General features: G+C 60.3%; 94 protein-coding genes (1 of these 94 only partly in view). 41 read left to right on the forward strand and 53 right to left on the reverse strand.

Going from position 1 to position 115,343, the window contains the following annotated elements:
* From BTIS_RS01075 to BTIS_RS01095, 5 genes are all read left to right on the forward strand, one after another.
* Positions 1-862, forward strand: the 3' end of a protein-coding gene (locus tag BTIS_RS01075) for a phosphoribosylformylglycinamidine synthase (protein WP_094661834.1). It extends 2,861 nt beyond the left edge of the window; 862 of the gene's 3,723 nt are visible here — the last part of the coding sequence; its start codon lies off the left edge, out of view; it ends in the stop codon at positions 860-862.
* Positions 863-1,099: 237 nt separating this feature from the next.
* Complete coding sequence (locus BTIS_RS01080; protein ID WP_094661836.1) at positions 1,100-2,077, forward strand: aldo/keto reductase family protein; 978 nt, start codon at positions 1,100-1,102, stop codon at positions 2,075-2,077.
* Between the two features lie 171 nt (positions 2,078-2,248).
* Positions 2,249-2,542 (forward strand): type II toxin-antitoxin system RelB/DinJ family antitoxin, encoded by a 294-nt coding sequence (locus BTIS_RS01085; protein WP_094661838.1) that lies wholly within the window; start codon positions 2,249-2,251, stop codon positions 2,540-2,542.
* A complete protein-coding gene (locus tag BTIS_RS01090; RefSeq protein WP_094661840.1) occupies positions 2,532-2,948 on the forward strand; it encodes a type II toxin-antitoxin system VapC family toxin in 417 nt (138 codons plus the stop codon). Before BTIS_RS01085 ends, BTIS_RS01090 begins: the two co-directional genes overlap by 11 nt.
* Positions 2,949-3,098: 150 nt before the next feature.
* Complete coding sequence (locus tag BTIS_RS01095) at positions 3,099-3,620, forward strand: NAD(P)H-dependent oxidoreductase (protein ID WP_094662063.1); 522 nt, start codon at positions 3,099-3,101, stop codon at positions 3,618-3,620.
* Between the two features lie 71 nt (positions 3,621-3,691).
* On the opposite strand, the gene BTIS_RS01100 is transcribed toward BTIS_RS01095, so the two are convergent.
* The 6 genes from BTIS_RS01100 to BTIS_RS01130 form a co-directional block, all read right to left on the reverse strand.
* Complete coding sequence (locus BTIS_RS01100) at positions 3,692-4,504, reverse strand: methyltransferase domain-containing protein (protein ID WP_245819189.1); 813 nt, start codon at positions 4,502-4,504, stop codon at positions 3,692-3,694.
* Between the two features lie 43 nt (positions 4,505-4,547).
* Positions 4,548-5,714 (reverse strand): pyridoxal phosphate-dependent aminotransferase, encoded by a 1,167-nt coding sequence (locus BTIS_RS01105; RefSeq protein ID WP_245819208.1) that lies wholly within the window; start codon positions 5,712-5,714, stop codon positions 4,548-4,550.
* 339 nt (positions 5,715-6,053) lie between these two features.
* Complete coding sequence (locus BTIS_RS01110; RefSeq protein WP_094661843.1) at positions 6,054-6,245, reverse strand: hypothetical protein; 192 nt, start codon at positions 6,243-6,245, stop codon at positions 6,054-6,056.
* On the reverse strand, positions 6,242-7,966 hold the full coding sequence (locus tag BTIS_RS01115; RefSeq protein ID WP_094662067.1) for a Y-family DNA polymerase: 1,725 nt from the start codon (positions 7,964-7,966) through the stop codon (positions 6,242-6,244). The genes BTIS_RS01110 and BTIS_RS01115 overlap by 4 nt, the downstream gene beginning before the upstream one ends.
* A 57-nt stretch (positions 7,967-8,023) precedes the next feature.
* Positions 8,024-9,070, reverse strand: a complete 1,047-nt coding sequence (locus BTIS_RS11625) for a hypothetical protein (protein ID WP_143248829.1) — start codon at positions 9,068-9,070, stop codon at positions 8,024-8,026.
* 573 nt (positions 9,071-9,643) lie between these two features.
* Positions 9,644-10,966: a gluconate:H+ symporter gene (locus BTIS_RS01130; RefSeq protein WP_094661849.1), complete on the reverse strand. Its 1,323-nt coding sequence runs from the start codon at positions 10,964-10,966 to the stop codon at positions 9,644-9,646.
* A 321-nt stretch (positions 10,967-11,287) separates the two neighbouring features.
* Here BTIS_RS01130 and purF point away from each other — a divergent pair, with 321 nt between their 5' ends.
* From purF to BTIS_RS01150, 4 genes are all read left to right on the forward strand, one after another.
* Complete coding sequence (gene purF, locus BTIS_RS01135) at positions 11,288-12,838, forward strand: amidophosphoribosyltransferase (RefSeq protein WP_094661851.1); 1,551 nt, start codon at positions 11,288-11,290, stop codon at positions 12,836-12,838.
* Positions 12,839-12,942: 104 nt separating this feature from the next.
* Positions 12,943-13,989, forward strand: coding sequence for a phosphoribosylformylglycinamidine cyclo-ligase (purM, locus tag BTIS_RS01140; protein ID WP_094661853.1), 1,047 nt, complete (start codon positions 12,943-12,945; stop codon positions 13,987-13,989).
* A gap of 110 nt (positions 13,990-14,099) precedes the next feature.
* Positions 14,100-15,365, forward strand: coding sequence for a phosphoribosylamine--glycine ligase (gene purD, locus BTIS_RS01145; protein ID WP_094661855.1), 1,266 nt, complete (start codon positions 14,100-14,102; stop codon positions 15,363-15,365).
* A gap of 264 nt (positions 15,366-15,629) precedes the next feature.
* Positions 15,630-16,502 carry a LysR family transcriptional regulator gene (locus tag BTIS_RS01150; protein ID WP_094661857.1) on the forward strand — a complete coding sequence of 291 codons (873 nt, stop codon included), beginning with the start codon at positions 15,630-15,632 and terminating at the stop codon, positions 16,500-16,502.
* A 117-nt stretch (positions 16,503-16,619) separates the two neighbouring features.
* On the opposite strand, the gene BTIS_RS01155 is transcribed toward BTIS_RS01150, so the two are convergent.
* Positions 16,620-17,723, reverse strand: coding sequence for an aldose 1-epimerase family protein (locus BTIS_RS01155; RefSeq protein ID WP_094661859.1), 1,104 nt, complete (start codon positions 17,721-17,723; stop codon positions 16,620-16,622).
* Between the two features lie 778 nt (positions 17,724-18,501).
* Between BTIS_RS01155 and BTIS_RS01160 the strand changes: the two genes are divergently transcribed.
* Entirely contained in the window at positions 18,502-19,935 is a 1,434-nt protein-coding gene (locus BTIS_RS01160) for an MDR family MFS transporter (RefSeq protein WP_094661861.1), read from the forward strand.
* Positions 19,936-20,054: 119 nt separating this feature from the next.
* Positions 20,055-20,720, forward strand: coding sequence for a DedA family protein (locus BTIS_RS01165; RefSeq protein ID WP_094661863.1), 666 nt, complete (start codon positions 20,055-20,057; stop codon positions 20,718-20,720).
* Positions 20,721-20,893: 173 nt separating this feature from the next.
* Here BTIS_RS01165 and BTIS_RS01170 read toward each other — a convergent pair whose 3' ends face one another.
* From BTIS_RS01170 to BTIS_RS01235, 14 genes are all read right to left on the reverse strand, one after another.
* Positions 20,894-23,719 carry an ABC transporter permease gene (locus BTIS_RS01170; RefSeq protein ID WP_094661865.1) on the reverse strand — a complete coding sequence of 942 codons (2,826 nt, stop codon included), beginning with the start codon at positions 23,717-23,719 and terminating at the stop codon, positions 20,894-20,896.
* Positions 23,720-23,729: 10 nt separating this feature from the next.
* Positions 23,730-24,431: an ABC transporter ATP-binding protein gene (locus BTIS_RS01175; protein WP_094661867.1), complete on the reverse strand. Its 702-nt coding sequence runs from the start codon at positions 24,429-24,431 to the stop codon at positions 23,730-23,732.
* Positions 24,432-24,754: 323 nt separating this feature from the next.
* Entirely contained in the window at positions 24,755-25,624 is an 870-nt protein-coding gene (locus BTIS_RS01180; RefSeq protein WP_094661869.1) for a restriction endonuclease, read from the reverse strand.
* A 41-nt stretch (positions 25,625-25,665) separates the two neighbouring features.
* Complete coding sequence (locus BTIS_RS01185; protein ID WP_094661871.1) at positions 25,666-26,448, reverse strand: hypothetical protein; 783 nt, start codon at positions 26,446-26,448, stop codon at positions 25,666-25,668.
* A gap of 51 nt (positions 26,449-26,499) precedes the next feature.
* Positions 26,500-27,264: a hypothetical protein gene (locus BTIS_RS01190; protein ID WP_094661873.1), complete on the reverse strand. Its 765-nt coding sequence runs from the start codon at positions 27,262-27,264 to the stop codon at positions 26,500-26,502.
* Positions 27,265-27,747: 483 nt separating this feature from the next.
* On the reverse strand, positions 27,748-30,588 hold the full coding sequence (locus BTIS_RS01195) for a GAP1-N2 domain-containing protein (RefSeq protein WP_094661875.1): 2,841 nt from the start codon (positions 30,586-30,588) through the stop codon (positions 27,748-27,750).
* A 16-nt stretch (positions 30,589-30,604) separates the two neighbouring features.
* The gene (locus tag BTIS_RS01200; protein ID WP_140557544.1) at positions 30,605-31,840 is read right to left on the reverse strand and encodes a hypothetical protein; all 1,236 of its coding nucleotides are present in this window, start codon (positions 31,838-31,840) and stop codon (positions 30,605-30,607) included.
* A 5-nt stretch (positions 31,841-31,845) separates the two neighbouring features.
* The gene (locus tag BTIS_RS01205; protein WP_094661879.1) at positions 31,846-34,851 is read right to left on the reverse strand and encodes a zinc ribbon domain-containing protein; all 3,006 of its coding nucleotides are present in this window, start codon (positions 34,849-34,851) and stop codon (positions 31,846-31,848) included.
* Between the two features lie 62 nt (positions 34,852-34,913).
* Complete coding sequence (locus BTIS_RS01210) at positions 34,914-37,013, reverse strand: Hsp70 family protein (protein WP_094661881.1); 2,100 nt, start codon at positions 37,011-37,013, stop codon at positions 34,914-34,916.
* Between the two features lie 55 nt (positions 37,014-37,068).
* Positions 37,069-38,730 carry an Hsp70 family protein gene (locus BTIS_RS01215; protein WP_094661883.1) on the reverse strand — a complete coding sequence of 554 codons (1,662 nt, stop codon included), beginning with the start codon at positions 38,728-38,730 and terminating at the stop codon, positions 37,069-37,071.
* Between the two features lie 45 nt (positions 38,731-38,775).
* Positions 38,776-39,759 (reverse strand): nucleotide exchange factor GrpE, encoded by a 984-nt coding sequence (locus BTIS_RS01220; protein ID WP_094661885.1) that lies wholly within the window; start codon positions 39,757-39,759, stop codon positions 38,776-38,778.
* 39 nt (positions 39,760-39,798) lie between these two features.
* Positions 39,799-41,709 carry a TRAFAC clade GTPase domain-containing protein gene (locus BTIS_RS01225; protein ID WP_094661887.1) on the reverse strand — a complete coding sequence of 637 codons (1,911 nt, stop codon included), beginning with the start codon at positions 41,707-41,709 and terminating at the stop codon, positions 39,799-39,801.
* Positions 41,710-41,759: 50 nt separating this feature from the next.
* The gene (locus tag BTIS_RS01230) at positions 41,760-42,110 is read right to left on the reverse strand and encodes a hypothetical protein (protein WP_094661889.1); all 351 of its coding nucleotides are present in this window, start codon (positions 42,108-42,110) and stop codon (positions 41,760-41,762) included.
* A gap of 97 nt (positions 42,111-42,207) precedes the next feature.
* Entirely contained in the window at positions 42,208-44,244 is a 2,037-nt protein-coding gene (locus BTIS_RS01235; protein WP_143248830.1) for a nuclease-related domain-containing protein, read from the reverse strand.
* A 193-nt stretch (positions 44,245-44,437) separates the two neighbouring features.
* Here BTIS_RS01235 and BTIS_RS01240 point away from each other — a divergent pair, with 193 nt between their 5' ends.
* A complete protein-coding gene (locus tag BTIS_RS01240; protein ID WP_094661892.1) occupies positions 44,438-45,097 on the forward strand; it encodes a TetR/AcrR family transcriptional regulator in 660 nt (219 codons plus the stop codon).
* A gap of 99 nt (positions 45,098-45,196) precedes the next feature.
* On the forward strand, positions 45,197-45,757 hold the full coding sequence (locus tag BTIS_RS01245; RefSeq protein WP_094661894.1) for a flavodoxin: 561 nt from the start codon (positions 45,197-45,199) through the stop codon (positions 45,755-45,757).
* On the opposite strand, the gene BTIS_RS01250 is transcribed toward BTIS_RS01245, so the two are convergent.
* A complete protein-coding gene (locus BTIS_RS01250; protein WP_094661896.1) occupies positions 45,685-46,608 on the reverse strand; it encodes an SDR family NAD(P)-dependent oxidoreductase in 924 nt (307 codons plus the stop codon). The two genes, BTIS_RS01245 and BTIS_RS01250, sit on opposite strands and share 73 nt — an antisense overlap.
* Before the next feature lie 140 nt (positions 46,609-46,748).
* Here BTIS_RS01250 and BTIS_RS01255 point away from each other — a divergent pair, with 140 nt between their 5' ends.
* Positions 46,749-47,444 carry a TetR/AcrR family transcriptional regulator gene (locus BTIS_RS01255; RefSeq protein WP_094661898.1) on the forward strand — a complete coding sequence of 232 codons (696 nt, stop codon included), beginning with the start codon at positions 46,749-46,751 and terminating at the stop codon, positions 47,442-47,444.
* 198 nt (positions 47,445-47,642) lie between these two features.
* Here BTIS_RS01255 and BTIS_RS01260 read toward each other — a convergent pair whose 3' ends face one another.
* On the reverse strand, positions 47,643-48,953 hold the full coding sequence (locus BTIS_RS01260) for an ABC transporter permease (protein WP_094661900.1): 1,311 nt from the start codon (positions 48,951-48,953) through the stop codon (positions 47,643-47,645).
* A 249-nt stretch (positions 48,954-49,202) separates the two neighbouring features.
* Between BTIS_RS01260 and BTIS_RS01265 the strand changes: the two genes are divergently transcribed.
* Positions 49,203-49,727: a DUF3592 domain-containing protein gene (locus BTIS_RS01265; RefSeq protein ID WP_140557512.1), complete on the forward strand. Its 525-nt coding sequence runs from the start codon at positions 49,203-49,205 to the stop codon at positions 49,725-49,727.
* Between the two features lie 28 nt (positions 49,728-49,755).
* Here the strand turns inward: BTIS_RS01265 and BTIS_RS01270 are convergent, their stop codons facing one another.
* Positions 49,756-51,120, reverse strand: coding sequence for an MFS transporter (locus BTIS_RS01270; protein WP_245819191.1), 1,365 nt, complete (start codon positions 51,118-51,120; stop codon positions 49,756-49,758).
* A gap of 198 nt (positions 51,121-51,318) precedes the next feature.
* Between BTIS_RS01270 and BTIS_RS01275 the strand changes: the two genes are divergently transcribed.
* Complete coding sequence (locus tag BTIS_RS01275; RefSeq protein ID WP_094661906.1) at positions 51,319-52,218, forward strand: LysR family transcriptional regulator; 900 nt, start codon at positions 51,319-51,321, stop codon at positions 52,216-52,218.
* Between the two features lie 62 nt (positions 52,219-52,280).
* Here the strand turns inward: BTIS_RS01275 and BTIS_RS01280 are convergent, their stop codons facing one another.
* Positions 52,281-52,619 carry a winged helix-turn-helix transcriptional regulator gene (locus BTIS_RS01280; RefSeq protein ID WP_169713038.1) on the reverse strand — a complete coding sequence of 113 codons (339 nt, stop codon included), beginning with the start codon at positions 52,617-52,619 and terminating at the stop codon, positions 52,281-52,283.
* Between the two features lie 188 nt (positions 52,620-52,807).
* On the opposite strand from BTIS_RS01280, the gene BTIS_RS01285 reads away from it, so the two are divergent.
* The gene (locus BTIS_RS01285; protein WP_094661910.1) at positions 52,808-53,446 is read left to right on the forward strand and encodes an NAD(P)-dependent oxidoreductase; all 639 of its coding nucleotides are present in this window, start codon (positions 52,808-52,810) and stop codon (positions 53,444-53,446) included.
* 145 nt (positions 53,447-53,591) lie between these two features.
* Here the strand turns inward: BTIS_RS01285 and BTIS_RS01290 are convergent, their stop codons facing one another.
* Both BTIS_RS01290 and BTIS_RS01295 read right to left on the reverse strand, forming a co-directional pair.
* A complete protein-coding gene (locus BTIS_RS01290; RefSeq protein WP_245819193.1) occupies positions 53,592-54,494 on the reverse strand; it encodes a CTP synthase in 903 nt (300 codons plus the stop codon).
* A 268-nt stretch (positions 54,495-54,762) separates the two neighbouring features.
* Entirely contained in the window at positions 54,763-55,296 is a 534-nt protein-coding gene (locus tag BTIS_RS01295; RefSeq protein WP_094661912.1) for a PadR family transcriptional regulator, read from the reverse strand.
* Between BTIS_RS01295 and BTIS_RS12010 the strand changes: the two genes are divergently transcribed.
* A complete protein-coding gene (locus BTIS_RS12010) occupies positions 55,213-56,076 on the forward strand; it encodes an NADPH-dependent F420 reductase (protein WP_275542034.1) in 864 nt (287 codons plus the stop codon). The genes BTIS_RS01295 and BTIS_RS12010 overlap by 84 nt on opposite strands.
* Before the next feature lie 312 nt (positions 56,077-56,388).
* Complete coding sequence (locus BTIS_RS01305) at positions 56,389-56,973, forward strand: sugar O-acetyltransferase (RefSeq protein WP_094662071.1); 585 nt, start codon at positions 56,389-56,391, stop codon at positions 56,971-56,973.
* A gap of 6 nt (positions 56,974-56,979) precedes the next feature.
* Here BTIS_RS01305 and BTIS_RS01310 read toward each other — a convergent pair whose 3' ends face one another.
* Both BTIS_RS01310 and BTIS_RS01315 read right to left on the reverse strand, forming a co-directional pair.
* Entirely contained in the window at positions 56,980-57,462 is a 483-nt protein-coding gene (locus BTIS_RS01310) for a MerR family transcriptional regulator (protein ID WP_420807002.1), read from the reverse strand.
* Between the two features lie 53 nt (positions 57,463-57,515).
* Positions 57,516-58,856 carry an MATE family efflux transporter gene (locus BTIS_RS01315; protein WP_375137755.1) on the reverse strand — a complete coding sequence of 447 codons (1,341 nt, stop codon included), beginning with the start codon at positions 58,854-58,856 and terminating at the stop codon, positions 57,516-57,518.
* A 354-nt stretch (positions 58,857-59,210) separates the two neighbouring features.
* Between BTIS_RS01315 and BTIS_RS01320 the strand changes: the two genes are divergently transcribed.
* From BTIS_RS01320 to BTIS_RS01335, 4 genes are all read left to right on the forward strand, one after another.
* A complete protein-coding gene (locus BTIS_RS01320; RefSeq protein ID WP_094661920.1) occupies positions 59,211-60,929 on the forward strand; it encodes a vWA domain-containing protein in 1,719 nt (572 codons plus the stop codon).
* Complete coding sequence (locus BTIS_RS01325; protein ID WP_094661922.1) at positions 60,929-61,642, forward strand: 5-bromo-4-chloroindolyl phosphate hydrolysis family protein; 714 nt, start codon at positions 60,929-60,931, stop codon at positions 61,640-61,642. Before BTIS_RS01320 ends, BTIS_RS01325 begins: the two co-directional genes overlap by 1 nt.
* Positions 61,639-62,739 carry a substrate-binding domain-containing protein gene (locus BTIS_RS11810; protein WP_158216804.1) on the forward strand — a complete coding sequence of 367 codons (1,101 nt, stop codon included), beginning with the start codon at positions 61,639-61,641 and terminating at the stop codon, positions 62,737-62,739. The genes BTIS_RS01325 and BTIS_RS11810 overlap by 4 nt, the downstream gene beginning before the upstream one ends.
* Positions 62,740-62,843: 104 nt before the next feature.
* Positions 62,844-63,986 carry a toxic anion resistance protein gene (locus BTIS_RS01335; protein WP_094661925.1) on the forward strand — a complete coding sequence of 381 codons (1,143 nt, stop codon included), beginning with the start codon at positions 62,844-62,846 and terminating at the stop codon, positions 63,984-63,986.
* A 239-nt stretch (positions 63,987-64,225) separates the two neighbouring features.
* Here BTIS_RS01335 and BTIS_RS01340 read toward each other — a convergent pair whose 3' ends face one another.
* Positions 64,226-65,140 carry a metal ABC transporter solute-binding protein, Zn/Mn family gene (locus tag BTIS_RS01340; protein WP_094661927.1) on the reverse strand — a complete coding sequence of 305 codons (915 nt, stop codon included), beginning with the start codon at positions 65,138-65,140 and terminating at the stop codon, positions 64,226-64,228.
* Between the two features lie 119 nt (positions 65,141-65,259).
* On the reverse strand, positions 65,260-66,552 hold the full coding sequence (locus tag BTIS_RS01345) for a hypothetical protein (RefSeq protein ID WP_094661929.1): 1,293 nt from the start codon (positions 66,550-66,552) through the stop codon (positions 65,260-65,262).
* A gap of 170 nt (positions 66,553-66,722) precedes the next feature.
* Here BTIS_RS01345 and rpmB point away from each other — a divergent pair, with 170 nt between their 5' ends.
* The 7 genes from rpmB (at position 66,723) to BTIS_RS01380 (ending at position 70,268) form a co-directional block, all read left to right on the forward strand.
* Positions 66,723-66,962 carry a 50S ribosomal protein L28 gene (rpmB, locus tag BTIS_RS01350; RefSeq protein ID WP_094662073.1) on the forward strand — a complete coding sequence of 80 codons (240 nt, stop codon included), beginning with the start codon at positions 66,723-66,725 and terminating at the stop codon, positions 66,960-66,962.
* A gap of 276 nt (positions 66,963-67,238) precedes the next feature.
* A complete protein-coding gene (gene rpmG, locus BTIS_RS01355; RefSeq protein ID WP_094661931.1) occupies positions 67,239-67,409 on the forward strand; it encodes a 50S ribosomal protein L33 in 171 nt (56 codons plus the stop codon).
* A gap of 83 nt (positions 67,410-67,492) precedes the next feature.
* The gene (rpsN, locus tag BTIS_RS01360; protein ID WP_094661933.1) at positions 67,493-67,798 is read left to right on the forward strand and encodes a 30S ribosomal protein S14; all 306 of its coding nucleotides are present in this window, start codon (positions 67,493-67,495) and stop codon (positions 67,796-67,798) included.
* 86 nt (positions 67,799-67,884) lie between these two features.
* Positions 67,885-68,160, forward strand: a complete 276-nt coding sequence (locus BTIS_RS01365; protein WP_094661935.1) for a type B 50S ribosomal protein L31 — start codon at positions 67,885-67,887, stop codon at positions 68,158-68,160.
* Positions 68,157-68,279, forward strand: a complete 123-nt coding sequence (locus BTIS_RS01370) for a ribosomal protein bL36 (protein WP_094661937.1) — start codon at positions 68,157-68,159, stop codon at positions 68,277-68,279. Before BTIS_RS01365 ends, BTIS_RS01370 begins: the two co-directional genes overlap by 4 nt.
* Complete coding sequence (gene rpmF, locus BTIS_RS01375; RefSeq protein WP_094661939.1) at positions 68,279-68,446, forward strand: 50S ribosomal protein L32; 168 nt, start codon at positions 68,279-68,281, stop codon at positions 68,444-68,446. Before BTIS_RS01370 ends, rpmF begins: the two co-directional genes overlap by 1 nt.
* Before the next feature lie 148 nt (positions 68,447-68,594).
* Positions 68,595-70,268, forward strand: coding sequence for a metal ABC transporter substrate-binding protein (locus tag BTIS_RS01380; RefSeq protein ID WP_094661941.1), 1,674 nt, complete (start codon positions 68,595-68,597; stop codon positions 70,266-70,268).
* A 300-nt stretch (positions 70,269-70,568) separates the two neighbouring features.
* On the opposite strand, the gene BTIS_RS01385 is transcribed toward BTIS_RS01380, so the two are convergent.
* From BTIS_RS01385 to BTIS_RS01400, 4 genes are all read right to left on the reverse strand, one after another.
* Positions 70,569-71,030, reverse strand: a complete 462-nt coding sequence (locus BTIS_RS01385) for a Fur family transcriptional regulator (RefSeq protein ID WP_094661943.1) — start codon at positions 71,028-71,030, stop codon at positions 70,569-70,571.
* Between the two features lie 303 nt (positions 71,031-71,333).
* Positions 71,334-72,368 (reverse strand): LacI family DNA-binding transcriptional regulator, encoded by a 1,035-nt coding sequence (locus BTIS_RS01390; protein WP_094661945.1) that lies wholly within the window; start codon positions 72,366-72,368, stop codon positions 71,334-71,336.
* 262 nt (positions 72,369-72,630) lie between these two features.
* Positions 72,631-73,350 (reverse strand): NAD(P)-dependent oxidoreductase, encoded by a 720-nt coding sequence (locus BTIS_RS01395; protein ID WP_094661947.1) that lies wholly within the window; start codon positions 73,348-73,350, stop codon positions 72,631-72,633.
* Positions 73,351-73,860: 510 nt separating this feature from the next.
* Positions 73,861-74,991, reverse strand: a complete 1,131-nt coding sequence (locus BTIS_RS01400; RefSeq protein WP_094661949.1) for a LacI family DNA-binding transcriptional regulator — start codon at positions 74,989-74,991, stop codon at positions 73,861-73,863.
* Positions 74,992-75,226: 235 nt separating this feature from the next.
* Here BTIS_RS01400 and BTIS_RS11815 point away from each other — a divergent pair, with 235 nt between their 5' ends.
* From BTIS_RS11815 to BTIS_RS12185, 6 genes are all read left to right on the forward strand, one after another.
* Positions 75,227-75,382 carry a hypothetical protein gene (locus BTIS_RS11815; RefSeq protein ID WP_158216805.1) on the forward strand — a complete coding sequence of 52 codons (156 nt, stop codon included), beginning with the start codon at positions 75,227-75,229 and terminating at the stop codon, positions 75,380-75,382.
* 675 nt (positions 75,383-76,057) lie between these two features.
* Positions 76,058-76,189: a hypothetical protein gene (locus BTIS_RS12165; RefSeq protein WP_275542035.1), complete on the forward strand. Its 132-nt coding sequence runs from the start codon at positions 76,058-76,060 to the stop codon at positions 76,187-76,189.
* An 879-nt stretch (positions 76,190-77,068) separates the two neighbouring features.
* Positions 77,069-77,191 (forward strand): hypothetical protein, encoded by a 123-nt coding sequence (locus BTIS_RS12170; protein WP_263390639.1) that lies wholly within the window; start codon positions 77,069-77,071, stop codon positions 77,189-77,191.
* A gap of 106 nt (positions 77,192-77,297) precedes the next feature.
* Positions 77,298-77,423, forward strand: a complete 126-nt coding sequence (locus tag BTIS_RS12175; protein ID WP_275542036.1) for a hypothetical protein — start codon at positions 77,298-77,300, stop codon at positions 77,421-77,423.
* 64 nt (positions 77,424-77,487) lie between these two features.
* Positions 77,488-77,613 (forward strand): hypothetical protein, encoded by a 126-nt coding sequence (locus BTIS_RS12180; RefSeq protein ID WP_258185461.1) that lies wholly within the window; start codon positions 77,488-77,490, stop codon positions 77,611-77,613.
* 90 nt (positions 77,614-77,703) lie between these two features.
* Entirely contained in the window at positions 77,704-77,826 is a 123-nt protein-coding gene (locus BTIS_RS12185) for a hypothetical protein (RefSeq protein WP_258185460.1), read from the forward strand.
* A 227-nt stretch (positions 77,827-78,053) separates the two neighbouring features.
* Here the strand turns inward: BTIS_RS12185 and BTIS_RS01405 are convergent, their stop codons facing one another.
* Positions 78,054-79,022: a deoxyribonuclease IV gene (locus tag BTIS_RS01405; RefSeq protein WP_094661951.1), complete on the reverse strand. Its 969-nt coding sequence runs from the start codon at positions 79,020-79,022 to the stop codon at positions 78,054-78,056.
* 246 nt (positions 79,023-79,268) lie between these two features.
* Positions 79,269-79,721 carry an RrF2 family transcriptional regulator gene (locus BTIS_RS01410; RefSeq protein ID WP_094661954.1) on the reverse strand — a complete coding sequence of 151 codons (453 nt, stop codon included), beginning with the start codon at positions 79,719-79,721 and terminating at the stop codon, positions 79,269-79,271.
* 166 nt (positions 79,722-79,887) lie between these two features.
* Between BTIS_RS01410 and BTIS_RS01415 the strand changes: the two genes are divergently transcribed.
* Positions 79,888-80,910: an NADP-dependent oxidoreductase gene (locus BTIS_RS01415; RefSeq protein ID WP_094661956.1), complete on the forward strand. Its 1,023-nt coding sequence runs from the start codon at positions 79,888-79,890 to the stop codon at positions 80,908-80,910.
* Between the two features lie 45 nt (positions 80,911-80,955).
* Complete coding sequence (locus BTIS_RS01420) at positions 80,956-81,735, forward strand: SDR family NAD(P)-dependent oxidoreductase (protein WP_158216806.1); 780 nt, start codon at positions 80,956-80,958, stop codon at positions 81,733-81,735.
* Between the two features lie 291 nt (positions 81,736-82,026).
* On the opposite strand, the gene BTIS_RS01425 is transcribed toward BTIS_RS01420, so the two are convergent.
* The 4 genes from BTIS_RS01425 to BTIS_RS01440 all read right to left on the reverse strand — a co-directional run bounded on the left by BTIS_RS01425 (position 82,027) and on the right by BTIS_RS01440 (position 93,582).
* Positions 82,027-82,920, reverse strand: a complete 894-nt coding sequence (locus tag BTIS_RS01425; protein WP_245819195.1) for a class C sortase — start codon at positions 82,918-82,920, stop codon at positions 82,027-82,029.
* A gap of 133 nt (positions 82,921-83,053) precedes the next feature.
* A complete protein-coding gene (locus BTIS_RS01430; RefSeq protein WP_094661962.1) occupies positions 83,054-84,154 on the reverse strand; it encodes a Cna B-type domain-containing protein in 1,101 nt (366 codons plus the stop codon).
* A gap of 138 nt (positions 84,155-84,292) precedes the next feature.
* Positions 84,293-85,948, reverse strand: a complete 1,656-nt coding sequence (locus tag BTIS_RS01435) for an isopeptide-forming domain-containing fimbrial protein (RefSeq protein ID WP_094661964.1) — start codon at positions 85,946-85,948, stop codon at positions 84,293-84,295.
* Positions 85,949-86,010: 62 nt separating this feature from the next.
* The gene (locus BTIS_RS01440) at positions 86,011-93,582 is read right to left on the reverse strand and encodes a Spy0128 family protein (protein ID WP_143248831.1); all 7,572 of its coding nucleotides are present in this window, start codon (positions 93,580-93,582) and stop codon (positions 86,011-86,013) included.
* 989 nt (positions 93,583-94,571) lie between these two features.
* Between BTIS_RS01440 and BTIS_RS01445 the strand changes: the two genes are divergently transcribed.
* Entirely contained in the window at positions 94,572-95,252 is a 681-nt protein-coding gene (locus BTIS_RS01445; RefSeq protein ID WP_094661968.1) for a DUF3800 domain-containing protein, read from the forward strand.
* A gap of 18 nt (positions 95,253-95,270) precedes the next feature.
* On the opposite strand, the gene BTIS_RS01450 is transcribed toward BTIS_RS01445, so the two are convergent.
* From BTIS_RS01450 to BTIS_RS01465, 4 genes are all read right to left on the reverse strand, one after another.
* Positions 95,271-97,511 (reverse strand): YhgE/Pip domain-containing protein, encoded by a 2,241-nt coding sequence (locus BTIS_RS01450; protein ID WP_094661970.1) that lies wholly within the window; start codon positions 97,509-97,511, stop codon positions 95,271-95,273.
* Complete coding sequence (locus tag BTIS_RS01455) at positions 97,511-100,153, reverse strand: YhgE/Pip domain-containing protein (protein WP_094661972.1); 2,643 nt, start codon at positions 100,151-100,153, stop codon at positions 97,511-97,513. The genes BTIS_RS01450 and BTIS_RS01455 overlap by 1 nt, the downstream gene beginning before the upstream one ends.
* 25 nt (positions 100,154-100,178) lie before the next feature.
* Entirely contained in the window at positions 100,179-100,907 is a 729-nt protein-coding gene (locus BTIS_RS01460; protein ID WP_140557779.1) for a TetR/AcrR family transcriptional regulator, read from the reverse strand.
* Between the two features lie 319 nt (positions 100,908-101,226).
* A complete protein-coding gene (locus BTIS_RS01465) occupies positions 101,227-101,874 on the reverse strand; it encodes a hypothetical protein (RefSeq protein WP_143248832.1) in 648 nt (215 codons plus the stop codon).
* A 182-nt stretch (positions 101,875-102,056) separates the two neighbouring features.
* On the opposite strand from BTIS_RS01465, the gene BTIS_RS01470 reads away from it, so the two are divergent.
* On the forward strand, positions 102,057-102,380 hold the full coding sequence (locus tag BTIS_RS01470; RefSeq protein ID WP_143248833.1) for a hypothetical protein: 324 nt from the start codon (positions 102,057-102,059) through the stop codon (positions 102,378-102,380).
* Positions 102,381-102,614: 234 nt separating this feature from the next.
* On the opposite strand, the gene purK is transcribed toward BTIS_RS01470, so the two are convergent.
* The 4 genes from purK to BTIS_RS01490 all read right to left on the reverse strand — a co-directional run bounded on the left by purK (position 102,615) and on the right by BTIS_RS01490 (position 106,829).
* On the reverse strand, positions 102,615-103,784 hold the full coding sequence (purK, locus tag BTIS_RS01475; protein WP_094661980.1) for a 5-(carboxyamino)imidazole ribonucleotide synthase: 1,170 nt from the start codon (positions 103,782-103,784) through the stop codon (positions 102,615-102,617).
* Positions 103,768-104,265: a 5-(carboxyamino)imidazole ribonucleotide mutase gene (gene purE, locus BTIS_RS01480; protein ID WP_093959957.1), complete on the reverse strand. Its 498-nt coding sequence runs from the start codon at positions 104,263-104,265 to the stop codon at positions 103,768-103,770. The genes purK and purE overlap by 17 nt, the downstream gene beginning before the upstream one ends.
* A 117-nt stretch (positions 104,266-104,382) precedes the next feature.
* Positions 104,383-105,435: an ATP-binding cassette domain-containing protein gene (locus BTIS_RS01485; protein WP_158216807.1), complete on the reverse strand. Its 1,053-nt coding sequence runs from the start codon at positions 105,433-105,435 to the stop codon at positions 104,383-104,385.
* A gap of 404 nt (positions 105,436-105,839) precedes the next feature.
* The gene (locus BTIS_RS01490) at positions 105,840-106,829 is read right to left on the reverse strand and encodes a zinc-binding dehydrogenase (protein ID WP_094661984.1); all 990 of its coding nucleotides are present in this window, start codon (positions 106,827-106,829) and stop codon (positions 105,840-105,842) included.
* Positions 106,830-107,218: 389 nt separating this feature from the next.
* Between BTIS_RS01490 and BTIS_RS01495 the strand changes: the two genes are divergently transcribed.
* A complete protein-coding gene (locus BTIS_RS01495) occupies positions 107,219-109,156 on the forward strand; it encodes a 1-deoxy-D-xylulose-5-phosphate synthase (protein ID WP_094661986.1) in 1,938 nt (645 codons plus the stop codon).
* A gap of 65 nt (positions 109,157-109,221) precedes the next feature.
* On the opposite strand, the gene BTIS_RS01500 is transcribed toward BTIS_RS01495, so the two are convergent.
* From BTIS_RS01500 to BTIS_RS01515, 4 genes are all read right to left on the reverse strand, one after another.
* Positions 109,222-110,763, reverse strand: a complete 1,542-nt coding sequence (locus BTIS_RS01500; RefSeq protein ID WP_094661988.1) for an ABC transporter permease — start codon at positions 110,761-110,763, stop codon at positions 109,222-109,224.
* A gap of 12 nt (positions 110,764-110,775) precedes the next feature.
* Entirely contained in the window at positions 110,776-111,975 is a 1,200-nt protein-coding gene (locus BTIS_RS01505) for a COG1361 S-layer family protein (protein WP_211279411.1), read from the reverse strand.
* Positions 111,976-112,196: 221 nt separating this feature from the next.
* A complete protein-coding gene (locus BTIS_RS01510; protein ID WP_094661991.1) occupies positions 112,197-112,940 on the reverse strand; it encodes an ABC transporter ATP-binding protein in 744 nt (247 codons plus the stop codon).
* Between the two features lie 390 nt (positions 112,941-113,330).
* Complete coding sequence (locus BTIS_RS01515) at positions 113,331-115,025, reverse strand: DEAD/DEAH box helicase (protein WP_420807003.1); 1,695 nt, start codon at positions 115,023-115,025, stop codon at positions 113,331-113,333.
* Positions 115,026-115,343 lie beyond the last annotated feature (318 nt).

Consider the following 115,343-nt stretch of genomic DNA (forward strand, 5'->3'; position numbering starts at 1 on the left):
CGTCGAGACCGTGAGCTTCACCGCTCCGAAGAAGACCGTGTACGTGGGCGCTCCGGTCGCCAAGCCGCACGTGGTCATCCCCGTGTTCCCCGGCAACAACTGCGAGTACGACACGGCCGCCGCGTTCGAGCGCGCGGGTGCCGATGCCACCACGCTGATCGTAAACAACCTCACTCCGGAAGCCGTGGCCGAGTCCACGCAGGCTCTGGTGGAGGAGATCAAGCGCAGCCAGATCGTGATGATCCCCGGCGGCTTCTCCGGCGGCGACGAACCGGACGGTTCCGCGAAGTTCATCACCGCGTTCTTCCGTGCCCCGGCCGTCACCGAGGCGGTGCGCGACCTGCTGAAGAACCGCGACGGTCTGATGCTCGGCATCTGCAACGGCTTCCAGGCGCTCATCAAGCTGGGTCTGGTGCCGTATGGCGACATCGTGCCGATGACCGCCGAGTGCCCCACGCTGACGTTCAACACCATCGGCCGTCACCAGAGCCGTCTGGTGCGCACCCGTGTGGCTTCGGATCTGTCCCCGTGGCTGTCCCGTACCGAGGTCGGCGACATCCATACGGTGGCGATCTCCCACGGCGAGGGTCGTTTCGTGGCCTCCGACGAGGTGCTGGCACAGCTCAAGGCCAACGGCCAGATCGCCACGCAGTACGTGGACGAGAACGGCGTGCCGAGCATGGATCTGGACGTGAACCCGAACGGATCGTTGCTCGCCGTGGAGGGCATCACCAGCCCCGACGGCCGTGTATTCGGCAAGATGGGCCACTCGGAGCGTTCCGGCAACGGACTCTATGTGAACGTGCCCGGCGACAAGTACCAGCCGCTGTTCGAGGCCGGCGTGGAGTACTTCACCGCCTGACGCCGATACGGGGCCCGATAGTCCGATAGATTGACATAGTCGAGTCGTCGACTGCATTGGAAAGGGTGTGGAATCCGCTGCGGTTCCACACCCTTTCCGTTTCTTGCCGCCCCGCTTCCTGCCGTTTCCCCATTGCTCGACGTCCCGTGCCTGCGTATTTGCATTCAAGTGAACTTGAAGACCTAATCTGTGGTTCTGTTATCGACTACAGAACTCAGCATCAGGCAGGGGGATCATATGAAATATCGCAGCGTAGGCAAATCGGGGCTGAAGATCAGCGAGATAGCACTGGGCAGCTGGGTCACGCAGCTCAACGACACCGCGGAAATCGACACTGCCCGTGACATCGTCCGTCTCGCCTACGATTCCGGCATCAACTTCTTCGACTGCGCCGACGCCTACTCGGGCGGCGACGCCGAGCGCTTCCTCGGCGAAACGCTCAAGCAGTTTCCGCGTAAGGAACTCGTGATCTCCAGCAAGGTCTACTTCCCCACCGGGTCCGGCGTGAACGACCGTGGTTTGAGCCGCAAGCACATCTTCGAAAGCATCGACCAGACGCTGAAGAACATGCAGACCGATTACATCGATCTGTACTACTGTCATCGTTTCGACGAGACGACCGATCTGACCGAGACGCTGCGCGCGATGAGCGACCTCGTGACGCAGGGCAAGGTACTGTACTACGGCGTTTCGGAGGAATGGGGCGGCGCCCGACTCGAGGAGGCGCAGCGCATCATCGACCGGTACAACCTCTACCCGATCACCGTGGTCCAGCCGCAGTACAATCTGATCGACCGGTACATCGAGCACGAGATCATGGGCGTCTGCCGTCGCCATGGCATCGGCATCACCACGTTCTCACCGCTCGCGCAGGGACTGCTCACCGGCAAGTACCGCAAGGGTCAGCCGCTGCCCACCGGATCGCGCGCCACATGGCAGGCCGATCATCAGATCAACGACCTGCTCACCGACGAGAACCTGGACAAGGTGGAGCGACTGCGCAAGGTGGCCGACGAGCTTGGCGTGAGTCTGGCGGTGCTGTCGCTGGCGTGGATCCTGCAGCACCCGGAGATCAGCTGCGTGATCGCCGGTGCCAGCAAGCCGAGCCAGCTGGAAAGCAACCTCAAGGCATCCGGCCTGACCATCCCCGCCGACGCGATGGCCGAAATCGAGGAGATCCTCGGATTCCACCGCTTCGAACGCCACGTGGGGTGATGCGGTCGTTCTCGCACATCATACGCTGTGCGAAGACGATTGGCCTCGTGCCGTTGCCGGGTCGGGATGCCGGCCCGGCAACAGTTACTTCAGCCTTTGCCACTCATTGTTGACGGACCGACATCATCCTATCTATAGTTGATAGCAAGATGATCGACAGGAGGTTCCGCGATGGCTACGGCAACCGTTTCCGCAAGCGTTGACGTCAATACGAAGACCATAGCCAACGCTTATATCAAAGAGGCCGGCCTGACGCCCAACGAGCTCATCCGCCGACTGTGGGAAAGCATCGCCAACACTGGCGTGGTGCCCGAATTCACCGACTCGGATAACATGCGTCGACAGGCACGGCTGCAAGCCTACGAGAAAACACAGCATCTGATTGCCGAACTGCCGCACGGTACGGCGCTCGACACCATGAGTTACGAGGAGATGCGTGAGGAGTTGGAGAACCGTGCCATCTAGACTGCTGCTCGACACGAATGTACTCATCGACTACGCGGTTGAGGGACGACCAGAACATGCTTCGGCCGATGGCCTGATGAGGAAAATCGCCGTTTCCGACGTGCTCGGGTACACGACATCCGGCTCATTGAAGGATTTCTACTATCTATGCCGCAAACCATTGGGAGAACCGGAATGCAGGGAACTCATCAAACAGTTCCTCATACTGCTGACGGTGCTGCCGGTCGGACAGGAGGAGTGCCGAGATTCGGCCTATTCGGACGAACCTGACTTTGAAGACGGCCTGATCCGAGCCGCCGCGGAAAAGAACGACATGGACTTCATCATCACCCGCGATTCCGAAGCGTTCTCGCACTCCCCCGTAAAATCCCTGACCGCCGCACGATACCTACACCTGTTCTCCTGATCCATCTCCCACCTCGAACGGGAACATTCCAATCGATATCTGCAGGTGTAGATGATCGTCACTGCGAATGGACGATAGATAATGGGAACGGCGTTGCCGCCGCCCGACAGCGGCACTGGAAACGTTCCCGAAACCGAAAGGACGATGATCATGACCAAGACACTGGTACTGGTATTCCACCCGGACCTGAACGGCCAATCACGCGCCAACAAGGCACTCGCGCAGGCCGCCGCCGAACTGCCCGACATCACCGTACGCGACGAATACGCGCTCTACCCGGACGGAGTGATCGACGTAGCCGCTGAACAGCAGCTCGTCGAAGCGCATGACCGCATCGTATTGCAGTTCCCGCTCTACTGGTACTCCTCGCCCGCACTGCTCAAGGAATGGGAGGACAAGGTCCTCGCCTACGGCTGGGCGTACGGTCCCGACGGCGAGGCGTTGAACGGCAAGGAGATCATGGTCGTCACCACCGCGGGAGGAGACACGGGCGAATACCAGGCGGAGAACGACGGTGCCACCATGGATGAAGTTCTTTCACCGTACCGGATGATGGCCCGATACACCCACGCCGTCTGGCGCGAACCGTTCGTCATCTTCGGCGCGATGGAACTCGACGACAACGCGCTCGCCGCAGCCGCCGAGCGCTACCGCGAGGCGTTGCTCGCGTAGCGGCGATCGCGGCTGCGTGTCCATGATCATGAAACCGATCCGATAACGGTTGAGCACCCGCCGCCCGACCGCTATCGGATCGCGGTGAAGAAGAAGCGCGGGAACGGGAAGATGATACTGCCGTCGGATTGCACGGGATAGGCGTCGCAGACACGTTCAAATACTTGCTTTTCGAATGCCGCCCGTTCGACATCGTCGGACAGTGCCTGCAGATAGGGGCGCAGACCGGTGCCCCGATACCAGTCCATGATGGCTTCGTGAGATGGCAACGTATGCATGTATGTGGTTGTCCACATGCGGAAGCTTGCGGCATACCGATGCAAGAGCTCCCAGTATTCGGGCGGGGTGAGGTTGAAGAACTCCCGCTGCTGCGGCAGACGGTCGGCGTATTGCGCGGAATGGACGATCTCAGCGATGATCCGATGGATGGGCTCCTCGTAGTTCATCGGCGTCTGCACGGCGAGCGTACCGTCCTTCCGCAGCAGCCCCAGCATCGCGGGGATCAGATGCGCGTGATCGGGCACCCACTGGATGCACGCGTTGGAGAACACAACGTCGAAATCATGCGGCAATGCGTCCAGCTGGTCCTGACGTGAAACATCGCATAATGCGAATTCGATGTCCGGATGGGCCGACTTTGCCGCGTCGATCATTTCCGGCGAACTGTCAACGCCCAGAATATGCGCGTGCGGGTAGCGTTCACGTAGCACGGCGGTGCTGTTGCCCGGACCGCAGCCGATGTCAAGCACCCGCGTGACCGTACCGTCATCGGCGGGCAGTTGCATCGCCAGATCGCGCGACGGCTGCGTGCGCTCGTTCCTGAACCGAAGATATTGCGCGGAATCCCAAGTGACCATGCGATTCACGCTAATCTTCCGCAGCACGATGTCCATAAATGCGTCCGCATTTCGAGCATCGCCGTGTGGTTCATAATGCGGCGGCGATGCGACGGACGGCTTCGCGCAGTTCGGGTTCGGATTTGAGCAGACTGAGACGGATGTAGTCACGGCCGACCGTGCCGAAACAGGTGCCCGGCAGCACGGCGACGGACGCGGCGGACAGCAGATGGTCGGCGAGACGCTCGCCCGTCCAGACGCGCTCGTTCTCGCCGTCATGCCCAGCCCCAGCCGCGCCCGACCCAAACTCAGGCACACGGGCCCACACGTAAATCCCACCGGCCGAATCGAACACATCCAATCCCGCCGCACGCAGACCGTCGGCGACGATACGCCGACGCGCCGCATACCGCTGCGCGAGCTCGGCGACGCACGACTGGTCGGAACGCAGCGCCACAACGCCGGCGTCCTGAATGCTGCCGGTGATCATGGATCCCATCTGATAGTGGTAGAGCTTCAGCCGTGCGATCACGGCCTCATTACCGGCCACGAATCCGGCACGCCAACCCGCCATCGCATACATCTTCGACAGCGAGCACACCTCCACCGCCACGTCGAACGCGCCAGGCACCTCAAGAATGCTGTACTGCTGCGCGCCCGGGGCATCACCACCCACACCCAGCCCCGCGTAGGCGTAATCGTGCACGATAACGAAACGATGCTCATGCGCCAACTCAACAGCCCGCTGAAGGAACTGCAACGGAGCCTGCGCGCCGGTGGGATTATTCGGATAGTTGAGCACCAGCATCTTGACACGATCCCACGTCGTCGCGGGCACGGCGTCAAGGTCGGGCAAGAAACCACGATCGGCGAGCGCGGGCAGCAGCACCTCATGCGCCCCATGCATCACGGCCATGCAATGGTAGGAGGGATAGTAGGGATCCACGAACGCGACGGCATCGCCACGATCCACGAGAATCGCGTACAGTCCCGCCAGTCCGTCGACCGCGCCTTCCACGGCGAACAGCTGCGTGGGCCAGTCCAGCGCAACGCCATGCACGCGGCGGTACCAGTCCGCCGCCGCCTCAAGAAAGGCCGGTTTGCCGTCGAACGGAGTGTATCGGGCGTTGGCGGGATCATCGACGGCGCGTTTGGCTGCGTCGCGGATGAAGGCGGCCGGGTAGGCGTCGGGATTGCCCTTGGCGAGGTCGATCACGTCCGCACCCGAGGCCACGGCCTGCGCCACCTTGCGATCCATGACGGCGAACACGTTGGGTGGAATCGACTCGGCGATCGGCGCGAACGGCACCGGGCATTGGACCGTCTGGTCTGCGTAACTTACCTGGTCTGCGTGCCCGGCGCGGGGCGCGGGCTGGGATTGGAGCGGCGAGCGCTGCGACTCGTTCTGTGATACGGACATGATGCTTCCTCCCCTACCGGCAAAACCGCGCTTGAATATACCCATTTCGACAGTATTTCGCATCGGCGTTGTTATAGGAATTGATTATTGGATGTGCAAAATCGTAGGCCGTTCCAATTCATCGCGCACTCAACGAATCGGTATTCGAAGAGCGTGCGGCACATGACCGGGAAGGAACTATCTCTGCTCATCATCTTGATTTCGCACTCTCGCCGCAACCTTGGCGATGGCCTCGTCGTAGCCCGTGAGCGCGGCGAACGGCATGAACTGGGCCGCGCGGTTGTGCATCGACATGTGCGGGTGACGCGACGACTGGTGATGCGGCAGGTCGATGATGTCGTCGTAGCGATGGGTTTCGGCGAATGTCATGCCGCATGGCCTCCGATCTGACTGTTGCGCAGGCGACCGGTGGCCCCTTCCTCGAGGTTCATGGCCTTGATCACGGCGTTCTTGCCGAATTTGCGTTTGATATCCAACAATGATTGCTGGATGCTGCGCTCGCGGTCCTTGTCGGTTCCGGAACCTGTGCCTGTGGGTCCGGTTCCATCGGTTCCAGAGGTTCCATCGGCCCCGGCGTTAGTAACGATTACGCGTTCGTCGGCGGAATTGCGATCAACGGCATTGCGTGTATTCCCCGCCGGCGCATTACCGTCTTGCGCGTTCTCATCACCCATGGCCGAGAACAGATCCGGCTGCTCGTATCGGCGGCTTGCCGGCAGAGGCTCCCCGATCCGGTGCAGTCGTTCGACGACCACGGTGATGCGTCGCACAGCAAGATTCGGGTCCACGATCCGCTCGAAGATGTCGGTCATGGCGGCGATGATGCGGCGCGTGGACGACGTGTATCCGCCGAGATCAGCGGAACCATGCACGGGTTTGGGAACGGTTCTGCCATATCGGTCGATTTTGGTGGGCCCACCGTTGATGGTGCGCTCTGCCGATTGCACTGGCAGTGACGACTGTGCCGACTGTGTCGACCGCTTCGGAGCCACGCCACTTACGTCGTATCCGATCGCCAATGTCACGTGGTCGGTTTCCAATCCCTTGCCCACCATCTCAAGCACGAGCAGATCGGTCATCTCCTTGACCACCAGTCGCGCATGCGTGTAATCGTACGGCTGTTGCAGCACCTGACCGGAGCTCAGACTGGTGTCGGCCGGCTTGTACGCCTTGATGTCGGCGATGGTACATGGTTCCCATCCCCATGCGTGGTCGATGAGCAGTTCCGCGTTCACACCGAAGAGCCGGTAGAGCAGGTCCTCGTTGTAGTAGTCGGATGCACGGCCAAGCGAACATCGGGCGATGTCGCCCATGGTGTTGAGCCCGTGTGCTTCGAGTTTGCGCGCGTATCCTCGGCCTACTCGCCAGAAGTCGGTGAGCGGCGTGTGCGACCAGAGCAGTCGTCGGTATGAGTGCTCGTCAAGTTCGGCCACGCGCGCGCCGTCCCGGTCGGCGGGCATGTGTTTGGCGACGATGTCCATGGCAACCTTGGCGAGATACAGGTTGGTGCCGATGCCCGCGGTGGCTGTGATGCCGGTCTGTGCGAGGATGTCGCGCACGATGGTCATGGCCAGTTGATGCGCGGTCATGCCGGCGGCACGTAGGTAGCGGGTGGCGTCGATGAACACTTCGTCGATCGAATAGACGTGAATGTCCTCGGCCGCCGCGTATTGGAGATAGATGCCGTAGATCTTGGCACTGCAGTCGAGATAGTGGGCCATGCGCGGTTTGGCGGCGATGTATCCGGCGGCAAGATTCGGGTTCGCGGCGAGTTCGTTGGCGTTGACCGATTCGCCGACCAGTCGTTTTCCCGGCGCCTGAAGGCAACGATCCGCGTTGACCTGTCGCATTTTCTGCACGACCTCGAACAGTCGCGCACGACCGGGCAGCCCGTATGCCTTGAGCGACGGCGATACCGCCAGACAGATCGTCTTCTCGGTGCGCGACACGTCCGCCACCACCAGATTCGTGGTCAGCGGATCCAGTTTCCGCGCCACACACTCGACCGACGCATAAAACGACTTGAGATCAATGGCGATGTAGGTGTGTGAACATGCTTTCGATGATATGGACTTCGGAGAGTTGTCCATCATCGCATTCGCCGTCGCACGCACTACACCACCTCCGTTATTCAAACATATGTTCGATCATATCACGGAGTCATAGATCAGCACGTCACCGTAGGAGTATCTACCGGTCGGGGTCTGACCGAGCTTGGGATCACGGTTGAATGAGATCAGCAGGCAACGGCGGCCGTCAGCGTCCTCCGATGAATCCGATGAATCCGGCAACGGCACCACCAAAGGCCACACACTTCTGCCGTCCGGCTCCTGATCGAGATGCAGGAATCCGATCCTGCGCAGACCGTCATCCGGATCCATCGCAACGAATCGTCCGCTGTCGCCCAACCCGGCGAATACGTATCTCCGCCCGTCGACCGTTTGCAGGATCGGACCGGTCTGCGCGTCAGCCGGACCGGCAATGTCGGTGTATGTTCCATTCCATGTATCGGAGCGGGCAAGGAAGGTCTCGTACTTGTCCAATTCGAGGTTTCTTCGCACATAGGTCATAAGCCATTCCCCGGTCCGTTGGTCACGGACAATATGCGAATCCTCCTCATTGCCGATGGATCGATAGTGCATTCGCGAGGCTTGAACCTCCATGAACCCGCCATCACGCGGATCACACGGCAGAGTCCCCTGCCACAGCCCATGATCATCTCCGTGCGAGGTGACTGTGAACAGCCACGCATCTTTGTCACGGTCATACAAAAGACTGGCAGCATGCCACTGACGATCGGTACTACTCAGGTCATGGCCATCGATCGGGTCATCGGGACTCGGGCGAAAAGCCAGAATGGAGACCAGCTTCAGACGGAAAGAACGCAGATCAAGTTCGTACACGCCCTGACAGCTGTCTTCGACACGCATGTAACCGCGAGTGGTCATGGACAGCCAGATGCGGTCACGGTCCACGATCGGCTCTCCGCCAACGGTTTGCAGCACACGAGGATCGGCCTGTCCCGTCCCGCAGGTCAGATACTGACGAACGGCACGAACCGTGGCACGACCGCCGGCGGGGATTCGCACGCCCCCATAGAGACGAAAACGCGAACGCAACGCATTGTCACGGAGATCGAAGATGTCACCAATATCAAGACTGCCGCAATAGTCATGCCCTGGTGTTTCAGACATCACCGATTCACTGGCACCTTCACCATCCATAACCTCCCGAGACGGAACATGCACGCTTAGACACCGTCCGTTGAGTCTCACCCGCAGTACTCTGGAACGGAGTCCCTCTGGCACCGGAAGATCCCCGGCAATCACGATCGTTCCTCCGCTGGCAATCTCCACATGAATGCCGGTGGCCGAATCACCACAATGACGCTGAATCACGTCGATGCGATCATTATTCCCATCACGAATCGACACGATCGCATCCACATTCGCGGACGATTCCGCAGTTCCGGCAACATCGACATCGATCACGCCGTACGGGCAGACATTCCCCCGTCCTGGCATCCACAACACACAGCATCGTCAGCCGAAGCGTTGTCGACTTCCACTCCCTCCGGCACCGCACGTAGAGACACACTATCGAGATCGCCGACGACAAGATCGAGCTGATACGGATCCCATTCATCGAGCGGCACGGAGGAATCGAAGTAATGCCTGCGTCTGCTACGCAACGTCCACGTTCTCCGGGTCGTCACATCGTCGGGATTCCTCATATCGTTCATCGCATTCGCCTCGCTCATTGCATGCTCACACAAAAAGATCAATAACGAGGACGGCGAGCAGGCCGACCACGGAGTTGATCAGCTCCAGCAGACCCCACGTCTTGAACGTGTCCTTCATCGAAATGCCGAACGTCTCCTTGAACAGCAGGAAACCACCGTCGTACATCAACGTAATGGTGTTGGAGCCGCAAGCCACGCAAATCACCATCAGCGCCGGATCGAGTCCGAACTGGGTGACCAGCGGAGCAACCATGCCGGCAGCGGTGATGGCGGCCACGGCACCCTGACCGGTGAGCACACGAATGATTGCGGTGATGATCCATGCGATGATGAACGGCGACACCGGAATCGCGGACACCAGCTGCACGATGTGATCGGCGGCACCGGATTCGATGATGACCTCCTTGATGATGCCGCCGGAGCAGATCACGATCAGCACGTTACCCACCTGACCGATGGCCTCCTCCATCTTGCCGGTCAGATCGGCGATGGTCTGTCCCCGGCTCCGCATCAGCAGGAAGAACGCGGCGAACAGTGCAAGCAGCATGGAGATCTCGGCGGAGCCGATGAACCCGAACACCTTGTATACCGTGGACTTCTCGTCGAAGAACTCCTTGACCACGGACGACGCGATCATCACCACCGCCGGCGTGAGCGGAATGGAGATAGAGGACGCGAACGACGGCAGCTGATCCTCCGGCATGGTCGGAGCCGGTTTGAGCATGGAGTTCAGCGGAATGCTTTTGATGCCGGGAAGGAACTTCGGCAGCAGCAGTCCGGCGCACAGCAACGCCGGGATGATGGCGAGAATGCCGTAGATGTACACCTTGGAGATGTCGGCGTCGAACGCGGCGACCAGAGCCACCGGTCCAGGCTGCGGCGGGAACAGCGAATGACCCATCGTGCAACCGGTGACGATCGGAATGACCAGCTTCATGTACGGAACCTTGGCCTTCTTGGCCACGGCAAGCACCAGCGGCACGGAGATCAGGAAGGCGACCTCGTAGAACATGGCAATGCCGAAAATCACACCGATGAACATCAGCCCCACAGGCAGGAATCTGGTGCCGCATTTTTCGATGACGGTGTCGGCGATGCGCTGGCTGGCGCCCGTATCGGTCATGATCTTGCCGATGATGGCACCGAACAGAATGATGATCGCCAGTTTGCCGAAGATGCCGCCCACGCCGGTTTCGACGGCGGTGATGATCTTGTCGATCGGAATGCCCGCCGTTAGAGCGATGAACAGGCCCACCAGCAGCAGCGACAGCATGTTGTGCATCTTGAATTTCAGATTCAGGACGACCAACAGGCAAATGCCCACCAGCACCCAGATAAGTTGAATCATCTTCCCAACTCCGTTCAGTCGCGATTCCTAGGATCAGCGACATCTTGACTATTGCCCAACCTTGTGCGGCTCAACGGTGACGCCGACAACCTCATCAGCATCTTCGCCGAGCAGACGACACGGCGTCCCTGCTTGCCGTGCCTGTGCACAATTCGCCATTATTGTCGTTGCATCAGCGTCGAGAGCACCTGTTGCCATGTATTGCTCGACGCAACCCCCGTAGCGAGTCGCAAGGACGCGTGAACGGCGGAATGTAGCCCTTTGTTGGTAAAGTTTTATGAGCGATAAATCCCTTGACTTTTCCACGGAAGGAGCGGTTGCTTGTCCGCCGAACTGGAAGATATTCATGAAGAATGCGGCGTATTCGGCGTCTGGGGACACCCCGATGCGTCACGCCTCACCTACTTCGGGCTCCACGCCCTGCAACACCGCGGTCAGGAAGGTGCCGGCATCGTCTCCAATGACAACGGACATCTGATCGGCCACCGCGGACTCGGTCTGCTCACTCAGGTATTCGGCGACGAACGCGAGATCGCCCGACTCAAGGGCAACCGCGCCATCGGCCACGTGCGCTACGCCACCGCCGGCTCCGGCTCCACCGACAACATCCAGCCGTTCATCTTCCGCTTCCACGACGGCGACATGGCCCTGTGCCACAACGGCAACCTCACCAACTGCCGCACCCTGCGCCGCAATCTCGAGGATGAAGGCGCGATCTTCCACTCCAACTCCGACACCGAAGTGCTCATGCACCTGATCCGTCGCTCCAACCAGCGTACGTTCATGGACAAGCTCAAGGAATCCCTCAACACGGTGCACGGCGGATTCGCCTATCTGATCATGACCGAGGACGCCATGATCGGCGCGCTCGATCCGAATGGATTCCGTCCCCTGAGCCTCGGCAAGATGAAGAACGGCGCCTACGTGCTCGCCTCCGAAACGTGCGCGCTCGACGTGGTGGGCGCCGAGCTCGTGCGCAACATCCGCCCCGGCGAGATCGTCGTGGTCAACGATCACGGCTACAGGATCGTGCAGTACACGAACAAGACGCAGCTGGCGATCTGTTCCATGGAGTTCATCTACTTCGCCCGCCCCGACTCCGACATCTACGGCGTGAACGTGCATTCCGCACGCAAGCGCATGGGCGCCCGTCTCGCCCAGGAGTCCCCGGTGGATGCGGACATGGTGATCGGCGTGCCGAACTCCTCCCTGTCCGCCGCATCCGGCTACGCGGAAGCCAGCGGACTGCCCAACGAAATGGGTCTGATCAAGAACCAGTACGTGGCACGTACGTTCATCCAGCCCACGCAGGAATTGCGCGAGCAGGGCGTGCGTATGAAGCTGTCCGCCGTGCGCGGCGTGGTCAAGGGCAAACGCGTCGTCGTGATCGACGATTCGATCGTGCGCGGCACCACGTCGAAGCGCATCGTCCAGCTACTGCGTGAGGCCGGAGCCGCCGAAGTGCATATGCGCATCAGCTCGCCGCCGCTCAAGTACCCCTGCTTCTACGGCATCGACATCTCCACCACCAAGGAACTCATCGCCGGCAAGAAGAGCGTCGAGGAGATCCGCGAATACATCGGCGCCGACTCGCTGTCGTTCCTGTCGCTCGACGGACTGGTCGAATGCATCGGACTGAACACCGACGCCCCGTACGGCGGTCTGTGCGTCGCCTACTTCAACGGCGACTACCCCACCGCGCTCGACGACTACGAGCAGGACTTCCTCAAGTCGCTCACCGCGGAGGATCGCGTTCGCCTGCCGAAGTTCGCGCTGTACAAGAGCAAGTACATCGGCAACGAGTACTCCTGCCAGCGTGCCGGCGACGTCGAAGATCCCAACGAGACCAGCGCCGTATCGGACGACGAGTAGAACAGTCTCAATTCACAATCAATCCAATCAATTCAGGTAATCCAAGTTTTTCATAACATCGATCCCATCGATAAACCACTATTATCACCCAAGAAAGGTGCATCATGCCCCAAGCGTATGAGAATGCTGGAGTCAGCGTCGAGGCCGGTTACGAGGTAGTCAACCGCATCAAGTCCCATGTGGCCCGCACCATGCGTCCGGGCGCCGGCGGCATCGGCGGCTTCGGCGGTCTGTTCGACCTGTCCTCCCTCGGCTACAAGGAGCCGGTGCTGGTCTCCGGCACCGACGGCGTCGGCACCAAGCTCATGGTCGCCAAGATGGCGAACAAGCACGACACCATCGGTCAGGATTGCGTCGCCATGTGCGTCAACGACATCCTCGCCCAGGGTGCCGAACCGCTGTTCTTCCTCGACTACATCGCCTGCGGCAAGAACGATCCCGACCTGCTCGAGCAGGTCGTCAAGGGCGTGGCCGACGGCTGCGTGCAGGCCGGTGCCGCACTGGTCGGTGGCGAAACCGCCGAAATGCCCGACATGTACGACCCCGACGAGTACGATCTGGCCGGTTTCACCGTCGGCGTGGTCGAGAAGTCCAAGATCATCGACGGCAGCACCATTGCCGAAGGCGACGTCCTCATCGGTCTGCCGTCCTCCGGCATCCACTCCAACGGCTACTCGCTGGTGCGCAAGATCCTGTTCAAGGACCACGACCTGAGCATCGACGCCAAGCTCCCCGAGCTGGAAGGCGAAACCCTCGGCGAGGAGATCCTCAAGCCCACCCGCATCTACGCGAAGGCGCTCAAGCCCCTGTTCGCGGAAGACGATCTGCTGCACGGCGTGGCCCACATCACCGGCGGTGCCTTCATCGAAAAGGTGCCCCGCATCATCCCCGAAGGCCTGGCCGCCGCGTTCGACATCACCAGCTGGGACGTGCCGCCGATCTTCCGCCTGCTCCAGCAGCTGGGCGAGATCGACGAGCTGGAAATGTACAACATCTTCAACATGGGCATCGGCATGGTGCTGATCGTCTCCCCCGACAAGGTCGCCGACGTCGAACGCATCCTTGATGCCGAAGGCGAAGTGCACCACACCGTGGGCCGCATCGTCAAGGACATCGACGGCACGCGCGTCCAGCTGCACAAGGGTCTGTGAGTCTCGTACCATCCCCACATCGAAATAGCTGAAATAGCGTCGAACACAGTTCGGCCGGCGACCGTTCCTCCGTCGTCGGCCGAACCCATTCCCGCAGAAAGGAACAGAACATGGGACAGAAAGTCCTCGTCATCGGCTCCGGCGCCCGCGAACACACCATCGCCCACACCCTCCTCAAGGGCGACACCGTCAGCGAAGTCTCCTGCGCACCCGGCAACCCCGGCATGCAGTCCGACGGCATCACGATCGTCCAGATCGACGAATCCAACCACGCCGCCCTCATCGAATACGCCAAGCAAAACGCCATCGACTGGGTGTTCGTCGGCCCCGAAGTGCCGCTGATCGAAGGCCTCGTCGACGACTTCGAAGCCGCCGGCATCAAGGCGTTCGGCCCCAACAAGGTCGCCGCCCAGATCGAAGGCTCCAAGACCTTCGCCAAGGAACTCATGGAACGCCACAACGTTCCCACCGCCGCCTACGCCACCTTCGACAACCTCACCGACGCCCGCGCCTACGTCGCAGCCAAGGGCGCACCCATCGTCGTCAAGGCCGACGGACTCGCCGCCGGCAAGGGCGTCACCGTCGCCATGACCGAAGACGACGCCTACAAGGCCCTCGAAGACATCTTCGTCGACCACCGCTTCGGTGCCGCCGGTGCCTCCGTCGTCATCGAGGAATTCCTCGAAGGCCAGGAATTCTCCCTCATGAGCTTCGTCCGCGGCAAGGAATTCTGGGCCATGCCCATCTCCCAGGACCACAAGCGCGCCTACGACGGCGACAAGGGTCCCAACACCGGCGGCATGGGCGCCTACAGCCCCGTCCCCCAGATCCCCCAGAGCGTCATCGACCAGGCCATCGACACCATCGTCAAGCCCGTCACCTCCGCCATGGTCGACGAAGGCACCCCCTTCAACGGCATTCTCTACGCCGGCCTCATCGCCACCGCCGACGGCCCCAAGGTCATCGAATTCAACGCCCGCTTCGGCGACCCCGAAACCGAAGTCGTCCTCCCCAAGCTCACCTCCGACCTCGGTGCCGGCATCTGGGCCCTCCTCAACGGCGACACCCCCACCTTCACTTGGGACGACCAGCGCGCCACCCTCGGCGTCGTCCTCGCCTCCGACGGCTACCCCGTCAACGTCATCAAGGGTGCCCCCGTCCCCACCATCCCCGTCGACCCCGACTCCCACGTCTACTACGCCGGCGTCAAGCAGGACGGCGACCGCCTCGTCGCCAACTCCGGCCGCGTCCTCCTCGTCGAAACCACTGCCGACACCCTCCAGGCCGCGCAAGACAAGGTCTATAAGATCATTGACGCACTCGAAACGCCGGGGATGTTTTATCGCCACGACATCGGTGCCAAAGCCCTGAAGTGAGATAACGGAGTGTCGTCGGCGTTACGGCAGACTCGACGTATTCATATACGCCTTCGTCTGCCGCGCCTTGACGACACACGCGTTATCTCACTTCAGAAACAAGAAAAACTGCAGTGTCGTCGGCGTTACGGCAGACTCGACGTATTCATATACGCCTTCGTCTGCCGCGCCTTGACGACACACGCGTTATCTTGTTTCAGGTTTCTGGACAGGCGTGGTTGCGCTGAATGCCGGCGCAACCACGCCACAGGAAGGAACGGCATCATGGAACTGCGCGTGCTGCGGTATTTTCTGGCGGTCGCCGAGGAAGGCAACATCACACGGGCCGCCCAACTCCTACGCCTCTCCCAGCCCACGCTCTCCCGGCAACTCAAACAACTCGAAGAGGAACTCGGCGTCACCCTCTTCCATCGCGGACCACACACCATCACCCTCACCGACGAAGGGCAACTCCTCCGCGAGCGCGCACAATCCATCGTCGCCCTCACCGACAAAACCGTCGGCGAACTCAAACGATCCGCCCACGAACTCACCGGCGAAATCGTCATCGGATGCGGCGAAGTACGCGCCATGACCTACCTCTCCCAGCACATGAGCGCCTTCCGCGCCCTGCATCCCAACGTCAAATTCCACGTGACCAGCACCACATCCGACCTTATTCAGGAACGGATCGAACAAGGACTTATGGACTTCGGTCTGCTCACCGAACCAGTCGACGTCGACCAATACGACTATCTGCGTCCCGGAATCCCCGACCATTGGGGTGCGTTCGTGCCCGACGACCATCCATTGGCCACGCGAGAGACGGTCACGCCCGACGATCTGCGTGGTACACCGCTCATTCTGCCGTCACGTGCATCCGTACGTCGACTGCTCATCAACTGGTTCGACGACAACGCCCACGACTCCCAATTCAACAGTCTCACCATCGCCGGCTACTGCAATCTCCCCGGCAACGGGGCGAATATGGCGGCCAACGGCATGGGCATCTACCTGTGCTACGACCTCGGCAACACCTACCCCGGCGTACGCATGATCCCGCTGAGTCCGGCATTGGACTGCGAAACCGTGTTCGTCTGGAAAAAGCAGGGTATGCGATCACCTGCGGCCATTGAATTCGCGCGATATCTCGGATAACCACTCAAACGGCAAAACGGCAATTATCCGCAATTATCCGGACGGCGGAAGGATGGCAGACGTATCCAGACGCGTCTGCCATCCTCCGCATATCCGCAATGCAGTTCCGCGCGTATTCTACGCAAGCAACGCGTCGCGGCGGGCGATCAGCGCGTCGATGGCGGCATCCCCTTCGATCACGGTGAAGGTGATCGTCTTGCGTTCGCTGGTCTGGGGCGCGATCATGTGCAGATCGCCACGCTGCTCATGCCAGCCGCGGCCATGCACGCTGGAGTTCGACGGTTCGAGACCGACCACGTAGTCGCCGGAGCCCATCGACTTCCACTCCATGAAATACGGGAAGTCCTTGGCCTCGAAGTCGATGACGACGCCCAGTCCAAGCCCACGGTTCACCACGGCGGCGAAGCTGCGACCGTCCTTGTCCGCGGCCAGATCATGCAGGTACACGCTTTCCGGCTTGTTCGCCTCCGGGGCACCGATCTCGTTCCACGGGGTGGTGTCCGCGGCTGTGGTGTCATCGCGCGGCGTGGCCTTGCGGCTGGGAATGATCACCTGCGCACCGTTGTTCAGCAGCGGCCAGCCGAAGTTGCAGTGATACATCCACATCAGCGGTTCGTTGCGGAAGCTTTCGTTGGTCACCTCATCCTCGACCGTGATCGACGGGGTGCCGTAGACGCTGGTGATGCGACGGCGCAGCACCATGTTCTCGCCGAACAGTTCGGCCTCGCGCATCTCGCCGCTCAGTTCCAGCACGTAGTCGCCATCAGTGGTCCAATGGGCGTCGGAGCAGACGTGCTCGGCGGGCGTGGTGCGGATACGGCCGTGCATCGGATAGCTGCCGGCCGGGTAGTCGCTGCCCTCAGGCGTCACGTACGGGGCGCAGATGTTCTCGAATCCGCAGGTAAAGAACAGACCGCCCATAATCGAACGCTGTGCCTCCAATCCGTTGGTGTCGAACTGGTTGCGGCCGTTGAGTCCCGGCTTGGACAGGAACGTGAGGTTCTCACCACGGTATTCGATCTGGGCCACGTCCAGCGCACGATCCGCCATGGACATGAACCGCAGCGGACCGTTCTTCACCTCGATGGCGCGCAGCCCGTGGGCGCGTCCCTCCTGATACTCGATCGGACGCACGTAGGCGGCCTGCTGAATGCTGCCCATATGGGCGAGCATATCGACGCTGGTGGGCTTGCCGGCACTCGTTGAGGTTGCACTGTTCATTGAGGTTGCACTGTTCATTGAGTTCTCCGTTGGCATGATCCTGCCTTTCATCTGATCATCTGGTGAAGCGCCGGTTCGTGGCTCGTACGGCATCCACGCCGGCGAATCCAATTCCCACAATACTAGAAACCGGTTTCACAATCTGCCGGGAAATGAATGTCCACGCTTTTGACACCTATCCCTCGTTCACTAGGCAGATTCGGAGAATCCTCGGGATCTACTACGCCTTCGCTGGGCACTCGCCATAATAGCCCGCGACAAGGAAACAGAGATTTCTGCTGGAACCTATCCCATGAAGCCAATACACGGAGTAAATCACACAAGCCATAATTTCCCGACAACCTAGGGAAGCAAGGATAGATGCTTGCAAAGATCACAATCTGCCTAGGGAAAGCCATATAGACCGCCAGACCGGAGACCCCTCCCCCAAAAACGCGTTTGCCTCCAAATTCATCACCGAACACAGACAGCCGCCCTCCACCAGATTCCGCAGCAATTCATGGCCCAATACCCACCCTGATCCCCGTTCGGGCTTGTCCACAGCACCGATAGACTATTACGCGGATTTATGGGAATCCTCGCGGGGGCTACGTCATCAATCCGTGTCCGCGTCCGGCCAACAGAACCGGATTCCGCCGCGTCATCCGCTGTCCGTCCGTCATACGACACGGCACGCGGAATCGACATCGCACGGAGACACCAATGACGACCGAAATCGGCTGGATTCCATTCATGCAATACGAATACGACACGATCCGAGATACCTGCGAGGTGCCCTATGCCGACCACGTCAACGACCACGCCAACAAACAGCCAGAAGACCAGCCAATCGAAAACCCCGATCCTTCCCATCATCATCATGATGGTCGGCTCGTTCGCCGCAATTCTCAATCAGACGCTCATGACGTCAGCGCTGCCTCATCTGATGATCGAATTCAACATCACCAGCAACACGGCACAATGGCTGAGCACCGGTTTCATGCTCACCAACGGCATCATGATCCCGATCACCGCCTTCCTGATCCAGCGGTTCACCACGCGTCAGCTGTTCTTCTATGCGGTGGGCATGTTCCTGTTCGGCACGATCGTCTGCACTGCGGCCCCCGGATTCTGGGTGCTGTTGGCCGGCCGAGTGCTGCAGGCGTGCGGGGCTGGCATTCTCATGCCGCTGCTGCAAACCGTGCTGTTCCTCACCTTCCCGCCAGAGAAGCGAGGCACGGCAATGGGCTGGTTCGGACTGGTCATCGCGTTCGCCCCGGCGCTGGGTCCCACATTGTCAGGTCTGATCATTGACTTCCTGCCATGGCGCTTCCTGTTCGTGCCGTTGATCGTGATCGCCGTAATCGTGCTGGCCGCCGCCATCCCCACGGTGCGGAACGTGACGGAACAGACCGATCCGAGCATTGACATTCCGTCGATCATCCTGTCCACGCTTGGTTTCGGCGGTCTGCTGCTTGGCTTCAGTCTGGCCGGTCAGGCGGGATGGACGTCGCCCGAGACGCTGGGAACGCTGATCGTGGGCGTGGTGGCGCTGTGCGCGTTCATCTACCGACAGATGCATCTGAATCAGCCGATGCTCAACTTCCGCGTGTTCTCCCGACCGATGTTCAGTCTGTCGATGATCGTGGTGGTATTGGTATTCGTCACCTTCATCACCTCGATGAACATCCTGCCGATGTACATCCAGAACTCGCTCGGCATGACCGCCCTGCAATCCGGTCTGCTGCTGATGGGCGGCGGCGTGGCCGAAGGCGTGTTCAATCCGATCTCCGGCAGACTGTTCGACCGGTTCGGCATTCGCAGGCTCGCTCCGCCGGCAATCGCACTGGTCACGATCGCGGCGTTCGCCTTATCCCGTATGACCGCAGACACGCCGGCGTGGTATCCGGCGGTGTTCTTCACCCTGATGATGGCCGGCGTGGCGTTCTGCCTGATGCCGTTGACCACCACTGCGCTCAACCAGCTGACCGGACCGCTCATCCCCCACGGCACCGCCATGAACAACACGCTTCGTCAGACGATGGCCGCCATCGGCATCGCCCTGTATTTCACGATCATGACCATGAACACGCTGCCCGCATCGCAGGCGGGCTCGGCTCAGGCCGGACTCGCGCATGGCGTGGATGCCGTGTTCACCGTGTCTACGATCGTGGCATTCACCGCGTTCGTGTTGTCGTTCTTCGTTCGGGAACGGCCGAAGACGAACGCCTGAATTGCCTCTGGCAACCGTCGGCGAACTTCCTCCCCCTCGTCTACACCTACGCATACGTCTACGTATACGTCTACGTATACGCCACCCCCGTCGAGGGGTGTGCCGTATGGTGAGAAATTATGACGTTGACTGGTACTTCATGCCCGGTTGATTCGGGCGGTTTCATTGGCGCCATCTCCCAGTGGCTGGTCGGTCTGATGAGCACGCTGGGAGGATTCGGCGCCGGATTCGCCGTATTTCTGGAAAACCTGTTCCCTCCGATCCCCAGCGAGGTGATTCTGCCGCTGGCCGGACTCACCGCAGCGCAGGGTCACATGGGTCTGGCCGAGGCGATCATCGGCGCGACCTGCGGTTCGGTCGCCGGCGCACTGGTGCTGTACGGCATCGCCCGGGCGGTGGGCGCCGACCGCATCCGTCGCCTGTTCGACCGGATGCCGCTGACCGAGGCCTCCGACATCGACAAGGCGAACGCATGGTTCGACCGCTATGGATCCGTTTCGATTCTCGTGGGCCGCGTGATTCCGGTGGTGCGCAGCCTGATCTCCATTCCCGCCGGCATCGCCAAGACCAACCCGCTGCGATTCACCCTGCTCACCGCGATCGGCTCGGCCGTGTGGAACACGTTCCTGGTGATGGCCGGATACCTGCTCGGTGGCCAGTGGTGCGGCATTCTCACGATTCTCGACCGATTCGAATACGTGGTGATCATCGCCGCGGTCGTATTCGTAATCTGGTACGTGTCGCGCAAGCTGTTCACGCGACGAGGCCGGCACGCGCGCAAGTAGCGTAGTGCTTCACAGCAAAAATGCGGGCTGAATAAGACGATTCCCGCGATTCGTAGTGCTTTACGGACGGATTTACCTCTAAAAACGTCCGCCAGACACTACGAATTGCCAATTTCGTCCTGTTCAGCCCGTATTTCGTGGTTCGCCGCAGTTCTCCCGCGAACTGACTCGCATCACTCGGGGCTCTTCAGCGCGCCCACCATGTCGATGCGGTCAAGCGACTTGTTGGTCGCCCATTCGACCATGAGCGTGAACACGAGCGCGAGCAGCGCGGCCACCGCGTAGCAGTACCAGGCCACGTTCGGCACGATGTTCATGCCCGGCAGATCAAGCTGGCTGAGCAGGAATCCGAGCAGCCCGCGTCCACACGGCAAGCCGATCGCAATGCCGATGACGCTGAGCAACAGCAGCTCCTTGTTCACGTAGCCGTGCACCTCTTTGCGTCGGAAACCCAGCACCTTGATGGTGGCGAGCTCACGCTCACGTTCGGAGATGTTCGTGGAAGCGAGCGTGTACAGCACCACAATGGCCAGGATCGCCGCCATGACCACAATGAAGCCGATCATCACGAAGAAGATCATGAAGCTCTTCGAGAAGTCGCGCGTCTGCTTGGCCGTGCTCACCACGGACAGGTATTCGTCTTGCTCAGCAAGCCGGTCGGCGAACGAGATCTGCGCATCATCATCGCCGTCCACGGTGATCAGATCGGCGTTGAGCTGCAGATCCCCGGAATCGCTACCGGCATCGGTCCCGGAGCCGCTGGCATCATCCGCCATGAACGCCTGCCTGTAAGCGCTTTCGGTCATGACCACGACGTTGCCGGTGTAGTACTGCGCCACGCCGGTGACGGCGATATCAGCATCGTCCATCATGGCGTCGGCGAGGTTGACCGTACTGTTGTTCTGCAGTCCCAAGGTCTCCGCTGCGTTGGCGGTCACGATGGCCCCGGCCTTGCCGGAGGCGTCGCCGGTGCCGGAATCCTTGAGCGTCAACGGTTCGCCGTCCGTGGTGTGCAGATCGAGGTAGCCGTCGAGCGATTCCCCGTCGGGCACCACCATGAGCTGCACGGTGAGCTTCTCGCCGGAATCCGAAGACGAAGACGAAGACCCAGAAGACCCGGATTCCCCATCCGCAGCGGACAGCGTAGCGCTCTCGACATGCAGCGGCAGCGTGGACTTCACCGCGGAATCCTTGTCGAGATCGTCCTGCACCTTGTCATGATCGGCCGGCTTGGTGACGGCCATCACATCGTAGGTGGCAATCTCACTGAACTGCCGTGGCATCAGCGTCAGCGCGGAGTTACCCATGCCGAAGCCCGCCGTCATAAGCGCGGTGCATCCCACCACGCCGATGATCACCATAAGCGCACGGCTCTTGTAGCGGAACAGATTACGCGCGGTCACCTTGCCAAGGAACGACAGATGGTTCCAGATGAATCCAATGCGCTGCAGCAGGATCGTCTTGCCGGCCTTCGGCGCCTTGGGCCGCATGAGTTCGGCCGGTTCGAGCCGCAGGGACCCTCCGCAGACCACCATCGCGCTGCCGGTGATAAGCACCAGGAACAGCAGGATGCCACCGATGCCGATCGTCCAATCGATGATCAGCGGGTAGGTGGGGATCACGTAGAGGATGTGCAGCATGCGTTTGGTGAACACGAACGGCAATCCCAACAGACCGATGAGATCACCGATCACACCGCCCACGATCACCGCCGACGCCGAGTACAGCAGGTACTTGAGCATGGTTTCGTGCCGCGTGTAGCCGAGCGCCTTGTACGTGCCGATGAGCTGTCGGTCCTCCTCCACCATGCGCGCCACGGCCGTCAGGCTCACGAGGATCGCGATGACGAGGAACAGGATCGGGAACAGCTTGCCGAGACGGGAGATCATCTCGCTTTCGGTTTTCACATCCGCGTAGCTGGCGAGCGCGTTGCGGTCGCGGATGATCCATTTGGCCGTGGGAATGGCGTCGAGCTTGCTGCTCAGCTGCGCTTCGGCGTCGGCGATCTTCTGTTCGGCGACGGCCTTGGCGGGGTTGGCGTCGGGCAGGGCGTCGATTGTCGCCTTCTGCTCGTTGAGCTTGTCTTCGATGGGCTGGCGGATGGCATCCTTGACCGTGTTCGTGCGTGCCTGTTCGCGTTCGGATTGGATGGTTTCGATGGCCTTCTGGGTATCGGCCACGCGGGTGGTGTAATCCTCGTGATACGTGTTCAGTTCCTTGGCACCAGACACGGATACGATCACGGATGTGTACGGGGATTCGGTATCGACGACCGCGTCGGAGGACACGAAGAGCGGGTATACGGTTTTGGCTCCGGATACGAGTGCCATCGGGCCGGACGGGTTGACGATGTCGTTCGGGTCGATGACCGTGCCGACGATCATGTAGTCGCCATCGTCGAAGGTGCCTGTCGTACTGTCCGTGTCGGACGTATCGAATTCGGACGAGTCGGTTGTCGTCGACGTATTGTCGGCAACGGCCGTCACCGCGGTCGCGGTCGTTTCGGGGGTGAAGGTCATCGTATCGCCGATGCGCTTGCCGCTGTCGTCGAGATACTGCTGCGTGACGGCGATCTCATGATCGCTCTTCGGCAGTCGTCCGTTCTGGAGATACGGTTCGTCGAGGTGACGATCGTTGAGTGCGCTCACCGTGGCCGAGGCCTGTGCGCCATCGATTCTGGTGTAGGCGCTTTCGGTGCGCTGCCCGGCGGCGTCGGCCACGCCGTCCAAGTTGCGGATGGCGGCGATGTCGTCGTCATCGAATCCGAGGGTCGACACGATGGTGAGATCGTGCATGGACGTGCCGTCGAAGAAGTCGTCGAGGCCGCCGCGCAGATCGTTGCCGATGGACGACAGGGCGCCCATCATCATCACGCCGACCGCGCAGATCACCGCGATGGCGGCGAATCGTTTGCTGTTGCCGGCGATGGCCCGCCATGCGTCCTTCCACAGGGCGCCATGTCCGCCACGGCGCCGGGTGCGAGTATGAGTCTGTGCCATCGTATGTCACCTACCATTCGATGTCGGCGATGGGGGTCGGGGTCGGGTTGGCCGTGATCTCGGTGACCTTGCCCGACCGGAAGCGGATCAGACGGTCGCCCATGGGGGCGAGCGCGGAGTTGTGGGTGACGAGCGCCACGGTGATGCCGCGTTGGCGGCAGGAGTCCTGCAGGAGCTGGAGGATCTGCTTGCCGGTGTTGTAGTCGAGTGCGCCGGTCGGCTCGTCGCACAGCAGCAGCTTGGGGTTCTTGGCGAGGGCGCGGGCGATGGACACGCGCTGCTGTTCGCCGCCGGACAGCTGTGCCGGGAAGTTGGCGAGGCGCTCTCCGAGGCCGACCTTGTCGAGCGTTTCTCGTGCGTCGAGGGCGTTGGGGCAGATCTGCGACGCGAGTTCCACGTTTTCGAGTGCGGTGAGGTTGGGGACGAGGTTGTAGAACTGGAAGACGAAGCCGACGTCAAAGCGACGGTAGTCGGTCAGCTGCGCTTCGGTGGCCTTGGTGATGTCCATGCCGTCGAGGATCACGCTGCCGGATGTGGCGCGATCCATGCCGCCAAGGATGTTGAGTGCCGTGGATTTGCCGGCACCGGATGCGCCGAGGATGATGGCGAGTTCACCTTGTTCGATGTCGAAGGTGGCGTGGTTGAGCGCCTTGACCGCGGATTCCCCGGTGCCGTACTGCCGGATCACGTCATGGAATTGCAGAAATGCCATGATGTTCCTTTCCTTTGTAAATGCTTCATGAATCTGAATGTCTATTCGCTTGTCGCCGATTGGAAAATCGATTTGTTCGGCACCAAACGTCAGATTAATTCAACATTGTGTATAGTAAAATACACACTTTGCAGGAAAGTGTCGAGTTTACGGCCACGCTCTCCGACGACGAACAGACAATCACCATCAGCCCGGCGCACGGCGACAACGCAAAAGGGTGGCGACCGCACCATCACGATCGCCACCCTCCGGCCCTCGCTTCAGGGGAATTCCCCAGAGGAATCACAAGGAATTGAATAATACCCCCGAACCAAGCAATGGAATCAGGGGACTATCCTCGCATCGGCGGGATAGCCTTGCATCAGTTCCTCCGTGGTGAGCGTGTACTCGGTGTAGGGGATTCCCTCAGACGACGCGGAACCGCCCCAAGCCTGTTGCACCATGCCAATCAACTGGGTTCCGTCGATCAGATGCACCCTTTCCCGCTGGCCCAGTGCGATGGCCTGCGAGGAGTATCCTCCCGTGGTCATGTACATGAGTTCCTGCGTGCCCGCCAATACGTTCGCATCAACGAGTTTACGCACCGCCGGCAGACCCACGTTGGAATGCACGTTCAGACATGCGCAGGCCACCAGACCTTCCACGCCGCCGAGTTCGGCGGTGAAGTCGAACCCGGGCTCCTGATATTCAGTCACCTCATATCCCTGCTGGCGGCACAGATCGGCGCAGAAATGGCTGAACAGGTCAGGCTTGCCATAGAACGTCTGAATCAGCTCGGCCAGACTGGTCGCATGACGTGCCTGTGACATGACCGAGCCTTGGTTCATCTTCGTCTGCTCCTGCGGAATCAGACTGATATCGGTCCCCTTGGAACGCAACTCGGTGATCAGCGAATACAGATGTACCGGATTGGGACACCTGACCTCCCACGCACCGACGGACAGCGTGCTGTCTCCCCCGATCAATGAGTTCGAGCTCCTTCGTGCGTCCTTGGTTCCATCGGCCTTGGCATACTCCCAGTGCGGATAAACAAGAGTGAACTCGTTGACCGCCACCGGCTGACCGCGTTTTTTCAGCTTGAATTTTCCTACCGGGAAAACAATGTTGAATTCACTTGCGAAATCACTGCGCTTCTTTCTGCCATACGCCCAGATGCCGATGACGATGACGGCGATGATGATGATTGCTTCCATGGCTTCCTCTCATTGATTGGAATGATTGATCGCGATCCAGATCACACGGCCGCCAGCGACCGGTTATGAATGAAGAATCCATCCGTATCGGTATAGACGACCATCCACGCCATGAACACGAGCAACGTGATGGCGATCTGTCCGATGGACGGACCTGCGGTAATGGATGCGACGACGGCGATGATGCAGACGTTCGTGATGAACGCGTACAGGCAGCTCTGCGCGAAGTTGCCCAGCATACGGAGCATGAGGTCATGCACGGTCTGCGAGGTAACCACGAACGGCACCACCACGATGGCGGCGACCACGGCCACGATGGCGATGTATATCAACACCCGCCAGACGATCATCTGGGCATTCACCCACCCAAGCGCATAATCCACCATCCATGCGGAGAACAGTGCGATGCAGATGGTGGCAATCAATGATCCCAACAGCTTCCAGACCTTCGACATCAGCTTGTTCTTCGTGCGCTCATAGTCGGAATCACCTACGATCGAATATCCTCCCCGCTGATAGGGGGAGAACAGGAACGGGCCGAACAGCATGTTGAGCATCATCATGAGCGGTGACTGAATGGCTCCCTGCACGATGAGCACAAGGATGCTCATCAGGACAAACGGACTGGTCGTGATATTGAACAGACCGGTATCAACGTGCATGAACGCGTTGAGCAGAGCAAATATGCCGCCCGAGAACGGCAGGGCGCTCAGCCCCTGCGCGAATTCCGCGCCGGTCTCCGGATCAATGCTGGTGCGGATCATGACCGCGATCAGCCAGAATCCGACAATGAACCCGACAAGCAGGTATATCTTCTTTTGCATAGTCTCATCTCGTTTCCAGTTCACATACGGCTATCTGAAGGAAGCCGGCTATCAGCCGATGGCGGAAAGCGCGATCACGCCGGAGGCACCAATCATCACGATCGCGCCCAGCACATACACCGCAACGCGCTTCACCCTTGCGGTATCCGGAACATTATCGGCAACGTTCAGCAGCAAGGCACCAACGAACAGCACCGCAGCAGGCACCAAGGCGGACATCATGGCCTGCCACGGCAGGAGCCCTCCCGTCAGAGTGAGCCCGCTGGTACCGACGGCATTCGAAACGGCATTGTCCATCCCGCCGATTCGTGACAGCAGGAACGTGGCCACACCCGTCATGACGATGTAGCAGATTCCGCTTTGGAATCGATCACCTGCCGTCAGGACGCGAACATATTTCGTGCTCAGATACAGTGCGATGAACGTGCAGAAAACCACAAACGAGAACAGCGCTCCCCTGCCCGGCGTCATGGCTGTCATGGTATAGCCGTCGGGTAGCTGGCCCATAAGCTTGGCGACCACCTGAGTCTGCACGATGGCGACAAAAGGCCCGAACAACAAACTGCAGATGAGTCCCAGACCGAGGGACAGGAAGGTGATTGGCGTAACGTGCAGCGACTGGGATGACGCGGCCGTTGCGGCGGAGGTCGGTGCGGGGGCGGCGGCGAATTGTGCGGACGTACCGGCAGCGTTTCCTCCGGCAGAGCCGGCACCATACGGGCTGCCTGCCCCCTGCGCTGGCGTGCCCCATGACGATGCGGATGACGACGATGGCGAACCGCCGGAATATGACGTCGCGGCACCGGAAGGATTCATTGTCCCCCAGCCGGATGACGCTCCCGCCGGCTGTGGCGTAGGAGCCGGAGCGGGCGAGGGACTAGGACTAGGACTAGGACTACCCCAGGCGGAACCGTTCGAGGCGGAGGACGAAGGACCCGGTGCCGGAGCGGGGCTACCCCATGGGGATGCGTTCGACGCAGAGGACGAGGGAGACGGAGCGGGAGCGGGGCTACCCCATGCAGAACCGCTCGAGGATGCTGACGAGGGAGCCGGAGCGGGCGAACCCCATGCAGATGAGGATTTACCCTGCGCGCTGTGGCTCTGTTGCGATTTCGATGACGTCTTGGAGGTATTCGCCTTGTTCGGATTCGGGGTCCCCCATCCTCCAGCATTCGACGTATACGGACTGGACTGGTTATTGCGTGGCATGGCGTACGCTCCTTATCTCCTTAACTCCCCGCTGCGCCACCGGGCACAGCGCTCATTCTGCCTTCGGCCGACAGACGCTCTCGCATCGGATCAGTGCCGACCGAACGGCAGGAATTTCTTCATCTTGTCGATTACGCTCGGGTTGGCCGCCTCGTAAGCAGCCAAGCCGTCGATGATCATGCCGAACAACGCGGTGAAATGGCCCTTGGGAAACGCGGTACCGTAGGTCTGCGAGAATCTGACGGCCACATGCTTGTCGAATTTGCGTTCATCCTCCACGTACTTCGTCAGTTCGGAGGACTTCATATGCATACCGGTCAGCTGGCTCGTCAGGAACCGTGCCAGATCGATCGCCATGGCGTTCTGGTGAAGCTGGTCGGCGGATGCCCCGAAGCAACACGAATCCAAGGCCATCAGCAGCAGAATGTCATCGATCCGCTTGGAGCTGACCACGTTGCCGGCCACCTGCTTCATCACGGTCATGTCATACGTTGACGGCACCGCTTTCAATTGCAACGTGGCACCCGATTTCGACGTAAGCACCACCGGGGTGATGGCGTCACCGACGGAGGCGACGAAGGCATTGACCTGATTCCCGGCCGCGCTCAACGGCAGACGCGGCCCAGTCTGCATAAGCGCATTGCACAGACCGTCGATGACCATGGGATCGGGATTCCGCTGGGCATATGCGTTCGCCAGATTCGTTATGTGGAATTGATAGTCGATCAGTGTCAGACGCGCAGGCAACGGCAACGACACGTCCTTGCACAATGCGACGATGGCGCGATAGTCATCGTATACGCGGTTGTCCACACGCAGGATGGGAAGCATCGCACTGGCCTGATCGATCTTGGTACGGTACCAGGTAAGGGGCATCGGAACCATACTGCGCACCGTCTGCGCGCAGACGCACAGCAGCGCGGCGGAAGGGGTGTTTCCGATCGTCCGCTCGCATACGGCAACGACGTCCCTGGCATGGTCCTGCCAAAAATCCTTCGGCAAATACGGCCCCGTTGTTTTCAGGAAGGCAAGAAATGCTCCCGGATCGTGGGAAGTCCGCGCCTGCTCCGCGAGCAGCGACACAACCAGCGATTGCAGACCGCTGGCGTAGCAGGACTGCAGATACCCGATTCGCGTCCGGGAGCCTTCCCCATCGGAGGACATGTACAACGTGTGGAACGCCGTGTACGCCATCGTCACACTGGACGGCAGACCGGAGGCGGCGGAACCGCCCATAGCGCCCGCACCGGTCGGGTCTCCCTCCAGAATGATCAGCAGATCGACCATGCATCCCAACCGCGGGTCGGCACTGAGGGAACCCGCGAAATCGGTGACCAGACGGCGCGTGCCATTACCATCCGGATGATGCACCACAACCTTGATGATCTTGTCGAGCGCCGTCGCATTACGCGTCCCCAATGCGGCTTTCATCTGCGCTGCGGACATGCCCGGTCGCAGATCAATGCCCTTCGCCACGGCGTCAAGCACCGCCTGTGATGTCCATTGCGCGTAAGCGTGCACGGTCCACGGCAGCGATGTTCCGGTGCCGCCGCTGAGTCCAAGATTCACATCCGGATTGCCGGTCAGCTCGTCGAACAGCACCACGTCGACCTTCTCGCCCAGCTGGGCGAGCACCGTATCGGCGAGCGCGTGCGACTGCGCATACATGTCCTGGCTCGGTGCCGCATTGGTGAACACACCGAACAGCAGATCCAGCGCACGCTCCCGCGCGGTCAGCGCATACGTCTTGTCGCTTCTGGTCGCATACCCGAACACGTCGGCGAGCAACGTGCGCTTGTCCTCGGGGAACACCGTCGTGCGGCATTCGTCGAAGAGACGATCGGACACCTTGCGGAGTACGTCGCCGCCGCAGTGGTCCCTCATGAAGACCAGTGCCCGTTCGGCAGCGGATGTGTCGAGCTCATCGAAGGCGGTCAGTCCCTGCACCAGTTGGAACAACGTATAGGCGTCGGCGATCACGATGTCGGCCGTCGTATGGTCGGTGGCGTTGAGGAAGTCGTGGAATCGATGCAGGCTGTCCGGTACGGTCTGCATGGCGTCCACGAGGAAATCGCACAGCTGCCGAACGGTTTCGTCGACCATAGGGTTCGGCAGAGGTACTTCGCCGCGTTCGTCGAATACGTAGTTGCTCATGGCGAGCTGCGGCAGCGAGCCGTTCATGCCGTCCACGCCACGCATGATGTGCGCATCGGCGGCCATGGGGTCGTATTCGTAGGTGGAGAATGAGTAGGTGTACGCCTGCCGCAGCGGCAATGCCATCTGCAGCGCGGCGACCCACAGGTTGAAGTTTTCGGCGCTGTCCCGGATGATGATGCGACGCAACGCTCCTCCCTGCTCACGGTTGAGGAAGCAGGCAAGCATGAGCTTGAGCATCTCGTCACGGTCATCATCCATGAGGAAGTCCTGCACCGCATCGAAGGTGATCTCGTCGTTGGGTTCGATGTCGAGCGTGCCCAACATCGCGGGACGTTCGTCGCTGCGCGCCTTGGTGATGTCCATGGTGCGTTGGAAGCTCGGCGATTCAAGGTACTCGCACGGATAGGTGCCGGTCTGCATCATCGTCGCCAGCGGCAATGCGACGGCGTGGGCGATGAAGTTTCCGCCACGGATGGATCCCTCCGGGTAATCCCGTCCGATATAAGTGGATAGCGCCATGCCGTAGAGCGCGTCCGGACCGGACAATGGTCCGCTGTAATCGCGCTTGGGATAGCATTCCTCGATCTGTTCGGGGGTGGGCAACGGCGGGTACTGGTCTCCCACGGGTGCCTTGTACTGTTCGAGGACGCCGATGGCGTTGCGGTTGGCGATCCACTGTCGCATGCCCGGCGAGTACGAGTACACCTGATAGCCGGATGATTGTCCCTCGATGCCCTGTCTGCATGAGGTGTAGATGATCTGTTCGGTTTTCATCGATCAATCCTTCCGGTCAGAGTACCTTGTTGAGGTGCAGCAGCCAGAACATGGCGTCCTCGATGCGCTTGGGAATCGGCGGGGCGATAGTGCCGTCGCTCGCGGGTTCGCGACCGTATGCGGAGAACGCGAAGCAGTGGTTGGTGGCGTAGTTCATGTCAAGGGTGTTGATGAAGCTGCCATAGTCCCATCGGTCGAGCATCGACCTCACTTCCTGATTCACCGAGTCGGCGTCGGTGTCGTCGAACATGCCGCGCTGCACGTGCGGTGACGGCTGGGACAGTCTTCCTCCCGGAGGCAGCAGATTCTTGTCTTCAAGCACATCGAGCTTGGAGAATGCCGCAGCCACGGGGATGGCGATCTTCTGGCTTTCCTTCAACCCGTTCTGGTCGCGGATGAGCCTGGCAACGTCATTGATCACCTTCGTGGGGTCGGAGTCCGGCTCGTAGTCGGCGGAGATGGACGCGCGGATGGACGCATCGTCACTAATGGCATCACGGACATGCTGATTGGCCAGTGGATCGATAAGGAACACGATGCCGGATGACTTGGCCACGTATTTGGCCACGACCTGGATGGTATCCATATTGGTCCAATCCTCACCGGCGGAATCGAAGAACACCAGCATCTTCGGCTTCACCTTGCCGAAGAACCCACTGGACTGCATTTTCAGCATGCCAAGGATGGGCCTGTTCTCCGTCATGGTGTTGCCGGTTAGATGTGTTGTGGTCTGCGGGATAGGCTGCCCCTTGTACAGGTAGTCCTCGAACCGCGTGCGGTATTCACGCTGGTCCTCGCTGCCGTACAGCTGGAATGTGCCATGGAACGGGCCGAACAGGTGCTTCATCATCTCATGGATGAGCACGCCCACGTAGGTGCTCTTGCCCGAGCCTCGGGTACCGATCAGGGAGATGATCATGGCCTCGTCATTGTCGATGGTGGACGGCAACGTGTTATGGCATGACGGGCATACCCTTGTGCGACTGACCTGACGGCACCAGTCGCAGACCGCGCTATCCGGCATGGAGAATTTAGGCGTCTTGTGAGCGCGGAAATGATGAGGTCCAAGCGGGGCCTGACTCAGATGCTTGTATTCCTGCATCTTCTTGTCGGGCTCACCAGCACCGGGAACACCCACGATCTTCCCGCTGGGGTCGCGCTGGGCGCAGATCATACGGGAGTCGCAGGCGAACTCCACGTCACCAATGGCATGCTCGGCGAAACAGAATGGGCATACATACTTCAATTTCATGGTGATCATCCAATCTCCGGACTGGTTCCGGCGGCTTGTGTGAGTGATGATGTCTGATAGATGCTGAGGTCCTTGAAGAACAATTTGGCGAACATGCCCTTATTGAGCGAGCCCGCCGGCAGTTCGATACGATGCGTGCCGCCGCCGTTCTGCGCCGGAATGGACGCAACGAGCAGTCCTTGATTGCTGTACGCCGGTATCACGCCCATCTGTGCGCGGAGTTCCATCTCCGGGAGGCTGTCCGTGGATTCGATGACCAGCGTGGCGCTTTTGATCTTGCCGAGCAGGCTTTTGCGCACCTCCACGTGATAGGTGGCCTTACTGGCCTTCCCGAAGGAGAACATCCTGTTGCTGCCGGCCGAGTAGGAGGCGGAGTCGCCGCTGCCGAGCCTGGCAAACAGACTGAAATAATAGGGGACGTTGGGCTGGATTCCCTTGACAATGATCGCCTTATGCAGATCGTAGGTTCTGCGGTTCACGCTTGTGACCGTGGCACCACGCTCCTCCGCCGAGGCGGGATATCGATCGGTACGCCATGCCAGCAGCACACGGTCGGATTCCTCGGGCCAGTCGAACAGCACCACGGCGTTCGCACCACTGGCCGTAATGTTCGTGATCTCCACCGCACGTCTGCTTGACACCGTGGCGCTGGCGCCGATCACGGCCTGACCGTTCTTCACGGTGGCGGCGACGATATGGTAGATGGAGTCATCCGGCAGGGTGAACGTACCGGTGTCGTCCCCGGTCGCGGTGATCGGCAGCGGCATGGTCTGCGCGTTCAGCTCGCTTTCCGCGACGATATCGCCGTCCTTGAAGGAAAGGTCTCCCGTGGTGTAGGAGAACCGGGCCTCGCCGCCCTCGGGCACCTCCCATTCCAGCGTGAACGAACCATCGGCCTGCAGCTGGGCGAACAGGAAGTCGATGGGCTCGGGCGGAGCGGCGGGAATACCGGAGCATTGCACGCCCTGCGAATAGACGGTTCGGCCGTTCGCGAGACGATAGCTCACGAAGATCGCGTAGTAATAGGTGACGTCGTTCCTCAGCCCCTGATCAAGCAATCCGGAGCTCACGACATTCGTCACCTGTTCGCCGTCCCCGGGCCGGGTCGGCGCATGATCGGTGCGACGCCATACCGCCACCACCCCGGTACCCGGTATTCCATTCCATGTGATCTGAATCGTCGATTGGCTGGGCGACACCTTGACGTTGGCCACGTCGAACAGCACGGTGACGGTTTTCGACGCCGTAAGTGCGGATGACAATGGCCCGAGTTTCACCACGACCGCATATCCGTATGGCTCGCCCGCCTCAACCGTACGATCCACGAAGCTCGTACCGGACGTTTCCGTAAGGCGCTCGCCGTCATGCTCGTCCAGAGGATGGCTTCCCTGCTTGCGCAGCAGCACATAGCTGACCTCTTTGCTCGACGATGCGGGCCACGACACATACATGCAGTGGGCGGTGCCATCCGGGCGCACGGTGACATCGGCAACGGGTTTCGGCGGGTTAGCCGCCAAGGCTGCGGCCAATCCCGGATAATCGTGACAGGCGTTGTACGCTTCCAACACGCTGGAGATCGTGCGCGGAGCAGCCTCCATGGCGGCCTTCGCACGGGCCACACCGGCGTCGATCGCGTCCCGGAGTTCCCGGTTTTCGAATTTGGGAGAACGTCGACGGATGCCGTCGTATAGTTTGCCTGCCTCGATGAGATTCAGTGCCTTCACGGCGTCGGTAAGACGCTGCGCGGACGGCCCGACCAAGGTGCGCTGTTGGGCGATGGTCTGTTTGACGGCCTTCGCCTCGGCGAACCCCGGCCATAGATTCGCCGCCTGGTCGACAAGCTGATCGGCGTCGTCGAACCGCAGTGCCCCGGCCAGCGATTTCGCCTCGTCGCACATGGCGGATGCCTGGGCGAGGTTGGTATAGTCGAATCCGCACTGGCCGCAGTAGTGCACGTCTGCACGGTTGGTATGGTGGCACTGGGGGCAGTTTTCGAGAATCCTGCCTCCGCAGGATGAGCAGTTCACCGCATCGGGATCCGCCAATGCGCCACACCACGGACACGGCTCCGGCAGCGTCGATTCGTCGGCATGCTCGGCCGGCGGCATATAGAGGATGCTGCTCTTGCCACAGAACCACAGCAGATAGCCACTGGCCTCGTCTCGGGTGATCGGATGACCGTTCTTCGCACCGGCCTCATACAGACGGTCGATATACTGTTCGGCGAGCGCGGAATCGAGCTTCTTGGTGACGCTCGTGACCTCCTTGACCTCGTCGAGGATGGACATCAGGGATTCGTATGCCAGGTATTCGTCATAGGCGGCACGACTGGTGTCGTCCTTGAACGCGGTGCCGATGCACAGGTTGTACAGCTTCTGGTGATCGGAAACCTCCATGTTCACCTTGTTGGGCAGCGCCTTTTTGGCCGCCTCGGCTTTGGCTCGCCATGTGGCCGTGGGTACGCTTCTCACCTTGGTGTTGCCCGGATCGAGCATGTCGTAGAGGTTGGCGTGGCCGTAGACCTTGAGTTTGGACTCCTGACCGTGGTATTTGCTATATGACTTGGGTCTGGCCAGCTCAGTGCCCTTGGGCCCTTCCTCCTGCTCCTTGACGGGTACGCCATGCACGCGGCTGCGCACATCGGCGTCGGAGATGGCGCAGTTGCATTGTTTGCTCACCTTCTGCGCGATCTTGGTGATCTCCCCGGTAAGGATGTATCCTCGGGCGGCATACAGTTTCACCTGCTTGGTGATGGACTTCTCCACGATGTTCTTGGCCTCGAGAAACACCTGCTGGCGTTGTTCCGGCATGTTCAGCGTATTAACTGTCTTGAGCAGTTCAAGAGCCCGCTGGGCGGCCGGGTCGCCGCCTGCACGGTTGGCGCGCTGCGACAGTTTAGGCCGCACTGCGGCGACCGCCTGAGCGATGCGCTGTTCCGGCGCCGGGTCGGATTCAAGACTGTTGGAGAAATCGAACAGTCCGAGGATCAGATAGAGGTTGTCCTGTGCCAAGGTTCATTCACTCCGTGTGATGTCGTGTGCTTCCATGTGATGTGTGCTTATGCGGCCAACGGTCAGCTGATGGCTCGCGCGATCTTGGAGAAGCTTTCGCTCAGGTGGCTGAGATCGGTTAATCCGGAAAGATCCTGGATCGAGGAGATCTTCTGGAGGAATTGCTCATCAGCCTCGCCGATGCCGATGCCGATGGTGTCGATTCCCATATCGTTGCACCGCTGTGCTTCGCTCACTGCGGATCTAGCATCGAACCAGATGCCGTCCGTGAGGATGATGATCAGCTTGGCCCCGTCGAATTCGGAAAGCAACGGAGGCATATGGCCCAAGGGACTCTCCGTGCCGTATCCGGTCTCGCGTCCCACTTTCAGACGGTTGATGCAGTCACGAAGAGCACGCTCGTCGTGTGTGGGTGAACAGAAGTTCGCGAATTCATCGCCGAATCCTCCCACACCGATGGCGAATATCGAAAGGTCGAGCTGGCCGACAAAATCGTTTGCCGCCCTGATCGCCTCCTGTAATGGATGTCCACTCATGCTGCCGGACAGATCGATCAGCAGATACACCGTTCCCGGTTCCGCCACGGATTCGGGCTGGTTGTCCGCCGGACTGCCGTCGGTCCAGCTCATATCCTCCGGAATGGGTTCGCGGTGCATGACCAGTTGACGACCGGTCTCCTGCTGGACCGCGGACACCTGGATCACACCGTTTTCGTCGTACCGGTAGCTGACGTTGATTATGGTCCGGCCACCTTGCACGTACGGAATGTCTGAGAACACGTACTTGCCGGCCACCTCGTTGTCAAGCGGTCTGGTCTCGGCCCCCTGCAGCAGATACACCTCCAGTTCACCACCGGAACGGGGCACACGCAGCTCGGCGGAACGCGTGTTCTCCGCCGGAATCGACGAGTTCTTCGGGATGAGCACGCCATTGACATATCGACTTCTATCCGTCGACTCCAGAATCATGCCGAGAGCGTGCGACGTGGCATCGGAAATGCGTTTGCCGCCGATGAGCATCCGCGGGGCCGCAGCCGTTCCCCCGCCTGTGGTCGCACGTCGGCCAGCACCGATCGTCAGCATCGGCGACGCGTGACCAGCCGCGTCCTGATTGGCGCGGATGGCCGCACCAAGGGCCACGGCCTCGTCCACGTTCACGCCTCCCAGCGGTGGCTTGCCCGACATGCGCGTGATGTAGTCGCGCACCTGCAACATGCGGGTGGAACCGCCCACCAGAATGGCACCGTCAACGTCGGCCCATGTGACTCTGGGCCTGACGCTCGCAAACAGGCGGTCGACGATATCCGAGGTCTCCTGCAGCATGAAGCTCGTCACATCGTCGAAGGTCTCGCGATCCAGCACGTATTTGCCACGGTGTCCTTCGAAGTTTACGGCGATCGTGGCGGACGGCGCCTTGGTCAGGCGCTTTTTCGCGCTTTCCGCCATCACCGTGAGCCGGGCGAGTTCCTCATCGTTGTCGGTCAGATCGATGTCGAACTCGTCCGAGAACTGTTCGATGATCCATCTGGCCACGGCATCGTCCCAGTCCTTGCCGCCCAGGATGTGACTGCCATCGGAGCCGAGCACGCGGATGGAGTCGCCGTCCACCTCGGCCAGTGTGACGTCGAATGTGCCACCGCCCAGATCGTAGATCAGCACCTTCTGATGCGTGTCTTTACCGTTGAGACCATAGGCGAATGCGGCTGCGGTCGGTTCGTTGAGAATGCCGAGCACATTGATGCCGGCACGGCGGCCGGCCTCGATCGTGGCTTCGCGTTCGGAGTTGCGGAAGTATGCCGGCACGGTGATGTATGCGCCGTCGATCTTCTCTCCGCCCACCTGTTCGGCCTGTCGGACAAGCCCCTGCAACAGCATGCCGGACAAGTCAATGGGAGTATAGTCACGGCCGGCCATGCGGATGGTGTAATCCGACTGCCCCATATACCGCTTGAAGAACGCGGCGGTGTTGGTATCGCCGAGCTCCTGCTGCTCCTTGGCTTCCGTTCCGAACAGGATTCGCCCGTCGGGGGCGATGCCAACCACGGATGGTGTCACGGCACCGCCTTCGACATTCGGAATCACCTCGGCGCGCCCTGTCTGAGGATTGATACGAGCCACCGCCGAATAGGTGGTACCCAGATCGATGCCAACCGCAATACCCATATCTCGTCTCTCCTAACTTGCCCGACTATCGCTCAACGAACCGATGTGCCATCGATCACATGGTCATCTGCAGACCAGTGCTCACACGGGCCTTGGCCTCTTCGATCTCCTCCTGTGTCATCACGTTCTCGCTCTTGAAGACGGCGTCGACCTTCTCGCCCGTGTCAGGCTTCTGCGCGTGCAGGTTGATGGTGCCGTCCTCCTGCAGGTCGAGGGTGATCTCAATCGGCGAGTTGGCGGGCGTGTTCGGCGGCAGGATCAGCTCGGCGTCACCCAGCTTGAGATCCTCGTCCACCTCATAGGAATCCACCTTCTCCGGGGTTTCGTACAGCTCGATCGCGGCGAGGGGCTGATTGTCCTCCTGAGTGGCGAAGGTCTGCGTGGCGCGGGCGGGCAGCTCATCGTTCTTCTTGATGATGTTGAAGATGAGAAGCTGATTCGTCTCGGGGTTGAGCGCCTTGATGCCGAAGCTCTTGGTGGAGACGGAGATCACCTTGGTATCAGCCGTGATGTTGGTGGGCATGACGGAGCCGCCACCGATGGTGGGCAGGATACGGGTTTCGCCGGTGGTGGTGTCACGGGCCACATCGTTGCCTTCGGCGTCCTGTTCCTTGACCTCGTTCTCCTTGACCTCGCTCTGCTTGGTGGCCTGCAAGATCGCGAAGATTGCGGCGCCCTTGGCCACGGCCTCGTCCGGCTCGAAGTTCTTGGTCTCGATGTCGAACTCGCGCTTGATCATCTCCTGCACCTGCGGCATCTTGGTGGAGCCGCCCACGAGCAGGATCTCGTCCACCTTCACGCCTTCGGCCTCGGCATCGGCCATGGCCTTGCGTGTAAGGGAGACGGTGGTATCGAGCAGATCCTTGGTGACATCCTCGAATTCCTCGCGGGACACCTCAATGCGGGCGTGGTTGCCATTGTAATCAAGGATGGTCTTGGCGGTGGTCCTGTTCGACAGCGCCTGCTTCATCTTCTCGGCCTTGAGCGCCAGATCCTGCAGGAACTCATTATTGTCCTCATCGGTGAACGGATCGCCATCATAGCCGCTGCTCTCCAGGAACTTGTCGACCATGACGCCGGAAAGCGCATCATCCCAGTTCTTGCCGCCCAGATCATGATCACCTTCCGTGGTGATCACGCGGATCTCACCGTTGGTGATCTTCATCACGGTGATATCGAAGGTGCCACCACCCAGATCGTAGATCAGCACGTTCTTGTCCTCATCGGCGCGGGTCACGCCGTAGCAGATGGCGGCGGCCGTGGGCTCCTCGATGATCGCCAGCACATTGAGTCCGGCGATCTCGCCGGCCTGCTTCGTGGCAGTACGCTCGGCCTCGCCGAAGTACGCCGGGCAGGTGATCACCACGTCCTTGACCTCGTCGTCCAGCTGCGCGCCAGCCTGCTTGGCAAGCTCACGCAACGTATACGACGACACCTCCGTGGGGGAAATGTCCTTGCCGTCGATGGTGATGGCGACCGGGCTCTTGCCGATCAGGCGCTTGACGAAGGCCGACGTGCGTTCCGGTTCGAGCACGGCGGTGTCCTTGGCCTCCTGGCCGACGATGACCGTGCCGTCCTCGCCCCACTGCACCACGGAGGGCGTGGTGTCGGAGTTCGTATCCATGTTCTTCACCACGGTCGGGCGGCCATCCTCATCCTGATAGGCGATGCAGGAGTACGTGGTACCAAGATCGATGCCGTATACATACTTGGACATGATGATTCTCTTTCTTTCTGTGTGTTGTGATTGGTATGGTTGGAGTCACTCGCCGGCGGTCGTGACCGTCGGCGCCGCAGCTTGAACAGCCGGAGCGGCCGGAGCGACGACCTTGTACACGACGACCTTCTCCTTGAACAGTGCGGTCTTGCCGAACAGGTAACCGGGAGCGAGCGAGCGTACGACGGTCTTGCGCTTGGCTGGATCATCGGTCTCCTCGTACCTGACCATGCGCTGGCGTGACGCGTTGAACGCGTCTCCGGGCTCGCTCGCCACTTCCTCGACATCGTTCTTTTCGAGGATGTCCAGCAGCATGTATTCGATGTCCTCGAACGCACGATCCGTCTTCTCGCCTTCCGCTGACAGGTCGGCACGCATCTTGCGCACGGTGTCCAGAGCTTCGGCCACGTCGTATAGCACCGGCTGGATAAGGTTGTCCTTGAGTCCCTCACGCAGCTTGAGCAGTTCCGAATGCTGACGATCGATGATCGTTTCTTTCGTATCGTCATACTGGAGTCGCTTGGTGAACTGCTGTGACAGTGCGTCCAGGGATTCCTTGATATCGGTAAGTTCCGTTGCAGTGCTCTGCGCGGTCTGCAATACCTCCTGAACGGTGTTCAGCACCTGTTCGTCGGCGACCCTCTGTACGGGGACTTCCTGTGCAGACTCCGGCGTATCGGAGGATTCCGCTTCGGAAACGGATGGTGTCTCCTCGACGGGAGTTTCCTGTTCGACCGCGTCCGGCAACGGCATCGTCCGTTCCTCGGATTCGGTGGTCACCGATGGGGCAGCCGCCGGAGGCGTTGGCGGTACCGGAGGAAGTTCCGTGGATTGCGGCATTGCGCTGAATGTGGACGGACTGCCGTCGTATGACGGTTCCACCAGAACATCGTCGGCTCGTCCGGACTGCGGCGCGATGCTCGGAGGCATGGAACCCCACTGCGCGTTCTGGGGAGCGACCGGCTGCTGTGGCTGCTGTGGTACGGCCCCGAGCGGGGATGGCCAACCTTGATTGGTGTCAGTACTCATATGCTGTCCTTTGCATGGTGAGAGGAAATGTGGACCGGATCAGTGCCGCTTACGCGGCTGGGGGCGACGGGGAGCCAGCGGGGAGACCGGACGCTTTGGTTTCGCCGGAGGGGTTTCCAGTTGCGCTGGGCTGGGACTGGAACCAGCAGGTTCGACAGTCCGGGCAGGCTGGGGCTGAGAAGCCGGTTCGGGCTGCGGATTGGGAGCGGTCTGGCTCTGGGCATAAGACGAGCCCCATGCCGACGGTGTTGGAGTAGCTGTCGTCGGCTGCTCCGGCACGCCCGTAGTAGCCGACGAGGATTGAGTGGGAGTTGGCATCGGCTGTGGCGTCGCCTGCGAAGGAGCGGCCTGAGGCTGCGACGCCGCCTGAGCCTGAGCCGCGGCCTGGACCCTGGCATTCTCCAGAATCTGGTCGAACAGGCCATATACCGGTTCCTTGACAGGAAGATCCGCCTTGGCATACGTCCGGGCCCCAAGGGCCTTGCCGAGGGCTGGGTCCTGAATGTCCAGAATCCAATCGACGACGTCGGTCACGTTATATGGCTCAAACCCCTTGCCATTGCCGGCGGTGTGGCCTATGGAGCTTACGGCGAAGAACCTGGATGTCGCAAAGTCCTGTTCGATGTGAGCCACCACATCACCCATGTCATAATCCATAAGGAACTGCCGACACAGGAAATCGGTGGTGTTCGCCGGGTCGGTGAAGGTTTCGGGATCGGCCGCCATGACTGCATTCACGGCTTTGCTACCGATCCGCTCCTCCAACAACGGTGTGGAGTCGATCTTGTTGATCACCACGGCGAGAGGAGTGCGGATCCTACCGTTTCGGTCGGTGTCCGAGACGTTCTGCAGCTTGATGTGCAACGCGCTTCTCACATCCTCAAGAGGGGCATTGCTGATCGATCCACTGTCCCCGGGATCAAGGCTGTCTTTGCATTTCGCGGCAAAGTCCCGAATACTCAACGGGTCGATGACGAGGACAATGCCTTCGCAATGCTCATACTGGTTCTGCCCCTCATTCTCGGCTCCATTCACGAATGTCTCACCGGCGATGTCGAGGATCTGCATGAGTCGGGACGGCACAAGTCCATCACCTTCAAGGAAGAAGCTGAACGAGATCGTACTGCTACGATCCTGCTCGGTCACCGTCGCGGTCTTCTCCACTATGCCACTGCGATAGGCGGCGGTCATGGACTGATACATGCGCTCGCGATCATTGTCGTAGAACCGTACGTGCAAGCCGTTCTTCGGCGCGATGTCATCGATGACGGATTGCGCATACGCGGTAATGAACGCGCTCTTGCCGGCCGATGCTCCACCGACCACGGGAATGCAGATGGCACGGCTATTGCTGGAAAGGACGGACTCCTCACGACCGGCCTTGTAGCAGAACGGGCACAGGGCCTGCAAATCCCGTCGGGGATGCTTGCGGTCGAGCACACTGCATGCAAGTTTCTGCCCGCATGTGCAGGTGTGATGCAGAATACCGTACTTGCCAGGTAGCAGAGCGAGATGCTTGGCTCCGCATTGGTCGCACACGTAGACAGGCAAAGCGAATCGGTTGTGGCATGTGTCGCAGACATTCGACACCTTGCGGATCTGGAAGTACAGCAGGTCGAACAATCGCGCAATCTGACTGAGCACTATGCCGATGATGTCGATCAGCACGAAGCCGATCACATGAGGCAACAGCATGGCCAGACAGATGAACGCCGAGGCGATCACCATCGAACCCGCGGAGAACAGCCAGTAGATGTAGCGGAGCGCCACCTGAGGCACCATGATGATGAGTGAGGGCACGATCGGCTTGCTTGCTGCCTTGGCGGTGATATCCTCAATCGATTTGCCGATGTTCGCTTTGGTGGTAGTGATGACCCTGACGATATCGCCGAACCCCGGACCGTAGAAATACGATGTCCGGGAAGGTTCCTGTTCCTTCGTGTTGCCCATGGTTTCCTCTCAACGCTTCCGACTGGTGAATATCCGCATCCGATGAAGGGTCAGCTCATCTGCGAGACGGTCTGTGACAGTTGCTGGTATTGCTCGATCAGGCCAAGTATCGCCATGCGGCCGAGGAATACGATGACGCCGATCCAGACAAGGGTCAACACCACGCCGATAATCTTGCCCGCCCGGGTTCCGTACACGTCGGTCAATGTCGAGTAGTATTCCTTGAACCCTTGAGCCAAGCCCCTGATAACGCCGAACGCCAACGCAAGTGCCATAAGGCCGACGAAAAGCGTCATAATGGTTCCCGCGATCATCGGGACGAGTGACAGCAACCAGATGATCAGCTTGATGATCAACCAGATCGCTATACCTATGAGGATCAAAGCAATGATATATTGCATGGTCGTGTTTCCCTTCTTTCCCCTACTATTCCCTGTGTCTCATTCTTCTTTCAAAGTCTGTATTCGCCATACTCGCGGCAGACCCGATTCCGTCATGTCAGCCGCCAAACGGATATCGCTCCTTGATGGCTTCGGCATTCAGCGCATGGAACCGGATGTTCTCGCGCAATCCATCCGCTGTGATCATGACTGCCGTGCCGAAATCCGTCTCCCCTATGGCGAGCGCCGCCGCTGTTGCCTTCCGTGCCAAAGCGGCGTCCACTCCGTGTAGCATCGCCGCGGACTGCCCCTTCACCCCGATGCGGTAGAGGATTCGGGTCTGCGCGGATTCCACCAGATCGGCGGGAAACGCCTTGGCCGATGGGTTCTGTGTGGACAGCACCACGCAGCATCCGGCTTTGGCACCCTCATCGATGATCTTGCGCAGGTATCGTCGGATATCGGAAAGCTGCTCGGCCTCCGTTTCGTCGACGTCCGATTCACCGTCGGCACTGAACTTGTCGAACAGATCTTCACAGCCATGAAACACCATAACGTCAAGCGGCATTCCGGCATGATCCGGAACGGACCAGTAGTCCGAGACCCCCGTCTTGCGGAGTTTTCTCAGACGCGAATTGAGCGACGTATAGGCATCCTGCACTGTTCCACTGACCAGATCCAGCCCATCGCCCAAACGGGCATAGGAATGGGCGTGCTCGGCAAACGCGGAAAACTGCGAGGTCCGTTTGCAGTCAATGATTCGCAGATCCACGTCATCGGACTGATCAAGTGCCGCCACCAGCGCAAAGGTACGCCCCACTTCGCCGGATCGGTTGGCACCGGCAATCGTCATGCAGGAGACTCCGCTGAAGGACACCTCTACAGGATTGCCGTCGGCGTCCTCTCCACAGGTGACGGACATCGTAGCGGGATCGACCGTGGGAATGGACGACAGGTTGGATGCCTTACGACGGGTTGTTGACTTGCCGCGGCTGGATGAGGGGGAACCCTCAACAGTGGAACCCCGCTTCGTCGCCGGTTTCCGTGTCTTGGTTGTCGCAGCCGATGACGACGAGGATGATTCGCCACGGGTATCGTCGTGACGACGACTTGCACCGGCCTTCCCCTTAGCGGACTTGCCGGTGCCGCTTTTGGCCTTGCCCGCGCGTTTGGGGTTCGGGTATTCGATGCCCTGTGCCCTGTCGCAGGTGGGTCGCGGCCATAGGGTCCGGTCACGCGCCTCATCCGGAGAGAGTGTGGTCTGGTGCTCGTATAGCTTCACCAGAGACGCAAGATATCCTTCCTCCCATGTCGGCTCAGTCGACGCATAGGAGGGGTCCGTGGAAAACCGCTGCTGGATCATCGCCACGAACGAGGAATACGACATGGCGGGAATGCCACCCGGCCAGCAGATGTCGGCATCGAGCGTGGCCTCGCCCGCCTGACCGGGGACCAGAACCACATAGGATTCCACGGTGCAGTCGGATCCGCTGTCGGACAGGTACTCGCTCATGTGCTCCTGCGCGATGCCCATGTTGCAGCTGAACACATAGGGGTCGTTCGCCACCACACGTGCCACCGGATATACACAGAACATGGCGTGCCCTGGAATCAGTGTGTGGTAATCAAGACCCGCACGATAGTTTTTCACATCCACCAGAAAGATGTGGGATCCGAACTTCAATACACAGTCGATGTCGGTGCCATAGTCGTTTTTACTGCCATCGTCTTCGATGTTCCAGACGGACCAGAATGATACGCAACGGTCGAGCACGCCATCCCATGTCAGCAGTTTGGCGAATACCTCCTCGCCGCGGGAGCCGCTACGCACCTGCCTGCTGCCGAAGCCGGACTCGGACAGTCCTGAACCGGGATGACCATAGATACGTTCGCCGTGGATATCATGACCGAGTGTACTGCGATATGCCTTCACCCACTTCTGCTCGGCTTTGGGCAGTAGATCGGCGGTGATGACCGGAGTGCCATCAGGATTCGTCTGCAGACCATATTGTGCAATTGCCGCAGGCCATGCTGCGGCAATCTCCTCATCGGTGGCTCGGCGCAGACGATTGACATCCATGGAAACAGGACGCGGAGAGACTTGAGATGACGGCGCGGAAGGCTGGCCTCTGAAACGCGAAAACACGTTAGCCATGTTCGTGTCACACCTTCCTTCCCACCAATCACACACCGATGCGCGATCAATACCAACAAGCTAACCCCCCCCATAGACACTGGCACAATTCTGCCGTCACATCGCCATCATCGAACCGACGAACGAAAGGATCAAAATTTCGATACACTGTTGAATTATTGAATTCCATCAGCACACAACGAAGGAGCAGCCCATGGCACGGCCGAAAGCCGCCGAGCAACCGGCAACCATAAAGATGCAGAACGCGTTCTGGGAACTGCTGGAGGAGAAGCCATACGCCAAGATCACCGTCAGCGATGTCACCCGAGTCAGCGAGCTCAACCGCACGGCGTTCTACTATCACTACACGAACATCACCGAACTGGCCGACGACGCCATCGCATCCATCTATCAGGATCAGGACATCATAGGATACGTCACTCGACTGATCCGCCAGCCGGACGACATCGATTTCCGTAACGAATACACCAGATTTATCGATATACCCCGATACCTGACCAGCGCCCATCGAATCTCACTGATCACCGGACCACACGGGTCCACAAGCCTTTCCAAGCAGCTCAGGGAATTCGTCATCGACATCTGGCTGGATCTGATCGGACTCGACCGGCAGAACCTCAATCCCGGCCAGAGGCTCGTTCTGGAATTCGCTTCGAACGGCGTCCTTGGCGTGCTGTCGAACGCCACCGCGATATTCAATGCCGATGGCGCCCAGTGGATCGCCAGGACCAGGCTTCCCGAAACCGTATCACACCTGATCAATTCGATCCCCGATATCATCGATGACGTCACGCCGGATCAGGCGACCCCCACCCTCGAACCATACCTTTCCCCAAACGGGCGCAATGCATAGCAGAGTACGGCCGATATATATGCCGATATATAAGGAACGCATGCAAGTAGATTGACAATTGACAGATAGGTCGGATCACAGCCAGTACAAGGAGGGGTCATGCGGTCGGTCATCGTCTATTTTTCACGCGCTGACGAAAACTACGAGGTGGGAACGGTCACGGAGGGCAACACCGCGAAGGTGGCCCACGAGATCGCCCGGCAGACCGGAGCTCCCATGATCGAGATCCTGCCCGCCAAGCCATACCCGACAAGCTACGACGGCACCGTGGACCGTGCCAAACTGGAACTGGCCGAAAACGCACGCCCTGACATCGTCACACATGGCGACATGGAGGCGTTCACAGCGGCAGACATCATATATCTGGGATATCCGATCTGGTGCGGCGAGCCGCCGCTGGCCCTGATCACGTTCATCGAATCCCACGATTGGAACGGCAAGACGATTCTGCCGTTCATCACGCACGGCGGGAGCGGATTCAAGGAAACGCCGGCGCATATCGCCACCGCTGCTGGTGCCGGCGTTCGCATCGACAACGGACTCGCGGTACTGGGCACTACGGCGCAGTGCGATCCGGAAGCCACCGCTCAGGCCGTCCGACACTGGCTGAGCGGCACTGCGACGTCATGCAGGTACGGTGCGCAAACGGCAGCGCAATAATCCCAGATCCGTCGCTCCCCATCCGTCGAAACCCATCGAGGGTCAATGCGCTTGGGCCTGCAATTGCCCCAGAATTCGCCAGACACGCCTTCGACCTTGGGAGAGGATGCCATATATACGCTGGTCCGGGCGCCATGGCGTGCAGTGCGCATGAACGGCAGCCACAGTATCACCAGCGGAAGCATGAACGGCGATTTGCGCAGCGATTCGCGCTGCAGTCCGGTGACGGCCGAACCGGGTTCCACGGTGTTCACGGTGATGTTCGTCACACCGGCTGCCTTGAGCCGTGCATCGAACTGCCGCATCAGCCACCAGACGTACAGTTTCGAGAATCCGTAGGCGCGTATCAGGGAATAGCCATGCTTAAGTTCGATGTCGTCGAGCAGCGGCCGCCCCGCCTGTCGATATGATTCGCTGGATACGGTGACAATACGGGCAGAGGGACTTTCGCACAGCTTCGGCAGCAGAAGATTCGTCAGCAGAAATGGCGCCAACGTATTGATCGCGAACGTCTTCTCATGGCCTTCCTCCGTGGTCTCGCGACTGGAACCGAACTGGCCGCCGGCATTATTCACCAGCACATCGAGCGACTCATATGATTCCCGAATCTCCGCGGCGAAACGCACTACCTCGCTCATCAACGACAGATCGGCCACATGGGCGTGCACGTTGTGATTGCCACTGTGTTCGATCACCCATGCGCAGGCGCTGCTGGTTTTGTCGGGGTTGCGTCCATGCATGATCACCGTATGCCCTTGGACGGCGAGCGTCAGTGCGGTCTGTTTGCCGATGCCGCCCGAGGCGCCGGTGACAAGGATGGTTTTCGGTTCGGTCGTTACGCTGCGCGTCATGTTCACTCCATCACTCCATTGGTAGGCGACGAATGCGGCACGGTGCCGCCTCCGCTATGGATGTAACATGTGTATCATCCTTTTCGACACCACCACAAGGCCATTCGACTCGGATATGACAATTGGAAGGAAACTGTGACATGGCATTCAATTGCACCCACGAACCGGACCGCGCAAAAAACCTCAGACGCACCGGTCTCACCGATGACGCCGACCGACGTCTGGCCACGCTACGCCGCAATAACGAGGAGTCAAACGCATTCGTCAGAGCGTGCATCGAGTCGGCACTCATCCAACTCATGGAATCGAAGCCGTTCTCGTCGATCACCGTGACGGACATCGCCCGTCGGGCCGGCGTCTCACGCAACGCCTACTACCGCAACTACGATTCCAAGGAGGCGATCCTCGCCGAATATCTCAATGGCCTCATCGCCACCGTCGACACGACACTGACCACCTATGATCCGCTGACGCAGACCCGTGAAGCATGGATCGCACTGCTGGGCGAAGTGCGCGGCATCGCATCGCAGTATCGATTGCTGCTGGAAGCCGGATATGGCGAACGCATCGTGGATGCAATACAGCGGAACATGAATCGAGGAACAGCTGCGTCCGAAGCCGGGCCGCGCTATGCGAGCCGATACTGGGCCGGGGCGATCTGCGCGGTGCTGGAGCAGTGGGTAAAGGACGGCATGGCGGTCCCGGAATCCGAACTCGCCGACATCATGACCGCGCTGATGCACCGGGGCATCGACACCGCCGTCGAGTTCGACACCAGCTGCGCGACGCCGACGCCGACGCCGAAACAGTCACCGAAACAGTCACCGAAACAGTAAAATCCGCAGGAGCCAACAAACGACGAAAACCAACAATACGGGCCGAAAAAGACGATTCCGGAAATTCGTAGTGGTTTGCGGACGTTTCGAAACTCAGAAACGTCCGCAAACCACTACGAATCACGGATTACGTCCTATTCAGCCCGTATTTCACGTAGGTGTCGCGCCATCACTATCATGCAACGGCACGCGTGATCACTATGCCTCGTCGCCGGCCTTCGCCGCGTGACGACCGATCGGCAACAGTCCGGCGCATACGAAGATCACCAAACCAATGCACAGGATGATGAGCATGGGTTCGGATCCGGCGTTCCACCAACCCTCGCCGCGGTACAGCACCGCACGCACACCGTCGCCGATGAACCGCTGCGGAGCCCAACCATAGATCCAGTCGCGCCAGAAGTCGGGCAGCAGCTCATACGGGAACAGACCGCTGGTCATGCCCAGTCCCAGTCCCAGCACCGCGCAGATCAAGCCCAGCGGGCGGCTGATGTTCATCAGTCCCATGAACACGGTCATCAGCGCAAAGCTCGCCAGCCACAGGAACAGAACCATGGAACCAGGCAGCCATCCGGAGCCGAGCATGGCGAAAATGCAATCAGCGCCGAGCGCCACGCACAGCGACCAGACCAGACCCGTGCCGAGTTGCACGCCGAATACCGTCCATCGCTGCGTGCGGCTGTCATACGACTTGCGTCCGATAGTCATCACACATAGCAGCGACACGATCATCGACAGCATGTACGTCGGCATGATGAGCACGTTCTGTCCCATCATGGCGGCCGTCGGCAGGGAGCTGTTGGTCTTCACGTCTCCTTCGTTGAGCGTGGTGGTCTTCACCGTGGCGCCGGTTTTCTCCAGCATGGCGGGCAGACTCTGCTTGAGCAGATTGGCCAGCATCGGGCTCTTGGCGTTGTCGATGGTCAGTTCGACGGTCGGCGCATTCTTGGAATCCGCGACGGACGACGTCGACGCACCGGACGCAGCACCAGACGCCGTCTGCTGTTCGGCGAGCGCCTTCTGCATGGCGGCCTGCACGAAAGCCTGCGCCGCATCACCGGTCAGCCCCTGGGCCTGCGCCTGAGTCTGGGCCTGCGCCATGACCTGAGCCAGCTTGGTGGCGGACTCGATGCTCGACTTGGCCTCGGCCTGCTTGACAGCCACCTGCTTGGCGGTGAAGTCCTTGGGGATCACGATCGCCGCATAGTACTCGTGGTTGTCGAATCCTTCGTCAAGCTGTTCGCGACTGTCCACCTTGTGCCACGAGATCGCCTGAGTCTCGTCGGAGTCGGCCGACGCGGAGGTCATCTTGTCGACGAGCGTGTCGCCGATATTCGTAGTTCCCTGTGCGGTCTGTGCGCCTTCGTCAAGCGACAGTATGGCGACGGGCACCTCCTTGATGTTGGCGTTCATCATCGGATAGAACATCAGCGCCATCAGGCACGACACCGCGGCGATGGCCACCAGCGGAACGATGTATTTGGCGTATTGCTGTATCTGCGCACGCATGTTTCCCTCTTTTCCGATTACGGTTCACGACTCGCATTACCCGCGATTCGCTTCATGCACGCACTGAGTTTATTCATCACTCTGTTGAATAAAAATCATCAATATGCAATACGGTGTCGAGTTATTAATGATGCGCACGCAACCGCACGACGAGAGTACGATGAATCAGCAACGATCAGAATCAATCGTGCGCCCATCATTCCCACCCAGATGAACGCACACGAACGCAGTAGAAATGGAACCGCAACGATGCAGACCACTATAGTGATGACAGCTCCGTTTATTCTTACCGGTCTTCCTCTGATCATCGTGGGACTCGTCATCATCGCGCACCAGCGCAACAAGATACAGCGATGCGTTGCCGTCACCACCGGCTGGGTGGTCGACTACAAATACGGCAACGATTGCGTCTGCCCCATACTGGGCTATCAGGCGAACGGCCGAAACTACAAGATCACACGCAAATTCCGGGGCATCATCACCACAACCAAGATCACGCCGACGAATCCCTACGTGGACTCGGGAGCCTATGTATCAGACAAGGACGTATTGCATCTCAAAGCCGGCATGGTCACCAACTACAGGGCCGTGGCGGAACGTCTATGGCCGAAAGGCACCGCGATGCCGGTGTACTACGATCCGGAGAACCCCTCTCGGGCGTTCGCGCAGCGCATTCCGAACTACACACCCATCCTCGCCATCATCCTGCTGGCGATCGGCGCGGTCGAACTGGCGGCCGCCTTCGCCATCGGCATTGCACTGACGTTCCTCTGATCGTGACCGCTGCAGGCATACCAGGACTTCAGCGGTCACCCCAACGCAATAGCTCGAAAACGAGAATACACGCAAGCAGCGCGGCCGACGCCAGAAACACCGCCCTCAGAGCCAGTGTGAGCGACGGCAGAAACGTGGCGACGACACCGAACACCGCCACGCCGACCGAACCGCCGACCTGACGGAACGTGTTGAACATGGCCGACGCGATGCCAGCCTGTGCCGCATCCACGCTCTTGAGCACCACACCGGCCGCGGCGGGCGTGGTGATCGCCGCGCCGAATCCGACTACACTCAGACCAGTCGCGATCACCCACACGGGAATGGGCGCAGGATAGAGGAATTCGAACAGGAATCCGACGATCATGATCGAAAGTCCCATCGTGATCGAAAACTTCGAACCATGCGCGGTGATGATCCGACCGCCGATGAGGTTGCCGAAGATCGTGACGAACGCACTCGGCACGAACACAAGACCTGCTGCGAACGCGCCCATGCCGAGTTCGGTCTGCAGAAACATCGTGCAGATGAACACCATGCCATACCAGTTGAAGATCATCACAAAACCGATCATCAATGCCACCTGCATGCCACGAATGCGGAACAGTCGCAATGGCATCATTGGCGCACGAACTCGAGCCTGGGAGATCACAAACGCCACCAATGCGACCACGCCGGCCCCAAACAGCCCCCACGCACGGAGTGACGAAACGCCGAGCGAGCCGATCTCGATAATCCCGGCAATGAACAGCACGAAACCGAGCAACGCCAACGTCTGCCCCACCCAATCGAACGGTTTGATTCGACGCGGCGAAGGCGCGATGCGTACTGCGAGCACCAACACAAGCAGGCAGAACGGCACGTTGATCGCAAAGACCAGACTCCAATGGATCGGCGTCAACAGACCTCCGAGCAACGGCCCCACAGCGGAGGCGCTCGCTCCGCCGGCACCCCATAGGGCGAGCGCCCATGCGCGACGTCTCGGTTCGGGATTCGCTTCGTTGATCAGCGCCATCGATGCCGGCAGAATCAGCGCGGATGCCACGCCAAGCAGACAGCGTCCAACAACAAGCACCATCATCGACCAGGCAAATGAGCTGAACAGCGATGCGGCGGCAAACAGCGTCGCGCCGAACACAAACACACGTTTGGCACCCCAGCGATCGGAAAGATTGCCGCACAACAGCAGCAATGCGGCGAACAGCAGACTGTAGCCGTCAACCACCCACTGCTGGGTGGCCATGTCCCCGCCGAGATCACGCGCGATGGTCGGCAACGCCACGTTCACGATGAGCACGTCCATGCCGACGAGGAACGACGCGACCGACGCCGCAACCGTGGTCGCCAGCGCCGAGCCTCCCGCCCGTGTCCCCATACCAGTCATCGTCTTCATACCGTCTCTCGACTCCATCGTTTCCCTCGCCTCCATCATTGCCGCAGCACTCACCCCTCGCCCTTCGGCATCGTATATTCATCTGGTTATCGCAGCAGATATACTATGACGCAAGAACCGCGGAAAACAGCCATTAGTAAACGGTTTTGGTTGACGGATCATAAACCATTGGTTCATGGAGGATATTCAGGAGGCAACATGTACGATCGACGACTCGACGCGGTGATCGCCGCCGCGGAACTCGGCAGCTTCGCCAGGGCGGGCCGTCAGCTGCATATCTCCACGCCGGCGGTGGTCAAACAGGTGAACACCTTCGAGCAGGAATATGGCATCACACTGTTCGATCGGTCACGAAGCGGCGTCAGGCTCACCGCCGCAGGCGAGGGGTTCGTAGCGGATGCATTGCCGATCATCGACCGATGTCGGGAGATTCTGCGTCGGGTCCGCAATCGCGCTGAATCAGCGTCCGACCCTATTCGTCTCGGCGTATCGATGCTCCGTTCCGGACGCCGCATCCTCGATCTGTGGCAACGCGACGCCCGACGGCACCCGCAGATCCGTCTGGAACTCGTCTCCATGCCCGACGATCGCCAGTCCATCGACGACATCATCACGCATCTCGGCGAACAGGTCGATATGATCTCCACCGCGTTCGACGCCGAATCATGGCACGGTGTCTGCAATACGCTGACGCTTGCCGTCGAGCCGCTATGCATCGCCGTTCCGCGCGAGCATCGGCTCGCAAGACTCCCCCGCGTCACACTCGACGATCTTCAAGGCGAACGAGTTCGCATCATCCGACGTCATCATGGCGGCAATGATCACGCCCGGGACATGCTCGAACGGCATTCCGGCATCGAACTCGTGGATATCGACCATTACGACCTTGACGTGTCCAACCAGTGCGCGCAGATCGGCGATCTGCTCATCACCAAACCGATGTGGGACGGTGTGCATCCGCAACTTGTCAATGTCGCCGTGGACTGGCCGGAACCCGTCGAATTATCGTATGGACTGCTGTACGCACTCCATCCCGAACCGCAGGTGCGCGACTTCGTCGAGCGCATCCGCGAGCTCAATGGCATGCGCGGCGCGTAGTGGTGCATAGGAGAGGCGGATCAATCCCGGACAGGATTCGACTCCGCCGCCAGCCGCCAGTTTTAGTCGAGTTCGGCGGCGAGCCGCTCCTTATACTGTTCTCCCCACTGCCACATGGCGTCCACCACGAGCTTCAGACTGCGACCGGTGTCGGTGAGCGAATATTCCACCCTCGGAGGCACTTCGGCGTAGACCCTGCGATTCACCAGACCGTCCTCCTCCATCTGCCGCAGATTCGACGTCAGTACCTTCTGCGAGATATTGCCGATGGATCGGCGGAGTTCGCCGAACCGCTTGGTGCCGTCCAGCAGATCACGCACGATAAGCATCTTCCATTTGTCGGAGATCAGCGTGAGCGTGGTTTCCACGGGACACGCCGGAAGCTGTTCCAAAGTCGGCATTGTCAACCTCCCGATAATCGTTGCAATCATTCAATGGTTTCCAAAAGGTAACTATGGCACTTTATGGTGCCTTCTTCCTTTATGAACCATATATCAATAATCTACTGAATTGTCGACGGAAACACCACCGTCATACGGAAAGCAAACAACGAACGAATACCCATGAAGTAACCGTAAAGGAGAATCCCATGACCCGAATCGCAGTCATCGCAGCCAACGGCAAGGCCGGACGCCTCATCGTCAAGGAGGCCGTGGATCGCGGTCTCGACGTCACCGCGGTCGTGCGCGGCGAGAACCGCACCGTCGCACAGCACGCCATCGTCAAGGATCTGTTCGACCTGACCGCCGCCGATCTCGCCGACTTCGACGTAGTCGTAGACGCCTTCGGCGCATGGACGCCGGACACGCTCGACCAGCATTCCACGTCGATCAACCATCTGGCCGATATCCTCTCCGGAACGGACACCCGACTGATCGTCGTTGGAGGCGCCGGCAGCCTGTACGTCAATCCGGAGCATACGCTGCAGCTGTTCGACACCCCGGAATTCCCCGACGAATACGTGCCGCTGTCGAAGGCGCAGGGTGCCGCACTCGACGAGATCCGCAAGCGCGATGATGTGCGCTGGACGTTCGTCTCCCCCGCCGCCGAGTTCCTCGCCGACGGCGATCGCACGGGCAGCTACGTGCTGACCGGCGAGGAGCTGACGACGGATGAGGACGGAAAGAGCGAGATCAGCTACGCCGACTACGCCATCGCCATCATCGACGAGGCGACCGCGGATGCCGATCACGCCCACGTCGGCGAGCGCATCTCCGTCCGCTGGTAGCGACAGCGACAAGCCGATTCGCCGCCCAACCTACGGGCTGAAAAAGACGAAATCCGTAATTCGTAGTGGTTTGCGGACGTTTCTACGCCTCAAAACGTCTGTACACCACTACGAATCGGCAAAACCGTCTTTTTCGGCCCGTAATTTACCCTGCACCTCCGCGAACAGGTATCCGGGCATCATCCAATTTGCGGATCAACGCCGATGGATTGTTGAGTTCGTTGTAGTAGAAGCGGATCGTGTCAACGCCCTGTCTTGCAAGGCACTGCTGACGCCGCCGCTCCTCATCCACCACCTCACGAATTGTCTTCCGCCCCGTCATGTTCGGATCCACGTACTTTCTTGTGCCGTCGAATTCACCGGCGACTTTCGTACCATCATCACGAATCCATAGGAAATCCACGCGATGCGTACGATTTGCAACATCCAGACAGGGGAAAACAGCCTGCACATCCTGTACGGGGCGGCCCACCATATCGAACACAGCCCTCGCCTCCGATTCGCCTCCATTCTCACTTCGACCATCCGCACGATCGAACGCATGCCGCACCGCGCTACGCCTTCTCGTATATTTCACTGACTCAGGATAGGCATTCAGCACATTCTGCTCTACCAGACCAATGCGCAGAGCGCAGTCCAATGGGGCAACGGCATCGCGAAGCGGCAGACGGGCGGCGCAATCAAACAGCGTACGCAACACATCGGTCACCTGTACGCCATCGACGATAACGATATCGGGATGCGCCATGGGATAGTGGGCCAGACGATTCGTATTGCGATAATGCGTCCCGGGTTTGGCAACGATGCAAATCGGGAGCAACAATCGATAGGAGCAATCCAGCCTATGCATAATGGCTGCGGTGGGACCGCAGAACACCCACGTCGGATGCTTCTTGGCCAACGCACGAACCACATGACGAGTCTTGTCATGTCCACTCAACTTTTCCCAATATTCGGTCTCGGCATATAGGCCACGGTCCACCCGTACAATATCGCCGGTCAGCACACGACGAGACACCGCTTTGATGTCCGCGTCACTGAGCGGCATTGCGCATCGTTGCTCTTGTCGGGCGGCGGCGAAGAGCTTTTCCAGCGACTGATGGTTCCTCATATATCGAGATTAGAGGCATTCGGGAAATCAACTCGCCGCCCAATTCCCCCGTTGACCCCCGTACTCGGCATTTTACTGGCCAAAAAAGACGGTTTTGGCAATTCGTAGTGGTGTACGGACGTTTTGAAGCGCAGAAACGTCCGGAAACCACTACGAATCGGCGAGAACGTCTTTTTCAGCCCGTGATGTCATTCCGCCGGCGCTGTCAGATCGAGCTCAGATCGAGTTCGCCACGCAGCCAGTCGAGTTCGGCGGCGATCTCGGCGTCGTGCACGCGGATAATGCCTCGACGGTAGGGGTCGTCGATCTGATCGATCGATAGCGGGTTGCCAGCGTCGCAGTAGAAGAAGTGGACATCCTGACGGCTCAGCAGGTCGTATCGACGACGAAGCACGGCATCGCGGTCAGCTTTATCGGGCACCACGGAGAGGAACGTGAGCACGACCGTCCATCGCGTGATATCGGTGAGGTTGAAACCACTGGTGTTCTTCAGCTCCTCGATCAGCCGATCGCGGCCGGCATCCAGCAGTGTGAACACGCGACGCTGACGCCCATCGCGAGGCTCCGACCGTTCCGAAATCAGACCGGCCTTGGTCAGCCTCGCCGTCGCGGGGTAGATTGCGCCATCGCTGAATTTTCTCGCGTACCCCTGCAGTTGTTCCATTTTTTTGCGCAGTTCGTATCCGCACATGGATTTCTCCGAAAGAAACCCCAGAATCATCATTTCTATCAGGCTCATGACTTCATAATACCTCGTTTCGACACGCCGCGTTTCGACATATCTCTATTCGAGGTATATAGTCATAACCAACACTTCGAAATACCTCGATTAGAGATATGTCGAAGCGAGATACAAGCTGTTGACTCAATACACACAACATGTGGAAAGGAACACATCATGAGCACCATCACCATCTTCGGCGCAGGCAACATCGGATCCGCAGTGGCGGGCATCGCGGTCAAGGCCGGAGCAACTGTGCAGGTCATCGACCGCAATCCCGACAAGGCCTCCGCAGCGGCGGAGGGCGTTACCGGCGCGAAGTTCGGCACCGCCGAGATCGCCGGCGACATCGTCGTGCTCGCCCTGCCGTTCCCCGCATACGACGACGTCATCGCCGCCTACGGCGACCAGCTGGCCGGTAAGACCATCGTCGATCCGTCGAACCCGATCGACTTCGGTACCTTCGACTTGGCCCTGCCGAAGGGCGCACAGTCCGCCGCCGAATACCTGGCCGGCAAGCTTCCGCAGTCCACGATCGTCAAGGCGTTCAACACCAACTTCGCCGCCACGCTGGCCGCCGGCGTCATCGACGGCGCACCGACCGTGGCACAGCTGGCCTCCGACGACGAAAACGCCAAGAAGGCCGTCGCCGCATTCATTGAGGGCGCCGGTCTGAAGACCGTGGACGCCGGCCCGCTCAAGCGCGCCCAGTACCTCGAAGGCTACGGCGCCCTGCAGATCATCCTCGGCGTGACCGAGCAGACCCCGTGGACCGGCGGCTTCAAGGTTGTGAAGTAATAGCTGACCATGGCCGGATCAGCGTTCCCTCTTCGGAGATCAAGATAAGGGTATTCGGGAAACAACTCGATGCCCCGTACCGAGCATTTGACGGGCTGAAAAAGACGGTTCCGACAATTCGTAGTGGTTTACGGACGCTTTGAGACACAGAAACTTCCGTAAACCACTACGAATTACAGATTTCGTCTTTTCCAGCCCGTTATTTCACGTGGACGAACCGTTTCGTCCATGCAGCGCGAATATGTACGTTCGTACACATTCCGCGTTATCATGATCGACATGAGCGAACACATCACACGCAACGGAGCGAGCATGAAGGAACTTATGCTCGTCGGCGAGTATTACACCAGCATCGATCCCGAACTCGACGCCGAGCGGGAACGCGCCAAGGACCTGTTGTACGACTTCAATATGATGCGTCCCACCAAGCGCGCCGAACGCGAACGTATCATTCGTGAACTCTTCGGCCATGCAGGCAAGAACTGTTGGATCGAATCCGTATTCAACTGCGATTACGGCTACAACATCTCCGTGGGCGACAATTTCTATGCCAACACTGGCTGCTGCATCCTCGATTGCGCACGGGTGACCATCGGCGACAACGTATGGTTCGGCCCGAACATCGGCATCTATACCCCCGAGCACGTCTTCGACGCGGAGGAGCGCACGGCGGGATGGGAGCATTCGCTGCCCGTGACGATCGGCGACAACGTGTGGGTATGCGGCGGCGCGACCATCGTCGGCGGCGTGACGATCGGTTCGAACAGCATCATCGCAGCGGGTGCCGTGGTGGTCAGAGACGTGCCAGACAGCGTGATCGTCGGTGGAGTGCCGGCCCGCGTGATTCGCCAGATCACCGAGGCGGACCGACTGAATCTCGGTCCCGGCGCACGCTGACCGCCATCAGCGCCCGACGCCGCCACTGGCCTTGCCCTCGGCCTGCAAATGCTTGACCTTGTCCACGATGTCGGAGTTCTCCTCCAACAGACGGCGGGCGTCGTCATCCCTCCCCTCCGCAATGGCCCGCCAGTACAGCGTCTTGAACGACACGTACGCCTGCTGCATGCGAATGACCTCGGCCCTGGCCGCCAGTCGCAGGGCCTGCGCATCAAGCAGTTCCATCTGGCGACGGGCACCGGCGGCCCCCTCGGTGGCATTGGCGAGATACTCTCGCATGGCGTCGAGCGGCATGCCCGTGGACGCCAGACACGAAATCGTGGTCAGTCGTTCGATATCGGCGTTGGAATATGCACGATGTCCGGAACTCGGATCCCGAGCGATCGGCGGAATGATGCCGACCTGTTCGTAATAGCGCAACGTGGACTCCGGCAGTCCCGAAATCAACGACGCCTCGCGGATGGTATGCCATGCGGTTGTGTTGTTCACGGTGCTCATACCTTTTGAATGTAGGGACTTCGAGCGCTTGAAGTCAATCACGTTTACCGCAGCGACTTGAGGATGACCCGCTGAATGGGAATGGTGACCGCAAACGTGAGAATATCGGACACGGACTGCGCCATCTCCACGCCCAGTACGCCGAGGAAATGCGGCAAAATCAACACGGCGGGAGCAAGGAACAGGCCTGTGCGGCAGACGGCCAGGAAGGATGCGATGCCGGTCTTGCCCAACGTCTGACTCATCATGTTGCCCATCATGTTCACGCCGTTGGTCACCACCGTGGCGCATTGGAAATGCAACGCGGCCACGCCCACCGCCACCACGGCGGGATCGGAACGGAAGACCTCCACCAGCTGCGGCGCGAACGACCAGATCAGCACGGCGAGCGCCAGCAGCACGCCGGTGGCGAGTTTCACGCAGAACCAGTAGGCCTGACGCACGCGATCGAATTTGCCGGCACCGTAGTTGTATCCGCAGACGGGCTGGAATCCCTGACCGAGTCCGATGATGATCGAGTTCGCGCCGAGCATGATGCGCATGACGATGGCCATGCCCGCGATGGCCGCATCCCCGAACGGATTGGCCGCGATGTTCACGCAGGTGGCGGCTATCGAACCGGCGCTCTGCCGAACCAGCGACGGCAGTCCGCCTCCGATGATCTCGCGCAGCAGCAGTACGTTCGGCCGGCAGTTGCGCAACGACAGACGGATCACACCAAAACGGCGACTCATCGTCGTGAGGATGAGGAAGCTCACCGTCTGGCAAATGCCCGTGGCCAGGCCGGCACCGAAGATACCCAGACCCAACACAAAGATGAACAAGGGTGCCAGCAGGAAATTCAGCAGCGCGCCGGTCACCAGGCCCATCATGCCGAACGCCGACTGCCCCTGGTACCGCAGCAGGCCGTTGAGCGAGAACGAGCCGCACACGCAGGGGGCGGCGATGAGGATCGGCGTGAGATACTGCACGGCGTACGGCGCGATGGTTGCGGTGGAGCCGAGCATCATCACCAATGATCGCAATGTCAACAGTCCGATGATCGTCACGGTCAGTCCGCAGAGCACCGAACCGACGAACCCGATCGCCAGCAGCCGTGATGCACGTTCGTTGTTGCGTTTGCCCAGCTCACGGCTCATGGAATTGCCCGCGCCGTTGCCGAAGAAGAATCCGATGGCCTGCAGCACGGTCATGATCGAGAACGCGATGCCGATCGCACCCGACTGCGAGGTACCCAGCTGACCGATGAAGAACGTGTCGGTGAGATTGTAGGCCGTGGTGACCAGATTGGAGATCACGGCGGGCAGACACAGTCGCAGGATCAGCGGCCTGATCGGGCTGGCGGTCATCTCGCGGTATTTGTCGTCGGCACTCGCCCGTTTCATCGTATGCATGCGAACCACGGAATGTCACTGTACTCCACACTCGTGCCTCGCGGACGCTACTGCCGTCCATCTTTCCCCCCCCCCGTATCGATTGCGTATCGATTGTGCCAATCGCCTGTCAATTGCCTGTATTATGGTGCAATCGTTCGCATTGTGTAATTTCCATAAGGAAACTCCACGCGTCACTCTCTGTACATTCATTGTTTACCCATGCGTCATATTCATAGCCCCCGTACGCCATGTGAACGATCGACAATAGGAATATGGATATGTGTCTTTCCTGCGAATGGACGACAGGAAGACCTCAGCAGGGGAGATGAGATGTTCGGACCACAGACCGCATCGATAACACACATGTTGAAAGCCCGTATGGCTCCGGTGGTGGCGCTGATGATCGCCATGGCCATGTTGCTGACCGGTTGCGCGGCCGGCAACAATAACTCGAACACGAACGGGCAGTCAAACTCTTCGGTCAACGTCGACGGATACTCCTCCGATCCAACCTCGGGAGACGTCAAGACCCAGGAGTTCAAGCCGAAGTCCGGCTCCCCGACCGCCACGTTGAAGATCGCATCCGGTTCCGAGAACCGTGAGGTGGCCGGCGCAATCCAGAAGGCCGTCGACGATTCCAAGGTGGCCGTGACGCTCGACTACATGGGTTCGCTCGACATCATGAACACCCTCTCGAACGGCGGCGGTGACTACGATGCCGTCTGGCCGGCGTCGAGCATGTGGATCTCGATGGGCGACACCAAGCACATCGTCAAGAACGCGCAGAGCACGTCGACCACGCCGATCGTGTTCGGCATTGAGAAGAAGACCGCGCAAAGCCTCGGTTGGGCGGACAACGACGGCAAGACCAAGGCCGTCGCCACCACCGACCTCATCGACGCTGTGAAGGCGGGTCAGCTGAAGTTCTCGATGACCAGCGCGACCCAGTCGAACTCTGGCGCATCCGCCTATCTGGCGTTCCTGACCGCCATCGCCAAGACCGGCCAGGCGCTCACCAAGGATGATCTCAACAACGCGAACGTGCAGAATTCGGTGAAGACGCTGCTGTCGGGCGTGGACCGCTCATCCGGATCCTCCGACTGGCTCAAGGACATGGTCGTGGCCAACCCCGACCGCTTCGACGCCATGGTCAACTACGAATCGCTGGTGATCCAGGCCAACAAGCAGCTCACCAAGAACGGCAAGGATCCGCTGGTGGCCATCTACCCCGCCGACGGCATCGCCGTCTCCGATTCGCCGCTCGGCTACGTGGATCGCGGCCAGAAGAACGATACGGCGTTCGGCGACTTCAGCAAGGCCCTGCAGTCCAAGGAGGCCAAGCTTCTGTTCGAGCAGGCCGGCCGTCGCACCGGTCTCGGTGGCGTGCTCACGTACGCCAGCGACGCCAAGGTGAAGGATTCCTTCCGCTCCGAATGGGGCATCAACACCACATCGGAAGCGCTCAAGACCATCCCCATGCCTGCGGCTGACGTCATCAACGCGTCGCTGGACATCTACCAGAGCATCCTCAGGAAGCCCAGCTGGACCGTATGGGTGGTGGACTACTCGGGTTCGATGACCGGCACCGGCAAGGACGGCGTGGTGAAGGGACTCAACGCGGCGCTCAACCCCGATCAGGCCAAGCAGGCTCACATCGAGCCCGGCAATGAGGATGTGAACGTATTCATCCCGTTCTCCTCCGACGCATTCAGCCCCACCAAGACCACCGGCACCGACACGAGCGCCATCCTCAATAAGGGATCGGACACCATGCCCACCGGCGGCACCGACATCTATGCGGGTCTTCAGGCGGCATTGCAGAGCAACATGCCCGATGACTTTTCCAAGTACACCACGGCGATCGTGCTGATGACCGACGGCCAGTCCCAGACCAGCAACAAGGACGCCTTCACGGCCGACTACAAGTCCAATGGCCATGAGGTGCCGATCTTCTCGATCATGTTCGGCGAGGCCGATCCCAGCCAGCTTCAGGAACTGGCCTCCCTGTCGAACGCCAAGGTGTTCGACGGACGCAGCGAGGATCTCGCCACCGTGTTCCGTCAGGTGAAGGGATACAACTGATGCTCAGCATCATCGTCAGCTTCGTAGCGGGTCTGCTGCTCGCCCTGCTGGGATTCTGGATCTGCGGGGGCGGGATCCCCGGCATCATCGTGGCGGTCATTCTGGCCGCGGCCGGATACGTGGGCGTGAGCTTTCTCACCCAGCCCGAGCGCAAGCTCGGTCAGGTGCTGGCCTCCGCGATCCCCAACGGCCAGAAGGCCGTGGAGGCCATCGACGCAGCCAACGCGAACCTCAGCACCATCGGCGGACTGCGCTCCCAGGTACGCGACCAGCTCGTAGGCAAGGAGGTCGACGACTTCGCCGTGGCCACGCGTGCGCTCGTGCAGTTCGTGGAATCCAATCCCCAGTCGTACGACACGCTGCGCCACTACGTCAACGTGTACGGTGTGCAGACCGAAAAGCTGCTGCGCGGATACGTGGAGGTCGAGCAGTCCGGCGCCACCGATCAGATCGCCAAGGCACGATCCGAAACCATCGAGGCGCTGCAGGTGCTTGAACAGACCGCGGCCGGCGAACTGTCACGCGCCGTGGAGTCCAAGACGCTCGCGCTGTCCGCCGATTCCGACGCGATCGTGCGTCTGGCCAGTCTGGATGGATACACGCAGAATTCGCAGAATGATATGGACGCGGTCGGTAATAGCGGTGCCGGTGGCGCCGGTAGTGCGAATAACGGCTTTGCAGGCAACGGCAATGCGCAGGGAGGGAATCGTTGAAACTCGGAAAAACAAAGATCATAGGTCTCGCCGCACTTCTGGTCGTGGTGCTGGTCATCTGCGGTGCCGTGGCATTCCGCGGATGGCAGCAGAAGAACGCTCCGCAGCCGGTCAAGACCGAAACGGTGACCGGATACCTCGGCGGTGAGAAGATCAGCCTGTTCGAGGATCAGAAGTTCACCGAGCTGGCGAAGAAGAACGGACTCGACGTCGACTATCGCAAGGCCGGATCGCTTGACATGATGACCGCCGACCGCAACGGCATGAGCTATCTGTTCCCCTCGTCCAAGGTGGCCGTGGAATACGGCAAGGCCCAGAACATCGACACATCCAGCGCGGACATCGTGTTCAACAGCCCGATCGTGATCTACACGCACAAGCAGGTGGCCGACGCGCTGGTCGGCAGCGGCATGATGAGTCAGGAGAACGGCGTCTACCACATCGACATGGCCAAGGCCGTGGACGCCATGAAGAACAACAAGACCTGGGCCGATGTCGGCTGGAACGGCGGATACGGCTCCTTCCGCATCGACTCCACCGACCCTGTGAAGTCGAATTCGGGCAACGAATACGCGGCGCTCGTGGCCACCGTCCTCAACGGAGGACAGCCCGCCACCACCGATTCGGTACAGCGCGATAGCGCCACGCTCCAGACCATCTTCGGCAAGTCCGGCTGGATGGATTCGAGCTCGGAGGACAGCTTCAACCAGTTCCTGACGCTCGGCGTGGGATCGAAGCCCATGATGATCGGCTACGAGAATCAGGTCCTCGACCTTGCGGTCAACCAGCCCGACGCATGGAAGCAGGTGAAGGACGACATCGTGATCGTCTACCCCACCCCCACCGTGTGGAGCACGCATATGCTGATTCCGCTCGACGACAAGGGTCGCAAGCTGCTCACGCTGCTGAAGAGCGATGATGTGCAGAAGCTCGCATGGCAGCAGCACGGATTCCGTTCCGCCAACTTCAGCGGCACCGACGGCATCAAGCGCTTCGGCGTGCCCGGAACCGTGGATCAGGTGACCTCGGTGACCGAACTGCCGAGCAGCGACGCCATGCAGGCGATCATCGGCATACTGCAAAAGCAGCAGGGCTGACGCGAGGCCGATATCCAATACCGATATACCGATCCGAATGATCGTTCCACGATGCTGTGGTTGTTGGGACTCGATGACTCGGACTTGATGAAAGGAAACACGACATGAAGGAAATATCCCTGAGCGATCTCGCCGGCTCCAGCCAGTCGACAAGCGCCGATCTGACCACCAGCACCCCGGCCGACGAGAACCTCGCCGTCACCCCCGATTCGCAGATCGCCCGGCTGAGCGAAGCCGATCAGGCACGTGTCGTCCAGTTGGCGGAGTCGCTTGATCTGACGCGCTCGGGCATCGAGTCCTCCTATGGCAAGGATGTGCAGCGCGCCACCTCGACCTTCGCCGACGACATTCTCTCACGCACCCGTTCCAAGGACGCCGGGCAGGCCGGCGAACTGCTGCAGGGTCTGCTGACCACTGTGGACGAGGCCGAACTCAGTGGCGTGAAGAAGGTTCCGATCCTCGGTACCATCGCCGTGAACATCGCCAAGCTTCGTCGCCGGTACGAGAAGGTGTCGTCGCAGATCGACGACATCGTCAGCCAGCTCGAGCGCGCACAGAGCCAGCTGACCAGCGACATCAGCATGTTCAACACCATGTACGACCGCAACGCCGAGCAGTACCGCGATCTCAAGATCACCGTGCTCGCCGGCAAGAAAGCCCTCGACGACTTCAACACGAACCAGCTGCCCAAGCTCGAGGAGCAGGCCAAGGCGTCGCAGGACCCGATGCAGGCGCAGATCCTTTCCGACTTCAAGGCCAAGCTGGAGCGGTTCGCCAAGCGTCTGGACGATCTCGACCGCGTGAGCGTGATCTGCCTGCAGACCGCACCGCAGATCAAGATCATCCAGAATGCCGATCAGATGGTGTGCGACAAGATCGACACGACGATCTCCACCACGATCCCGGTGTGGAAGAGCCAGATGGTGATCGCGCTCGGTCTGGAGAACCAGCGTCAGGCGCTTGAGCTGCAGAAGAAGACCGATGATTTGACCAACCGCCTCATTCAGTCCAACGCCCGCGCCTTGCATCAGGGCGCGGTGGAGGCCGAGAAGGCAAACCAGCGTTCCGTGGTGGATATCGAAACACTCGAGAAGGTGAACTCGGAGCTGATCGCCACACTGCGCGAGACCGTGCAGATCCAGCGCGAAGGCAAGGCCAACCGTGAGGCCGCCGAGGTGAAGATGCGCCAGCTTGAGGGCGATCTGAAGACCGCGCTGATCGAGAACGCCCAGTCCCTGGGGCGGTAAGCATATTAGTCTCATTGCCGCACAGAACGACGATCAACCATGATCGGTTCTGTGCGGCAATGTTGTTTTTGGGGACGGCGCGCGTCCTTCTCCTAAAAGAACAATCACACAAGTCGAAAGTACCCTCGAGAAACCATTGCAATTGCAAGGGTCGATTTTCGGTACTTTCGACTTGTGTGATTTTTATAGGGATGGATTGATTTCTACCGCGTTATCACCGGCCGAACATTCCTGATCGATCACTTCACCGCATTGGCGAAATCGTCGACCAGCGCACCCATCCAGTCAGTGAGGTCATCGTATTCCTGCGGCATCTGCTCGGTGAGGTCGACCGTGGGCACGCTGCCCTTGTTGGCGGCGTCGATCAGCTGCTTGGTGGTGGAGTCCTCCTCCTGGGTGTTCAGCACGAACACCTTGATGGATCCCGATTCCAGAGCGTCAGAGAACTGCTTGATGTCGGCGGGCGACGGTTCGCTCTCGTTGGCGCTGGCATTCTTGTAGCCGTCCGTCGTGGAGTCGGTCATGCCGAGATCATCGGCGAGGTACCATGCCACGGACTCGCTTGCCGCGTACGGCACGCCCTGAGTCTTGGACTTGGCGGATTCGATCTTGTCCTCGACCGCCTTCTCCTTCTCCTCCCATGCCTTGTGCTGCTGCTCGAAGTAGTCCTTCTGGTCGGGCATGGCCTTTTCATAGGCGGCGGTGATGGCGTCGGCGGTCTTTTCGCGCACATCCTTGGAGAACCAGACGTGCGGGTTATCGCCTTCCTTCTTACCTGCGGTTTCGGCGGCATCGACCACCGTGGCCTTGGTGGCGTCGGCGGCCTTGCTGGCCCACGGGTCGTAGTCGGCACCGTTGACCACGGCCACCTGCGCCTTGTTGAACGAGGCAACATCGGCGGAGGTCGGTTCGTAGTCATGCGCCTCGACGTTCGTGGCCTTCATGATGGATTCGACGTTCACCTTGTCACCGCCAAGATCCTTGGCGACGGACCCCCACTGGTTGATGCTCGCCACCACGGTGATCTTGTCATCGGCGCCCTGCGACGACGAAGCACCGCCGGCGTTCGAGTTACCACAGGCCGCAAGCCCTGCGACCATCACCAATGCGGCCGCACCGGCCGCAACACGCTTGACCATGGCTGTCATATTCATCTGATGCTCCATTTTTCGTGATGTACAGAAGACCTTCATATCGCTATTGATATCCGTTATCAACAGTTCCGGCGATCAGTATACATCGCAAATGAGATTCATTATCATCAGCGTGTCGTTCATCGGCTTCCCGACACACTCCACAACGTGAATTCATCAGTCTGGTCAAACCAGGACGCGGCCGGCACGCGCATTTCCTCATCGGTCAGCAGCAGCCATTCCAGCTGCAACGGAATATCGGTATGATTCTCGGACACCACCTGCAATACGGTCATGCACGGCAGATCACCATCGGCGTTATCCAATTCCTCGATGGAGACCCCACCCGGACCGCCGTCCCATACGAACACCGAGAACGGACGCGTCGGCACGGTGAAATGACCGCGAATATGCACACGGGCCGCCGATCCGGATTCCCCGAATCCGGCGAGCAAAGCGGACAACCGTCCGGGATGAATGGGCCGGGCCGAGTGAACCATCGTCGACTCGAATCCATCCGATGTGCACATCAGCCGCACCGGCTCATGCACCCGACTCGCCTCGCCACATTCCGCATGCAACGTCAGCGCATCAAGACGTTGCTGCTCGGCATCGGCATCATACCGGCCGCCCGCAATGACACCCCAGTCAGCATCACAGGCACGTTCGACACTCATGTCCTCACCTCCACGAATCTGGGCGATCAGCTCCTCCATCCATGTAAGTCCGCAATCCACGTAGGTCTCCCCCGAACCGACGGAGACGACAAGCAACCGATCCGCCTCACGCAGTAGCGTCGCCTGAATCTCTCCGACACTACGACCGTCATCGATCGGCTCATCCACATCCCCATCACCATCGGCCCGCACGGAGAACGGCGCATCATCAAACAGACAGGCTCGCAACCCCACCTCATCCACTGTGGAGACGACAGAAGACACACGCGGAGTCGGCACCACCTCACCATGACTCCCGATGTCGTCGGCGAACGCGAAGCAGTCCTCCATGTATCGAGCGATCGGAAACGCTTGCAATCCGATCGGCAGTGCCACGACAAACGTGACACCCGATCGCACACCGCACCGGCGAATGGCCTTGCCCAAACCGACGACCATGCGTTCGGCATCGGATTTGATGGCACAGGTGACGCAGCATTCGCGCATCGGCAAACGTTCCTCGCCGCGCGGCACCAGACCGCAACCCTGCACTGATCGCACGATGCAGAGATCACCATCCGCATCATTCATACCATTCACACCGTTCGTATCCCCAACACGCTCCACGCGATAGCGGATAACGCACACATCCTTCTCGTTTTCAGCGCAGAACGCCGACAGGTCCCGCGGCAGCCGCTCCGCTCCGGTCAGCAGAATCACACGATCCGGCAGCGGCGCGTCCCCCTGCGTATTGCGATCGACATCATTGTTGTACATATCGTCCTTTTCTACGGCACGATCGGAGTCACATTGGAGCGATAGTCAGACCGGCACCTGTGTCGACACGCCGAAGCGCATCCGTCGCAAAGCGCTGTCACCATTGCCCAACCGAATGGTTTCCAATCACCAATTTGTGATAATGATTCTCATTAGCTATGATGGCAGTCATGAGCAAATATTGTCAAGTCACGGGGCGTCACGCGGGAGTCGGCAACAGCATCTCCCACTCGCACCGCAAAACACGCAGACGCTTCAACGTGAATCTGCAGCGCAAGACCTACTGGGTGCCATCACTCGATCGCCGCGTCACGCTCACCGTGTCAGCACGCGGCATCAAGACCATCGACCGTCGCGGCATCAACTCCGTGATCGCCGAACTCATCCGCATCGGAGAAATCAAACCCTAACTCCTCCACCCCCATACTTAGTGTGATCACACTAAGAAGAGAGCTCCGGATCCGAAGCACCATTCCGGACCCGGGAAGCATCACAGACTTGCCGGTCGCCCTTTCCATCTTCAGCGGCCGGCAACCTTCTTTTGGCGAACGTCATCGAATCAGCACCGGAACCCGTGTAACTGAATCACCTACGACAGTGGTCGGTACAGCTACCAGCCGCGTCGTTGCGCGCCGACCCGCCGCCCAGCATCATCCATCATCATTCAAGAAAGAACGAACCGCATCATGGCCGGGAAATCATCAGAGATCCGTCCGGTGATCACACTGCGATCCACCGCAGGCACCGGATTCACCTACACCACACGCAAGAACCGACGCAATACGCCGGACCGACTGGAACTGTTGAAATACGATCCGATCGTCAAGCGCAAAGTCGTATTCCGAGAAACGCGATAAACGCCCACTCCCACATAACAGGGAACACATACAACCCCATACGCCCCACATACCCCCTACAACCCATACCAAGGAACATAGCAATGGCAAAGACCAGCGCAATGGCCAAACAGCGCCAACGCGAGCGCACCGTAGCGAAATATGCCGAACGCCGCGCCAAGCTGAAGGCAATCAGTGTGAATCCGCATGTCAGCGCAGAAGAGCGGGAGGCCGCCATGAAGGCGTTGCACGCGCTGCCCCGTGACGCCAGCCCCACCAGACTACGCAACCGTGATTCCATTGACGGACGCCCACGAGGATACCTTCGCAAATTCGGCGTATCGCGCGTCCGCATGCGCGAGCTCGCCCACGCCGGCAATCTGCCCGGCATCGTCAAATCAAGCTGGTAACCGTTACCGTCACGACGACCCGACGGCCCAACGCCACCGGAAAACCCACACACCAAGAGAGCAAGAAAACAAGAAAGCAAAAACTTATGAGACACGACATTCATCCCGTCTACGGACCGATTGTGGTACGCGACAACTCATGCGGCAGGATGTTCCTCACTCGTTCCACCCTTGCCGGCAATGCGCAGACACTGCCGACCATCGAATGGGATGACGGCAACACCTACCCACTCGTCGTCACGGAGATCACTTCCTACAGTCACCCCTTCTACACCGGCAAAAACGTGGTGTTGGACACCGCCGGCCAAGTGCAGAAGTTCAACGCCCGATACGGGCGCAGAACCGGAAAGGAGCAAGCATGAAAGTCAAGGCATCGATCCGATCCATGGCCAACAAGCCAGGATCCGTGGTCGTACATAGGCGCGGGCACACCTATGTGATCAATAAGAAGAATCCGCGCTGGAAAGCGAGGCAGGGCTGATGGCACATCCGAAAGTCAGGAAATCACGTGCGAATACGCATTCACGCCGCGCCAATTGGAAGACGAAACCCGTCGACCTTGCCACGGTGACCACCCCGGACGGCAGCACAGTCCAAGTGCCGCATCATCTTGCGAGCGCCGCGCGCAGGGGATACCTCGACATCTGATCGAGTTTGAAGAATCATACGAATCACCGGATTTCGGTCATTCATCACAGACGTTGCAACAGACATTGCAACAGACATTGCAATCGCAAAATCCACGACAACAACAAGACCATGGACATCACTGTCAGTACTCGGTAGAAAGATCATCATGTCCAACGACACCATGCCTAACGACACCATGCCCACCTCCAATACCTCTAATGACACCACTACGGCAGCCAGCCCTGCACAACGCAAGCGGCGAGCTCTCCTGTATGCGATCGGTGGCGGAGCCCTTGCGGCCGCGCTGATCATCGGATCGTTCGCCGCCGGCAGCGCCTACCGCGCAGGGCATCCCCAGCAGACCGCCGCGAACGCCAAGGCAGCCAGCGACACATCAATCAACGCCTCCGATTCCTGCGACGTCACACTTAACGTGGTCGCATCCGTGAACCAGTGGGGTTCACTCGCCCAGGAGCTCGGCGGCAATTGTGTGGAAGTGACCTCGCTCATCAACTCCACCTCCGCCGACCCACACGACTATGAGGCCACGCCGCAGGATCTTGCGAAGCTGTCGAAGGCACAGATCGTGGTGCTCAACGGCGCTGGATACGACGGATGGGCGGAAAAGGCCAATCTCGACGCATCCAAGCAGCGCATCGTGAACGTCGGCGACATCATGGGCGTCACCGCGACCGAAGAGCACAGCCACGAACACAATGAGGACACTGAGGGCGCGGGCTCCGAAGGCGAGTCAGGCCACCACCATCACCATCACGGTTCCACGAACCCGCACCTGTGGTTCAGCCCCGACGCCGTGCTCAAGGCGTCACAGGCGATCACCAAGGCGTACACCGATGCGGCACCCGACGGCGGTGCCACCGAAGCCACGGTGCAGCGCCATTCCAACGCATGGAACGGCGACTACGCGCAGTTCGTGGCGCTGGTGAACAAGGGTCGCACCCAGAATGTCGAACGGCATTATGCGGCGACGGAATCCGTGGCGAACTATCTGCTCGACTACATCGGCGCCGTGGACAAGACGCCCGCCACCTACACCAATGCGATGAACAGCGAAGCGGAGCCGTCCGCGTCCGATCTGAAGAACGCCATCGACACCGTCGAGAGCAATGACGTGGATATTCTTGTCGTGAACCCGCAGGAGATGGGTGAATTCGCCAAGAAGCTGGATTCCGCTGCCAAGGAGAGCAACAAGACGATCATCTCGGTGACCGAACAGCTGCCCGAGAACAAGAAGACCTTGCTCGACTGGCTGACCTCCATCACCAATCAGGCTCTGGCCATCGACACCACGAACGGCTACTTCCTCACGCAGGACGTGAAGGACCGCACGCTTGCGGACTATGAGGGCGAATGGCAGTCCGTCTACCCGTATCTTCAGGACGGCACGCTTGATTCCGTCATGGAGGCCAAGGCCAAGAAGGGCGACAAGACGGCCGAGGAGTACAAGCAGTACTACGACACCGGATACAAGACCGACGTGACGAAGATCACCATCAAGGGCGACCAGATGAGCTTCACCAGCGATGGCAAGACCGCGACCGCCACGTACAAGTACGACGGATTCAAGATCCTCGACTATGAGAAGGGCAACCGCGGCGTGCGATACCTGTTCACCGCCACCGGTGATGTGCCGGAAGGCGCGCCGAAGGTCGTTCAGTTCTCCGATCACGGCATCGCACCGTCGAAGGCCGCGCACTACCACATCTTCATGGGCAACGACTCCCAGGAGGCCACGCTCAAGGAGATGGACAACTGGCCGACCTATTATCCGGCATCGATGAGTAAAGAGGAGGTCGCTACGGAGATGCTCGCGCACTGATTCACGGTATGGTTGCGTGCGCGGTACGGCTGCGTAATCGGTACGGCTGTGCGCTGATCGTGAAAGTGAAGTGTGATTCACCGCGAAATGCAGCCGCATCATTCGAGAACACATAAGCACACAACAATAAGCACACAACACAGAACGCCCGCCGAACGACGACCATGTCGTGGCGGGCGTTCTCCATATATGCAAATACAAAAGTCGTGCGTCGCATGATCAGAGGTCACGCCACGTCACACCATGTCACGCATTATCGATGTCACATCGTTATGAACGCCTTATCGAGGTCACGCCACGTCACGCCTCATCGATGCCATCCGAATCCGCATGCGCGTCTGTATCACCGGCAGCGTCGCCGCCCTCCTCGGCCGCGCATTCGGCGCAGACGCCGAAGATCTCCAGAATATGATGACTTACGGTGAACCCGTTGTCCTTGGCAACCTTGCGGAACCATGATTCGCTCGGCGGCGCAATGTCGATCGTCTTGCCGCAGCGCTCGCATACCAGATGATGATGGTGGCGCAGGGTGTCCTCGCCGCAGTCGCGGAACAGCTGCTCACCGCCCATGCGAATGGTGTCGGCCTCCCCCGCCGCGGCCATGGCGTTGAGCTGTCGGTATACGGTGGCCAGTCCGATCCTGGAACCGGAATCCTGCAGGCGACGATGAAGATTCTGTGCGGAGACGAAATCATCGGTCTGTCTCAGCGCCTTACGAACCGTTTCCTTTTGAACCGTCCGCCTTGTCTGATGTTCGACCATGTACGCTCCTGATTGATTGGATAATTCGCGTTTCGCGCGCCACGCATCGTGCCTCGCACGGTTTCGCGTGTCATCCCATGATACGCGCCCCTCCCCCTTACCGGGGCGGCATGGCAACGAGGTGGCCAACACGGCACATAAACACTGCACAACGCATAAACGCAACATACGGGCTGAAACTCCCGTTATTCGGAATTCGCAGTAGGTTACGGACGTTGTGAAGCCCCAAACCGTCCGTACACCACTACGAATCGCGTATTTCGTCTTGTTCAGCCCGTATTTTTCGTCGACTCGGCCGTCGTCTCAGCGAGCGCAAGCGCACGCCGAGCCACGTACGACCATGCGGCCCTGCACGGTCTCCAGTCTGGACTGCGGCGGCTCCTCGCCGGCGCGCTTGGCCTGGATCTGCTCGTAGAGCATGGCAAACGCGCGCTCGCCCATATCGTTGAAGTTCTGCCGATAGCTGGTCAGCGCCGGCTTCCATAGCGGCGCGAACTGACGGTCGTCAAATCCGACCACGCTTACATCTTCGGGCACACGACGGCCCGCCTCACGCAGACCGTTGATCACGGCGATCGCGGTCTCGTCGTTGCCGGCGAACACAGCGGTCACGTCACTGCGACGGCCGAGCGCGCGACCGGCCTGCACCGCCTCCTCAAGATCGGTGGACGACACGCGCACGATCTCCGGAATCGGCACGCACGCAGCCACGAGCGCGTCACGCCAGCCGTTGGTGCGCGTATTGCCACTCGGACCTTCGGCACGGGCCACATGAAACACCGTCTGGTGACCAAGCTTGAGCAGATACTCGGTCATGGCACGACCACCGTCACGTTCGGAATTGATGACCTGGTACGGCCCCTCCCCCGCGTTGCCGCCGACGATGACCAGCGGCATGTCGTCGGGAATGTATCGCAACGCCTCGGCACCGGCACGATCGTATTCGTATACGATCACGCCGGCCGGATTCGCGCCGAGCGCCATCTGCACCATCTGCTGCACCTCATCGAGACGCTTCTCACTCAACGAGGTGACGGCGAACAGGTAGTTCTTCTCCTGCGCACCGTGTTCCACGCCGATGTTGGTCATGTTGGTGGAGAACGTGCCGGAGTTGGCAGCGAACACCATCACGGAGTCCATTTCCTTGTTCGCCAATGCGCGAGCGACGATGCTGGGCTTGTATCCGAGCAGTTTGATGGCCTGCGCGATGCGCTTGCGCTTCTCCTCGTTCACGTTGGCGGTGCCGTTGAGATAGCGCGACACCGTGGGCGCCGACACCCCTGCCAGTTTGGCGACGTCCTTGATCACCGGCGTGCTGCGCTGCGCGTTCCTAGGCATGAGGACTCCTTCATGTGCTCTCCGACGACTGGTGACATCCGCGTATTGTCTGTACCTTTGACGTACTCGCATGTACCCGCACGTTCCAATAAACAACGAACGGCATGAAATCGTTTCAGATCCCATGCCGAAAGTCGAACTGATACTGATTATTTCAAGTCATACTGACATGTTCGCAATCGTTGCAATCGGTTGCCTCCATGTCAGTATGACTCTCCCGTACGGCGTCGAACGCCGATCGGGCCGTCTGGGATTCTGATCCCTAGGCTTCCTTGGCCGCCTTGAGCGCCGGGGCGACGGACACCGCCGGATCGAGCAGCGGAATCAGCGTGCACTGCGTGGCGTGGTAGAGGTCGGACTTACCGGGCCATACCGTGTCGAGCACGGCGCAGATGCGACCGGAGACGAGTTCCTTCTCGAGGGCCTTGTGGTCGATCACGATGCCACGGGCGGAGTTGAGCAGCAGGGCACCATCCTTCATGAGGCCGAGCTCGTGCTCGCCGATCATGTTGGCGGTCTGCGGAATGCCCGGGGTGTGGATGGAGACGATGTCGGACTCGCGGAAGACGGTGTCGAGGTCCACCTTCTTGGCGCCGTACTGGGCGGCCTCCTCGTCGGTGAGGTGACGACTCCAGGCGATCACGTTGAAGTCGAACGGCTTGAGCATCTCCATGAAGTCGCGGGCGATCTGGGCGGTGGCGGTCACGACGCCGATGGTCTTGCCGTAGGTGCCGGCGTCGGCGTAGTTGACCTCACGATTGATGTAGGCGCGCTGCTCGCCGTACTGATGCTGGGAGAGCGTGTAGTCCTTGCTTTCCAGCAGAGCGACACCGAGGCAGTACTCGGCCACGGGGATGGAGTTGGCGGCCTGGACGTTGGTGGCGAGGATGCCGCGTTCCTTGGCGATCTTGCGGGCATCCTCGGTCAGACCTTTGTAGGCGACGCCCTGAGCGGCAATGATGACATTGAATTTCTCGGACATGACGCTCCTTTGCAACGGTCTTTGCACACACGACGTCGATATCAGATTCCATGAAAGTGATTTCTTGATTTCATGATTTGCGAGACCTTGAAATCATTACGATCGCCGTTTTCAAAACCGATTATATGAAATCGGTTTCAGATACGCAACCCCGACACGTCGTGACAATGACGCCATTCATACGCACCGGCTGAGCATCGCCTCGCTCCGGACCACCATCCCCAATCGACATGACACATGACATGACAACACGACATGACAAAGGGAGGGCAGCCATAGGCTACCCATTTGGAATTTCAACGGCCCAAATGACCTTTTGAGTTGTGTGATTTTTTGACGCCTATCGGTCACCGGCGAGGAAGGGAATCACGCAGAATCACGTCGGGACGCCCCTGCAGGAAGATCAGGCGACGGCCAGAACCACATTCATCGCCGCCAGCAGCGACAACATCATCGCATCATGGCACGCTTCGCATCCTCGCGTAGCGCGCCACGTTTTCACAGTTATCGTTACTGCCGGACCGGAGCCACGGACCCACGTACCACCAGCTGGGTGGGCATGGTCACATCAATACCGAAGTCATCGAGACCGATCTTGACGGCCATATGGCCCATATTGCCGAAGGGGGCATGCACGGTGGTAAGCGGCACCATCAGATCCTCGGCGTAGGGCATGTCATCGAATCCGCCGACCGACACGTCGTCGGGCACGGACTTGCCAAGCTTGCACAGTGCGGCGATCACGTACAACGCCAATTCATCGGTGACGGCGACGACTGCGGTGCAATCGTGAACGGTCGGGAACATGGCCATGGTATTGGCGATCGAGGCGGCCCGATCGATGTCGAGCGGAATGGTGCAACGCGGATCGAACTCGATGCCGGCCTCGCGCAACGCACGCAGGAATCCGTGGTATCGGGACATTAACACACTGGAGTTGCGACGCAGTCCGGCGAACATGAATCGACGGTGGCCGAGCGAGATCATGTATTTTGTCAGTTCATACATGCCGGTTTCGTTGGCGTAGTCCACCACCGCGATCTCCCGCAACAGCCGCATACGAGGCCTGGCGAGCACCACCAGACGCGTTCCCACGGATTTGAACTTGTCCACATAATCGTTGAGCACATCGTCGATCGGGTCATCGATCACATCACTGGCGGTAAGCACCGCCAAGCGGGGACGTTGGGAGAGCAGATCATCGAGAATCGGCTTGGGCTCGTCCCATTTGCCACCGGTGGATGCGATGCGGAACATCATCTTGCGATCGGACGTCTCACGTTCCACTCCAGCGGTCATCTCGCTGTAGGTACCGCCGGAGATGTGGTCCACCACCAGAGTGACGGAGTTGGGAGGCGTGGTGAGGGCCAGTGCATGTGCGTTGGGCACGTAGCCGAGTCGTTCGATGGCTTCCTGGACCTTTGCTCTGGTGGCGTCGGAGACCCTGGCGTTGCCGCGCATCACACGCGACACGGTAGCCGCGGAGACGCCGGCCGCCGCGGCGATGTCACGAATATTGACACTGCTGGTACGTGCCGGACCCGAATGGCTGCGATGACGAGTGCCGGTTTCTGATCTGGTATCCGAGGTTCTCGATCCGACATCCGACGATTGTGCATCGTCCAACTGCTTTCGATTCACGTTCGTCCCCTCTCGTCTTCCGTTTCAGATCGTTGTATGGTCTCAGACCCGCGCAGAGAGCGCAGGGGTACCGGCCGAAATCCCATAGAAACCAATGTCATCCAATATACGGACATCCCCTTCCCCTAGTGTGATCACACTAACGAAAGAGGATGTGCCATGATCGTTGAAATTTCAACGAATGTGACTCTTGCCAATCCGTTAGTGTGATCACACTAAGGGAGAGAGTTGTAGTGTGATCACACTAATTCTCAGTGAACTGAGCCCACTGATCCTGCAGCTGCTTGAACATGGAGCTCCAGTTCACGCCGGTGGTATAGGGGGCGAGGGTCTGATCGGCTTCCTCGACGACCTTGGCGGCGGCCTTGTCATCAAGCAGCTTGTCGGGTAGGGATGCCTCGACGTACTGGGTGGCGTCGGCGACGGCCGAGAAGGAAACGGAATCAATGGCAACAACGGAACCACCAATGGCAACTCCGTCAACAATGCCAACGGCTCTGGCAACGGATCCAAGAACGTTTCCGGCGCCAAGACGAATGGCTCCACGCTCAGCCGTACCGGTAGCGCCGTGGCCGGCATCGCGATCGCCACGATCGTGCTGGTCGGAGCCGGTGTCACGCTGGTGATGCGCAAGCGTCAGGCCTGACGGTATTTGATTCGGAGTCCGAATCTACTTCCGTGGAACCAGATTCCTGAACACGCCATCATCTGATCAAGGGTGGGATGTCGAGCAATCGGCGTCCCGCCTTTTCGCGTTCGAGGCCCTTCCCCGCTGCTCCTACATTCGAATCGGAACTGTCGCAGCACTTGAAGACTCCAATCCTTTCACGATACCGGCCGTATCAGCACACCACCTCGGACATTCGTACAGAACTCAAAGACCGCCCCCCATTGAACCGACGCCCTCTCGTCGGACTCCCGACAAGACCATCCCGCCTCGGGATACATTCGCCCGTCGACAAACGTCGTGCCGTTGACATATTATTGTGAGCGCTAACAAAAGGACAATATCCAGCGAAAACCGGAGAGCAGTCACGTCCAACGCACGACAACAGAGGAGACCATCATGAACATCGCAAAGAGCATGCTGCACGGACTCGCCATGTACGGATCCTCCATCGCCAGCACGAACGCCGGCATGGCCAATCGTCACCTTATGGAGGCAGTCATCGATCTGGCTCACGAAGACCAGCGCTGACGACCATCAACGATCAAGTCGATCACGTTTTCGACGAACCCGTCCCACACCTGCCGCCAACACACCAATAGATCCGCCTCTACATCGCAGGAAAACACACCACACGGTCCGCAATCATAGAGCGATCCGCCGGTCGCTATCACATATGACAGGCGAGGCGGCGGAAAGAGAACGGAAGGGTATCCTCCATCCACGGCCGGACAATGGCGTTCGCCCTTTTTGTCACTTGTGGTTTCGTAACCTCTTTCTCATTACCCGCAGTTTCACAGTCCCCTCCCCCACGCAAGACTTACGCACAACGGCCGCCGAAGCCCCGCCGAACGGTCCGCACGGCTCCTCGAAGATCGGAAATACGGGCCCAACAGGACGAAATCCTTAATTCGTAGTGCGTTACGGACGTTTTGAGGCTCAGCAGCGTCCGCAAGACACTACGAATCGCCAAAACCGTCTTTTTCAGCCCGTATTATTGCCGAGCAGGCGGCCCAAAGTCCCGGAGACAGCGCCCAATACAACACGCCACCGCACCGCTGACATCACCGCACCGCCACGCAATTCAGCGGCGCGACAGCACAACACACAACATCGCAACAACGCGGGAACGCTAGCTCGTATACCCTCGTCACCGCTTCATAACTTGATCGTACCCCGCAAAAAGTGAGCCCTCACATCACAAGCAAACGCAGCGGCCCGCCCGCACAAAAACCTTGTAACTTCAAGGAGTTCAGGACTTCAAGCCGCGACACGCCGACAGATCGGCACAATACCAACCACTTGGTAGGTTTCTCTGCGCCAGCGCTTGCGCAAATCGTGCCGATGCTCTATCGTTATTCATGTCAGCCAAACAAGGCGGACAACAAACAAGCAGAAAAGGGAACAGCAATGAACATGAAGAACAGCATGATGCGCAGCCTGGCCCTGTACGGCGCTTCCGTGATGGCCGGTTCCTGCAGCAAGATGAACCAGACGGTCATCGATCTGGCCCGCGAGGCAGAAGCCCGCTAGAGCACACCACGCGCCTCAAGAACGGCGCATAACGCATAACACACATACGCATAAGACTTAGACGACAATTTACAAAGACTAGATAGCAAGACTTAAGGAGAACATCATGAACATCAAGAAGAGCATCCTGCGCGGCATGGCCCTGTACGGCGCTTCCGCTATGACCGCCACCCCGTCCACCAGCAAGCAGATCTTCGACAGCATCCAGTCTCTCGAGAACGACGCCCGCTGAGCGACGCCAGATACCGCAAACACCGAATAAACGAGTAACCGAATACAACGAGTAAGGAACGATAATGGACATCAAGAAGAGCATGATCCGCGGTCTCGCCCTGTACGGCGCCGCCACCATGACCGCCACCCCGGCCGCAAGCAAGCAGATCTTCGATTCCCTGCGCGGACTCGAGAACGACGCTCGCTGAATCCTGCAATAGCGTCAGCATCGGAATGCTGCGCGTATCACCATCAACCGATTCAACACCGATTCATTCATCATCAATCAAGGAGTAGCAATGAGCTTCAAGAACAGCATGAAGAAGACCCTGGCCCTCATGGGCGCCGCCTCGCTGACCGCATACAACGGCCGCACCTACCAGCAGATCGCCGAGTCCGCCCTGAGCGACGACGAGCGCTGAGCCGGGCTAGTCGAGAGTAAGAACCACAGCAACAGGCATCCCCGAGGTCTACGATCATCACGATAGTAAACCTCAACCACAAGAGAAGAAGAACAGGAAACTGCGGACAATGACGTTCGTGTTTTCTCCGTCGCATCGCCAGTCGAAAACCACGCCCAAGCGCATTTGGGTGAGATTCCGGCCGACAGTACGTAAATCAAGTCCGCGCGAGTACGAGATCGCGCAAATCAAACCTGTCCCTGCGCGAGACCGCGCAATAGGGCGATTTCATCGCGGTGGGTGGTCGGCGTCAGTTCCTTGGTTTCCAGGATCATCGGCAAGGTGTTGAGCCTGGGATCGTTGACCATACGTGTGAAGAACGGTAGACCAAGTGCGCCGTCACCGATGTTCGCGTGACGGTCCTTATGCGAGTTCAGTCCGTTGATGGAGTCGTTCGCGTGAATGGCCTTGAGACGATTCAGCCCGATGACTTCATCGAAATTCGCAAGCACGGCGTCGAAGTCGTTCAGCAGATCGTAGCCGGCGTCGAACACGTGGCAGGTGTCGAGCGTCACGCCTACCAGAGACTCGGATTCCACTCCGGCTTCTTCCGGCTCCCCCGTTTGGATCGGCGTCTTCGTCATGGCCGACGTCTGTGGTTGCGTCAGACGTTCTTCGATACCGCTGATGATCGCCGCGATCTCCTCGAAGTTGCGACCGCATTCGGTTCCCTTGCCCGCCATGGTCTCCAGCAGGATCGGCACGACGACCTCGCCGCTTTCGGCGAGGTCGTTCAGTACGCGACTCAGGCTTTCGGCGATCAGCCGGCAACCCGTTTCGGCGCCTTGGCCCACATGCGCCCCCGGATGCACATTGAGATAGATCGGCTGGCCCGCCCGCCGGATTGCGGCCAAGAGGCGCAGGTCCTCCTCCATCGCGGTGATGGCGAACTCGCGTTTGGACTCGTCCTTCGCCGCGAAATTGTAGACATAGGGCGCGTGCGCCACCAATGGGCCGTAGTGTTCGGACCGTAATTGCTCGCCCAGTTCTCGCGCCCCCTGCTCGGTCAGCGTCTTCGACCGCTTGCCATACGGCGAGCGCGGGAAGAACGCAAATGTGGTGCCGCATTCCTCATGCGATCGTTCCAGTAGCTTCCCCCAGCCACCGGACGTCGACAGATGCGATCCGATGAACAATTCCCGCTTCGTTTCCGCCATGGCTTCCTCTTTTCATTCCACAGATACATTCCGCAGGACTGTCGTCAGTATGCCCGAAAGCGTGGTCATCGATAGCGAGGATCACGAGCATGCGGCGGAACGGCACTCACGACACACGGTTGCTGAAATCGGTTTCATGAGTTATGGTGAAGGTGTTGGGACAAGCAAGAGGAAACGGCGTGTCGCATGAGAATGGGCGGAACGAATTCAGCGAGGTCCACTTGTGGGCGCCCTGTACCCGCGGTGTCATTGGTGCCGCGTGGGTTTGTCGTTGAGTTGGACGTGGTAGTCGTCGATGATGTCCGCCAGCGTGATGGAGCGCATGGCCCCGGCTGTGGCGTGTTCGATCTTCTCGTAGGAGGGGGCGAGCGTGGCGTGGATATTCCGCGCCACGGGGCATGACTGTCCCTTGTATTGGTGGACGCCGATCATGGTGGCCAATCCATCGGGTTCGACGGCGTTCTGGATGTCGAGCAACGTCACATCCTTGGGGTCTTGGATCAGGTGTGCACCGACGTTGCCGCGTTGGACATCGATGATGCCGGCTTTTTTGAGCGCGGCGAAGAGCGCTCGAATGCTTGCAGGGTTGCAGCCAGTGCTTTCGGCCAGCAGCGTGCTGGTGACGCGGTCGTCGCTGCCGGCTTCGTTCATGAAGATGAGGCAGTGCACCGCCACTGAGCATTTCATGCTGATATGCATGTGTCCTCCCGTCCTTCGTGCCGTCGTCCCATATGTTCAGGCGTTGCGACGCTGCTATGTTGACGATATCCCGGCGTCACGATATGGTTTAATGTAATTCTAAATATTACATTACTGGGTCGTCGGAAATCCAACACCTGCGGAATCGAAGAAAGGACGCGCCACCATGCGAGCAGCGCAGATCAACCGTTACGAGAAAGACGTCGCCAAGGCCATTGCGGGGGTTGAGGTCAACGAGATCCCCGAACCGTCCATCGGCGACCGCGACATACTGATTCGCGTCAAGGCGGCGGCAGTCAATCCGCTGGAATTGCTGGTCGTCACCGGCGGAGTCAAGCTGATCCAGGATTATCCGATGCCGGTCACGCTCGGCAACGAGGTCGCCGGCGTCGTGGAACGCGTGGGCGACGCGGTGCGCGGATTCCAGCCGGGTGATCGCGTGTATGCCCGCACGCCGATCGACCACCCCGGCGCGCTCGCTGAATTCGTCGCATTGCCCGCCGACGCCGTGGCACCGATGCCCGAGGGCTATGATTTCGACGAGGCCGCGACCATCCCGCTCACCGGTCTGACCGCGTGGCAGGCGTTCACGGAGGTTCTGGACGCCAAGCCGGGGCAGGGCGTCCTCATTCCCGGAGGCTCGGGCAGCTTCGGACGCATGGCGGTGCCGATCGCCAAATCGCTGGGGCTGGACGTCACCGTCACCGGTAACGAGCGCTCGCGCGACGAGATTCTCGCCCTCGGCGCCGACAGGTATCTCGACTACCGTGCGGAGAATTACTGGCAGGCCGGCATCGGCGTCGACTACGTGATCGATACACTCGGACCGGCCGAGTTCGACCGTGAGCTGTCCGTGCTGAAACCCGGTGGTACGTTGCTCAGCTTGCGTGGCGTGCCCAACAAAGCATTCGCCGAACGCATGCAGATGCCGTTCCTCAAGCGCACGCTGTTCTCGCTCGCCGGATCGAAGCTCGACAAGAAGGCGCAGGCGCAGGGCAAGCGGTACGAATTCATCTTCGTGCGGGCGGATGGTGAACAGCTGCGTCATGTCACCGACATCGTGAAGGAGCGTGATGTGCGCCCCTCCATCGACCCGCACATGTTCCGTCTTGACGACATTCAAGCGGCGCTCAAGCTTGTCGCCGGCGTGGGAGGGCGCGCGTCGGGCAAGGTCGTGGTCCGGTTCTGATCATTGGGTAATTGACGAACGCGAATGAAAGGGAGTGGATTGGCAATGCCTATCGCCATTATCACCGGCGCAAGTTCCGGCCTTGGCCGGGCATATATTGATGCGATCATCCGTGAGTGCCCGGAAATCCGGGAGATCTGGATAATCGCTCGCAGCAAAGGCAAACTCGAACGAATCGCCTCTGAATATCAGAGCGTTCGCATCGTGCCGGTTTCGCTCGATCTGACCGATTTGCGCAGCTTTGACGAACTGCGTGACAGGCTTGACGCCGCCAAGCCGCTTATCCGTATGCTTGTCAGCAACGCGGGCATCGGTGCGAGCCGGCCGTTCGCTGATGAGGATCCGCAGCGCCTACTGCAGTTGGTGCAGCTCAACGTCATGGCGGCCACGATGGTCACGCGCCTATGCCTGCCGTACATGCAACGCGGGTCCATGATTCTGGAGACCGGCTCCATTCTTGGAGCCTCACCGGTGAGCAATCTGGCGGCATACAGCGCCAGCAAGTCCTATGTGCGCGCCTTGTCCGTCGTGCTGCGGCAGGAACTCAAGCCGCACGGCATCCATGTCACCGTGGTGCAGCCAGGACTGATGGATACGCCGATGCTGTCGCGTGGTTCGGAACCATCCGCCGATGCGGTCTCGGACGCGGGGCCGGGGAAGCGGACGTCGCTGCCGGTACTGGACCCGCGTGACGTGGCGGTCGGTTCAATCCGTGCAGTCAAGCGAAACAAGGCCATCTACCTGCCGCATCCGTTCAACAAGTTGCTCGCGTTTCTGGCCAAGATCCTGCCGATCACGTTTGGCGTATCGGTCGCGAACATGTGACCATACGCTGACTGCCGCGGTTCAACGGCGTCGGTGAAGATGCTCGATGCGGCGTGAATGCCGGCTTGGGTGAAATCTACTGAGTGAGCTCTACTGAAATGCCAGCTGATGCTTCCGTACCTTCTTGAGGTAATTTTTCTTGAAGCGCGTGCCGACCCGGAAAAACGTTCGTCGGTCGCTGTCTGTTCGTGATTCTCGTACTTGAGCGCAGTCAGTTCGATAGTGCAGATGAAATGCCGGGGGATTACCCCCGGCATGGTACACCGTCATCGACGTCTACTTATCGCCGCTCTACTGTCCGTCTCGCGCCACGAGCTGGCCGGTGGAGTGATTGGCGCGGGGGCAACGGCGGCGCACGGCGAACCAGCGCACAACCAGGATACCGATGACAAGTACCACGACCGAGACCGAGACAATGCCGATCGTGAGCATGCGCACTGGACTGTCGTAGTCGGTGGCGTCCGGTTCGACGGGGTTGGGGATGCGGTGACCGCGCACAAGCAGGCGATGCGTGTTCACCCCGTACGGCGTGCAGGTGATCACGGTCGCGTAATCCTTGCCGTCCTCAATCGCGAGATTGTCAAACTGGTTCGGCAACACAACGCTGATCTTGTCCACTTGGTAGGTATAGGTCTCACCCAGCACGTGGAACGCGAACGTGTCACCCTTTTCGAGGGTGTCGAGGCCGGTGAGCAGCTTCGCGCTCGGCAGTCCGGTATGCCCGGAAACGACCGCGTGCGTGGCCGCTCCGCCCACCGGCAAGCTGCTGCCCTCCAAATGACCGATCGCGATCTGCAGAACACTCTCGTCCGTACCGTGATACACCGGGAACCGTACCTTGAGCTTCGGAATCGTCACATACCCCATGACGCCCGTGCCCGACACGTCCAACAATGACTCGTACTCGACTTTCTGCTCCTTGGTAAGCATCCATCGGTCCGCGGTTGTTGGCAATTTCGTGTTGTACGCATGCGCGGCGTCCAGCATACGTTTGCGTTCGGTTTTCGACAGATCTTCGGTCTGTTCGATGTACGTGGCCACCGCGCGCGACTGATGCATGCGATTCCACCAGTCCGCCACCGTGGGGTACGCCAGCAGCGTCAGTCCTACGACGAGCACCATCGCGAAGAATGCGGAGATGATGCGCGAGACTGTATCCGTGGCCTTTTTGCGATGGGTGGCCATGCTGATTCCTTCCATATGGTCCATATAGATTGACCCCTCTTAGCCGAGGGAGCATCGTTTTGCTTTCCCTCAAGGTTGAGGGGAGCTAGCAGTGAAGCCAATTGAGAGGAGTTCACGAAGCTCCCGCGATCCACTACTTCGCCCTGTGCCTGCGGCGTATGAAGAGGATGAGCCCCAGTCCGCCGAGCGTGCCGGCGCAGATCGCGGCGATGCCCACGCTGGCGCCGGTCTTGCCAAGCAGTGGGGTGTTATTGCTCGGTGGGGTCGTCGGCGGCGTGTACGTGTTGGTGATGGTGACGACGTCGTTCTCGCGATCCGTCAGCACGGTGTAGCCGTCCGGCACGGTCTTCTCAACCACCTGATAGTCATGACCGACCGGCAGATCGTTCCATTCATGGGTCCAGTTGTTGGAGGCGTTGAGCTCCACTTCGTCGATCACCGTGCCGTCCTGCAACAGTTGCACGACGATTTTGCCCGGACGGTTCGCGGCGGAATCACCCTTCCAGACCTTGACCACCTTCTTCTTGACCGTTTCGGTGGGCGGTGTGGGAGGCGTGGTCTCGCAGTCGTTCTTCGGCTCGAGGGTGACGTCCATGGTCATGGCGTCGGCGTCGGCCACCGACTTGGATGGCAATGCGACCAGCACGTACGACGGGCCGCAGGTGATGGAGCCATCGTCATAGCCGTCGATGAGGACCAGATAGAGGCCCTTGGGAAGGCCGGAGAATCGGGCACCGCCGTTGGCGTCGGTGGCCGCGGTGGCGGCGGCCGTCGGCTTGTTCCTTTCGATGAGACCGACCAACGTGGTGGCGAACCGCTGATAATCAACGGAACCTCCGCTGTTCAGCAGCGACCAGTCAAGCGGGTACTTGCCGCTGTCTGAAAACGGGCTGATCGTCGTAAACGTATTACGGTCGGAGTTTGGCGCCCAGTCGGCCACATGGTACAGGTTGACCGTCGCGCCCGCGATCGGCGTGCCCGCGTTCGCATAGTCGACGGTGATGGAGCCGGTTCGGGCCTCGGCGCCGGACGTCTCGTCCGCGAGCGCGGGAACCGGCATGAAGCCCGTCAGGAGCATCGCGACGGCAAGCATCAGCGAGCAGACCGCCGCAAAGACACCGCCCGCCGCACGCGGGGCATGGGCCAGCGCGCCTCGCGCCTGCGCCGCGCCGCGGTCCTGGCCGCGGCCTTGCGCACGACCGTGGGTGTGACCTTGATCTGCGTGAATCATCATCGTTCTTTGCTTCAATCTCTTCGTTGACTTACCATTTCCGATTCGGCCGGCAGCGGCGGTGATGCCGCCCCGCCTTCTGGCAGAAGCGGGCCGGCATCACCGGATCGGCCGATCAGCGCATCGGCATATCAGCCGCGATCAGCGGGACGCGTTGCGGCGGCGCAGGCCGAACCACAGGCCCGCAGCGGCCACGCACACAGCGCCGGCCACGTACAGGATCGTGGTGCCGATGCCACCGGTCTCCGGAAGGTTGGAACCCTTCTTGTTGACGACGTCAATGCTGCCGCCGTCCTTGTTCGTATCGACGGTGAAGTCGTTGATCTCCTTGCCGTTCAGGTCGGTGAACTTCAGCGTCTTCAGCTGCGGGTCGTCCGCGGTGGCGTCATGCTCGGCGACGATTTTGAACTCGAGGCCCTCCCAGGTGTTGTAGCCGGCCGGGGTGGTGGTCTCCTCGAGCTTGTACTGGCCCGCGTCCAGACCAGAGAAGTTGAACTGGGTCATGGTGTCGCCCTTGATCTCCTCGCCGACGGCCTCGTACTTGCTGGAGTCCTTGTTGAACTTGTACAGGGTGAAGCCGGCGCCTTCGAGGGCCTCGTTGTTCTCGTCGACCTTGTTGGCCACGATCTTGAACGTGAACACGGTGACGACGTCCTCCGGGGTCTTGCCTTCGCCCTCGCCGTTCGGGTTGTTGGAGAAGGTCAGGTCCACCTTGTTCGGGTTGCCGGCGGAGCCAATGACCGCGTTCTCGTTCAGCGTGGCGTTGTACTCGACCACGATCCTGGTGTCCTTGTCGATGGCCGGGGTGTTGGCGGCATCCGCGGCGGCGGCCTGCTTGAGATCGGCGAACTTGAGGGTCAGCACGGTGCCGCCCTCGTACTTGTCGCCGGTGCCCTCGTAGGCGGCGGTGGCGACCGTGTAGCCGTCCTTGTCTGCGGAGTCTGCGGCAAGCTTCTTGATCTCGGTCCTGGTCTGCGCGTCGCCAGCGCCCTTCACCGCGTACACCTTGATGCTGTCCTGATCCAGCGTCAGGCCCTTGGACAGGGTATCGGTGAACGTGTAGGCGTAGGTGGTGTAGGCGTCGTAGTTGCTCGGCAGGGAGCCGGTCAGCTGGAAGGCGACGGTGTCGTTGATGTCGTGGTCGGCGGAGTCGGACCACTTGTCGTCGTTCGCGTCCTTGTCGTCGGTGGCGGAATCGTTGGTATCCCACACCTTCTTCTCAACGGTAGGCACGTCGGCCTTCGGCTCGACGGTCACGCTCTTGACCACCTGGAGGATGAACTCGGTGTAGGCCTCGGTCTTGTCGCCGAGGGAGTCGTCCTTGTCCTTGACCAGGTAGTAGCCGGCGTCCAGACCGGAAATCGTGTAGGTCTTCGCGCCCTCGTCGTACGCGCCGGTTCCGGAGGTCGTCTCGGTCAGGTGGGCGGCGGCGACCTTGGCGAACGCGGCCGCGTTGTCCGCGGTCAAGGCGGCGGCCACGTCGGCGGCGCCATTCGCGCTAGTAAACGTAGCACCAAGCGTGGCATCCTGCTTCAGCGCGGCGAGCAGTTCGCTACCCTTGACGCCGTTGCCCCAGCTGATGTTGGACAACGTGACGTCGTTGCCCTTCTCGGACAGGTCGCCGGCGAACACCTGATATGCCTCGAACGTGTGGTCCTTGGTGACCGGCTTGGTCTGCGTGCCGATGGTGATCGAATACTCTCCCGCCGCCATCGCCGTGACAGGCGCGATCAGCCCCGTGAATAGCATCGCCACGGCGGCGATGAGGCCGAATACGGCTTTTCCTATCTTCTTCATGATTACTCCTTCGAGTGTTCTTTGTTGTTGAAATCCTGATGGTTCCGAGTCGGCGCAGCCGACTACATGCTGAGACCGCCGCGTTTGCGGGATGCGTGGACCAGCGCCAGTGCTCCCGCCGCGAGGGCGACAAGCAGTCCGCCGGACAGTCGCCAGTCGAACATCGTCACGTCACTGCCGGTGTTTGGCAGCAGCACGGCCGAGTACCGGTTCGTGATCACGGGGATGATCTTGCTGTCGCCGCCGTATTCGCCGTCGACCTCCACTCTGGTGGTCAGCTTGCCGGCACCGTTGTCCGTGACCGTCACCTGATACGTGTGAGATTGTTCGTCGTAGGTGGCGCCGGCCAGATGTTTCGGATCGTTCTCGGCCGGTATGTTCTCCTTCACCGAGTAGGTGAACGTCTTCGACTTGGCATAGGTGCCGTCGGCGTTTCTGAGGTCATCCATGCCGAAGACGATGGTGTCGAACGTCACGAAGCTGTTGCCGGTCGTGCTCGCGGGCACGGTCTTGGTCTGCAGCGGCTTCGCCGATCCGTCAGCGGCATTCACATTGCCCTCGTAGAGCGTGAAATCGAACGCGTCCTCGGGAATCTCGTGGGCGGTGCCGTCGATATTCTCGAAGATCTTGCGCGTGTAGAACGTCACCGAACCGGCCGCGTCGTATGTGTTGGTGAACTGCGTGGTATCGCTGCCGGTATCCATATCGGTGACCGTCGCCTTGAGTTCGCCGGTCTGCTTGTCGAGCGTGACCGTCACCTTCACGTAGTTCCAAGTGTCCTTGTAGGTGACTCCGTCCTTGACATTGTTCACCGCCCCGTCTGGCACGTCCTCGATCAGCGAGTAGTAGGTCGAGCCGACTTGGTAGAAGGTGAGCTCGTCGAAGGAGACGTCGCCGTCCGCGTCGTTCGTCTTGGTCTGGAACGCCTCGGCTGTGAAGGATTGGCCCTTGGGATCGCCGAACTGGAATCCGTGGTACAGCTTGAACGAGAACTGGCCGGCTTTGAGCGTGCCTCCCCTCAGGGTCTTACGCGCCTTGAGCCGCACCTTGACCGGCTGAGGCGTGTACGTGTTCGAGAACCTCGGCATGGCCACATCGGTGCCATCGGCGTCCGTCACCACGTTGCCGTCCGCATCCTTGACGACCTGCGTGACGGCCAGCAGTCCTCCCGTATCACGACCGACCGTGATTTCGAACGTGTACACGGCCTTGTCATAGGACATGCCATGCTCGTCGCCTGCGATCTCGGAAACACGATAGGCGTACGTTTTGGCTGAGCCGTTCGCACCGAGGTCCTTGTCGGTGAATCGTATGTCCTTGAAGGACGCTTCACCGTTCGCCGTGTTCTTGGTGGTGAGTTCGTCCACGTCGGCGATGCTGCCATCGTCGCCGATCACGTGCAGCGGGGCGCCGTCGATTGGGACGAGCTTGAACGTGAACTTTCCGGCGGTCAACGGGTTGCCGCCGCTGTTGTCGACGTATTGCTTCCTGACCTTCGGGGACCAGTTATGCAACAGCGCGTCGTACACGTTGGTGATCTGCGCGACTGGTTCGTTATTGTCCGTCGCCTTGATCTTGACCGTGCGCATGGTGGTCACCGCGACCCGCTTCGCGGACGACGCCGTCTTCTTTGAGGCCGTCTTCGACGACGCCTTCCGCGTTTCGACGTCGGCGCCCTTCTCGACCCGTTCCAGTTTCACGGAAGAAGACAGAGTGCCCTTGCCGTCATCGGTCACGGTGACGGTGGCCCGGTACAGGTCGGTGGAGTAGCTCACGCCCGGCAACGGATTCTCCGGCTGTATCTCGTCGATGTTGTATAGGTACGTGCCGGGTTTGGCGAAGGTCATCTCGCCGAAGGAGAACGCGTTGCCATTGGTGGCCTCGCGCGTAAGCACGCCATCCGAGGCTCCGTCCGGCATCGGCATCGAACCTTTCGCAACGGCCGAACCGTCGACCAGCGTGCCGGAGATGGCCTGCATGCGGAACGTGAACGAGTCGCCGTCCTGCCAGTCACGGCCGGAGAGCGTCTTTTGCGCATACAGCTGTGCCGTGGCGGGCGAAGGCGTGTACACGTTGTTGAACGCGGCCTCTTCGGAATCGGGATCGTCGTCCGTGCTCACGTCACCGTCGCTCACACGATAGCCGACGCCAAGCGTGCCGTTACCCATGTCCCTGACCGTGACGATGACCTTGCGGGTGGTGGCGTCGTAGACGATGCCGTCCTTCGAGTAGCCCTGCGTGACAGGCTGGTCGCTGCCGTCGAGCTCAGCGACCGTGTAGGTGAGCGTCCAGTTCTTCGCCGTGGCGTCGTACGTGGCGTATCCGTCGGCCACTGCCTGCTTCAGAGACTCCGGCGTATAGATGATATCGTCGAAGACGATGTGGCCGGATGCCTCGCCGCCGTCTGGCACGATGTTCGACTTGGTCTGGATCGGCGTTTTGTTCTCCGCACCTTCGCCCTGATACAGGCCGAAGGTGAACATTCCCGCCTTGAGTGTCGGCGCGATGGCGCCGCTTGCGGCGGTGAGCTTCTTGTGCAGCAGGAAGAACACACGGCCGCTCGCACCGTACGTGTTGGTGAAGGCGGTCTTGTCGCTCACGTTCCGGTCCGATTCGGTTGTCGCGTCGGTGTTGTCGTAGGCGATATCGGTCACGAGCCCACCGGTACCGTTGTCCTTGACGGTGACGGTCGCGTAGGACACGTGCGTATCCTTGGTCGTGCCGGCCTTCACGTCACCGGTTTCGGAGATGCGGAACTTGAAGACTCCCGGCTTGGTGAAGTGGATGCCGTCGAACGTGAAGCCTGATGCCACGCCGTCCTGCGCGCCGGTCACGGTGGCCGTCATCGTTTCGGATGCCTTGTCGTCGCCGAAGACGATGGAGTCGTCCGCGAGACCGTCGCGTGCCGCCTTGGCTTCGGCGGTGTCGTCGGCCGCGGCGGCCAGTTGGAACGTGAACCGCTCGTTCGCATCCATATCACGCCCGGTCAGGGTCTTCTGTCCGGCGACGCTTGCGGTGGCGGGCGTCAGATCATACGTGTTGGAGAATACCGGGCGACCTTGGTCAAGCTTCGATGCATCAATCGGATTGCCTTGCGCGTCGAGGGTGGTCGTCTTGGAGACGAGTGTCGCCTGCCCATCGATGACCTCGTTGCTCAGTTCCACCTTGATCGTGTAGACGGTCAGGTCGTAGGTCATACCGTTGAGCGTGGCGGTTTTGCCGTCGTCACTCGTCACGGCACCGGCCGGCGCGTTCTCCTTGAGGGTGTACGTGTAGGTTTTGTCGCCGTCATCGAAGGTCGTGTACTTGATCGAGGGGAACGACACGGCGCCGTCCGAGGTGACGGTTGCGGTGACTGACCCTCCGGGCCTCACACCGTTGGGCATGGGCGCTTTGTCGTTGCCGGTCAGAGTGAACGAGAACATGCCGTCGGTCAACGGCTTGGAGCCGGTCTTATCGGTATAGTTCTTGATGGCGAGCAGGCTGAGGTTGATGCTTTCCGCGTCGAAGGCGTTCTGGAACCATGCCTTGTTGTAAGCGATGGGCTTGTCAGGATTCTTGTAGTCAGAACCGTCGTCGTTGGACACCTTGGTCATCACGACGCCCTTGTCCGGGTCGATGGACAACTTGCCTGCACCGTCATCGGAGACGGTCACCGCCACATGGTAGAGCGCGTTGGAGTAGTCGATGCCGGGAATCCTCTCGGCGTCCGGCGGCGTGTGCTCGTAGATGTTGTAGTGGTAGACGCCGGCCTTGGTATAGGTGATGTCAGGGAAGGCATGCACTTCGCCGTCGGTCACCGTAAGGCTCGTATACCCTTGCCTTTCGTCGGCTTCGGTGGCCAATGGCGCATCCGGGGTATCCGAGGAGGGCTCCAGACGGAATTCGAAGGAATACCCGTCCTTCCATGTGCCCCACAGATCCTTCTGCACCTTGATGTTGTTGCTCGCCTTCGCCGACGTCGGCGTATACGTGTTTTTGAACGTCTGCGTGCCGCGCACATCGTCCAGGCCTGTGATCTTCGACGTGGCGACAAGATCGCCGACGGCGTTCTTCGTGACCGTGAACACGACCTTCGCGGTGCGGGTGTCGAGCGTCAGACCATTGCCGCCATTGCCGGTCTCCTTGACCGTATAGGCGTAGGTGCCCGTCTTGGAGAATGTGAAATCGCCGAACGAGAACGCGGTGCTGCTGCCGTCCGCGCCGGTTCCGGTCTTCCTGACGGTGGCGGTTGTGGACTCCGGCATCGCGGCCTTGACCTCGTCCTCGGTCACGTCCTTGCTATCTTCCTCATCAGGAGACAGCTGGAAAGTGAACTGATCGTCGTCGTCCCATGCACGCCCCGACAGCTGTTTGCCGAGCGTGACGGAGGCCGTCGCCGGATTGGGAATGCGCGCGTCGGTCGCTGTGAAGGATGTGTTGGACGAGACGGCGAGCCCGAAGCCTTTGGCGCGTGCGAGCGCCGTATCGGCGTCGCTGGCATTGCCGCTCGGAATCATGAAATAGTGCGGGGCCGAATCGAGTTCGTAGCCGTTCGGCGCCTTCGTCTCCGTGAAATAGTAGAGCGTGTTATTGGCCAGTGGATTATCCGCACTGCCGAAGGTCAGCATGCCATTGGCATTCGTGGTTTTTGCCTGGACCTTGTTCGAGGCATTCTTTACCTGTTCGAAGGTCACCTTGGTTCCGCTGAGCTTGTCCATATCGACCTGATACAGCGCGAACTCGGCGCCTTGCAAATACCGGCTCAGGTCGTCTGCATCCACCTTGGTGACGGTGACCGTGCCGCTCGCGCCTTCGGTGCCGGCGCTCGCGTTGGTGATCGTCCATTTCTTCTCGTTGGTGGAGCTGCCGCCGGCCACGCCCTTGAGCGATGCCGTATTGCTGAGCGTCACCTTGTCACCGGGTTTGCCGGTCGGCTTGACGTCGTACACCACTTTGAGTGCTGTGGAATCCGGCAACGTGATGGTCAGTTTCTGCGTGGGATTGCCATCCTTGTCGGTCACATCCTCCAGAGTGACCGGCACAACGACGGTCTCACCGGTGCCCACGTTCGTGATCTTGAGCGAGCTGGGCATGAACGTGCCCTTGGCATCCATCACATCGGACAGGGTGATGGTGTCCGAGTCTTTGATCAGATCCGCGCTTTCTGGGTTCACCGAGATCGTGTAGCGCACATGGTTCAGATCCTTGATCTGCTGGGCCGCCTTGTCGATCACCGTGTTCTTGCCCTTGACCGTGGACGAGTCAGTGCCAAGATGTGTGGAACCGGATTGCGCGTCGACGCTGTTGGTGAAGTTGACGCCTTCACCGGTGCCTTTGGCGGCGGTCGAATAGGTGAGGACGGCGTATGCCTTGTCGGAGCCGTCTGCGTTCTGTACGACGGCCTTCGTGGGAATGGTGAAGGTGATCCGGCCGTCCGATTCCGACTTCACGGCGTCAAGGCTCTGGTTCTGCAACGCTCCCGGCCACCAGCCGGCCTGCACCGTGTACTTGCCGTCGTAGCCCGCACCGGCAGGAATGTAGCGCATGCCTTGGGGCAGTGTATCGGTCACGACGATCGGCTGGCCTTTGAGATCCACCTTGCCGGCACCGTTGTACGGGTCGTTGTCCTCATTCACCGTGACCTTCCACGTGGCGATCCACGCGCCCTTGGTCTTTTCCGACGAATCGACCTTCGACCAATCGAAGTCCTTGTCCCACTTCATCGAGCCGGTCTTGGACACGAGGTTGTCATCGTCGATTGTGTAGTCGGCCTCGGCGGACTTGGTCACGCCGTTGAACTTCACGCTCGCCTTGTTGTCGTACGTGCCGGGCGTCCTATCACAGACCGTCGTGTACGTGACCTTGATGTCCTGTTGGCCGATCGCACTCCCGACCTTGTCACCTTTGAAGGTGATGGTCATCGTGTCGTTGGCGCTGTTGAACTTGAGCGTGTAGTCGGTGTCCTTGACGAGCTTGGTTCCGTCGGCGAGCGCAAGTATCGGCTCGCCGTAGAACGTGAACGTGGCCTTGGTGCCGCTCGGCTCGGAGAGCTTATCGGTGAACGTGATCTTCTTCGGATCGGTGAAGCCGCTCATCTTCGACGTCGCGATGACCGATGACCATGTCGCCAGGCCGTTCGACGCGGCGGTGTTGGAATCGAGCGTCTTGGTGATGTAGGTGTTCGTGTCCTGAGGCGTGTATGTGCCGTCGTCACTGCCGTCGGGCTTCGTTGGATCGTTGCCGGGAGGTGTGATGGTGGCGCCATTGCTCACCGTCCCCTGCGAGGACGGATCGTCGAGCGCGGTGTAGTAGACGATGTGATACTGCTCATGACCGGCGTCATTGGGGAACGTGTAGGTGAAGCTCTTGGCGGTGCCGTCAAGAGTGCCGGAGGCGACCGGATTGCTCCAATCGTTGCCCTTGTATACCTGATATGTACCGGTGTAGTGGTGGCCGTCCTTGAGCGTATCGGTGAACGTATACCCGCCCATGTCGGCTTTGTAGTTGCCGTTGTTGAGGTTCACGATCCACTTGATGCCCCTGTCGCCGTCAAGCGAGCCGTTGCTCTTGTCGATCATCTGGTAGTTCAGGTACGGCGTGGTCTCGGCTTTGCCGGGCGTCTCGGAGCCGGTCCAGCTCCATTCGGCGGTGTTCTTCGAGTCGTTCTGGGAGAGCTTGCCTTCGGCGAGGAGTTTCTTTGCCTCGTCAGTAAGCGTAGCGGTGTAGGTGAGCTTATAGCCGTTCTTGGCGTTGGCCTTGAGATCGCCGAGATTGACTGTGGCGTTCTGGCCATTGATGGTGACGTTATCGAGGCTTTTGCCATCCAGCTTGAAGCTGCCCTTCACGAAGTTGAAATTCGTGCCCAACGTGTCGGTGACGACCATGTTCTTGACATCGAACTTGGGTTTCACGTTGACGGTGAACGTCACAGTGCCGTCGGCATTGATCGTGTAGGTCTTGGAGCCCTCGATCTTGGACTTGTCGATGTTGACGGTGATGTCCTCGCCCTTGGTGCCGAAATCGATGACCACCTTGTCACCGCTGTTGCTGCCATCATCGTTCAGGGTGAAGTCGAAGTTCACGAACGACTCGACATCCGTGGGATTGGCCTTCAGCCAGTCCTCGTTCCACTTGCCGTAGACGACACCGTTCGTGATCCACCAGCCGCCGGCTAAATTACCGCGTGCGTCGTACAGGTTCTTGGGGTTCTTCTCCGATCCCACGTCCTTGACGGTGATGTTCTTCGGGAACGTGTAGTAGCGGATGTTGTCGCCGATCGTCGGTTTCTCGCTCTCGTCCCAATCCCAGACGATATGGCCGTATATTGTGTCGCCGACCTGCACCTTGTCGGTATTTTCCAACGGTTGTTGATGGTTCGCGTCCTTGAACAGGTTCACCCGAATCTCGGACTTCGAATTGCCGGTGACCTCCTGTCCACCCTGACTGACGTCGTTCGAATTGGAGGAATTGGACGTGGAGGGTATGCCGGCATCCGCGGACTCGAGAGGATCGGGGGATTGGACGGTCTCGGACGATGCGGCATCGTCCGTCGTCTCGCCGAACGCTTCGGGAACGATATTGACGCCGGTGGCCAGCATCACCACCACTGTCAGGAACACGACTATCAACCGGCACATAGGTTTGCGGAGCATGCGCATCCCGTCTCTTCTTCCACAACAAACTACACTCATGGCGGATTCGACAACCTCAGACACGATGCCTGTCATCGCTACATCCACTGGCAGTAAAAGCTACCCCCCCCCCCACGCTCGATTTGTCAAAACGGGGTGCTACACGAGGGTATGCAACACGCGTCTCATACCCAATCCAGAGAACGCGCCACGCCGTGATAAGCCTGCCGGCCGTCACTTGCAAAACCACGACGTCTTCTGCGGACCTGTGCCGTACACGGGTCCGCAGTAATGTGACATTCGCAACGTGACATTCCAAGAGCCGGAGCCATCCCCCGACATCTCTCGCCTTCTTTAAGGTAGATGAAGTTTGCTCTTGTTGATTCGAAGACTTCGCGAAGCGTCTTATCGCGTTCCAGCATTTGGAAGCCCTCACCGGTTCGAGTGGTCATGCTCAAGTTATTAAGTCAATCAATGATATACTGTGAGCTGTTCGATAGGCCTGACCTATCGGTTGCTTTCACCGGCCCGCGTCCTGCATTGGAGGCGGGCCGAGTGCTTTCAGGAACCAGTGTGGATTACGGAGAGAGGACACATCCATTCCGTCGCTCTGCGCATTCTCCTATGGCACGCTTCGACAGCCCACGCGGGGCTCACCTCCGCCGACGCCGATTCCGGCACTGAATCCTACGAACCCAAGAGACTCAGCGATTCCTCACGTTTCCACGCAAAGGTCGTCGCCGACCGATCACCAGCCAGCGACTGCCACGCGACGACCCGTCGTTGAACGACCAGCACCGAATGACGGTAGAGGGAGAGAGCCCTTCCCTAAGTCTCCGGCACTCCCCGAGGCATAGCGCCGCTCTCTCCCCCGATTTCCCACAGCCAACCGATGCTTTGCAATCCGGGGCCGAATCTGATACCGTGTCTCCTACACAGGTCCGCAGCAATGTGAGACTTCCAAGAGCCGGGGGTAATCCCCCGGCATTTTTTATTTTTCAGGGGGCATCATGGCGGACGTCTCGATCTTCGCCGACGAGAGCGGCGAACAGGGATTCCAGTCCAAGTACTACGCGCTGACGCTGGTGTTCCACGATCAATCCGATCCCGTCATCCCCGTGTTCGCCGCATACGAGCAGCTGCTCCGCAATGCCGGCCTGCCGGATATCCCCATGCATGCTTCCCCGCTGTTGAACGGCCATGACGCCTACCAACACCTCGGCATCAGCCAGCGCAAGCGCCTGCCCACCTACTTCCTGTCCATGCTGTTCAAACTGCCGGCACAATACGTGACGCTCATCTACCGAAAGGCCGATTACGCGACCTTGGAACAGCTGGGAACGCGCATCAAACGCGATATCGTCAACATCGTGTTCGACCATCTGGCGCTCTTTCAGAGCTTCGACGCCATCAAGGTGTACTACGACGGCGGCCAGAGCCTCGTCACGCAGGCCATTCACGGCGCGGTGGAGTACGCGCTCTCGAAGAAGGCCATCGTCTACCGCAGGGGATCGCCGACCGACTACCGTCTTGCACAGATAGCGGATCTCATCTGCACCATCGAACTGACAGCCCTCAAGTACGAGAACCACGAACAGACCGCTACCGACGAACGCTTCTTCGGGCCACTGGGAAATTTCAGAAAGAATTTCCTAAAAAAGGTCCGGAAGCATCAGCTGACAGCTCGGTAGAGAGTTCTCCAATCCGTCTCAGTTCATCGCCATCGTGCTGGAGACCAGTTTGTTGGTCTTCGCCATGGCGCGGGTCACCGGCGTGTAGAGCACGAAGCCAATGAGCAAGGCGACCACGAGATAGATGCCCATGCGACCCATCTGCTCCCAGTAGACGTTGCCGTAGAATCCGCCGACGGTCTCCCTCAGCGCGGTGATGCCATGAGAGAACGGCAGGTAGGGGTACAGCTGCCTGAAACCGCTCGGGAGCATCTCCACCGGGAACGTGCCGCCGATGCCGGCGATCTGCGAGACCATGAGCACGGCGCAAATCACCTTGCCGACGGTGCTGAACACGGCCGACAGCGTGTAGACGAGCGTCGAGCTCACCAGCGACGACCACCACAGGCATAGCATGAACAGGAACGGATTCTCCGCCTGCGCGCGCAGATACAGCAGGTCGCCGAGCCCCAGCACGGTGGTTTGCGCCAGCGAGAACGCGACGAAGGTGAGGCCGCGGCCCAGATACAGCTGCCACGGCCTCGGATGGTCCAAGGTCGCGGCGATCTTGTCCGATACGTTCGCCTTGAGGACGATGCCTAGGAACATCGCGCCGACCCAGATGGCCAGCAGCGTGTAGAACGGGGTCATCGCGGAGCCGTTGTTCGCGATCGGGTACACGGCTATGCGCTTCGTCATGACGGGCGTGGTCATCGCCAGAGCGATGGTGTCCGTGGGTTGGGAGAGAAGTTTGCGCACCTCGTCCACGCCGCCGGATGCCATGGCCTCGTCCAGCTTGTCGGCGGTCTCGCCGAGCTTCTTCGATTGCTCGAGCAACGTGTCATGCGCCGTGTTGATATTATCCGTCACCTCACGGATGTCAGTCAGCGCACCGGCCGAACCACTGCCGTCGGTCTGACCGGTCACGTCGGCGAGCGCCGCGGTGGCGTCGTCGACCAATGCCTTGGCATCCGCACCAGTCCGCTTGGCGGAGTCGGTCACGCCGGAGAGCGTGGCGACGACGTTGTCCTGATACGACTTGTTCAGATCGCGGATCGACTGCGCGCTGGCCTGCGCCTGCGCGGCGATGTCCTTGCCGGCGTCGGTGATCGTCTGCCCCTTGGCTTCGGCCTGGTCCGCGGCGTCGTTGATCTTCGTGTCGGTGTCGTTGAGGCGTGTGAGGGTGCGGTCCACATCAGCGATGGCCCGGTCGATCGAGGCCTTGGCCGGTTCGGTGTGCAACGATTCCCTGATGGAGACCAGCGTATTGCGGTATTGGGTCAGGCTCGCGATCATTGGCCTGACGCGGTTCGTGGAGATCTCGCGCAGGGCCACCGCAGTGTTGGCGGCTCCCTCGGCGGGTTTGCTCAGCGTCTCCTCGGCGTTGTCGCCGACGGTATCGAAGGCGTCCGCCGAGGAATCGAGTCCGTTGGTCATGTTCTCGTTGATGCGGTCGATCGACGTGGATGCGTCTCCAAGCTTGCCGGTGAAGCCGTCCATGTCAACGGTGGAGGATTGCAGCGACCGCTTCGTCTGTTCCATCGACTTGTCAGATGCGTCGAGCAGGGATGCCGCGGAATCGGCGAGATCCGCGTAGCTCGAAGCGAGATCGGCAGCGTCGGCGAGATCGCTTGATTGCTGCCGCAGATTGGCACTCAATGCACTGATGGATCGTGTGCTCTGGTCCGTGTCGAGATAGGCGGACACGGAATCAAGCATGCCGGCGGCGGCCTGAGCAACGGCCGAGGTGAGGGTGTCGCTGATCTGCTGACGTACGGTGGAGGCGCCCTGATCGGTGACGGTGGAGCCGATGGGGTTCTTCTTGGGGTTGGAGTAGTAGACGAGCTGAGCCTGCCGTACCTCGGTCTTGTCCGTTTTCCCGGAATCCGCGGTCCTCTCGCTCAGCAGGGAGAACAGGTCCGTGCTGAAGTCCTTGGGAATCACGATTGCCGCGTAGTATTCGCCGGATTCCACGCCGCTTTTGGCCTCATCTTCGCTCACGAACGTCCAGTCGAGGCTGTCGTTCGCCCTGAGAGCATTGGCGACCTGATCGCCCACGTTGACCTTCGCCGGCAGCAGGTCGCCCTGATAGCCCTTGTCCGAGTTGGCGACGGCGACCTTCATGCCGCCGGTGTTGCTGTATGGATCCCAGTTGGCGTAGATGTTGAACCATGCGTAGAACGACGGCATGAGGATCAGGCCGATGGCGATGATGAGCGCGATCACGCTGCTGCGGATGTGCCGCATGTCGGTGTGGAATATGGTCCATACGTTCCTCATCAGTGGACATCCTTTCCGTTGGCATTGGTCCTGTTGGCATTGGCCTCGACGCCGGCGCCCTCATTGATATTGCCCCCGTCGCCGGCGTTCCCCGCGGCATGCCGGGCGACGCTTCCGCCGGCGTTTCCTGCGATGCCGTCGGCTATCACGGCGCGCCCGGCGGCCGCTACGGAGCGAAGCAGGCTTTCGGCGCCCATTGTGCTGTCATGCGCCTGCCTCGGCAGGTGGAGGTGGATGTATTCGAGGATGATCAGCGCGATGTCCACGACGACTACCATCGCCAGCCAGGCCACGAGGAATCCGATGCTCGGCCCGACGACCATCATGACGATGAGGAACACGACGGGGATGATCCAGATAAGATGGAACCCGATGCGCACCAGATGTGGGTACAGCCGCTCGAACTTCCTCGCCCGGCGTCGTACGCCGGCGCCCCAGGTCGGATCGGCGAGCATCTTGCGCACGGTGATCATGATGTTGCGTTCGGAGCTGACGATCTCCAATCGCTGCGCGTTGACCAGATCGGTATCCGCTAGTTCGCGGTTGAATAGATCATTGAGATTGGCGAGCGCCGGGCGGCACAGCATCGCCACGAGCAGGAACGCCACGGCGAACATGGAGGTCTGCCAGATGCGCGTCCAGAAGTCCGTGCCATAGAAGCCCCCGATCGATTCGCGCAGCGCCTCGACGCCATACGTGAACGGCAGCATCGGGTACAGCAGTCGGTAGAAGTGGGGCATCATCTCGATTGGGTACATACCGCCCGCGCCCGGCACCTGCAATATCAGGAAGATCACGCTCAATGCCATGCCGATGTGCCGGAACATCATGACCAGACTGTAGGCGATTGATACGTAGGTCATCGAGCATACGATGGTGCCCAGATAGTACGCCCATGGCACGTTGCACTGGATGCCGATGACGAGGTTGCCTGATGCGATGACGATGCCCTGCAGCACCGCAACAACCATGAGTAGCAGCCACCGTCCGAGGAACGCCTGCTTGGGCGTGAGCGCGTCAATGCCTTCCGAATCGGCATCATTACGTATGAGGGTGAGCGCCACAAACGCGCCCGCCCAGCATGCCAGGTTCGTGAAGAACGGGGCGATGGCGGTGCCGTAGTTCTTCATCGGATAGTACTCGCGGGTCTCCAGACCGACCGGGGATGCGAGGAACGAGGACACCTGATCGGCGTCCACGTGCGCAAGGCCCTTGACGCCTGCCCACGCGTCGCTCGCACGGAGGACGGCGAAATCGGCCTGCGTGCGTTGCACCGATGCACCCACGCGATCGAGGGCCTTGCCCGTCTGCCCCATCACCTTGGACGCCGATTCGAGCGTCGTGTCGAGCTGTGTGAGATCGGCATCGATGCGACCAAGCGATTCGGCGGTCGCACCCACGGTTCCGGACAGTCCGACGAGCTGGGTGGAGACACCTGTGAGGGCGGAGTCAATCCTGCTCGAAGCGTCCGAGGACAGGCTGGAGAGCCCGTCGGCCTTGCCGTTCAATGCGTCTAGGGAATCGGAGAGCTTCTTGCCGCCCGCCTGCATCGCCGAGGGGATGCCATTGTTCAGTTGCCTCATCGCTTCGATCTGTGCGGCGAGGTCGCTCTGATGCTGTTTCGCCTGTGCGAGGGCGTCCGAGTCTGCGAACTGTGGGTCGGATTCCATCGCCTCGATCGCATCCCCTAAGGCATCGTTCGCGGATTCGAGAGTGGACAGCGAGGCGTCGACACGGCCGGAGATGTCCGCAGCATTGCCGTTGACGGTATCCGCCATGCCGTTGATGCGGCCCTTAAGGGAGCCGGCCCCGGACTGTACCTGTCCGATGGTCGTATTCATGGAGTGTTGGAACGCCGACAATCCGGTACGTGCGGAGTCGACGGAGGATGCCGTGTCGTTGACGCTCGTGGAAAGGGCGTCGGCGCGACCGGCGATGCCCGTCATGCTTTGGCGGGACCTCGTGATTGTCGCTCGCGCATCGGTGATGGAGGACTGCGCGTCATCTACTTTGCCGCGGGCCGCCACGATGCTGGATTGGGCTTCGCTCAGCTTGCCGTCCAGCTGGTTCGCTGTCCCGTCGAGCTGGCCGTTCATCTTGCCGGCCTCTTCGGAGAGCGTCTTCGTGACGGTCGCGCTGACAGTGGAGACGAACGATTCGTTGATCTGCTGCTCAAGGGCCGCGGCGCCGGATTGCGTCACACGCGGCGCGAGCGTGTTGACCTTCTCGTTGACATAGTAGGACAGTTCGGGCCGCGTGAACTTCCCCTGCAGCACGCTGGTCAGGTCCGCACTGAAATCCTTCGGGATCACAATGGCCGCATAGTATTCGCCGGATTTCACGCCGTTGACGGCGGCTGTCTCGTCCACGAAGCGCCATCCCAGATCGTGGTTGTCCTTCAAGGCGTCCATGGTCTGGTCGCCCACATTCATTTCGGAGCCGTTCACCATGGTTCCCGCATCGTTGTTGACCACTGCAATCGGCACGTCGCCGGTATTCGCATACGGGTCCATGTTCGCCGCGATGTTGAGCCATGCATACAGTCCCGGCACGAAGCATGACGCCAGAACGATGAACACGGCGAAGGGCACCGCGCAGATCCGCTTCACATCGCGGATGAAGACGCGCAACACGTTATGCATGATATCCGTCCATTCCCTCGTGAATTCACCTACCGGCCGTCACCGCTGCGCCGGATGCGTGGACCACTGACGATTCGGAGAGCGACATGTCGATATTTCTGGTTAGCATGGCCAGCCCGATCGCATGCGTGTTGTTGGCTGCAATCCTGACCACAAGATCAATGGGTTCCCTACGTCCGCGCCGGTACCATTCCTTGAGCGCGCCGACGATCCCGGCCGCCAGATACACGAAGTGGTAGTCCCTCACGGTTTCGGCGGTCTGGGTTCGGCCGTTGTCGGACGCCAGGCTTGTGTGAGACGCAGAAATCGGATCAATGAGCTCGTTGCAGTATGCACCCATCGTGGTGATGAGATCGCTTGAGAGCGCGTCCCCAGACTTGCCAGTCACCAGCAGGGACATGGATTCATTGGCCGTGGCAAACTCGAAGATCTCATGGATGAGGGGTTCGTAGTCGTCATGGAGGATCTCCCCGCGATGGCGGGCGATGATGTCCTTGTACGAGTCGATGAGCTCGCGTTTGAGCTGATCGAACAGGGCGTAGATGTCCGTGTAATGCACATAGAACGTCGCCCGGTTGACGTCCGCGAGACGGGTGAGCTCCATCACCGAAATCTTGTTGAGCGGCTTGGTCTCCAGCAGTTTGACCAATGCATTCTGCAGCATCGCCCGAGTGCGGCGTGACCGCCTGTCCATGGGCTTGGATTGCCCTTCGTCAGATTCGCCGATACCCGTACGAGTGCCCACCTCTGCCATTCCGTACCTCCAATGATTCGATCCGTCACGCCACGCTGGTCGAAATACCAGAATCTTCGTTGTTGTGCATGGTCCGTCGTCTCGGCAATATCATAGCAAACACTCTTCGACAACTGTCGATAAACAATGCAACTGTCAAAAAGTAGACTCACCCATTAGATCAGCAACGTGACGCAGGCGGGAGATCCACAGAACAGACGTCAACCCACTGACGCCGGCTTGCAAATCTTCGCGACACGCCGAAGAGAGCGGCAAATTGAGCGGTCAGGCAGTTGGTCGGTACGACGATTTTCGTTGGAATACCGCCAGTTCTTCGGCATTAAGCTGTGAATCTCGTATCCTCCCGCAGTATGCGGCCGTCGAGGGTTTCAACGAAGTCCAGCCAAGGCTGAGAACCATCCTCCGCACCTTCGTGCAGGGAGATTTGTTGCACACGGCCATCGGTCAGAGTCACATCCACCGAAGTCGCGGAATCGGCGTTCACCCGCAGCACCCGGCGTTCGGTCTCATATGGCTCCAGAACGGTGATGAACCTCGCCGACTCCGACGCCTCAGCCGCCCGCACCGCATAGAACCGGCGGACCTGGTGCTCATCGCCAGGGAACGCATCCACGCCTACGCATGCGCGCAGTCGCACCGGCTCCGAGGCCAAATTCCCCGATGACAGCAGAGCATCCAGATTCCAAACCAAGTCACCCGGCTCGCCATGATCCACCGTGCTGGTGGGAATCGCCTGCGGGAATTCATGCCCCTGGATGGTCACGCGACCATCCGCGTAATCTCTGCCGATACCTTGTCCGGCATCAACATTGACCATCTCGTAGGGCAGATTGGCGAGCGCGATTTCGCTGCCATCCGCCAGCTCCAGCTGTGCACTCCCCCAGAACACCGACTGCGGCGTACGCACCGGCGTTCCCTTTTCATTGGCCACGTCGTGTTGTGTTACCCGCAGAACCAGGCGCCGCACGCCGTCGATCCGTATGTCCGTTTCGTCACGTCCGAGGATCCAGCCGTTGAGGCTGCCGTGTGCCAGCTCACAACCTTTTGATCATAGTCTCATTTCGAGGACTATGAACAGTGGTTTGCCGTTGGTAAAACAGTGGAGTTCCGCGCTTAACAAACCATGGGAGGCCTTCTATCATGGGAGCCATGAGCATTCCAACAGAGTATCCAATGAAGCAGTATCTCGGCGGCATCGTGGAAGCACTGAAGGCCGCTCCCACCAATGGCGCCAATCCGAACGACGTGGAGACCATCCGGTTCTACGGCGAGCTGGGCAACGATGCACCTGACTCGCAGTTGCCGAACGTGCTGGCCGCCATCGCCCGTGTGACCCGTTCCGTCTCCGAAGACGAGGCCGCCAAGGCCGCGTTCTCTAAGGCCGGCGGTTTCGGTTACGTGAAGGACGCACAGCACGCCATCATGGCCACGCTTGACAAGGATTCCGAGGATCTGGTCAAGAAGCGTGGCTGAGAGCCGACCGCTTACGCTATCCGTCCGGCTTTCATAGCGATTCTTCACCCGCGTTGGGGATCTGAATGATCTTCGCGCGGGTTTTTCGTATTTCCATTTCCTGGACCGTGCACGACGACATGACAACACGACGATACAGCGGCCCCTAACCCAAACGGCGGATTCTAACCAAAACGGCTTCGATCACGTACAAAAACGCGATCGAAGCCAGAAAGAGGAAAGAGGAACGAGCTTCTACTTGAGGTCGTCCCACACGCCGGTGGCTTCAAGCTCGGCCACGGTACGCGCCGGGTCATCGGTGAGCACGGTGATATGGCCCATCTTGCGGTTGTGCCGCACCTGGGCCTTGCCGTAGTCGTGCACATTCCACTCCGGATGGTCGGCGATCAGCGCACGGCTGGGCGCCACATGCTGACCGAGCACGTTCACCATCACGGCCGGGCTGAGCAGCTTCGGCTCAGGCAGCGGCCAGCCGGCGATGCCGCGGATGTGCGCGTCGAACTGGTCGATCGAGCACGCCTCGATGGTGTAGTGACCGGAGTTGTGCGGACGAGGCGCAAGCTCGTTGACCACCACTCGGCCGTCCTTGGTGATGAACAGCTCGATGGCCAGGGTGCCGGCGAGTTCAAAGCCCTTGGCCAGACGCAGCGCAAGCTCCTTGGCCTGGCGATGCAGATCCTCGCTGACGTCGGCCGGGGCGACCGTGGTGTGCAGGATGTTGTTGCGGTGATCGTTGCGCACCATCGGGAAGGTCACGTAATCCTTGCCGTTGCCGGAGACGAGGATCGACGCCTCGAACGCGAAGTCCACGAATCCCTCGAGGATGCTGGGTGGGAATCCGCCGCCACGATCGCCGCGGGCACGGATCTTCTCCAGGTCGGTGTCGTTCCTCAGCACATGCTGGCCATGGCCGTCGTAGCCGCCGGAACGGGTCTTGAGCACACACGGATAGTGCAGGTCGTCAATGGCGGCCTCGAGCTCGTCGAAGTCGTTGACCGCACGCCACGGGGCGGTCTCGGTGCCGTGCTCGTTGATGAATGTCTTCTCGTTCACACGATCCTGCGTCACGCGCAGCAGATCGGTGCCCTGCGGGGCGGCCACCAAATGACGCACCTCATCGATGGCGTCGGCGTCCACGTTCTCGAACTCGTAGGTGAGCACGTCGGACTTCTCCGCCAGATCATGAATGGCGGTCTTGTCATCGTATTCGCCAACCACCTGGAAGTCGGCCACCTGCGCGGTCGGGCAATCGGGAGTCGGATCGAGCACGCCAATGCGGAAGCCGCGGTACTTCGCCACGATCGCCATCATGCGACCGAGTTGACCGCCGCCGACGATGCCGATCGTCGCGCCCGGCATCAGCATCTTCACGGCGCCGTTGGTTTCCTCAGACAAGCTGGGCATTCGATTCCTCCACCTTCTTCTTCAGACCGTCGCGGTACTCCTGCAGTTCCTTGGCCAGACGCTCATCGGTGGTCGACAGGATGCTCACGGCCAGCAGGCCGGCGTTCGTGGCACCGGAATTGCCCACGGCCGTGGTGGCCACGGGGATGCCACCGGGCATCTGCACGATCGACAGCAGCGAATCCCAGCCGGACAGGGCATGGGAGCGCACCGGCACACCGATGACGGGAAGCGTGGTCTGTGCGGCGATCATGCCGGGAAGATGCGCGGCGCCGCCGGCACCGGCGATGATCACATGGAAGCCCTTCTCACGCGCGGAGTGGGCGAAGTCGGCCATGAGCTCCGGCGTACGGTGGGCGGAGATCACCTGCTTGTGGTACGGAACACCGAACTGATCCAGCATCTCGCAAGCGTGCTTCATGGTCTCCCAGTCACTGGAAGAACCCATAACCACCGCCACCAATGGTGTGTTTTCGGCCATATCAAACCTCCCGTTCGCGGCCCCGTAAGAACAGATACCACTGTACGCACGACTGGGGAAAACGGGGAGCCCTGCAAACGGCGCGGACGACCGGCCGAATATCCGCCTGTCCGCCCGTCAGTTCTCGGCAAGGACCTCCACACGGACCTTCTTGGAGCGCAGGAACGCGATCGCGTCGCGAATGTTGCGTTCGGGGCCTTCAAACACCGCCACGATGCCGCCGATCGGATACTTGCCCACGATCTGCACGTCGGCGAGCATGATGTTCACATCGATGCCGAACTTGCGCGTGACCAGCGACACCAGCGGCTCGGAAACATCCTCATGCACGTAGCGCAACGAAATGAGCTTCTGCCCAGGACGCAGATCCACCACCGGATCATGGCCGTCGAGCAGGGTCTGCACCTTGCCCAGACTGGACGCGGACTGGGTGAAGATGCGAGTCTGCGCGGCCTGCGGATCGGCGAGCACGGCGTGCGTGACGCCCTCCTCCACCACCAGACCGCGATCAAGCACCACGATGTGGTCGCAGATCTCCTTGACTGCGGAAATCTCATGCGTGGCAAGCAATACGGTGGCGTTCGACTCGTGGGCGAACTGCTGCACGAGCCGCAGAATATCAAGGCTTTCCAGATGATCCTGCGCGGCGGTCGCCTCATCGAGCAGCACGATACGCGGATCCGACGCGAACGCCTTCGCCACCGCGGCGCGTTGCAGTTCACCACCGGACAACTGTGCGGGATACGTATCCTTCTGCGAGCGCAGACTCACCTCGCGCAGCAGTCGGAACGCCTTGGCACGAGCCTTTTCGTCGGGTTCGTGCGCCTCCGGATCCTCGCCGGCGGCGATGGCGACGGATTCGAGGATGGTCCGGTCGGGATCGAAGTCGGGGAACACGCCCACCTTGCTGATCTGCGCCTGCACCGCGGCGAGTCCGCGATCGTCGAGCGCGCCGAGATCCTGTCCCAGCACGCTAATCGTGCCGGAAGTGGGGGTAAGGGTGTGGTCGACGAGTTTGAGCAACGTGGTCTTGCCTGCGCCGCCCAGACCGATGATGCCGTAGATGCCGCCGGCCTCGAAGTTGAGATTCACATCCTTGATCAGCGACTTGGGACCGTCCGCGGTCAGCACCGTCTTGGTCACCGAAGAGAAGACTATCGCGTCGACCATCGGGGGTTCCCCTTCCATTCCGTTCGTTCCGTCCATACCGTCATATCCATACGCTGCGTTTCGCGCGATGCGGCCCACCGTTGCGGTGGCGTCCATCGTTACGTTTGTTTCACGCGTATTCACTGATTGCGATGGTAGTGAAGTTCGCGCACGGTTTCCAGCAGCTCATGTGGGGATGTCGTGGCGGACCTGAGATGGGCCCATCGCGCTTTGCCTCATCGGATCGTTGCAATATCAACGATTGTGGGCACATGAGAGGAATTGATATAAGCGGCGATTGTAGGCACCGATCAAATATTCGTAATTGACGCGCCAAAGCGACGCACACAATCAGCACCCACAATCGACACATGCCGACCAACGCATACCGCCCGCACACCTACCGACCGGATGCACGCCGAACGTCACACGTGCAGCACGACCTTGCCGAACACGTCGCCGTCCAGCACCTTGCGGAATGCCGCCGGCGCATCGGCGAGCGCGTACGTGGAGTCGATCACAGGATGGATGTCGGCGTGTTCGACGAATCGCAGGAGTCGCGCGAAGTCGTCGCGCGTTCCCATGGTCACGCCCTGCACGCGGATGTCCTGGAAGAACACGCGGGTGAGTTCGGCACCCGGCTGATCGCCGGTGGTGGCGCCGCAGATGGCGATCGTGCCGCCGGGGCGTACGGATTTGACGGAATGCGACCATGTGGCCGCACCCACGGATTCGATCACCGCGTCGACCTTGCGCGGCAGTCTGGCCCCGGATTCGAACGCCGCGTCGGCACCCAACGCCACGGCACGGTCACGCTTGTCCTCGCTGCGCGAGGTGACGAACACCTCGAGTCCGGCCGCATGCGCGAGCTGGATGGCCGCGGTGGAGACACCGCCGCCCGCACCCTGCACGAGAATCGTGTCGCCGGGCTTCACGCCGGCCGCACTGAACACGAGCGAGTAGGCGGTCAGCCAGCTGGTGCCGAGCGCGGCGGTCTCGTCGAAGCTCAGGTTCGCGGGTTTGGCGAACACGTTGGCGCTGGGCACCTGCGTTTTCTCGGCGAGTGTGCCGGCGTACTTCTCGGACAGGATGCTGCGGCGCTCGCCTGGGGCCACGCCGTTGCCGTCGGCGCCGACGAACGTATAGAGCACGACTTCGCTGCCCGCCTTGAGTCCCTTGCGCACGGGGATGTCCTCGTCGAGGATGCCCGCGGCGTCGGTGCCGAGGATCATCGGGGTCTGTGCCGCGGACAGTCCCACGCCCTGCAACGACCACAGATCGTGGTGGTTCACGGTGGCGGATTTCACGCTGATCGTGGACCAGTACTCTCGCGGCGTCGGTTCGGGCCGCTCCCCCACTTCCAGTACGGACAGCGGGTCGTCGTAATTCACATCGTTCGCGTATACGGCCTTCATTGGCGTTCCTTTCGTTTGGCGTTCCGTCGGATTCCGGTTCGTACCGCACAGGCTCTCCGACAGGCATGTCCTCCGTATTTATTGTGCCGCCGACGCCCGTCAAAACGCATGTCTGACACACCCACGCCGCCGTAGCCGACGCCATAGTGTGATCACACTACGTCATGGCGTGATCACACTATGGCCTGGCGTGATCATGGCATACACGGGTACATTACGGGTGTCCATGGGTGCTCATGCACGCACTCGCCAACGGGGCATGAGCGGGATACGGAGATGTTGGGGGTATTGTGGCTGCTAGGTGCATCGATCGCATGGGTTCGGCTATGCTTTCGCCTTTGGAGCCTTTGGAAGACGAGCGATGCGCAAGCAGCGGAGGAGCAGCAGGGATGAGCGATTTTCTGGCAGGTATCGATGGTCCGGACGATCTGAAGCATCTTGCCGTGGACCAGCTGCCCGAGCTTGCGGATGAGATCCGCGGCGCGCTCATCGCGTTCTCCCATGCCCACGGTGGGCATATCGGCTCGAACCTTGGTCTGGTGGAGGCCACGATCGCGTTGCATTACGTATTCGATTCGCCGCGCGATCACATCATCTTCGACGTGTCCCATCAGAGTTATGTGCACAAGATGCTCACCGGCCGTCGCGAGGCATTCACCGATCCGACGAGGTTCGGCGAGGTGACCGGATTCACGAATCCGTTGGAGAGCGATCATGATTCGTTCGTGCTGGGACATACCGGCACGTCGATTTCGCTGGCGTGCGGCATGGCGAAGGCGCGTGATCTCATGGGCGGCGACAACAATGTGATCGCCCTGATCGGCGACGGTTCGCTCAGCAGCGCCGTGGCGTTCGAGGGACTCAACGAGGCCGGGGAATTCCACGGCAATCTGATCATCGTGCTCAATGACAATGAGATGTCGATCGCCGAGGATCATGGCGGCATGTATGACGATCTCGCCGAGCTGCGTGCCTCACAGGGGCGTGCGCAGCGCAATCTGTTCCGTGCCATGGGACTCGACTACCGATACGTCGAGCGTGGCAACGATGTGACCGCACTGGTCCGTGCGTTCTCCGAGGTGAAGGACATCGACCATCCGATCGTGATGCACATCCACACGCTCAAGGGCAAGGGATTGGGTGCCGATGAGGGGTCGGTGGAGAGCAATCACTGGCATAATCCCGATTCCGCGGCCGGTGCGCCGCTGAACGCGCGCAAGACATATGGCATGATGGCGATGGACGCGCTGGCCGCCCGATTCGACAGCGAACCCGGACTGCTGGTCATCTCCCCCGCCACGCCCGGCTCGAACGGCATTACGCGCGAATGGCGTGCCGCGGCCGGATCACACTATATCGACACCGGCATCACTGAGGAACATGCCGTGGCGTTCGCGGCAGGCGTCGCGCGGGCTGGCGGCACCCCCGTACTGGCCACCAGTGCCACGTTCTTCCAGCGCGCCTACGACCAAATCCATCAGGAGTTCGCCCTCAATCAGGTGCCCGGCACACTGCTGATCTTCGGCGGCGGCATTTCCGGCACCGACAACACGCATTCCGGCGCGGGCGACATCATGATGTTCGGCAACGTGCCCGGTCTGACCTGTCTGGCACCGACCAGCGGCCGTGAACTGCTCGACATGCTCGCCTGGTCCACCGGGTCCGCCGACCGTCCCGTGGCGATCCGCATGCCCGGCAACGATATTCTCGCAGCGGAGCGCGCCGGCAGCTATCCGTCGTTCACCGATGCATTCAAATTCGGCCACGACGATGATTCCAATGGCACAGCGGCGAATCATGTGAATCATGTCAACGCGTCCGTTCGTTTTACGACAGACACGTATGACGATGTCTACGGCGAGCGCGACATCACCGCGACGACCGCCCTCGGCAATCCGTGGGCGCGATACACCGTCACGCGGTCCGGCAGTCGTGTGGCGATCATCGGTCTGGGCGACGCCTATCCGACGGCCGAGGCCACGGCCCATGAACTCGACGCACATGGGGTGACGGCCACCGTGGTCGATCCGCATCAGTTCTCCACGCTCGACACGGCCGCGCTCGACCAGCTCGCCGTATCGCATACGGTGGTCGTGACCATCGAGGACGGTCAGCTCGAAGGCGGCTGGGGCGCGAAGATCGCGTCGTACTACGGCGGCCATATCCGTGCCGACGCGATCACGAACTCCGGTACGGAAATCCCGATGCGCGTACTCAATTTCGGTGCCCGCAAGGAGGTCACCGACCGTATTCCGCTGTCCGCGCTGCGCGAGCGCTACCGGCTGCTCCCCCAGCGCATCGCCGAGGCAGTGCTGGCCGTGTTGTGACGCCGGCCGTACAGGAACGATTGCCGCACGGCAACACCAACCGCACGGCAATCGTTCCGTAATCGCTATTGTTCGTTCTTGATCGCGTCCAGCGCGGGAATGCTCACGGCCTTGTTCGACGGTCCGAAACCGGAGATCAGGCCGATCGCCATCGAGAACAGGATCGCGAACACGAACAGCCACGGCGGGATCACCGACAGGCGGATCACGCCATCGCCGCCCACGATCGCCTGTTTCACGTGCTCCCAACTGAATCCGCCGAGTATGAGCAGATTGATGCCCAACGAGATGATCCCGCTGAATATGCATCCGATCGAGCCGCCGAGGAATCCGATCGCGCCCGCCTCGCCGAGGAACATCATGCGGATGTCACGCACATAGCAGCCGAGCGCCTTCATGATGCCGATCTCGCGAGTGCGTTCGGTCACCGACATGACCATCGTGTTCGTGATGCCGATCGCCGCCACCAGCAGCGATACCGCGCCGATGCCGCCGAGCATGAGCTGGATGAACCGCGACTGCTGCTCCAGATCCTTGCGCATCTGCTCGTACGAATTGGTGCTGAAGCCCATGTCGCGGATCTGCTGCTCCACGTCGGCGACCTGCGAGATGTCGTTCACCTTGACCAGTGCCTGACTGTAGGATGTGCGTTTCATCGCGGCCGACTTGTCCACCTTGGCGATCATGGCCTTGGCTTGGTTCACGTCCATGAGGATGCCGTTGGATGTGGCCTGTCCTTTGTTGTAGTCCTCCTTGAGGACGCCGGTCGCTTTGAGTTTGAACATGTTGCCGGTGCCGGACGCGCCCGTTCCGTTTGTTGTACCGTCGTTGCCGCCATCTGACGAACCGGAGCCGGAACCGGACGCGCCGGACATCATGCCGGAACCGGATGTGCCGCCTGCCGCCGAATCATTGCCGCCGACCGTGACCGTGATCTCCGTTTTCATCGGATCGAAGAACGGCTTGACCGCCTCGTCGGCGGGAACGAATTCACAATTGCCCTGCATATCGCACTGGCTGACCTGACCGTTGCCGGCGTCGTACGGCTGCTGCCGCATGTTGTTGCCTTCAGGCCGGAACTTGTCCATGAACTGGTAGGCGAAGTACTGGCCGACGAGCACCTCGCCATCGCGGACGGGCGCTTCGCCTTCCTTCAGTTCGTATCCCATGCTCTTCAGTTCGGCCATGTCGATTGATTCGATCACGCCGTAGTCCGTGTAGAACCGGCCGTTGGACGCCGCCATCGTGATGCGGTAGTCGAGCGTGAGCTGGCCGGTGGCACCCACCACGCCGGGGAGCTGCTTGAACGACGCCAGTGTGTCGTCGTCCAGTTTCACCTCGTTCTCCGTGTCGCCGGAGGTTCCCGACTGCGTGGCTCCGTATCCCATACCGCCGTATTCCGTTCCCGGCCTGTACACGGTGATGACGTTGAGATCGCCCATCTGCTTGAGCATGGCCTTGTTCTGCTCGCTGATGCCAGCGCCCAGCGAGATCATGAGCACGATCGAGCAACAGCCCACGATCACGCCAAGCACGGTGAGGATCGTCCGCGATTTGCGTCGGAACATGTTCTGCGCACACAGGCGCAGGATATCGTCAAAACGCATGATCGGCTCCGGTCAGTGACGACGGCGAGCGCCGGACGCGGAACCGTTGTCGGGCAGGTCGGCGACGGCGGCGACGGCGGGCAGGTCGGCCGTGTCGTCGCTGGGCACGGCGGGCACACCGGACGTGGCGGTCACACCGGACGCACTTGCACTGCCAGCCGGGCCGCTGCCGTTGCCATCGGACGGTCCGTTGCCATCGGATGGACCGCCGGCGTCGCCGTCGCCCTTCTCCCAATCGTCCCACGCCTCATCCACGCTGGCCTTCTTCTTGCGCTTCTTACGACGACGGATCATCACAATCGCAATGATCACCGCCATCACGATCACCACGCCCACGACGACCACCCACCACGGCGTCCCCGTCTGCTCCTGCGTTGTCATGTCGGCGTCGGCGGAGGGGATATCCGGCGCGGGCGCCTCCTGCACGCTCAGCGTCACCGGGAATTCCTTGGTCTGCTGGTGCCCGTCGGAATCCTCGTAGACAATGGTGAACTTGGCGTTCACATCGCCCGTGGTGGTGGGGGTGAAGGCGAAGCCGATCGAGCCGGACGCGCCGGATGCCACGTTGCCGAGATACTGGGTCTTGGTCACCGCCTCGATGCCGTCACCCTCCACCGTGGCCTCCACATTGGCGATATCCCCCTTGCCCTTGTTCACATAGGCCATGGTGACGGTGGATTCCTCGCCCGCGTTGAGACTTTCAGGCACCTGCGGATCGTTCACCTGGAATCGGTCGGGCTGGCTCACCGGCACAGACAGTTTGATGTCGGCGTTGTTCGAACCGCGCTGGTCCTGGTCCACGTATTCGTAGCGGAAGCTCACAGTGATGCCCTGCGCGCCGCTTTTGGCGCCGCTCACCGCCTGCATCTGCACCTCCTGGCTGAGGCTCTTACCCGCGGCCAGTCGGTCGAAGTAGAACGTGTTCGTGCCACCGGCGATGGTGAAGTTCTCGCCGCCGTCCACGGTGACGACCATGTTCTCCACACGCACCTTGCCCTTGTTCTGGAACGTGAAGTTGAGCGGGAACGTGGCGCCTGCGGCCACCGAATTGCCGCCGTACGTGTAGCCGGTGATGATGATGTTCGGTACGGGACCGGCGATCACGGTCTGTGTGGACCCGGATCTGTTGGCGGGGGCGGTTGTGGCGGTGCCGGCATCGGCGATCTCGTCGGCGAGCGCGGACTGCACACCGAACGACAGTCCGGAGGCCATGGCCAGTGTGAGGCCCAGCACGATCGAGAGCAGTGCGGCGATCAGGCGAGTCGTCGGCGCGGATGCCGTCGGCGCGATCGCAGTTGTTGCCGTTGCCGTCGTGGATCGCGCACTACAGGATCGTGTGTCACGGGTGGGTGTGGCCGTCATGGGGTTTCCTTCTGTCTCGGTTCCTGAAATATTGTCGATGTCGGCGATATCGCCGAATTGGCGTTGTGCCGTCAGTCGTTCATGGTGTCGTCGATGATCCGTCCGTCGAGCAGGGTGACGATGCGGTCGGCGTAGGACGCCATGTTGGGGTCGTGCGAAACCAGCACGATCGTCTGATTGAGACGCCGTGCGAACGAGCACATCATCGCCATCACGTCGGTTTTGGTTTTTGAGTCGAGGTTGCCGGTGGGCTCGTCGGCGAACACCACCTGCGGCTTGGCCACGAATGCACGCGCGATGCCGACGCGCTGCTGCTGACCGCCCGACATCTGGTACGGGAAGTGCTTCATGCGTCGTTCGAGTCCGACCCGTTTGAGCATGGTTCGGGCCGCCGCTTCGCGCTGCGCCTTGGGCACGCCGCGGAACATAAGCGGCATGGCCACGTTTTCGACCGCGGTGAGATTGGGGAGCAGATTGTAGGACTGGAATACGAATCCGAGATGTTTCTGGCGGAATTCGGCCAATTCGTGCTCCTCGAGCCTGGATATGGGCACGCCGCCGATCATCACACCGCCTCGTGTGGGTTTCTCCATGCCGGCAAGCTGGTTGAGCAGGGTGCTTTTGCCGGATCCGGATTCGCCGAAGATGCAGCAGATCTGTCCTTTGGGGATGCTCAGGTTCACGCGTTCAAGCGCAACGACGACCTCGTCGCCGACCGGGTATTCCTTGCGGAGGTTGCGAACTTCGATGATGGGCCGGGATCGGCGTTCGGATTGCTGTCGTTCGGATTGCTGTCGTTCGGATCGTTCGTCCATGGATCATCTCCCTCTGCCGACGACCGTACGCATCGTGGCGTTGATTACGATCGGCGGTTCTTCCTCATCGATGGTAGCCGGCCATCATCGTTTGTGTGTGCAAGGCCAAGGATCCCACGAACGTCTCATGGGGATCAACCCTTGCCGTGTCTGGCACGGCATACTGGTTTCCCGGGCAAATGACAGCGTGCTTTCAGCATACGTGAAATGATGTCGAACCCCCATAGTCCCCCGGAATGATTTTTCCGACCTCCTTGTCGGCCAGAACGGGAACGGGGAGGCAGATACGAAACCGGCTCCCCTCGAAGGAGGGAAGCCGGCGAACAACGACGCGCTTGATCAGCGTGTATTCAGTGCGCAGTCATCGCAAGGCGCACAGTCATCGCAAGATCAGCGACCGCGGGAAACGCGGAAGGGGGCGGCCTTCCTACGGGACTTGCGGAAGCCCTGCGCGGCGCGGGACGTGGTGTGTCCGTTGCGGCCGCCGTGCGAACCATGAGTACCGTGCGCACCGGTCATGCCGCTGTTCTGCTGCTTGCCCTGATGACGCTTGGCCTTGCGTTCGGTGGCATGCTGGTCGGCGTAGCGCGCCTCCGTGCCGCGACGACCACGGCCGCGCTCCTCGGCGTTACGGGCCACGGCTCCGCGCTTGCCGCCGCCACGGTTCTCGGCACCGCGCCTGACGTCGTTGCGCTCGTTACGATCATTGCGCTCCGCGGCACCGCGACGGCCACCGTGATGCTGATGCCTGGTGGTCTTCTTCGGCTTGGCCGGAACCTTGAGCTGCCATCCGAACACGAGCGGCGCATACTCGCCCACCAGCTCCTTGACGGCCGGGTCCTCGGGCTTGACCCATGTGGACTTCACCTGGATGCCGGCGCGACGCATCGTGGCGCGCACACCGCGCTCCTGACTCGGTAGCACCAGCGTCACCACGTCACCGGACTCGCCGGCGCGCGCGGTACGGCCGGAACGGTGCAGGAACGACTTCGGATCCATCGGAGGATCCACCTGCACCACAAGCTCCACATCGCTCACGTCGATGCCGCGGGCCGCCACGTCGGTGGCCACGAGCACGTTCACATCGCCGTTTGTGAAGGCGGCGAGATGACGGTCGCGCTGGTTCTGGTTGAGATTGCCCTGCAGGTCCACGGCCGGAATGCCGGACTTGACGAGCTTGGCGGCCAGCTTCTGCGCTTGGAACTTGGTACGCGTGAACAGGATGCGCTTGCCCTTGCCTCCGGCGAGCTTGTTGACCAGCGTGGCCTTGTTGCCCTGAGAGACGACGAACAGATGGTGGGTCATGGTGTCGACCTGCGCGTCGGCGTCATCCACCTCGTGCACCTTGGCGTTGTGCATGAACCGCTTGACCAGCCCATCAACACCATGGTCGAGCGTGGCGGAGAACAGCATGCGCTGTCCGCGGGGATCGACCTTCTCCAGCAAACGGGTCACGGACGGCAGGAAGCCCATGTCGGCCATCTCATCGGCCTCGTCGAGCACGGTGATCTCCACGGACTCCAGCGACAGCAGACCCTGACCGAGCAGATCCTCCAGTCGTCCCGGGCAGGCGACCACGATCTCGGCACCACGGTTGAGCCCGTCGACCTGACGGCCCTGCTTCACACCACCGTAGATCGTCACGGTGTTCATACCCATCATGGCGGCGAGCGGCTGGATCACCTCGTCGATCTGGTTCACCAGCTCACGCGTGGGGGCCAGCACCAGACCCAGCGGATGCGGCACATTGCCGTTGGCACGCTTCTCATGACGGCGGTTGTTGCCGCCTCTGCCCTTGGCATACTTGGCCAGACGGGCGACCAGCGGAATGGAGAAGGCGAGCGTCTTGCCCGAACCGGTCCTGCCGCGGCCGAGCAGATCACGACCAGCCAAGGAATCAGGCAGCGTATCGGCCTGAATGGGGAACGCCTCGGTCTTGCCATCGGCGGCGAGCACGCGCACCAGCGGCTTCGGCACGCCGAGTTCGGCGAAGGAGACGGGCTTGACGTCGTCCGCGACGTCGGCGGCATCATCGGCCGTCACGGCATCGGCGGCGGATTCGTTCATATCGTTGGTATCAGTCATATCGGTCACGGAATCGGATTCAACGGCATCGGACACAATGGCATCGTCAACAACAGTAGTGTTCGGCACGGCAGCCTTTCAAAACAATAATCAGCAGACAATCAATCGGTATGAATCCCCCGACAATGCGCCGTCATCCATATGACTATGAACACGGATCTGACATGTCTGGGGATCATCACAATCCAGGCCGGTTCCTCCGACCTGTGCAAACTTAGTGATGATACCCCAAGGTCGATACTTTCATACTTTCACTGCGGGTTCATACAACACGGTGGACAGACCCGCAGCGGAGGACTCTCCATACTGCGGCTTTAT

Source organism: Bifidobacterium tissieri (genome assembly GCF_002259645.1).
In the GTDB taxonomy this organism is placed as follows: Bacteria; Actinomycetota; Actinomycetes; order Actinomycetales; family Bifidobacteriaceae; genus Galliscardovia; species Galliscardovia tissieri.

Coding starts and splice junctions, on each gene's coding strand:
- BTIS_RS01370 (WP_094661937.1), top strand. CDS start 68,157: ATGAAAGTCAAGGCATCGATCCGATCCATGGCCAACAAGCCAGGATCC.
- BTIS_RS01270 (WP_245819191.1), bottom strand. CDS start 51,120: ATGAAGACGATGACTGGTATGGGGACACGGGCGGGAGGCTCGGCGCTG.
- BTIS_RS01185 (WP_094661871.1), bottom strand. CDS start 26,448: ATGCAAAAGAAGATATACCTGCTTGTCGGGTTCATTGTCGGATTCTGG.
- BTIS_RS01210 (WP_094661881.1), bottom strand. CDS start 37,013: ATGGGTATTGCGGTTGGCATCGATCTGGGTACCACCTATTCGGCGGTG.
- BTIS_RS01255 (WP_094661898.1), top strand. CDS start 46,749: ATGGCATTCAATTGCACCCACGAACCGGACCGCGCAAAAAACCTCAGA.
- BTIS_RS01500 (WP_094661988.1), bottom strand. CDS start 110,763: ATGCGTTTTGACGATATCCTGCGCCTGTGTGCGCAGAACATGTTCCGA.
- BTIS_RS01460 (WP_140557779.1), bottom strand. CDS start 100,907: ATGGCAGAGGTGGGCACTCGTACGGGTATCGGCGAATCTGACGAAGGG.
- BTIS_RS01365 (WP_094661935.1), top strand. CDS start 67,885: ATGAGACACGACATTCATCCCGTCTACGGACCGATTGTGGTACGCGAC.
- BTIS_RS01195 (WP_094661875.1), bottom strand. CDS start 30,588: ATGAAAACCGAACAGATCATCTACACCTCATGCAGACAGGGCATCGAG.
- BTIS_RS01225 (WP_094661887.1), bottom strand. CDS start 41,709: ATGGGCAACACGAAGGAACAGGAACCTTCCCGGACATCGTATTTCTAC.
- BTIS_RS01405 (WP_094661951.1), bottom strand. CDS start 79,022: ATGGCGGAAACGAAGCGGGAATTGTTCATCGGATCGCATCTGTCGACG.
- BTIS_RS11625 (WP_143248829.1), bottom strand. CDS start 9,070: ATGTCTGAAACACCAGGGCATGACTATTGCGGCAGTCTTGATATTGGT.
- BTIS_RS01215 (WP_094661883.1), bottom strand. CDS start 38,730: ATGTCCAAGTATGTATACGGCATCGATCTTGGTACCACGTACTCCTGC.
- BTIS_RS01115 (WP_094662067.1), bottom strand. CDS start 7,966: ATGGACAACTCTCCGAAGTCCATATCATCGAAAGCATGTTCACACACC.
- BTIS_RS01410 (WP_094661954.1), bottom strand. CDS start 79,721: ATGCATATCAGCATGAAATGCTCAGTGGCGGTGCACTGCCTCATCTTC.
- BTIS_RS01230 (WP_094661889.1), bottom strand. CDS start 42,110: ATGCAATATATCATTGCTTTGATCCTCATAGGTATAGCGATCTGGTTG.
- BTIS_RS01425 (WP_245819195.1), bottom strand. CDS start 82,920: ATGGCCACCCATCGCAAAAAGGCCACGGATACAGTCTCGCGCATCATC.
- BTIS_RS01245 (WP_094661894.1), top strand. CDS start 45,197: ATGCGGTCGGTCATCGTCTATTTTTCACGCGCTGACGAAAACTACGAG.
- BTIS_RS12185 (WP_258185460.1), top strand. CDS start 77,704: ATGAGCTTCAAGAACAGCATGAAGAAGACCCTGGCCCTCATGGGCGCC.
- purM (WP_094661853.1), top strand. CDS start 12,943: ATGCCCCAAGCGTATGAGAATGCTGGAGTCAGCGTCGAGGCCGGTTAC.
- BTIS_RS01450 (WP_094661970.1), bottom strand. CDS start 97,511: ATGAGGAACGTATGGACCATATTCCACACCGACATGCGGCACATCCGC.
- purE (WP_093959957.1), bottom strand. CDS start 104,265: ATGGCCGAAAACACACCATTGGTGGCGGTGGTTATGGGTTCTTCCAGT.
- BTIS_RS01505 (WP_211279411.1), bottom strand. CDS start 111,975: ATGGCCTCCGGACTGTCGTTCGGTGTGCAGTCCGCGCTCGCCGACGAG.
- BTIS_RS01235 (WP_143248830.1), bottom strand. CDS start 44,244: ATGGCTAACGTGTTTTCGCGTTTCAGAGGCCAGCCTTCCGCGCCGTCA.
- BTIS_RS01160 (WP_094661861.1), top strand. CDS start 18,502: ATGCCGACCACGTCAACGACCACGCCAACAAACAGCCAGAAGACCAGC.
- BTIS_RS01430 (WP_094661962.1), bottom strand. CDS start 84,154: ATGATGATTCACGCAGATCAAGGTCACACCCACGGTCGTGCGCAAGGC.
- BTIS_RS01250 (WP_094661896.1), bottom strand. CDS start 46,608: ATGACGCGCAGCGTAACGACCGAACCGAAAACCATCCTTGTCACCGGC.
- BTIS_RS01170 (WP_094661865.1), bottom strand. CDS start 23,719: ATGGCACAGACTCATACTCGCACCCGGCGCCGTGGCGGACATGGCGCC.
- BTIS_RS01455 (WP_094661972.1), bottom strand. CDS start 100,153: ATGCATAACGTGTTGCGCGTCTTCATCCGCGATGTGAAGCGGATCTGC.
- BTIS_RS01380 (WP_094661941.1), top strand. CDS start 68,595: ATGTCCAACGACACCATGCCTAACGACACCATGCCCACCTCCAATACC.
- BTIS_RS01435 (WP_094661964.1), bottom strand. CDS start 85,948: ATGAAGAAGATAGGAAAAGCCGTATTCGGCCTCATCGCCGCCGTGGCG.
- BTIS_RS12180 (WP_258185461.1), top strand. CDS start 77,488: ATGGACATCAAGAAGAGCATGATCCGCGGTCTCGCCCTGTACGGCGCC.
- purK (WP_094661980.1), bottom strand. CDS start 103,784: ATGCCCAGCTTGTCTGAGGAAACCAACGGCGCCGTGAAGATGCTGATG.
- BTIS_RS01290 (WP_245819193.1), bottom strand. CDS start 54,494: ATGCCGCTCAGTGACGCGGACATCAAAGCGGTGTCTCGTCGTGTGCTG.
- BTIS_RS01280 (WP_169713038.1), bottom strand. CDS start 52,619: ATGCCGACTTTGGAACAGCTTCCGGCGTGTCCCGTGGAAACCACGCTC.
- BTIS_RS01515 (WP_420807003.1), bottom strand. CDS start 115,025: ATGACTGATACCAACGATATGAACGAATCCGCCGCCGATGCCGTGACG.
- BTIS_RS01340 (WP_094661927.1), bottom strand. CDS start 65,140: ATGAATATGACAGCCATGGTCAAGCGTGTTGCGGCCGGTGCGGCCGCA.
- BTIS_RS01485 (WP_158216807.1), bottom strand. CDS start 105,435: ATGGTCGACGCGATAGTCTTCTCTTCGGTGACCAAGACGGTGCTGACC.
- BTIS_RS01200 (WP_140557544.1), bottom strand. CDS start 31,840: ATGAAATTGAAGTATGTATGCCCATTCTGTTTCGCCGAGCATGCCATT.
- BTIS_RS01130 (WP_094661849.1), bottom strand. CDS start 10,966: ATGATTCAACTTATCTGGGTGCTGGTGGGCATTTGCCTGTTGGTCGTC.
- BTIS_RS01390 (WP_094661945.1), bottom strand. CDS start 72,368: ATGCCTAGGAACGCGCAGCGCAGCACGCCGGTGATCAAGGACGTCGCC.
- BTIS_RS01320 (WP_094661920.1), top strand. CDS start 59,211: ATGTTGAAAGCCCGTATGGCTCCGGTGGTGGCGCTGATGATCGCCATG.
- BTIS_RS01265 (WP_140557512.1), top strand. CDS start 49,203: ATGCAGACCACTATAGTGATGACAGCTCCGTTTATTCTTACCGGTCTT.
- BTIS_RS01165 (WP_094661863.1), top strand. CDS start 20,055: ATGACGTTGACTGGTACTTCATGCCCGGTTGATTCGGGCGGTTTCATT.
- BTIS_RS01095 (WP_094662063.1), top strand. CDS start 3,099: ATGACCAAGACACTGGTACTGGTATTCCACCCGGACCTGAACGGCCAA.
- BTIS_RS01470 (WP_143248833.1), top strand. CDS start 102,057: ATGAGCATTCCAACAGAGTATCCAATGAAGCAGTATCTCGGCGGCATC.
- BTIS_RS01240 (WP_094661892.1), top strand. CDS start 44,438: ATGGCACGGCCGAAAGCCGCCGAGCAACCGGCAACCATAAAGATGCAG.
- BTIS_RS01440 (WP_143248831.1), bottom strand. CDS start 93,582: ATGCTCCGCAAACCTATGTGCCGGTTGATAGTCGTGTTCCTGACAGTG.
- BTIS_RS01420 (WP_158216806.1), top strand. CDS start 80,956: ATGCCTATCGCCATTATCACCGGCGCAAGTTCCGGCCTTGGCCGGGCA.
- BTIS_RS01305 (WP_094662071.1), top strand. CDS start 56,389: ATGAAGGAACTTATGCTCGTCGGCGAGTATTACACCAGCATCGATCCC.
- BTIS_RS01395 (WP_094661947.1), bottom strand. CDS start 73,350: ATGTCCGAGAAATTCAATGTCATCATTGCCGCTCAGGGCGTCGCCTAC.
- BTIS_RS12175 (WP_275542036.1), top strand. CDS start 77,298: ATGAACATCAAGAAGAGCATCCTGCGCGGCATGGCCCTGTACGGCGCT.
- BTIS_RS01190 (WP_094661873.1), bottom strand. CDS start 27,264: ATGAATCCTTCCGGTGCCGCGACGTCATATTCCGGCGGTTCGCCATCG.
- BTIS_RS01260 (WP_094661900.1), bottom strand. CDS start 48,953: ATGCGTGCGCAGATACAGCAATACGCCAAATACATCGTTCCGCTGGTG.
- BTIS_RS01175 (WP_094661867.1), bottom strand. CDS start 24,431: ATGGCATTTCTGCAATTCCATGACGTGATCCGGCAGTACGGCACCGGG.
- BTIS_RS01315 (WP_375137755.1), bottom strand. CDS start 58,856: ATGAAACGGGCGAGTGCCGACGACAAATACCGCGAGATGACCGCCAGC.
- BTIS_RS01335 (WP_094661925.1), top strand. CDS start 62,844: ATGAAGGAAATATCCCTGAGCGATCTCGCCGGCTCCAGCCAGTCGACA.
- BTIS_RS01415 (WP_094661956.1), top strand. CDS start 79,888: ATGCGAGCAGCGCAGATCAACCGTTACGAGAAAGACGTCGCCAAGGCC.
- BTIS_RS01150 (WP_094661857.1), top strand. CDS start 15,630: ATGGAACTGCGCGTGCTGCGGTATTTTCTGGCGGTCGCCGAGGAAGGC.
- BTIS_RS01345 (WP_094661929.1), bottom strand. CDS start 66,552: ATGTACAACAATGATGTCGATCGCAATACGCAGGGGGACGCGCCGCTG.
- purD (WP_094661855.1), top strand. CDS start 14,100: ATGGGACAGAAAGTCCTCGTCATCGGCTCCGGCGCCCGCGAACACACC.
- BTIS_RS01285 (WP_094661910.1), top strand. CDS start 52,808: ATGACCCGAATCGCAGTCATCGCAGCCAACGGCAAGGCCGGACGCCTC.
- BTIS_RS01180 (WP_094661869.1), bottom strand. CDS start 25,624: ATGGAAGCAATCATCATCATCGCCGTCATCGTCATCGGCATCTGGGCG.
- BTIS_RS01220 (WP_094661885.1), bottom strand. CDS start 39,759: ATGAGTACTGACACCAATCAAGGTTGGCCATCCCCGCTCGGGGCCGTA.
- BTIS_RS01110 (WP_094661843.1), bottom strand. CDS start 6,245: ATGACATTCGCCGAAACCCATCGCTACGACGACATCATCGACCTGCCG.
- BTIS_RS01085 (WP_094661838.1), top strand. CDS start 2,249: ATGGCTACGGCAACCGTTTCCGCAAGCGTTGACGTCAATACGAAGACC.
- BTIS_RS01445 (WP_094661968.1), top strand. CDS start 94,572: ATGGCGGACGTCTCGATCTTCGCCGACGAGAGCGGCGAACAGGGATTC.
- rpmB (WP_094662073.1), top strand. CDS start 66,723: ATGAGCAAATATTGTCAAGTCACGGGGCGTCACGCGGGAGTCGGCAAC.
- BTIS_RS01510 (WP_094661991.1), bottom strand. CDS start 112,940: ATGGACGAACGATCCGAACGACAGCAATCCGAACGACAGCAATCCGAA.
- rpsN (WP_094661933.1), top strand. CDS start 67,493: ATGGCAAAGACCAGCGCAATGGCCAAACAGCGCCAACGCGAGCGCACC.
- BTIS_RS01385 (WP_094661943.1), bottom strand. CDS start 71,030: ATGGTCGAACATCAGACAAGGCGGACGGTTCAAAAGGAAACGGTTCGT.
- BTIS_RS01105 (WP_245819208.1), bottom strand. CDS start 5,714: ATGGATCGCAAGGTGGCGCAGGCCGTGGCCTCGGGTGCGGACGTGATC.
- BTIS_RS12170 (WP_263390639.1), top strand. CDS start 77,069: ATGAACATGAAGAACAGCATGATGCGCAGCCTGGCCCTGTACGGCGCT.
- rpmG (WP_094661931.1), top strand. CDS start 67,239: ATGGCCGGGAAATCATCAGAGATCCGTCCGGTGATCACACTGCGATCC.
- BTIS_RS01275 (WP_094661906.1), top strand. CDS start 51,319: ATGTACGATCGACGACTCGACGCGGTGATCGCCGCCGCGGAACTCGGC.
- BTIS_RS01155 (WP_094661859.1), bottom strand. CDS start 17,723: ATGAACAGTGCAACCTCAACGAGTGCCGGCAAGCCCACCAGCGTCGAT.
- BTIS_RS01490 (WP_094661984.1), bottom strand. CDS start 106,829: ATGAAGGCCGTATACGCGAACGATGTGAATTACGACGACCCGCTGTCC.
- BTIS_RS12165 (WP_275542035.1), top strand. CDS start 76,058: ATGAACATCGCAAAGAGCATGCTGCACGGACTCGCCATGTACGGATCC.
- rpmF (WP_094661939.1), top strand. CDS start 68,279: ATGGCACATCCGAAAGTCAGGAAATCACGTGCGAATACGCATTCACGC.
- BTIS_RS01080 (WP_094661836.1), top strand. CDS start 1,100: ATGAAATATCGCAGCGTAGGCAAATCGGGGCTGAAGATCAGCGAGATA.
- BTIS_RS01495 (WP_094661986.1), top strand. CDS start 107,219: ATGAGCGATTTTCTGGCAGGTATCGATGGTCCGGACGATCTGAAGCAT.
- BTIS_RS01295 (WP_094661912.1), bottom strand. CDS start 55,296: ATGAGCCTGATAGAAATGATGATTCTGGGGTTTCTTTCGGAGAAATCC.
- BTIS_RS01325 (WP_094661922.1), top strand. CDS start 60,929: ATGCTCAGCATCATCGTCAGCTTCGTAGCGGGTCTGCTGCTCGCCCTG.